This is a genomic window from Pseudomonas sp. NPDC090201 (assembly GCF_044746825.1).
Classification (GTDB): domain Bacteria; phylum Pseudomonadota; class Gammaproteobacteria; order Pseudomonadales; family Pseudomonadaceae; genus Aquipseudomonas; species Aquipseudomonas putida_AD.
Genome location: NZ_JBIVCX010000003.1, coordinates 409,659 through 523,383, shown reverse-complemented (window position 1 = coordinate 523,383; position 113,725 = coordinate 409,659). Strand labels below are relative to the sequence as shown.

Here is a 113,725-nt window from a genome sequence, read left to right as displayed (position 1 = left end):
AAGCAATGACAGCATCGCTACCCGACTTGCCTATGCTTCCTACCTTTGTCGGCGCGGATTCTGATTTCTTTTGACGCAAAAGGGAACTTTTTTATTTTGAATTGTCGCTAAGGTGCGCCCCTCGCGACAAACGGCAGTTTAGAGCGGGTCTTGCGCACCAAGATGAAACTATTTTCACCCTGAAACCTTCGTTTTGCGCCCCGGACTAACCCAACAGGCGGTACTGGGCTATAAAATGGGGCACCCGTTTTTTGATTAAGGAGCACCTCTACATGCAACTCGGGATTGTCGGACTAGGCCGCATGGGCGGCAACATCGCACGTCGACTGATGCTCAATGGCCACACCACTGTGGTCTATGATCGCGATGAGCAGTCTCGCACCGTGCTCGCCAACGAGGGTTCGACGCCAGCCAATGACCTCGCGTCACTGGTGGCTGCACTGGAAAAACCGCGCGCGGTGTGGGTCATGCTGCCCGCTGGCGCGCCGACCGAAGACACCATCAACGTCCTGGCCGACCTGCTGGAGCCGGACGACGTCATCATCGACGGCGGCAACACTTTCTATAAGGACGACGTTCGTCGCTCCCACGCCCTTCAGGAAAAAGGCCTGCACTACGTCGACGTCGGCACCTCCGGCGGCGTCTGGGGCCTGGAGCGCGGCTACTGCATGATGATCGGCGGCGAAACCGAAGTCGTGAACCGCCTCGATCCGCTGTTCAAGACCCTGGCACCGGGCATCGGCAACATCCCGCGCACCAAGGATCGCGCCAAGGACGCCGACCCGCGCGCCGAGCAGGGCTACATCCACGCAGGCCCGCCGGGCGCTGGCCATTTCGTCAAGATGATCCACAACGGCATCGAGTACGGAATGATGCAGGCCTTCGCCGAGGGCTTCGACATCCTCAAGACCAAGAACTCGGACAACCTGCCTGCCGACCAGCGTTTCGACCTGAACCTTGGCGACATCGCCGAAGTCTGGCGCCGTGGCAGCGTGGTGTCTTCCTGGCTGCTGGACCTGACCGCCGACGCACTGGCGACCGATCCGCAGCTCAATGCCTATTCAGGCTCGGTCGCCGACAGCGGCGAAGGACGCTGGACCATCGAGGCTGCCATGGAGCAGGCCGTTCCGGTTCCAGTGCTGTCCACCTCGCTGTTCGCCCGTTTCCGCTCCCGTCAACAAAGCACGTACGGCGACAAGATGCTGTCGGCCATGCGTTTCGGATTTGGTGGTCATAAGGAACCAAAATAATGGGATTATCGCGAAGCAAGCAGAAAGCCCCGGTTGCTCCGGCAACCACGCTGTTCCTGTTCGGCGCTCATGGTGACCTGGTCAAGCGGCTGTTGATGCCGGCGCTCTACAACCTGTTCCGTGACGGACTGGTCGATGAGAACCTGCACATCGTAGGCGTAGACCACAACACCGTCACTGACGCCGACTTCGCCAAGAAACTCGAGGATTTCATTCGTCAGGAGGCGGCCAGCAAGGTCGCCCAGGGCGGTGAAGAGCCTCTGGATCCCGCGTTGTGGGGCAGTCTGGCCAAACGCATCAGCTACATCACCGGGGATTTTCTCGACGACGGCACCTATCAGGCCATCGATGCGAAGATCAAGAGCACCGGCACGCAAAATGCCGTGTTCTACCTCGCCACCGCGCCGCGCTTCTTCAGTGAAGTGACCAAGCGACTCGGCTCGTCAGGGCTGATGGTGGAGGGCGACGACTATTTCCGTCGCGTGGTGATCGAGAAGCCGTTCGGCCATGACCTGCCCAGCGCTGTGGCGCTGAACACCTGCTTGCTCAAAGCGATGAGCGAGAAGCAGATCTACCGGATCGACCATTACCTGGGCAAGGAGACGGTGCAGAACATTCTTGTCAGCCGTTTCTCCAATGGCCTGTTCGAGTCGTTCTGGAACAATCACTACATCGATCACGTGCAGATCACCGCCGCCGAAACCGTGGGCGTCGAAACCCGCGGCAGTTTCTATGAAACCACCGGCGCGCTGCGGGACATGGTGCCCAACCACCTGTTCCAGCTGCTGGCCATGGTTGCCATGGAACCGCCGGCGGCGTTTGGCGCCGATGCGGTCCGTGGCGAGAAGGCCAAGGTGATCGGGGCCATCCGGCCCTGGTCGGAGATGGAGGCGTTGGCCAACTCGGTGCGCGGTCAGTACACCGAGAGCACCCTGGGCGACAAGAACGTGGCCGGTTACCGTGAAGAGGACCGGGTTGCCCCGGACAGCAACACGGAAACCTACGCCGCGCTCAAGGTCTTCATCGACAACTGGCGCTGGGTCGGCGTGCCGTTCTACCTGCGCACTGGAAAGCGCATGAGCGTGCGTGATACCGAGATCGCGATCTGCTTCAAGCCTGCGCCTTACGCGCAGTTTCGCGACACCGACGTGGATCGCGTGGAGCCCAACTTCCTGAAGATCCAGATCCAGCCGGACGAAGGCATGTGGTTCGACCTGCAGGCCAAGAAACCCGGGCCGACCCTGGACATGCAGACCATCGAGCTGGGTTTTGCCTACAAGGACTTCTTCGAGATGCAGCCATCGACCGGGTACGAAACCCTGATCTATGACTGCCTGACCGGGGACCAGACCCTGTTCCAGCGTGCCGACAACATTGAAAACGGCTGGCGCGCCGTGCAGCCGTTCATCGATGCCTGGGCCAAGGATCCTCACGTCGAGTTCTACAAGGCGGGTGAAGATGGCCCTGCGGCGGCTGATGAGCTGCTGGCCCGTGACGGTCGCAGTTGGCAACGTCTGGGATGAGTGAATCTGCGCAACCTCTCATCCAGTTCATGCTTTCCGACATCGATGGCACCTTGTTGCGCCCCGATCACAGCCTGAGCCAGGCCAACATCGAGGCGGTGCGCAAGCTCAAGGAGGCCGGGATTCATTTCTCGGTCGCCAGCAGCCGGCCACCGCGGGCCATGCGCGAGCAGATCCGCGCGCTGGGCATCGATGTGCCTACGGTCGGGTTCAACGGGGCCAATATCGTCAACCCTGACGGCAGCCTGCTCAAGGCCCATCGCATCGACCCCCACGCTGCGCGCATCAGCCTTGAACTGTTCGCTGGCGAACGGGTTTCGGTGTGGGTGTTCGCCGACGATCAATGGCTGCTGCTCGACCCGCAAGGGGATTACGTCGAGCACGAACGCAACACCCTGGGCTATGACTTCGTGCAGGTCGAGCATTTCGACGAGGTGATCGATCGCATCGACAAGATCGTCGCGGCCAGCAAGGACTTCGAGTTGCTCAAACAGCTCGAAGCCCGGCTCAACCCGCTGATCGCCCAGACGGCTCTGGCGGCGCGCTCGCAATCCTACTACCTGGATGTCACGGCGCTGGACGCCAACAAGGGGACGGCGCTGGCGACAGTGGCGCAGGCCCTGGGCGTGGACATGGCGCATACAGCGGCCATAGGTGATGCCGGCAACGACGTGGCGATGTTCCGGCGTGCAGGGCTGTCGATCGCGATGGGCCAGGCAGAAACCGGGGTCAAGACCCACGCCAACTACGTGACGGGCAGCAACCTGGAGGACGGGCTGGCGACGGCCATCGAGCGTTACATCCTGCCACGCTGATTCAAACGCTTGCCCGTAGCAGCACGGCTTGCCGGCGGGAGCGGTGTGTCAGAAAACCCTCTGTGCCTGACACACCGCTCCCGCTGGCAAGCCGTGCTGCTACGGGTTCTTCACCCAGACACCAGAAGGACACGCACCTAATGGCTGTACCGATTGAAGACTACGCGCTGCTCGGCAACTGCCGCACTGCAGCGCTGGTGACCCGCGACGGGTCGCTGGACTGGTTGTGTTTTCCGCGTTTCGACGCGCCTGCCTGCTTTGCTGCCCTGTTGGGCGACAGCGACAACGGTCGCTGGAAAATTGCCCCGCAACAGACCGCCAACTGCCAGATCACCCGCCGTTATCGCGACGGCACGCTGATTCTGGAAACCCTGTTCACCACCGATACCGGCCGCGCGATGCTCATCGACTTCATGCCCATGGCAGTCGATAACAGCGTGGTGCGTCTGGTGGTGGGGCTGGAAGGCGAGGTCGAGTTCGGCATGGATCTGGCGATCCGCTTCGATTACGGCAGCAACGTGCCGTGGGTCGAAAAGCGCGAGCCCCATGTCATGACGGCGGTAGGCGGCCCGGAAATGCTGGTGTTGCGCACACCGGCCGAAGTGCATCCGATGGATCACCACACTGAAAGCCTGTTCAGCGTGAAGGCCGGCCAGCGCCTGGGTTTCGGACTGACCTGGCAGGTGTCCCACGAGCCGGTGCGCAAGGGCTTCGATTGCGAGCAGGCGCTGGAACAGACCGAAAGCTTCTGGCGCGAGTTCTCCGACCGTTGTCCCGACGTCGGCCCCTGGTCCGAGCAGGTCAAGCGCTCGCTGATCACCCTCAAGGCCATGACCTATGCGCCCACGGGAGGCATCGTCGCCGCCGTGACCACCTCGCTGCCTGAGCAACTGGGCGGCGAGCGCAACTGGGACTACCGCTTCTGCTGGCTGCGTGACGCAACCATGACGCTGCTGGCCTTCATGAACCTGGGTTATTTCGATGAAGCCACGGCGTGGCGCAACTGGCTGTTGCGCTCGGTGGCCGGCAACCCTGAACAGGTGCAGATCATGTACGGCCTGGGCGGTGAGCGGCGGCTACCGGAATATGAACTGCCCTGGCTCAGCGGCTATGAGGATTCGCGCCCGGTGCGGATCGGCAACGCAGCGGCCACCCAGATGCAACTGGACGTGTATGGCGAAGTGGCGGATGCCATGACCCAGGCGCTCAAGAGCGGGCTGCCGCGCTTGCCGCGCAGTATCGAGATCCAGAAGGTCATCATGCCGTTTCTGGAGAGCGTGTGGCGCAACCCTGATGCCGGGATATGGGAAATCCGTTCCGAGCCACGGCACTTTACCCATTCCAAGGTGATGGCCTGGGTGTCGTTCGACCGCAATGCCGGTGTGCTGGCGCAGAGTGACAACCCGGAAGACCGCGAGCGTGGGCTGCATTACCGCAGGATCGCCGACGAGATCCACGCCGACGTCTGCGCCAGGGGCTACGACGCCCAACTGGGCAGCTTCGTGCAGACCTACGGCGGCAAGGAAATGGATGCCAGCCTGCTGCAAATCGCCTTGACCGGGTTTCTGCCGGTCGAGGATCCGCGCGTGGCCGGCACCATCGCGCAGGTCGAGAAAGCGCTGATGCAGGATGGGCTGCTGTTGCGCTATGACAGCGAGCGCAGCACCGATGGCGTGTCGGGCAGCGAAGGCACCTTTCTGGTCTGTTCGTTCTGGCTGGCGGATGTGTATGTGTTGCAGGGGCGCGAGGAGGAGGCGGCCGCGCTGTTCGACCGCTTGTGCGGCCTGTGCAACGACGTCGGTTTGCTGGCCGAGCAGTATGATCCCAGGGCCAGGCGCATGCTCGGCAATTTCCCGCAAGCGTTCAGCCACATCGGCATCATCAACACCGCCCTGAACCTGCACCGCGTGATCTGCCCGGTCAAGGCCCGGGCCGCCCATGAGGATGCGGTGACGCAGTGATGCATATCACGTTGAGGCGGTGTTCCTAAGAACGCCGCTAACCTGTAGGAGCGCGCTTGCCCGCGACGGCGGCGTGTCAGTCACTGCAATGGGAACAGACACACCGCCGTCGCGGGCAAGCGCGCTCCTACAGGATCAGCGTCAACGTGCCTTGCGAAAGGTGAAGTTGATCCGCTGCTCGCCCAACTGCGGATGCTCCGCCTGTTTGATCGGCATCACGCCGTGGTAGCGCAGGCGGTCTTCGCCGCCCCAGACCACCACATCGCCATGAAACAGCGGCACCCGTTGCGTGGCATCGCTGCGGGCATGGCCGCCGAACAGGAAAATGGCCGGAATGCCCAGGGATACCGACACCACGGGCCACTGATAATCGCGCTCGTCCTTGTCCTGATGCAGTGACAGCCTGGCGCCTGGAATGTAGCGGTTGATCAGGCAGGCATCAGGCTGGAAGCCCGCAAACCCCGCAGCCTCGGCCGCTGTGCGCGCCAACTCCATGAACACTTCAGGCATTGCCGGCCAGGGCTGGCCGGTCTGCGGATCGATGGGGCTGTACAGATAGCCGTTGCGGTCGGTGGTCCAGCCGAACTGGCCGCAACTGCTCAGCGCAACCGACATGGTGTAACCACCCGGGGTGACCATGTTGCGAAAGGGCGCCTGGGTCAGCGTCGCTTCCAGGGCAGGCAGCAAACGGTCTAGCAGGGGCAGGGCAAAGCCACGAAACACAAAGGATTGCTCCCCGATCTGCTCGGTGGACGGCGGCTGCGGGCTGTCGTCGGCGAACAGGTCGAATGTGGCGGGCGTAGTGCCTTTGCGTTGCATCATCGCGGCGTGCCTGGCTGTCTGTTGGCGGTTACAGCGCTTTGCTGACCTTGACGTCACTGATGACGTCGTCGCTGTCGCCGTGCATCTTCTGCAGGGCTGCCAGGGCTTCTTCGGCGGACGGCGATTGCAGCAGGGCGAACTCGAAGCGGCGCTCGCCGTTGAGTTTGTAGCTGATGGCGTATTTGACGACGGGGGCTTGGTTGCTCACGTTGGGTTCCTTGGCAGGTGTCAGGTGCGCGCGCTGCAACGAAGCTTTCACGCGCACCGGTGTCTAATGGAAGAATCAGCTCAGGCGCGACGAGGTGCGGCGAACGATCTTGATCGAGTGGGTGAACGTGGTCTTGCGCCCGCCGCCGTGGCTGTCCATCTTGCGCCCGGCGGTGTCGATGGTGATGTTCCAGAAGCCGCTGCTGGGCACCGTGATCTTGGCCGGGAAGCGGTCAAACGCGCCGCCGTGGTAGGTGTGGCGCCCGCCGTTCTTGAAGCTGCGGAAATTCGCGTCGCTCATCAGACGGATGTTGCAGAGCTGGGAGCACTCGATGACGACCATGTCGTCTTCATTGAGGTGCTCGCGCTGGTGTACGAATTTCATGGGTGTCTCCAGGGACAGGGCATGCTTGAAAACCCGAAACGATATCACGGCAACCCGGGCCTTTGCTCGCCACATGGCCTATGGAGGCGATTGCGGCAATGAAAAAGTGCAAATCCCGGGGATTTAATCGAAGTCCGGCTTGTCGTAGGACATTTATTGGAGGGATTGTATGAAACTGGCTGTTGTTATTTTGGCCCTGGCGATGACCGGTTGTGCCTCTGTGGCGGACATCGAACACACGCCACCGACCATGAACGTGATGTCTGGCAAATCCCCCCAGGAATACGCCGACTGCTTCGTGGCCCGGATCACCGACAGCCGCAATCCGCCGCAGATCGAGCCGCACCGTGAGGGTATGCGGGTCATCGTCCCGCAGAAATTCACCCACGGCACGCCGACCGCGATCGTCGATATCGAGAAGCGCTCGGGGGGCAGCTCCATCAAGTTGTTCGAGAGTGGTGGCAACAACCCGCTACGCCCCAAGGACATCCAGCACGCGGTCAACGCCTGTATTTCCGGTGAGTGACCGCGCCTACTTGCAGGTCACCAGCACGCTGCGGGTCTTGTAGTTGCCGACGTCCACGCCCAGGGTCTTGTCGGCATCCTTGGGCTGCGGGGTGCCATTGGTGCTGACGATGTTGTAGCCGGTGCCTGCGCAGGACGCCTCGGCTTTCTCGTAGCAGGCGGCCCAGGACATGGCTTCGCCCGAGCAGTCGATACTCAGGGCCTGCTTGCCATCCTTCAGGTAAGTGTTTTGCGCGGTGGCGCAGCCGGTCAGGCCCAAGACAACAACGACGGACAGGATCTTGATCATTTTCGGATGCTTCACGATGAGGGCCAGATGAACGCCAGGGTTTGCGCGGGGATCGCGCCTGGCGTTGGGTAAGACTGGAAGACTGTGCCATCGTTCCGGCATCACGGGAACATTTTTACCCGTGCGCCGAGGCTCAGGCCCCGCACAGGCGGGGCCGAACCGGTCCTTCGATCAGGACTTCTTGCCCGGGCGGCTGCGCGGGGCCAAGTCTTCGAACACCGAGGCCACTTCGACTGCGCTGCTTTCGCTCGGGAAGGGGCCGGCGACCTGCTCGCCGTCGTGGCCGATCAGCCACCACCCGCCATCCTGCATTTTCTTGATCTGGTACCCGTTTACAACTTTGACTTCCGCCATCGATCCGTCTCGATAAATGATTCAGGCGGCCATGATACGGCGCAAGCGCATAATTTTCCTACGCAATCGAATGAATCCGGCTACGCTTGCTCCAGTCATCGCTCGGTCGTTTCGTGGAAATGGATACCCTCGTACGGATGATGTGAAGAACAGTCGGCAATCACCGGTAAGAAAAAACGTTTGCGAACCGTCCCCGGACAGCTTGCAGATGCGCGGTGGTCGCAATAACCGGAATCGTGCGGAACTATCTGCGCATCCGTTCCTCTACCAAGTCAGCTAACGGCCAGCGTCGGGGGGCATTGTAAGGTTATCGCCTCCTGATTAGACTGCGCCGCAACACCCCCAGCACCATCAAGGACTTATATGATCAAGAAATGCTTGTTCCCTGCAGCCGGTTACGGCACTCGCTTCTTGCCAGCGACCAAAGCCATGCCCAAAGAGATGCTGGCCGTTGTCAACAAGCCACTGATCCAGTACGGCGTGGAAGAAGCACTGGCTGCGGGCCTCAATGAAATCTCCATCGTCACCGGTCGCGGCAAACGCGCCCTGGAAGACCATTTCGACATCAGCTATGAGCTGGAGCACCAGATCAAGGGCACCGACAAGGAAAAATACCTGGTCGGCATCCGCCAGCTGATCGACGAGTGCAGCTTCTCCTACACTCGCCAGACCGAAATGAAAGGCCTGGGCCACGCGATTCTCAGCGGCCGCCCACTGATCGGTAACGAGGCATTCGCCGTGGTGTTGGCGGATGACCTGTGCGTGAACCTGGAAGGTGACGGCGTACTGGCCCAGATGGTCAAGCTGCACAAGCAGTACAAGTGCTCGATCGTCGCGATCCAGGAAGTGGACCCGAACGAAACCAACAAGTACGGCGTGATCGCTGGCGAAGAAATCAAGGACGGCCTGTACCGTGTCACCGACATGGTCGAGAAGCCAAAACCTGAAGATGCACCGTCGAACCTGGCGATCATCGGCCGTTACATCCTGACCCCGGACATCTTCGAGAAAATCGAACAGACCGAGCCAGGCAAGGGCGGTGAAATCCAGATCACCGACGCACTGATGAAGCAGGCTGCCGAAGGCAACGTGCTGGCGTACAAGTTCAAGGGTCGTCGTTTCGACTGCGGTGGCGCCGAGGGCTACGTCGAAGCCACCAACTTCTGCTTCGAGCATTTCTACAAGACGGGCAAGTCGCTGGATCCGGTCGTTGTACCGACCAAAGCCAAGTAACTGTACTGCTCTGCAAAGCCACCTTCGGGTGGCTTTGTCGTTTCTGGGTCCTGGCCCTTGCCCGGCGCGCTGGAGCGGTTATGCTTAGGCTCTTTCGCTGGCCTGGCCAGCGCCGCGATTCGCCATGAATCCGCGAAAATCCATGCCTGCCAAGGATACAGAAATGAGCTACGACTTCGACCTCTTCGTCATCGGTGCCGGTTCCGGCGGCGTGCGTGCGGCCCGTTTTTCTGCCGGGTTCGGCGCGCGCGTGGCCGTCGCCGAGAGCCGCTACCTGGGCGGCACCTGCGTCAACGTCGGCTGCGTGCCCAAGAAGCTGCTGGTGTACGGGGCGCATTTTTCCGAAGATTTCGAGCAGGCCAAGAGCTTTGGCTGGACGGCAGGCGAGGCCGATTTCGACTGGCCGACCCTGATCGGCAACAAGAACCGTGAGATCAGCCGCCTCAACGGCATCTACCGCAACCTGCTGGGCAACAGCGGCGTCACCCTGATGGAAGGCCACGCCAGGCTGCGCGGCCCCCATGAAGTGGAAATCAACGGCCAGGTGCACACCGCCGAGCACATCATGATCGCCACCGGCGGCTGGCCGCAGGTGCCTGAGATTCCGGGTCGCGAACACGCCATCACTTCCAACGAGGTGTTTTTCCTCGAGCAGATGCCCAAGCGCGTCGTGGTGGTGGGGGGCGGTTACATCGCCGTCGAGTTCGCCTCGATCTTCAATGGCCTGGGTGCCCAGGTGTCGCTGATGTACCGCGGCGAACTGTTCCTGCGCGGCTTCGACGGCAGCGTGCGTACGCACCTGCACCAGGAGCTGACCAAGCACGGCATGGACATCCGCTTCAAGACCGAAATCGCCAGTATCGAAAAACTCGCCGATGGCACGCTGCAGCTGACGCTCAACGACGGCAGTTCGGTGAACACCGATTGCGTGTTCTACGCCACGGGCCGCCGCCCGATGCTGGACGACCTGGGCATGGAGACGGTCAATGTCGAGCTCGATGACAAGGGCTTCGTCAAGGTCGACGACAACTACCAGACCAGCGAGCCATCGATCATCGCCGTGGGCGATGTGATCGGTCGCGTGCAACTGACCCCGGTGGCGCTGGCCGAAGGCATGGCGGTGGCCCGTCGCCTGTTCAAGCCTGAGCAGTATCGTCCGGTGGACTACCGCCACATTCCGACGGCAGTGTTCAGCCTGCCGAACATCGGTACCGTGGGGCTCACCGAGGAAGAGGCGAAGAAGGATGGCTTCGACGTGCAGGTCTTCGAAAGCACCTTCCGCCCGATGAAGCTGACCCTGACCGACAACCAGGAGCGCACCCTGATGAAGCTGGTGGTCGACAAGAAGACCGATCGCGTCCTGGGTTGCCACATGGTGGGGCCCGACGCCGGCGAAATCGTCCAGAGCCTGGCCATTGCGCTCAAGGCGGGCGCGACCAAGCAGATCTTCGACGACACCATCGGTGTGCATCCGACAGCGGCCGAAGAGTTCGTCACCATGCGCACAGCGACCCGCTGACCGCTTGATGTCATGGATGTAAAGGATCCGGTCTCATGGATGAAGACCGGACGGGTATAGTTTGAACGGGATGGACCCAGTTTTTGACCAGAAAGAGTTTTTCGGCATCCATGCCTCTGAATCCCGCAGGACCTGACGAGCCGGGCGCAGAACAGGCGCAGGCGCTGCATGAAAGCGAGCGCCAGTTCCGCACCCTGGCCGACAACATGAGCCAGCTGGCCTGGATCGCGGACCCGGCTGGACGCATCTATTGGTACAACGCCCGCTGGTACAGCTACACCGGCACCTCCCACGAGGCCATGATGGCCCTGGGCTGGCGCTCGCTGCATCACCCGGACCACCTGGAGCGCGTCGATTCCAGAATGCGTCGCTGCTTCGCCACGGGCTCCATCTGGGAAGACACCTTCCCGCTGCGGGGCAAGGATGGCCTGTACCGCTGGTTCCTGTGCCGCGCGCTGCCGATCCGCGAAGCGTCGGGCAACATTACCTACTGGCTGGGCACGAGCACGGACATCACCGCCCAGGTCAAGGCCGAGGATGCCCTGCGCGAACTCAACGAGAGCCTGGAACGGCGGGTGGCGGAGCGCACCCGCGAGCTGGCCGAGATCAACGAGCGCCTGCAGATCGAGATCAGCGAGCGCGCCCAGGCCGAGGAAGCGCTGCGTCACGCACAGAAGATGGATGCCATCGGCCAGTTGACCGGCGGCATCGCCCACGACTTCAACAACATGCTGACGGGTGTGCTCGGTGCGCTGGACCTGATCCAGCGCCGGGTGGCAGCGGGGCGTGTCGGCGAGATCGGCCGCTATATCGATGCCGCCATGAACTCGGCCAATCGTGCGGCATCGCTGACTCACCGGCTGCTGGCCTTCGCTCGGCGCCAGTCACTCAATACCCAGCCGGTGGACATCAACCGCATGGTGATGTCCATGGAAGAGCTGCTGCGGCGCACCACCGGTGAAAGCATCGAGCTGGAAATCGACCTCAGCAGCGCGTTGCGCCTGACCCGCACCGACGAGCACCAACTGGAAAACGCGCTGCTCAACCTGGTGATCAACGCCCGGGATGCGATGCCCAACGGCGGCCGACTGCTGATCCAGACCGAGGCGGTGCATGTGGCGGTCATGCACGATGCCCTCGCGCCCGGTGACTACGTTCGCCTCGGCGTGCAGGACACGGGGGCCGGCATGTCGGCGCAAGTCATCGCCCGGGCCTTCGATCCATTTTTCACCACCAAGCCCATCGGCCAGGGCACCGGCCTGGGGTTGTCGATGGTCTATGGCTTCATCAACCAGACCGGTGGCCAGGTGCTGATCGACAGCACCGAGGGGCAGGGCACGCGCATCGATCTGTACCTGCCGTGCCACTTCGAATCCAATGGCGGTACCCCGGCAGACGACGAGGACATTGCCCCGCCACGTGCGAGCCAGGGTGAGCGAGTGTTGGTGGTCGAGGATGAGCCGGACGTGCGCATGCTGGTGGTCGATGTGTTGCGCGAGCTGGGCTACTCGGTCGAGGTCGCGGCGGACGGAGCGGCGGCCCTGCCGTTTCTGGAGGGTGGCGGACGTATCGACTTGCTGGTGACCGATGTCGGCTTGCCCGGGCTCAACGGCCGCCAGGTGGCGGAAATTGCCCGGCAGCACCGACCGGGCTTGCGCGTGCTGTTCATGACCGGTTACGCGGGGAACGCGCTGGTCCGTGGCGAGGTGCTGGAGGACGGTATGGACATGCTGACCAAGCCGTTCACCATAGACGACCTCGCGCAGCGGGTGCGCGGATTGATCGAAAGCGCTGACTAGTCCGGTTGCGCGCCGGTCTTGCCGCCCTTGAGGTTTTCCAGCGCCAGTTCGGTCTTGATCAGGATCAGCTCCAGTACACGGTTCTGCTGGTCGCGCTCGGTCAATTGTTGCTTGAGCTTTTCCATCTCCACCTTGGCGTTGCGCACCCGCTCCTTGAGCAGGACGCTCTGGCCATGGGCGTCGAGGTGCCGCTCCTTGAGGGTCTGGATTTGCCCATCCTTGTCAGCCAGGCGGCTGGCGGTGTCCTGTACGGCCTGACTCAGGCGGGCGTTTTCCTTCTGCTCATTCTGCAGCGCCTCGCGCACCTGCAGCAGGGTGGCGGTCTGGCTGCCCAGGGTGGTGGTCTGCGCGGCATGCCGCTCGCGTAACTCGGCCAACTGGCGGCGTGTGTCCTGGAGCTCGCCTTGCATTGCCTGGCGCTCGGCGTCGAGGCTGGCCCTGGCGTCGTCAATCTGCTCGCGGGACTTTTCCTTCAGGCGCAAGGCCAGTCGGGCGACCAGGGCGGTCAGTTCCTCGTCGATCTGCGACGCCGCTGCATCATGGCCTTCAGCATCGATTTCCCGCATGAGGCGATGGATGGTGGTCTTTGACCCTGTATTGCCCATCTCGATGCGTACTGCATCGATACTGGGGTTCTCGCCCCGGGCGATGATCGCATTGCGCGCGGCTTGCACTTCGGCCCTGTTAATACCGCTTCTTGCCATGATGCTTTCCGTTCAATTCGTACCAGATACGTATCGCATATTACGTACCACCTAATGGCGCGTATTGTGCGTCATTGTCAGCAGGTTGTCTGCACCGGGTTGAACAGTGTGGGATGAACTGGGTAGGCTGGGCCGGCGTCTGATGATCCGTCGCTGGGCAGGGACGGGTTCGCCAAGCTGTAACCTGATTCTGCTACTGACTGAATTCTTCTATTAATTGAGTCTTCTTATAGCGAAAACCAATTAGCCGCATCAGCTTTGCCAATGAGCCCCTGCCGCCGATTGTGCGTAAGATCCTTCCCATCGAATTCATGACCTGATTCATTCAACCCTAAGGAGATCCACCCGATGCCTATCATTAACAGCCAAGTAAAGCCGTTCAAAGCTACCGCTTTCAAAAACGGTTCTTTCGTTGACGTTTCGGATGCTGACCTCAAAGGCAAATGGTCTGTGGTGTTCTTCTACCCAGCCGACTTCACCTTCGTCTGCCCGACCGAGCTGGAAGACCTGGCTGACAACTACGAAGCCTTCAAAAAGCTGGGCGTAGAAATCTACTCCGTTTCGACCGACACCCACTTTGCCCACGCTGCCTGGCACAACACTTCGCCAGCCATCGGCAAAATCCAGTACACCATGATCGGCGACCCGACCCTGACCATCTCCCGCAACTTCGACGTGCTGATCGAAGAAGCTGGCCTGGCTGACCGCGGTACTTTCGTGATCAACCCTGAAGGTCAGATCAAGATCGTCGAGCTGAACGACGGTGGTGTTGGTCGTGACGCATCCGAGCTGCTGCGCAAGATCAAGGCTGCTCAGTACGTCGCTGCACACCCAGGTGAAGTCTGCCCGGCCAAATGGCAGGAAGGCGAGGCCACTCTGGCTCCGTCCCTGGACCTGGTCGGCAAGATCTAAGTCCTCGTGACCGGATCGGGGGCGATGAGCCCATAAGCAAGTAAACCGCATCGCCCCCAAAAAACGCCCGGGCGGTCAACGCCTGGGCGTTTTTATTTCAAGACCTGAAAAAAGCTGATTAAGGAAAGTCGATCATGTTGGACGCCAATCTCAAAGCCCAGTTGAAATCGTACCTGGAGCGGATCACTCGCCCGATCGATATCGTCGCGTCCCTCGATGACGGCGCGAAATCACAGGAAATGCTGGCCCTGCTCAACGACATCGTTGCAAGCTCCAGCCAGATCACCCTGAACACCAATGGCACTGACGCACGCACCCCATCCTTCGCCCTGAACAGCCCGGGCCAGGACATCAAGCTGCGTTTTGCCGGCCTGCCCATGGGCCACGAATTCACCTCGCTGGTACTGGCGCTGCTGCAAGTGGGCGGCTACCCGTCCAAGGCCACCGAGGACACCATCGAGCAGGCACGGTCCCTGAGCGGTGAGTTCAAGTTTGAAACCTACTTCTCGCTGACCTGCCAGAACTGCCCGGACGTGGTCCAGGCGCTGAACCTCTTGGCCGTGCTCAACCCCAACGTGCAGCACGTCGCCATCGAAGGCGGCCTGTTCCAGCAGGAGGTCACGGACCGCCAGATCATGTCGGTGCCGAGCATCTACCTCAACGGCGAACTGTTCGCCCAGGGTCGCATGAACCTGGAAGAGATTCTGGCGAAGATCGACACCAGCGCCGGTGATCGCCAGGCCGAGAAGCTCAATGCCAAGGAAGCCTTCGACGTGCTCGTCGTCGGTGGTGGCCCTGCAGGTTCGGCAGCGGCGATCTACGCCGCGCGTAAAGGCATCCGCACCGGTGTCGCGGCTGAGCGCTTCGGCGGTCAGGTGCTGGACACCATGGCAATCGAGAACTTCATTTCGGTTCAACACACCGAAGGCCCGAAACTGGCCGTTGCCCTTGAAGAGCACGTCAAGGAATACGAAGTCGACATCATGAACCTGCAGCGCGGCGACCAACTGATTCCTGGCAAGGACGGCGAGCTGCACCAGGTCAAGTTCGCCAGCGGCGGCGTGCTCAAGGGCAAGACCGTGATCCTGGCCACGGGCGCCCGCTGGCGCGAGATGAACGTGCCCGGCGAGCAGCAATACCGCAACAAGGGCGTGGCCTACTGCCCGCACTGCGACGGCCCGCTGTTCAAGGGCAAGCGCGTGGCGGTGATCGGCGGCGGCAACTCGGGTGTGGAAGCGGCCATCGACCTGGCTGGTATCGTCTCCCACGTGACCCTGCTGGAATTCGACAGCAGCCTGCGTGCCGATGCGGTGCTCCAGCGCAAGCTGCACAGCCTGCCGAACGTGACGGTGCTGACCAGCGCCCTGACCACCGAAGTGACCGGCGACGGCCAGAAGGTCAACGGCCTGCGCTACAAGAACCGCACCACCGATGAAGTGCTGGACATCGAGCTGGAAGGCATCTTCGTGCAGATCGGTCTGTTGCCCAACACCGAATGGCTCAAGGGCACCATCGAGCTGTCGCCACGGGGCGAGATCGTGGTCGACAACCGCGGCGAAACCTCGATCCCGGGCATCTTCGCAGCCGGTGACGTGACCACCGTGCCGTACAAGCAGATCGTGATCGCAGTGGGCGAGGGCGCCAAGGCTTCCCTCAGCGCTTTCGATCACCTGATCCGCACCAGCGCTCCGGCGTGATGGTTGGCTGAAACGGCGGCACAAAAAAACCTCATGAGTGATCATGAGGTTTTTTGCTTTCAGACCGGCTGATTCTCCTGTGGGAGCGGGCTTGCCCGCGAATGCGTCAGGTCAGTCACGTTCTCGTTTAATGGCACTCCGCCTTCGCGGGCAAGCCCGCTCCCACAGTCAGCGTCCGGCGCCGAGTTTCTGTTTTACTCGGAAACCGGCGTCGGCTGAATGATCTCGACCCAGTAGCCATCCGGATCCTTGACGAACGCCAGGCTCTTCATGCGCCCGTCGGTCAGGCGTTTCTGGAAGTCCACGCCCAGCTCTTCGAAGCGCGCGCAGGCGACGTGCACGTCCGGCACCGAGATGCAGATGTGGCCGAAACCGCGAGGGTCGGTGTTACCGTTGTGGTAGGCGAATGCCGGGTCTTTTTCGGTGCCGTGGTTGTGGGTCAGCTCCAGGATGCCCGGGATGCCTTTCATCCAGACGGTACGCGCGGCATCGTCAGCCGGGATCTGCGCCTTGTCGACCAGTGCCAGGAAGTACAGGCTGAATTCGGCTTCGGGGAAGTCACGCTTCTCCACCAGGCTGAAACCCAGCACGCGGGTGTAGAAATCCAGCGATGCGGTGATGTCTTTCACGCGCAGCATGGTGTGGTTGAACACGAATTGGGCGGTGGCGGTGTCCGGTTGGGCGGTAACGCCAGGGAAGGTGTTCAGTTCGTGCAGACTCATGGGTGACTCCGGATAGATCCTGTAAATGTTGCCCAATGATACGGGACCCGGCGCCCGAGCCAAACCCGAAATGTGCACAAACCTTATGCCTGCGCTTGTGAACCCCGAGCGACAGGCCCACACTTTGTGGCTCTACGCTCAGGTATCGCTCATGTTTTCAACGTTACGCGCAGTTTCCCTGGCCGGCATGTGTCTGGCATTTGGCGCAGGCCATGCCCTGGCGGCAGATGCCATGATTGTCTGGCCCAGCGACTGGGAGGTCGAGGCACTGCCCACGCAGGAAGCCGGCCCCGATCGGCCCTCGGTGCAGGTGCGCCAGCGTGCGGTCAAGAGCGATGGCAACGGCGATCCGGCGATGGTCGTGGAACTGACCCAGACCCGCTTGCAGGTCGGTCATGAAGTGAACGTCGAAGGCGTGCTGCTGGAGATGCGCAAGGCGGTGCAGGTCAACTTCGTGCACGGCGGCTTCCAGAGCGTCTGCACCCGGATGAAAGAAAGCACCCTGAGCCAGGTGCCGGCGATGGAAACCACCTGCACCATCACCCAGAACGGCGCCCATGTGATGACCCAGACCCTGGTGGCGGCCGCCAACAAGGAAACGGCCTGGTCGTTGTCCTATGCAGGCTCGGCCGATGGCTACGCGGCCAACAAGGAAGAGGTGCAGCGTATAAGGGATAGCCTGAAACTCAATGCCGCGCCATGATCTTAATTGATCGCGATCAAATCGCAGGCATAAAGAAGCCCGCCGAAGCGGGCATGGGGCGCTAATCCTTTAGCAGCCTTCATCCTGTAGAAGTGCTTGTGAAAAAAACGTGAAGAAAACTCCCCTTCGGCGGCTTTGCTAGATATTTCTCGACCACTTGTCATTTGGCGTCAATAGTTTGTGGGTGACGTTCTTTTGTCGCGGGTATCAGCCATGGCGATAACACCAACTCATTACTGCTTTCGAGGAAGGAGGAGGCGGCGATAACTATACGAAAGGAGGCGGCAAACCGTTACTGCGCGAGGCACAGGAACTAGCAGAAGGGGATGTGGCCAGGTCTTGTAATATTAGCGCTTATAAGAAAGCCCCGGCAAGCGGGGCTTTTTTATAACAGCATGGCGCAACGGGATGGGATCAGCCGCGCAGCCAGGAGTCGACGGTTTCGGCGCCGTACTGTTCCTTCCAGGATTTCAGGCCGCGATGGTTGCCGCCCTTGGTCTCGATCAGCTCGCCGGTGTGCGGGTTCTGATAGACCTTGACCACGCGGGCGCGACGGCGTTTCGGGCCTGCTGGCGCGGCGGTTGCGGCCGAAGGGTTGGGATCGAGGATGGCAATGACATCACGCAGGCTCTTGTCGTAGCTGGTCATCAGAGCCTGGAGCTTCTGTTCGAATTCGATCTCCTTTTTCAGTCCGGCATCATTCTTCAGGCTTTCCAGCTGGGCCAGCTGTTCCTGAAGGGCTCGTTCTGCTGCGCGAAACTCGGCAAGTCTGGACAAAAAATAGTACTCCGGCGATTAGTGGCTGTTGTCAGCCCAACCCAAGCAACATGGACGCATGTAAGGGTCCTGTGCTCATTTTTAAGGCTACCCCGTGGCGTGATCGTCATACATCGGAATAACGTCAGGCGGTCAGCTCAACATCAGCGAAGGGGTAGTTGTGATGCGCGACAGGTAAATAATGCACTTTTTTTTCGAGTTGTAAAATAGCCGGGGCGCAATTGTTAAATGAAACATCCATGTAAAATTATCGGGTCTGACAGAAAATGCCGGAGCAGGAGAACAGCCGTTGTAAGTAATTTCTCAAACTTGGCAATTTATGGAAAAGATCAAAGCCAGCGGTTGGCGCGGCCCTGGCGTATTTACAGGCCCTGTTGCAGGGCAGGGTCGTCGGGGTTGAGCTGCTCCAGTTCCGCCAGCAGAACCTGCACCTTCTGCAACTGGCCGTTTTCTTTCCAGTAGTCGATGAGTAGCGTTCGAGCGCGGCGGTTGGCGGGCTGGCGCTGGAGGATTTCCTCGAGTTGGCGCTGGGCCGGTTCTAGTTGCGCAAGGTCATGCAGGGCCACGGCCAGGTCGTAGCGGTACTGGGTATTGTCGGCGTCCAGTTCCACTGCCTTGGCCAGTGCCAGCAGCGCGTATTCGTTCTGTTGATGGCGCAGCAGCCAGGTGCCCAGTTCATGTTGCAGCAGCGAGGATTGCGGGTGTTTTTCGAGCAACGCCGCCAGTTGCTGGCGTGACTGCTCCATCTGCCCCTGACGGTCGAGCAGTTGCACCTGGGCGACTCCGGCCTCGATGTTGTTCGGTTCCAGTTTCAGCGCCAGGTTCAGGGCCTCCAGTGCCTTGCGGGGAGCGTTCTGGGTGACCAGTATCTTCGCCAGCTGGATCTGGCTCTGACCGCTGGGTGGCTGGGACGCCAGGGTGTTCTGGTACTGATCGGCGGCCTCCTGGAAGGCGCTGAAGTACAGGCCCAGGTCATCCGGCGTGAGCCCGGTCAATGCCCGCACTGCGCTGAATCGAACGTTCTGGTCGGGGGCGTCCAGCAGCGGACCGATCAGCATGCTGCGCTGGGCGTTGGACACCATGTTGGTCACTGCATCGATGGCTGCCTGCTGCACCAGCGGCACGGGGCGCTTGAGGTCGCCGTCGAGGATCTTCAGCGCCTGGGCGCTGGGGTAGTTGCCCAGTTCAGCCAGCAGCCCTGCGCGGCGGATGTCCGAAAGGTCGGTGCGGCTCAATTGCTGGTACAGCACCCGCGCCGCGCCCGGCTTGCCGTTGTGGGCCTGCTCCAGCGCCTCGGCATAGCTGTGGTTGACCACCACGGGGGCTGGCGGGGCGTACCAGCCACGCACCAGCCAACCGGCGCCCAGAAGCAGCAACAGCACGGACACGACCACGACAGCCCGTCCGCGACGGCGAGCCTTCAACGGTGAAGGGGAGTGTGGCTGGGGCGCGTTAGGCATACCGATTTCCGTGTCTGCATGAGGGGCAAGCTTCGGGGACCGATGGCCGGGTGTCAAACGGCAATCGTGTGGCGGGTGTCTGGGCGTCCGTCCCGGGTCCGGATTTTGTGGGAGCGGGCTTGCCCGCGAAAGCGGTGGGGCAAATGTCGTCGGCGCGCCAGGTCGGACGTCTTCGCGGGCGAGCCCGTTCCCACAGGATTGAAGGTGGTCCGGCCAGGCGTGCTGCCCACAAAAAAGCCCCGGACCTTGTGAGCCCGGGGCTTGGGCGGTGCAACCGGTAAGTGGCACCGCAGCATTGCAAGGATCAGGCGTTCGGTTGCCAGCCGCCACCCAGCGCTTTGTAGATGGCGACGATGCCACGGTACAACTCGATCTCGGCCTGTGCCTGGCTGTCTTCGGCCGCCAGGCGCTCACGCTCGGCGTCCAGCAGCACCAGGAAGTCGGCGGTGCCTTCGCGGTACTGGATGTTGGCCAGGTCCGCTGCCTTGCGGCTGGATTCGCTCTGACGCACCAGCGACACCAGACGCTGCTGACGCTTGTCGTAGTCGCTGAAGGCGTTGTCGGTTTCTTCCAGGGCCAGCAGCACGTGCTGCTCGTAGTTGGCCAGTGCGCCTTCGGCATCGGCGTTGGCGCCACGGATCCGCGCCTTCACGCTGCCCAGGTCAAACGCTGCCCAGGTGATGCTCGGGCCAAGGCCCCAGGCTTGCGCCGCGCTCGAACCGATTTGCGATCCACGGCTGGCGGTGAAGCCCAGAAAGCCACTGAGGCTGACCCGCGGGAACAGGTCGGCGGTCTGCACACCAATTCGCGCGGTTTGCGCCGCCAGTTGACGTTCAGCACTGCGCACGTCAGGACGGTTTTCCAGCAGTTTGGTCGGATCGCCAATCGGCAACGCCTTGGAAATCGCTGGCAGCTTGGCCGGCGCCAGCATCGCGGTCATTGCATCCGGGCGTTCGCCCAGCAGGGTAGCGATGCGGTTGCGCTCGCGGGTCTGCTCGGCCTGCAGTTGCGGAATGCTGGCTTCGACCGCCGCCAGACGCGCATCGGCACGCACCACGTCGATCTCGTTACCCACGCCTTCGTCACGCAGTTGCACGGTGACGCCACGGGATTCCTGCTGGTTCTTCAGGTTGGCCCGGGCGATGTCCTCGCGCAGTTGCGCACCGCGCAGTTGGCCGTACGCATCCACCAACTCGGCGATCATGGTCACCTGCAGTTGGTACAGGTTGGCCTCGGCCACTTGCTGGTCGGCCTCGCTGGCTTCCAGTTCGCGCTGGATGCGGCCGAACAGGTCGATTTCCCAGGCCATGTCCAGGCCCAGGTCATAGCGTTCCTGATTGACCCGGTGCTCGGTTTCACCCGGCACCTGGGCGCGGCCGATTTGGCTGCTGGCGCGGCTGGTCACCACCGGCATGGCATCGTTGCTGATGTCGTCACGGATGGCGCGCGCAGCCTTGAGGCGGGCAAACGCCACCCGCAGTTCACGGTTGCCCTGCAGCGATTGCGCGACCAGCTTGTTCAGCGTCGGATCGTCGAACTGCTGCCACCAGATGGTTTCGATGTGGCTACGGTCATAGTTGCCCTGTGTCGCGGCCGGAATGTTGGCCGCGGCGGTGTCCGGCTTCTTGTAGTCCGGGCCGACGGCACAGGCCGCCAGCGCCAGGACCAACAGGCTCGGCAGGAAGAGTTTTGCAGCCTTCATCAATGAGCCTCCGGAGCGATTTTCTGAACGCTTTGAGCCTTGGCCGCCTTGCGGGCTTCCTTGCGTTCGACGTAGTTACGGATCAGGACATAGAACACCGGCGTCAACAGCAGACCGAAGAAGGTCACGCCCAGCATCCCGGAGAACACCGCCACGCCCATGGCATGACGCATCTCGGCACCGGCACCGCTGGACAGCACCAGAGGCACTACACCCATGATGAACGCGAAGGAAGTCATCAGGATCGGACGCAGACGCAGGCGGCAGGCTTCCAGAACCGCTTCCAGCGGGGTCTTGCCTTTCTCCTGTTCGTCCTTGGCGAACTCGACGATAAGGATCGCGTTCTTACAGGCCAGGCCCACCAGTACGATCAGGCCGATCTGGGTGAAGATGTTGTTGTCGCTACCGGCGATGATCACACCGGCGATGGCCGACAGCAGGGTCATCGGTACGATCAGGATGACCGCCAGCGGCAGGCTCCAGCTTTCATACAGGGCGGCCAGTACCAGGAACGCCAGCAGTACGCAGAGCGGGAAGACCAGCAGCGCGGTGTTGCCCGACAGGATCTGTTGGTAGGTCAGGTCGGTCCACTCGTAAGTCATGCCGTTGGGCAGTTCCTGCTTGAGCAGCTTGTTCATCGCAGCTTCGGCCTGGCCCGAGCTGAAGCCTGGACCTGCAGCACCGTTGACTTCAGCGGTGATGAAGCCGTTGTAGTGCATCACGCGGTCAGGGCCTGAGGTGTTGGTGACCTTGAGCAGCGTCGCCAGCGGAATCATTTCGCCCAGGTTGTTGCGCACTTTCAGCTGACCGATCTGCTCGGCGTCCTGACGGAACTGCTGTTCAGCCTGGACGTTGACCTGATAGGTACGGCCGAAACGGTTGAAGTCGTTGGCATACAGCGAACCCAGGTACACCTGCAGGGTGTCGAAGATGTCGCTGATGGCCACGCCGTGGGTCTTGGCTTTCTCGCGGTCGATGGCGGCGTCCACTTGCGGCACGTTCACGGTGTAGCTGGTGAACAGGGCGGCGAGTTCCGGCACGCTGCGGCTCTTGGCGATGACGTTCATCGTCTCTTTATACAGCTCGTCGTAACCCAGGTTGCCACGGTCCTCGATCTGCAGGCGGAAACCGCCGATGGTGCCCAGACCTTGTACCGGTGGTGGCGGGAAGATCGCCATGTAGGCTTCCTGGATCGACGCGTACTTGCCATTGAGCTGGCCGGCGATGGCGCCTGCCGATTCACTGGCCAGCTTGCGCTCCTCGAACGGCTTCAAGGTCACGAACACGATCCCGGAGTTGGGGCTGTTGGTGAAACCGTTGATCGACAGGCCAGGGAAGGCTACGGCACTTTCCACGCCCGGTTGCTTGAGGGCGATGTCCGACATGCGCTTGATGACGTCTTCGGTTCGGTCCAGGCTGGCGGCGTCAGGCAGTTGAGCGAAGGCCACCAGGTATTGCTTGTCCTGCTGCGGCACGAAACCGGTTGGCGTGGTCGAGAAACCCAGCCAGGTCATGACGATCAGACCGGCATACACCACCAGTGCCACGCCACTGACGCGGATGACCCGGCCCACGGTGCCGACGTACTTGTTACTGGCCTTGACGAAGAACCGGTTGAACGGACGGAACAGCCAGCCACCCAGCAGCTTGTCGAGGAAACGCGAGAAGGCGTCTTTCGGTGCATCGTGAGCGCGCAGCAGCACGGCAGCCAGGGCCGGCGACAGGGTCAGGGAGTTGAACGCCGAGATCACCGTCGAGATGGCAATGGTCAGGGCGAACTGTTTATAGAACTGCCCCGTCAGGCCTGAGATGAACGCCGCCGGTACGAACACCGCACAGAGTACCAGTGCGGTAGCGATGATCGGGCCGGTCACTTCACGCATGGCGATCTGCGTGGCTTCCATCGGTTGGTGGCCGAGCTCGATGTTACGCTCGACGTTCTCCACCACCACGATGGCGTCGTCCACCACGATACCGATGGCCAGTACCAGGCCGAACAGCGACAGCGCGTTGAGCGAGAAACCGAACAGGTGCATCACCGCAAACGTACCGATCAGCGACACCGGCACGGCGGCCAGCGGGATGATCGAGGCGCGCCAGGTCTGCAGGAACAGGATCACCACCAGCACCACCAGGATCAGTGCTTCGAACAGGGTGTGGACCACTGCCTCGATGGAGCCGCGCACGAAGATGGTCGGGTCGTAGACGATGCTGTAGTCCATGCCTTCGGGGAAGCTCTTCTTGAGCAGTTCCATTTCGCTGCGCACTTCGTTGGAAATGTCGATAGCGTTGGAGCCCGGGCGCTGGAAGATCGGGATCGCCACAGCCGGCTGGTTGTTCAGCAAGGAACGCAGGGCGTACTGGCTGGAGCCCAGCTCTACGCGAGCAATGTCCTTGACGCGGGTGATCTCGCCGTTTTCGCCGGCGCGCACGATGATGTTCTCGAACTCTTCCTCAGAGACCAGACGGCCCTGGGTGTTGATCGACATCTGGAAGCTGGTGGCGCTCGGGGAGGGAGGTGCACCCAGTTGACCGGCCGCAACCTGACGGTTCTGCTCGCGAATGGCAGTGACCACGTCGGTCGCGGTGATGTTGCGCGAAGCGGTCTTGTTCGGGTCCAGCCAGACACGCAGCGAGTAGTCGCCCATACCGAACAGCTGCACGTCGCCGACACCGTTCAGACGAGCCAGCTCATCCTTGATGTTCAGCACCGCGTAGTTGGACAGGTACAGCATGTCGTAACGCTGATCCGGCGAGGTCAGGTGGACCACCATGGTCAGGTCCGGGGAGGCCTTGTCCACGGTGATACCGATGCGCGTCACCTCTTCAGGCAGCTTCGGTTCGGTCCGCGTCACGCGGTTCTGCACCTGCACCTGCGCGGTGTCCAGGTTGGTACCCAGCGCGAAGGTGATGGTCAGGGTCAGCTTGCCGTCGGCGGTGGCCTGGGAGGACATGTAGAGCATGTTCTCGACACCGGTGATCGCCTGTTCCAGTGGCGCGGCCACGGTTTCGCCGATCACTTTCGGGTTGGCGCCGGGGAAGTTGGCGCGCACGACCACGGTCGGCGGCACGACTTCCGGGTATTCGCTGATCGGTAGCTGGAACAGCGAAATGGCGCCGGCGATCAGGATCAGCAGCGAGAGCACCGCTGCGAAGATCGGCCGTGTAATGAAGAACTTGGAAAAATTCATCGAGTCTGTCCCTTAACCGCGTGGCGTAGCGGCAGCGGCAACTTTGGCATCCAGTTTCGACTGGGCCTTGGGTTGGTTGCTGGCTTCAAGTGCTTGGCGCTGTTGTTGCAGCGCAGCGAGGGTTTCCGGGCTGGCCATCTGAGTGTCCTGCGGATCGACCGGCGAGCCCGGGCGCACACGCTGCAGGCCGCTGACGACGATGCGGTCGTCCTTCTGCAGACCGCTGCGCACGATGCGCAGGCCTTCGAGTTTCGGCCCCAGGTCAACGTTGCGATAGGTCGCCTTGTTGTCTTTGTCGACCACCAGCACGAATTTCTTGCCAAGGTCGGTGCCCACGGCTTCGTCCTTGATCAGCATCGCCGAGTAGGTGGCGCTGCCGACCAGCTTCAGGCGTGCGTACAGGCCCGGGGTGTATTCGCCCTTGCTGTTGTCGAACACGGCGCGGCCACGGATGGTGCCGGTGCGCGGGTTGACCTGGTTGTCGACGAAGTTCATCTGGCCCTGGTGCGGGTTCTCAGCCTCGTTGGACAGGCCCATGTACACCGGCGTGGTCGCACCGCGCTTGCCGTCGCGAGCCAGCTGGTTGTACTTGAGGAACACGCGCTCGTCGGCATCGAAGTAGGCGTAGACCTTGTCGGTGGAGACCACGCTGGTGAGGATCGACTGATCGGCGGTGACGATGTTGCCGGCGGTGATTTCCGCACGGCTGACGCGACCGGTGATCGGTGCGGCAACGCGGGTGAAGCTCAGGTTCAGTTTCGCCAGGTCCAGCTGGGCCTGAATGGCGGCTACCGCTGCCTTCGATTCCTGGGCGGTGGTGGTCCGCGAGTCAGCCAGCTCCGCCGAGATGGCATTGTTGGTGCGCAGGCGTTCGCCACGTTGTGCTTCGTTGTTGCTGCGTACCGAAGCCGCCTTGGCCTGTTGCAGTTGGGCTTCCAGACGATGCACTTCGGCTTCGAACGGACGCGGGTCGATCTGGAACAACAGATCGCCTTTCTTGACCAGCTCGCCATCGGTGAAGGCCACCGAGTCGATCTGACCGGAGACGCGAGGACGCACCTGCACGGTTTCCGGGGCCTCAAGACGCGCGGTTACTTCATCCCATTCGTTGACCGGCTGCTCGAGCACCTTGGCCACGTTGACTTTCGCCGCTGCGGGGGCAACCGTCGCCTCTGGGGTCCGGCCGCAAGCGCTGATCACCACCAGAGCCAGCGCGGCAAGGGGATAGCGCAAAGGAGTAAGTGACTGAACCATGGGAAAATCCGCCGATGTTATTGAGATGGGCGGATTCTGTTCCCGGGGGTTTTATTGCACGAATCGAATACGACGAAGGTAAATATCAGTGGGAATGATATTTACCTGTGCAGAGGCTCTATTTCGGGGTTTTGACTGGATGGGGTGATCGGAAGAAGGCGGTTGTCACAGGCGTGTATAAAAACGGTCATGTGAGCCGGGTAGAGCACCTTCGAAATCAGCGTGATTGAGCTCCAGCCCAGTCGCCACAGGTTGAGGCGATCAGCGCGTCCCAGTCATCGGGCGGATTGCCCCGTCCCAGCATCTTTTCGAATACTGCATATGGATCGGACCTGCTGCCTGCCGATCTCAGTGTCTGCTCGTCATTGACCCATGCGTAGACAATGACTCTGGCGGTCGAGTCATAGCGGAAGAACAGCCGGAAGCGTCTGCCGATTTTCGCCCTGCGCCAGTGGCGATAGGCTGTTCCCAGCGTGTTGCCTTGGCGGTAATCATCCCGGGCGGGGTCGCCTGGAACGACATCCAGAATCAGCTGACTCAAGGCTCGCAAGAGTTTGACGTTTGCGTTGCTCTGGAATCCATCCGGATCACTCTGTTCGGCTCGCGCTGCGGCGGACTGAAGTTTGCGAAGCTGGGCGGTGAGACCTTCATGGAACAGCAGTGTCCATCCATGGCGCTGCATCAGAGCTCGACCTCACCCTCGATATCCTGGTCCAGATCCACGTCATGGCCTGCGTTCGCGAGCATTGTGTGCGCCAGATCCCTGGGCAACGCTTCAACATTTCGGCCTGCGCGAATGTCGGCTTCCAGCAGGCTGAGGAACGCGCCAATGGCCGGGTCTTCGTGAGGGGCATCGGCACGGGTGACGACCACCTCTCCGTCACGCACGTCGAAGGCGATCTTGCCACCCGTATCCAGTCCCAGTAGCTGCCGAACGGATTTGGGCAGGGTGATTTGACCCTTGGAGGTAAGCGTGGCGATTTCGTGGATGGCAGACATGATGGCGTCTCGTGGTGAGCTTTGAGCAAGGTAAGGAAAAATCCTTACCTTGTCAATCTGGGAGCACTCACTTGATCAATGGCACGCCACTGAGCTTCTGCAGCTCGTCGAAGTCGATGTCGGAGCAGATTTCCACCACTTTCAGGCCATCGGATGTCACTTCCAGCACGGCCAGGTCGGTGTAGATGCGGCTGACGCAACCGATGCCGGTCAAGGGGTAGGTGCACTCGGGCACGATCTTGCTTTCGCCGGACTTGGTCAGGTGGTCCATCATCACGAACACCTGGCGGGCGCCGGTGGCCAGGTCCATTGCGCCGCCCACGGCCGGGATCGAGCCTTCAGCGCCGGTGTGCCAGTTGGCGAGGTCGCCCTTGACCGACACCTGGAAGGCGCCCAGCACGGCGATGTCCAGGTGGCCGCCGCGCATCATCGAAAACGAGTCGGCGTGGTGGAAGAAAGCACCACCGGTCAGCAGGGTGACGTGCTGCTTGCCGGCGTTGATCAGGTCATCGTCTTCCTCGCCGGCGGCCGGGCTTGGCCCCATGCCCAGCAGACCGTTTTCGCTGTGCAGGAACACTTCCTTGTCGCCCAGGTAGTTGGCCACCAGAGTCGGTGCGCCGATGCCCAGGTTGACGTACGCGCCTTCCTGGATGTCTGCGGCTACGCGCTGGGCCATTTCGGTACGGGAGAGCTTTTTGGTAATGGTCATGGCAGGCCTCAGACAGCGTTGGCGATCGAAGAAGCGCCGGCGCCGGAAACGGCGACCACGCGCTGGACGAAGATACCCGGAGTGACGATGTGCTCTGGGTCCAGTTCGCCAAGTTCGACGATCTGGTCGACCTGGGCGATGGCGGTCCTGGCGGCCATGGCCATGATCGGGCCGAAGTTGCGGGCAGCCTTGCGATAGATCAGGTTGCCCCAGCGATCGCCCTTGTACGCTTTGATCAGCGCGAAGTCGGCGTGCAGCGGCATCTCCAGGACGTACTGGCGGCCGTTGATCTCGCGGGTTTCCTTGCCTTCGGCCAGCAGGGTGCCGTAGCCGGTCGGCGAGAAGAATGCACCGATGCCCGAACCCGCTGCGCGGATGCGCTCGGCCAGGTTGCCTTGCGGCACCACTTCCAGCTCGATCTTGCCGGCGCGATACAGTTCGTCGAAGACATAGGAATCGGACTGGCGCGGGAACGAGCAGACCACCTTGCGCACGCTGCCCGCCTTGAGCAGGGCGGCCAGGCCGATCTCGCCGTTGCCGGCGTTGTTGCTGATGATGGTCAGGTCGCGGGTACCGGTATCGATCAGCGCATCAATGAGCTCGGACGGCATGCCGGCAGTGCCGAAGCCTCCGACCATGATGGTTGAACCGTCGGTGATTCCCTGCACCGCGCTGGCGATGGACTCGAACGTTTTATTGATCAAAGCGAGCTCCTGGTCATTCCTGGAGTGTGGATTGTCGGTCTGGCCGTCGTCCTTTGAAGGAGGGGCCAGTCGCGCTTGGCGTTGTTTGTTGCGTTGCGCTAAGCGTGCCGCAAGATCGGGCAACAGTAGAGAGGGTTTGGCGGAATTGGTGCGATTATCGAACGGTTGTGCGATTTTCGAGCATTACACGGTTTGCCCGCTGTAACGCTCGATGGAGGGCACGCCCAGGCGGGCATGCCCACGGTTCTCAAAGGCTGTCGGGGTCGCCAAAAAACATCTGAATCCGTGACCTCAACCAGCGCTCGCCGGGGTCGTTGTCCTGGGAGCCGCGCCAGGCCATGTGCAGTTCGAAGGTGCGGGCTTCCAGTGGCAGTTCCTCTGCGCGTACGCCGCCGGCGGCGGTCAGCACGTCGGCTGTGTAGTCGGGCACGGTAGCAACGATGTCGGTGCCGGAAATCAGGGTCGCCAGGCCGTTGAACTGCGGTACGGCCAGTACGACGTGGCGCTTGCGGCCGATCTTTTCCAGGTACTCGTCGATGAAGCCGCCCAGATCGCCTGCGAACGACACCAGCGCGTGGGGCCGGGCGCAGAAGTCGTCCAGGGTGATCGCGCCGGGCATGGAATCGGCGCGCAGCAACTTGGGTCGGCTGCGGCGTAGCACCTTGCGTTTGGCGTTGGCGGGCAGGTCGTCGGTGTAGCTGACGCCGATGGAAATTTCGCCGGACGACAGCAGCGAGGGCATCAGGATGTAGTTGGTGCGGCGTACCACCAGGACGATGCCGGGGGCTTCGGAGCGCAGGCGCTTGAGCAGCGACGGCAGCAGGGCGAATTCGGCGTCGTCCGACAGCCCGATGCGGAACACCGCGGTGCTGGTGGCCGGGTCGAAGTCGGCGGCGCGGCTCACGGCGGTGGAAATGGAATCCAGCGCAGGGGAGAGCAGGCCGAAGATTTCCACGGCGCGGGCCGTCGGTTCCATGCTGCGCCCGGTGCGCACGAACAACGGGTCGTCGAACAGCCCGCGCAGGCGTGACAGCGCAGCACTGATGGCGGGCTGGCCGAGAAACAGTTTTTCCGCCGCACGCGTGACGCTGCGTTCATGCATGAGGGTTTCGAACACGATGAGCAGGTTGAGGTCGACGCGACGCAGGTCGTTGCGATTCATGACGGGGTCTCGGGAACGTGGGTCGATACGTTGGCCGCCCGCAAGGCAGGGCCGGTTTTGGCTCAGGAACGAATAGTACGGGTATTGGCCGATTCTGCGCACGGTTAAATTCATCCGCAAGCATACCAACGTGTTAACCATCACGGCCGTCGATAATTTGCGCTGAACCTTGCCCCGGCGATTTTGACCAATGGGTATGAGCACCCGATTGGCCTGTGTGCCGCAGCGCCCGCGCAGTTTACGCGCCGTCTGGCGGTACGTTCATCCGGAAAATGGCCGTCGGGTTGCATTGTCGATACGAGAAAAGAACAATGACCGCCTTGAATACGTGAGCATTCGATGGTTATCTAATGACCGCCTTTCAACAACAGAATCGATGACAGGCATGTCGACTATTAATAGCCACTGATAGTGTTACCGGCAGCGCCCGGATAGAGTTCATGGCATCAAGGTTCATAAGGCGAGGTTCGAAATGTCCCGCACGATCCGTTTTCATCAGTTTGGCCCGGCCGAGGTGCTCAAGGTAGAAGAGCAGCAAGCCGCGTTGCCAGCACCCGGAGAGGTGCAGATACGCGTCCAGGCGATTGGTGTCACCTGGTATGACGTGCTGTGGCGACAAAATCTGGCATCGTCCCAGGCAAAGCTGCCCGCTGGCCTGGGTTCTGAAATGGCCGGCGTGATTACCGCCGTCGGCGATGGCGTGGATGACCTGAAGGTCGGCGACAAGGTCGCAAGCTTTCCGTCCGCCAACCCTAACGAGCATCCGGTGTATGGCGAGTTCATCGTCCTGCCACGCACCTCCGTGACCAAATACCCGGACATCCTCACGCCCAATCAGGCGGCGGTGCACTACACCCCGATGCTGGTGGCGTATTTTGCCTACGTTGAGCTGGCCCGCGTGAAAGAAGGGCAAGTGGCCCTGATCACTGATGCCGGTCACTGCGCCGGTCCCGCGTTCCTGCAACTGGGCAAGGCGCTGGGCCTGAAAGTCATCGCGGCCATCAAGACCGATGATGAAGAAGGCACTTCACGCCGCTACCTGACGTCCCTGGGCGCCGACAAGGTGGTGGTGACCGAGGAGCAGGATTTGCTGCTCGCGATCAACAAGTACACCGACAAGGCTGGCGTCAACGTCATCCTCGACGGTCTGGGCGGCCCGCAGATGTCGATTCTGGGCGATGCCCTTGCGCCTCGCGGCAGCCTGATCCTCTACGGTCTGCAAGGCGGCAACCAGGTGCAATTCCCGGCCTGCGCTGCGTTCCAGAAGAACATCCAGTTCTTCGTTCACTGCGTTGGCAACTTCACCGGCAAGCCGGAACTGGGTATCCCCCAGGACAAGGAAGCGGTCGAGCGCGCGCTGCTCAAGATCAACGAGCTGACCCGCGACAAACTGCTGCTGCCACAGGTGACCAAGGTCTTCCCGTTCGAGCAGGTCGTGGAAGCCCATCGTGTAATGGACGGCTGCCCGGTAGGTGGGCGTGTCGTGGTGGAAGTCGAGTCCGCCTGAGCGCAATCTACCGCGCGAGGCTGACTGTTCGACGCCCAGGCCCAGGCGTCGGCGTTGTGGATCCGGTCACCGGTTCAGGGTGTCCGTCCCGTCATTTACCGGCCATGCAAGACCCGACAAAGCCTTCCCGATTCGTTCAGGAAGGCTTTTTTGTTTATGGGGTCGAACCTGTTGAACGGATGTGTACTTTGCCCGGTGTGCGAAGTTAGAGCGCTGTGTGTTGTTCAGGGTGTTCGATCATTAAACAAAGTTGTTTAAAAGCGTGGATGTTTCAGTGGAAAGCTGACAGGCATTCCGTCGGCATTCTGTAGCTTGTAATTGTGAATCAGATACCGATAATGACGGGGTGAACCAAAACTCAAGGAACGAGTCATGCCTGACTGTCTGTCGTGGCCGATGGTTATACGGTGCCGGATGCACGCCACTATCGGTCTTCCATATTTGTCTGTGTCCAACCCCGTATGCGGTGCGCTGCAAGGCACGCCTGCCGTGGCTTGCGGGCCTTTCCCGTCACTGGCGTTTCAGTGCTGTTCAACTCAGGACAGCAGTTGATCGCGAATATCATCACGCGCTGTTTGAGCGTGGTACGCAGAAGGTGATCAACTCTTCAATGACGCGTGTTGTCGCAAGAGTTTGATGTTGTCGCAGGGCTGCACTACGGATGATCGGATAATGGGTTCCATACATGAACAGGCAATGACATATGTCTATCAGCAAGTTCTTCAGCGCTTGTTGAGTTATTTGAACCGCGCGGAACGCACCGCGCTGCAACTATTGATTCAACGCCTGATAGTGGCCGCCGGTGGCATGGAGCGGGTCGGGCAATACAGGATTCTGGTGGCCTTCAGTGGTGGCAAGGACAGCGCCTACACCGTGGCCCTGTTGCGCGCCGCCCAGTTGAGCATCGCCTGCCGGGCGCCCACCACCTTCAACCTGCGCATTGCCAACATGCGCCATGCGGGGATGACGTCGGCAGTGATGGACAACATCAACCGCTGTTACTCGGCGCTGTTCCTGCACGACGACCCTCGGGTCGAGTTGCTGGTGGTGGATCACCGCTACGTGCAGGCCTTCGAGCCCGACTTGCCATTCTCCACGGCCGGGCGCGAGCAGAACCGCTCCGACATGCTGCTGGGCGGGCACCTGACCGCAGGGGACGCCCGCACCACCTTCTGCAACAGCTGCTATCTGGGCATGACCGAGTTCCTCGGCCGTGCAGCCTGTTGGGGCGAGGGTGTGGACGCGGTGCTCAGCGGGGATTCGCTCAAGGAGCAGAAGCAGTACGCCACCTGGATCATGCGTCTGGCGCGGCAGAACGGCCAGAAGGTCGAGCACTGGCACAAGCTCGGCTTCAGCACGGCCCTGAGCACCATCGACAGCGTCGGCCAGGCCTATTACCACGAGCTGTATGGCGAAGAGGCCGAGCCGCCTGCATTTACCCCGCGGTTGCCGGTGTATCCGGGCCGGCCCGTGACTCCGGCGTTCCTGACGGTGGCCGACCTGATCGGTTTCAGGGTCGAGGATCACTGGCCATTGCTGACGGATTTCCTGGGGTTCCGTTTCGACGATCTGGCCTTCAGTTTCAGTGAGTCGGATTGCGCGAACCCGCTGCTGATGGCTCACATGCGCGGGCTCAAGGCGCAATTCGTCCAGGGGCGTGAATACGCCGACGGCATCAAGGAATACCTGGAACTGGCGGCGGGCATGATGCGGCGCAAAGGCATGCCGCGACGCCTGATCGAACAGGCCATGGCGGCCTACGACAGCCCCGATAAATTGCTGGAACGGCGCGAGCTGGCGGCCGGGTACGGCTTCGAGGCGTTCGGCCTGAACGAGGCGCAACTGGTCTGCCTGATGTTCGCGCCCTTCGTGGATTGCGGCGCGCAACTGGAAGCGTTTCTGCGCCGTTGTCATCCCGGCATGCTGGTGGCGCTGGGCGATCTGCACAAGGTGCTGTCCGGCGACGTGGCTTCGGATCAGGTGGTCCAGTGGCTGGTGGATGTCAGCGGCCTGACGCTCAAGGGCCTGCAGAGTCTCTACGCCAAACGGCGCGTGGACTTCTGCGACGACAGTTCGATCATTGCCCGAGTCCGCGCCAGCGACCCCGACAAGGGCCACGTCACGACGATCGACCAGGAAACCGGCGAGACGGTCTCGGAACTGATCTCCGGTCGCTGACCATTGTGCCCGTAATGCCGTTGCGCCGGGCTCCGGCGGCCGCACCACGGGCGATTTCTCTCAACGACCCTGCGCCTTGCGCATGGATGGGGTGTGCCTGATGAATAACAACAAGACCGATTTTGCCTACCAGGTGGTGTACCGCTACCTGTCTCGCCTGACCAATGAACTGCCCCAGGGACCGGCAGTCAAGCTGCCTTCGCTGCGCCTGCTGGCCCGGCGTTTGCGGGTGTCCATTTCCACCGTGCAGAACGCCTACTCATTACTGGAAAAGGAAGGCCGTATCTGCTCGGTGCCCAAATCCGGCTATTACGCCTTGCCCCAGCCCTGTAACGACATCCTGTGCGAGGGCGACGCACCGCTGGAGCGTTACCAGGCCAGCACCCGGCGCGGCGACATGTTCGTCTTCGGCGCTGACGAGCCCACCTTGCTGCAGTCGCTGGACGGCGCCTTGCTCACCCTGGAACGCGAGCTGGTGCGTCACTATCCCTGCCAGCCTGACCCGCGTTTCCAGCCGTTTGGCGACATCGAACTGCGTACGGCACTGGCCGCGCACTACACCTCGTCCACCGAGAACTGCTGGCACCCGGACAACGTGTTCGTCGGCCCGGACAAGACCGGCGTGCTGAAGACCGTGCTCAAGGCGTTGCAACTGCGTGACTGCGCCGTGCTGGTGGAATCGCCGTGCAGCTGGAGCCTGTTGCGCACCTTGCAATCCTTTGGCATTCGCGTGGTGGAGTGGTGCACCGAGGCCGGCGATGAGACCGATGTCCAGGAACTCCATGGCCTGCTCAAGCGTGGCGAGATCAAGATGGCGATCCTGTCTTCGCGCATGCAGCCGATTCGCGGCAGGGTCAGGGCGCTTGAGCAGCGTCAGCGGCTGGCTGAGGTGTTGAATCGCAGCGGGGTCTGGGTGCTGGAGAACGACACCCACGGCGGACTGTGCTTCGTGGAGCACTCGCAACCCTTGCGCGACCTGATCGACCCCAGGCGTCTGCTGATTCTGGGGGCGTTCGACAAGAGCATCGGTCTGGAAGCGCCGTTCGGTTATCTGCTGAGTCGGCATTCCAGTGCGCTGTGGCACCAGCAGATGCTGCTGCGCTCGTTTCGCCTGCCGCCGATTCGGCAGAAGGCTATCGCGCGGCTGTATGGCTCGGGGCAGGTGGACCGGCATCTGCACTGGCTGCGCAAGAGCCTGGAGGAGCGGATGGCGCAGTTGGGCGGCCTGGTCGAGCAGTACCTGGGCGAGGAGGTGCGTTTCGAACAGCCTCAGGGCGGGGCCACGCTGTGGCTGGAGAGCGTGCACCGGGTGGAGATGGCGCGGGTGTTCGAGCGGTTGCTGGAACAGCGTATCGTGATCGCGCCGGGAGAGTTGTTCAGCGTGCGCGGCTTGCACCAGCAGAGCCTGTGCCTGAGCGGCGCGGCGGACTGGAGCCAGAACATCGAGTCGATGCTGGTGATCATCAGAAACGCCCTGGTGCAGGAGCGGGTGTAGCCGGATGTTGCGTTGACCTGCCCGTAGCAGTCCGGCTTGCCGGCGTCGGCGTCCTCAAGATCTCCCCCGCGGGCAAGCCCGGCTGCTACAGGTGTGATGTATGTACGCGATATCGGGGCAAACCTTGAACCCGTAGCAGCACGGCTTGCCGGCGGGAGCGGCGGTGAGATCACCGAGACAGCCAGATCAGACTCGAACAGATACCCACCACCGATCCATTTCCATTTGCCATCGGCGCCGCAGATCGGTTAACTGTACGTTCGTCCAGTGTCAGCCCAACGGCCCGAATCCGCGTGACTTCCATCGCCACCATCCTTCCCCAACCTGCGGCCGCTGCGGGCTACACGATCGGTGTGCGCGGCATGTGCGAGTTTACCGCCAAGGCCGGGGACCTGGACCTGCGTTTCACACCATCGCCCACGGCGCTTGAGGGCATCGCCGGGCATCGCACCGTGGCCAGCAGGCGCTCAGCGGATTACCAGACCGAAGTGGCGCTCTCCGGCACCTTCCACGAACTGAGCGTGCGGGGCAGGGCAGACGGCTACGACCCCAGCCTCAACCAGCTCGAAGAAGTGAAGACCTACCGCGGCGAGCTCGACGCCATGCCGGATAACCACCGGCAACTGCACTGGGCCCAGGCCAAGGTCTACGGCTGGCTGCTCTGCCAGCAGCTGCAACTGCCCGAGATCAACCTCGCGCTGGTTTACTTCAACGTCGTCAGCGAACAGGAAACCCTGATTCGCGAGCGCCATACGGCTGAACAACTGCATGCCTTCTTCAACCAACAGTGCGGCATTTTCCTGGACTGGGCGCGCCAGGAAATCGCCTACGTCCAGAACCGCAATACCCAACTCACCGGCCTGAAATTTCCCCACGCCGACTTTCGCAGTGGCCAGCGCGTGCTGGCCGAGTCGGTGTACAAGGCGGTCAGCACCGGCCGCTGCCTGATGGCCCAGGCGCCTACCGGCATTGGCAAGACCATCGGCACCGTGTTCCCGATGCTCAAGGCGATGCCAGGGCAGAAGCTGGACAAGCTGTTCTTCCTCACCGCCAAGACCCCTGGCCGCAAACTGGCGCTGGATGCCCTAGGCGTGCTGGGCCAAAGTGCCCCGCAGCTCAAACTGCGGGTGTTGGAGCTGGTGGCGCGTGACAAAGCCTGCGAATACCCCACCAACGCATGCAACGGCGATTCATGCCCGCTGGCCAAAGGCTTCTACGACCGTCTGCCCGCAGCGCGCCAGGAAGCGGCGCAACAGGGCTGGCTCGACCAGGCCGGCATGCGGGACGTCGCCCTGCGCCACGATATCTGCCCGTACTACCTGAGCCAGGAAATGGCCCGCTGGTGCGACGTGGTGATCGCCGACTACAACTATTACTTCGACCTGAACGCCTTGCTGTTCGGGTTGTGCCAGTTCAACCAGTGGCAGGTGGCGGTACTGGTGGACGAGGCGCACAACATGGTCGAGCGCGCCCGGCAGATGTACAGCGCAAGCCTTGACCAGTACAACCTCGACCTGCTGCGCAAGACCGCGCCTGAGCCTTTGAAGAAGTCGCTGAACCGGCTCAACCGCGACTGGAATGCCTTGCACAAGGAGCAGATCGCGCCGTATCAGGCCTATCCGGGAACGCCGGCTAAATTCATCGCCAGCCTCAACCTGTGTGTCGCGGCCTTCGGCGACTATTTCAACGACCACCCCCAGGCCGCCAATGGCGAGCTGCAAGGCTTCTACTTCGAGGCGATCCAGTTCGGGCGCATCGCCGAGCTGTTCGATGAGCACTTCCTGTTCGACATCAGCAAGCGTGAACTGGGCAGCAAGCGTGCCTTGTCCCGGCTGACGTTGCGCAACGTGGTGCCGGCCGGTTTCGTGCGGCCACGGCTGACGGCGGCGCGCAGCACGGTGCTGTTTTCCGCGACACTCAACCCCCGGCATTTCTACCGGGACCTGCTGGGTTTGCCCGACACCACGGCCTGGGTCGACGTCGATTCGCCGTTTCAGCGCTCGCAACTCCAGGTGCAGATCGCCAGCCACGTATCCACCCGTTTCAACCATAGGCAGGCGTCACTGGCGCCCATCGTCGAACTGCTGGCCGGGCAGTTTCAGGCGCGGCCGGGCAACTACCTGGCGTTTTTCAGCAGCTTCGATTACCTGCAACAGGTGGCGCAACTGCTGGCCGACAGCCACCCGCAGATCCCGATGTGGCAGCAATCGCGGGGGATGGCCGAGGCTGATCGCCAGGCGTTTCTGGAGCGCTTCACCCCCGAAAGCCAGGGTATCGGCTTTGCCGTGCTGGGCGGGGCGTTCGGCGAGGGCATCGACTTGCCCGGCGCGCGGCTGATCGGCGCATTCATCGCGACCTTGGGCCTGGCGCAGGTCAATCCGGTCAATGAGCAACTGAAACAGCGCATGGGCCTGTTGTTCGGCGCCGGATACGACTACACCTATCTCTACCCTGGCATGCAGAAGGTGGTGCAGGCCGCCGGCAGGGTGATCCGCGGCACGGAGGATCGGGGCGTGGTGGTGCTGATCGATGATCGCTTCGCCGAACACAGGATTCAGCAATTGTTGCCCGCATGGTGGCAAATCTGAATCACAGCTGCTATTTGTCTCAAGGGTTTACGGATCAATACCCGAGCACGACGGTCCAAGTGCCAGTAAACTGCCGCGCCGCAGGCCTTTTTCCTGTTTCGCCGACGCTAATTTCTTTTTTCATCCACGGAGGTTTCGCATGAGTATCAGTCCATTCGCAGGCAAACTGGCGCCTGCAGAATTGCTGGTCGATCTTCCTCGTCTGGTCACGGCGTACTACACCGGGCAACCTGACGCCTCGGTCGCCACCCAGAAGGTTTCCTTTGGCACCTCCGGCCATCGCGGCAGCTCGTTCGACCTGAGCTTCAACGAGTGGCACGTCCTGGCCATCAGCCAGGCGATCTGCCTGTACCGTCAGGCCAATGGCATCGACGGCCCGCTGTTCCTGGGCGCCGATACCCACGCGCTGTCCACTCCGGCTGCGGCGTCGGCGCTGGAAGTGCTGGCGGCCAATGGCGTCAACGTGATGATTTCCGAAGGCGATGAGTACACCCCGACGCCGGCGGTGTCCCACGCCATCATCTGCTACAACAAGGGCCGCACCTCGGGCCTGGCCGACGGCATCGTCATCACGCCGTCCCACAACCCGCCGGAAAGCGGCGGCTTCAAGTACAACCCGCCCAATGGCGGCCCGGCCGATTCGCACATCACCAAGTGGATCGAGACCAAGGCCAACGAACTGCTCGCCGAGAAGATCGTCGGCGTGACCCGCATGAGCCATGAAAAAGCCCTGCGCGCCGACACCACCCATCGCCATGACTACCTCAACACCTACGTCGCCGACCTCAAGAACGTCATCGACATGGACGCCATCCGTGGCGCCAGCCTGCGTCTGGGCGTGGACCCTTTGGGCGGCGCGGGCGTGCGCTACTGGTCGGCCATCGGTGAGCACTACGGCCTGAACCTGGACGTGGTGAACAAGCACGTCGATCCGACCTTCCGCTTCATGAGCGTGGACTGGGACGGCAAGATCCGCATGGACCCATCGTCCAACTTCGCCATGCAGGGCCTGATCGGCCTCAAGGACCGCTTCCAGGTAGCCTTCGCCTGCGACCCGGACCACGACCGCCACGGCATCGTGACCCCGACCGGTGGCTTGCTGGCACCGAACAATTATTTGGCGGTGTCCATCGACTACCTGTTTCAGAACCGCCCGCAGTGGCGCGCCGATGCGGCCGTGGGCAAGACCGTGGTCAGCAGCGGCATGATCGACCGCGTCACCCAGCGTCTGGGCCGTCGCCTGTATGAAGTGCCGGTGGGTTTCAAGTTCTTCGCCGAGGGCCTGTTCGAAGGTTCGCTGGGCTTTGGTGGCGAGGAGAGCGCCGGTGCGTCGTTCCTGCGTCGCGACGGCACAGTCTGGACCACCGACAAGGACGGCCTGATCCCGGCCCTGTTGGCGGCGGAAATCCGTGCGCGCAAGGGGCGTGACCCGAGCGAGATGTACAAGGCGCTGACCGACGAGCTGGGCGAACCGGTTTCGACCCGCGTCGAGGCCAAGGCCAACTTCGAGCAGAAGGCGCTGTTGAGCAAGCTGTCGCCGGAGCAGGTGACGTCCACGGAACTGGCGGGCGAGAAGATCACCGGCATCCTGAGCAAGGCGCCGGGCAACGACCAGGCCATTGGCGGGTTGAAGGTCATGACCGAAAACGGCTGGTTCGCGGCGCGTCCTTCGGGCACCGAAGACATCTACAAGATCTACGCCGAAAGCTTCAAGGGCGAAGAGCACCTCAAGCGCCTGGTGGCTGAAGCGCAGGTGTTGGTGGATGCGGCGATTGCCCCGAAGTAAGCGTTCGGGCGACTGACGCCTTCGTGAGCAAGCTCACTCCCACAGGTTCTATGGGGTGTCAGTGATCGCTTGAATCCACCGACTGTAGGAGCGCGCTTGCCCGCGATGGGTTGTTCCAGACGCCTCAAAGGTGACTGACCTGACGCGATCGCAGGCAAGCTCACTCCCACAGGTTCGATGGGGTGTCAGTGATCGCTTGAGTCACCCGACTGTAGGAGCGCGCTTGCCCGCGATGGGTTGTTCCAGACGCCTCAAAGGTGGCTGACCTGACGCGATCGCGGGCAAGCGCGCTCCTACAGGATCGCAGGTTGTTCGAACGCCCTGCGCACCTGTGGGAGCGAGCTTGCTCGCGAAGGCCGTTATGTGGCTTGCAACCGCACACGCAAAAAAAAGCCCCGACGCTCACACGTCGGGGCTTTTTCATTGCTGCTCGATCACGCCACGTCCACCAGCACGATCTCGCTGTCTTCGATGGCCGTCACGCGCAGCACACGCTCGTCTTCGACTGCCACACCGTCGCGGGCCCTGGCTTGCAGGCCGTTGACTTCGATGGCGCCAGTGGCCGGCACCAGGTAGGCGCGGCGACCTGCGTCCAGCACGTACTCGGCCGATTCACCGGCTTTCAGGTTGGCGGCAACCAGTCGGGCATTGGCGCGAATGCGCAGCTCGATGTCATCGTCAGCCTTGCCGCTGGCCAGGGTCACGAAACCTTCGCGGTTGGCTTTCGGAAACGGCTTGGCACCCCAGGAAGGTGGCGCACCGACTTCGTCCGGCATGATCCAGATCTGGAAGATCTTGGTATCGGTCGCTTCCAGGTTGTACTCGCTGTGGGCCACGCCGGTGCCAGCGCTCATCACTTGCACGTCTCCGGCTTCGGTACGGCCTTCGTTGCCCAGGCTGTCCTTGTGGGTAATCGCGCCTTCACGAACGTAGGTGATGATTTCCATGTCGCGGTGCGGATGGCGTGGGAAGCCGGTGCCGGCCTGGATCACGTCGTCGTTCCATACCCGCAACTGGCCCCAGCTCATGCGGCTTGGGTCGTAATAGTTGGCGAACGAGAAATGGTGATGCGCGTTCAGCCAGCCATGGTCGGCACCGCCGAGGGATTTGAAAGGTCGAAGTTGCAGCATGATCAGTTCCTCCGTAGCAGGGCCGGACCGTTTATCGCGGCGCCGCTGGTTAGTCGATGGAGTAATCATCCAACAATCTATTATCGATAAAAAGCGTAAGTTTTGCGTTATTATGATCGAAATATTAGATGCTTTTGTTGGGCTTATTCTGCCGTATTACCTGCACTTGATCGGCTAAGCCCATGAGCACAAAGCATTTCGCTGGAGCTTGGCGGCGAATGGGGCGACCATAGGCACCTTTACATCAACACTGATATCCGGAGCCTGCGTGCCGCACGATTTTTCCGCCAAGCCATCTCCCGATCTTCCACCTGATCTCACGCCTCCCGAGCGCCTGCCGTTCTTCAAACGCCTGCTGGCGCGCATGATCAGTAGCAGCCTTTTGCGCCTGCAGGCACAGCACGTGCCGTCCTGGCATCAGGGCCACGCCGATGGCTACCTCAACGGCCACGCCGAAGGCATGGACGAAGGCTATGCCGAGGGCCGCATGGACGGCATCGAGGAAGGGCGCCGGGTGCTGGTGATTCGTGACACGCGCCCTCAGGAACACCGTGGACCCAAGGTTGACGAGCACCTGTTCGATGACTGGCGCCTGCCGTTGACCAACGAGTTGAAGAAGCGCATCAAGGCCGACGTCGCCGAAAAACTCCCGCCCCACGCGCAGCCGACCACTGCGCAATGGAAAATGATTTTCAGCGACACGCCGTCCACCTACGTGATCGCAGGCGCGGGGGCGGGCAAGTCCACCTCGCTGGTACTGCGGGTGCTGCTGCTCAACCACTATCTGGGTTTCGAGCTGGACTCCATGACCGTGGTGACATTCACCCGCGAGTCACGCAAGGACTTCATCAACAAACTGATCGAGATCATGGGCCTTTGGGGCCATGACCTGACCCAACGCCAGGCCCGCGAAGTGGTGCGCACCTTCCACTCGCGCATTCTGCCGCTGGTCCGCAGTCTGCCGGGCTTCGAGCAATTGCAGGCGTTCGAGAACCTCAGCAGCCAGGGCGCCGACCTGTTCGGCAACCCGCTGTTGAACGATGGCGCCGACAGCAACCCGTTCGACCTGCGCATCAACGACGCCCAGCGTCAGCAGATGAACCTGTGTTACCGCGACCTGTACGCCAGCAATCAGCGTTTCCGCGAAGTGATGGCGCCGCTGTATCGGCATTCGTTGCAGCTCAAGGAACTGGACCGCGACCACCCCGACGTGCAGAAACGCATCACCGTAATGGGCCTGTCGTCCAAGCGTGACGAAGAACTGTGCGACGTGATCGAGGACCTGTGGATCCGCAAGGGTGCCTGGCCGATCCAGGGCGTGGAGCCGATGCGCCAGACGGTCGAGGTCAGCGGCCTGACGTTCCATGTCCACGGTTACGCCGCCGAACTGGACGCCTGGATTGTCCTGGGTTTCGACCCCAGCGAAGACCAGCACCTGCGCCGCCCGGACGCCAAGCTGCCGGTGTGGGCCGAGTGGGTCATCAAGCGCACGCTGTTCCAGGCGTTCTGCCGCAAGCCGGTGATCTGGCTGGAAAACTACGAGGCTTCCCGGGGCATGATGCAGTCGTTGTCGGGTGCCGCGGTGGCGGGGCCGGGCTTCGACTACAAGGTCAAGGGCGAGCTGAGCGCCGCGCCGTTGCTCGATTGCTTCGTCGCGGCCGCAGGTTTCATCGAGAACCTGGGCCTGGACGTGCCGGACGCGGTGGCGCAGATGAGCTTTTCCGATCAGGACCCGGACCGCTTCTTCTTCGAAGCCTTGAGCCTGTTCTGGAAAGCTTTCGAGGATCACTTGCTGGCCCAGACACCGCCGATCATGACCTACAACCGCATGTTCTCCCTGTTTGGGGAGAACTCGCCGGAGAACCTCAAGCTGGTCAGCGACGAGGGATTGCGCCCGCTGTCGCACCTGATGATCGACGAATTTCAGGACGTCTCGCCGCAGATCGTTTCCTGGATTCGCGCCAGCCTGCGGGAAGTGCGCAGCCGCGGTGCCTCGCTACACGTCGGGCGTGGCGCCCAGCGCTCGTCGCTGTTGTGCGTGGGCGATGACTGGCAGTCGATCTACGGCTGGCGCGGCAGTTCGCCGAAGTTCTTCATGGAGTTCCCCAAGGAGTTCTCGTCGCCGTCGACCACCAAGGTCATGCTCAGCGACAACTTCCGCAGCCACCAGCACATCATCGACGCCGCCGAGCACATCGTGCGCGCGGCGCCTGCGATCAGCGGCAAAAAGGCCCGGGCCAGTGGGCCGGTGCAGGAGTTGCTGCCGGTCACGGTGCTCGACCGCGACGACGATCGCCTGGTGGCCAGCCTGATCGAGCATTACAACGCCGGAGATTCGGTGCTGCTGCTGTACCGCAAGGGCAGCGAGCGCAGCAAATTGCCCGAGGCGCTGACCGCGCTGGTCGATGCCGACTACGCGCTGCCGCCCCACGAGCGCCGGCTCAAGCAGCTGACCTACCACAGCTCCAAGGGCCTGCAGGCCGATGCGGTGTTCCTGCTCGGCGATTGCCAGCACCTGACCCAGTCGCCGTACAAGAATCAGGTCTATCCGTTGGCGGAGCTGGGCAAGGAGGGCGATCTGGAGGCGTTCGATAACGCGCAGAAAGATGAAGTCCTGCGCCTGGCCTACGTCGCGATCACCCGCGCGGTGCGCCATTGCTACTGGTTCATCGACGCGGCGGGCAATGATGAGGCGGCTGTGCCGAGGGCGTCAGCGAGGATCGCTTCCGATAAGCCATTTTTCGAAGATCGGCGTGGCGGGATGACTGCCGAAACATAATTTCCACGGCCATCGATACCTTCTGTAGGAGTGAGCTTGTTCGCGATGGCGTCGGACCAGCCAACTCTGTGCTGACTGTGATGCCAAATCGCGAGCAAGCTCACTCCTACAGGGACGTGGCAGTGGGTCGAGATCGGGTGTCACGCCCGCTGCAGATACTCGATACGGCTGGGGGCGAACGTCTCCAGTTCCAGCTCGATGGCTTCGATAATGCGTTCCACGTCCATCGCGTTCATCACCGTCGCGCACGGGATGCCGGCAATGGCGATCACCGTTTCACCGCTGGCACGGTCGAACAGGCGCGCGACCATGCTGCTGGGTGCATCCATGTTGGCTTCAAAGCCCACAGGATGAAAATGCCAGCGCATCAGCTGGCAGGCGTTGGGGAACGTGACTTTATTCATGGGACCCACCTCGTTCAATCGAGCAATTGTGTAGCTCCGCAGGGCAGGAAAACGGTTGTGTCAGGCCAGGTTCGAGCAACGGCGCAATGCTTGAGCCAGAGCTCCGCACTACCTGTTATGTCTTTCACGTTGGTCGATAAGTGGACGCGCCAGATAAAGGTAGCACCGAGTTCTGACAGTAGTGAGAAAAAAATCCTACAGACCATAAAAATTACAGATTTTTGACGTGGGTCATATTCCTTTATATCCGTGCGCGCACGATTCTGATGCGCAATCGTTATTTAAAACTAAGGCACTGGGCCACTACTTCTGCGACAAGCCAGCCCGTTAAATGCCCATCTTCTGTTTTACGCTGTAACGCTCGCTTAACACGCAAACGTTTTGCGTTGAAGTATTGGATCCACTAAAGCGCGTGTTTAAAAAAAGTATTAAAGCGCACTGAATTTATCGACAAAGCCGGCCGATATCAGAGAAGGCATTGGTGGGTGCGTTAGTCGCATTTATCCGATGAGCCGGATCTTTCACGAGAGTACTTCCATGTCGATACGAAACATGAACATCGCGCCACGCGCATTCCTGGGGTTTGCGTTCATCGCCGTACTGGTGATCGGACTCGGCTTTTTCTCCGTCAACCGCATGGCGCTGATTCGCCAGGCGACCACCGACATGGAAACCAACCAGCTGCCCAGTGTCGGCTACCTGGGCGGGATGCTGGAAAACAGCCTGCGCCTGCGCATCACCTCGTTCCGCACGCTGGTCAACCGCGATCCTGCGGCGCTGCGTGAAACCGACGCGCGCATCGCCGAGCTGATCGGCAAGTTGCAGGAAGCCAAGAAGAATTACGCGGCACTTCCTGCCGAAGGCGAGGAACTGGTGGTTTATCACCAGTTCGAAGCGACCCTGGCGACCTTTCTCGATGTACAGGCTCAAGTGCTGGAGTTATCACGCCAGGACAAGGCTGAAGAAATGCGCAACTTGATCAATACGCGGATGAAAGATGCCACGGATTTGATGGGGGTGCAGATCAACCAGCTCATCACTATCAACAAGGCCGGTGCCCGGGAAGCGGCGGTTATTTCAAAAGAGCAATATGACAATGCCAATATCGGCATCATCGTGGTGTCGGTTATTGCGGTCTTCTTGACGGTGATACTGGCCTGGCTGCTGACCAAAAGTATCGTCAACCCGCTGAATAGAGCGGTTCGTGTAGCCGAAGAAATTGCCGGGGGCGATCTCACCAAGCCAATCGAGATCGATGGCAAGGATGAAGCCACGCAGTTGTTGCGCTCGTTGTCGACCATGCAGCAGAACCTGCGCAAGACCATCGAGCTGATTGCAGGGTCTGCCACTCAACTGGCATCGGCGGCGGAAGAGCTCAGCGCCGTGACCGAGGAATCGTCCCGCGGCCTGCAACAACAGAACAACGAAATCGAACAGGCGGCCACGGCGGTCAACGAGATGACTGCAGCGGTGGAGGAGGTGGCGCGCAACGCGGTGTCCACTTCCGAAGCGTCGCAGGAGTCCAACCAGACGGCGCGTCAGGGGCGTGATCGGGTGGTCGAGACGGTGCGCTCGATTCAGGACATGACCCAGCAGATCCAGGCCACCACCGGGTTGGTGGAAGGTCTCGCCGAGCAGGGTCGTGACATCGGCAAGGTGCTGGACGTGATTCGTTCGATTGCCGAACAGACCAACCTGCTGGCCCTCAACGCCGCCATCGAGGCGGCGCGGGCGGGCGAGGCAGGGCGCGGGTTTGCCGTGGTGGCCGATGAGGTACGGGCGCTGGCACACCGCACGGCCCAGTCGACCACGGAAATCGAGCAGATGGTAGCGGGGATCCAGACGCGCACAGGCGATGCCGTGGAATCGATGTCGCGCAACACCGACAGCACTCGCAGCACGTTGAGCCTGGCGAGTTCAGCCGGCGATGCGCTGGAACTCATTACCGAAGCCATCTCGCGCATCAACGAACGCAACCTGGTGATCGCCAGCGCGTCGGAAGAGCAGGCTCAGGTTTCACGCGAAGTGGATCGTAACCTGATCAACATCCGTGACCTGGCCGCGCAATCAGCGGCAGGGGCGAACCAGACCAGCGCCGCCAGCCACGAGTTGTCGCGTCTGGCGGTGGACCTGAAAGCGATGGTGACGCGGTTCAAGATCTGATTGAACCAGCCCGGCCGGGCTGCTACGGGGCCGGGGTGAAACAACAATTGCCCGAACACCCCGGCGCGTAGGAGCGCGCTTGCCCGCGAATGCGATATGTCTGCGACCTTGTGGGTGGCAGGCACGACGCCATCGCGGGCAAGCGCGCTCCTACAGGTCGTTGAACTTCAGATTTCGGGGTTTACCAGATTCGGCGGCCGCTCGCCGGCCAGTGCCGCCAGCAGATTGTCCACCGCACAACGCGCCATCGCCTCGCGGGTTTCGAAGGTCGCCGAACCCATGTGCGGGGTGGCGACCACGTTGTCCAGCGCCAGTAATGGCGAGTCCTGAGCCAGCGGCTCCTGCTCGAAAACATCCAGCCCGGCCGCGCGGATCTGCTTGTTGCGCAGGGCTTCGATCAGCGCCTTCTCGTCCACCACCTTGCCCCGGGCGATGTTGATGAAGATCGTCTCGGGGCGCATCAGCGCGAACTGAGCGGCACCGATCAGGCCCTCGGTGTCTGCCGTCAGGGGCAGGGTCAGGCAGACGAAATCCGCTTCCTTGAGCAGGTCCTCAAGGCTGCGGTACTGCGCGCCGAATCGTGCCTCTACCGCCGGCTTGCGCGAGTGACTGTGATAGAGCACCGGCATGCCGAACCCCAGGTTGCCCCGTTGCGCCAGCGCTTCGCCAATCCGGCCCATGCCGATGATGCCCAGCTTCTTGCCGTGCACATCGCTGCCGAAGTGCCGGGGACCGATGTTCTGTCTCCACTGGCCGTCGCGCACCATGTTCGCCAGTTCCACCACGCGCCGGGCGCTGGCCATGATCAGCGCAAAGCCTGTGTCTGCTGTAGTTTCGGTCAGCACATCCGGGGTGTTGGTGAGCTGGACCCCGCGCCGGGTCAGGTCCTGGAGGTCGTAGTTGTCCACGCCTACGGAAACGCTGGAGATAACTTTCAGCTTGGGCGCAAGGTCCAGCAGCGGCCCGTCTATCTTCAGGCTCGCGCCGAGCAATCCGTCCGCCTGGGGCAGCGCATCACGCAGGCGCGCCAGCCCGCCGGGGCTTTTGACATCTTCGATCAGCGTGACCTGCGCGTGATCCTCCAGGCGCTGCATCAGCGGCGCCGAGAGGGACTTGTAGAGAACGACGTGTGGTTTCATGCAAAGGTTTCCAGATCAGGGGTGCGCAGGGCTGCGACGAACACTGGGCTCATCGCGCAGGGGCTTTGCGGCGGCGTCCGGCTTGAGCATGAGCGTCAGCACAACCGAGACCAGCAACGCGCCGCTCATGAACAGGTACGAGGCACTCAGGGTGCCAGTGGCGCCGTTGAGGTAACCCACCAGGTAGGAACCGGCGAACGAGCCCAGCGCGCCGAGGCTGTTGACCAGCGCCATGGCGCCGCCTGCGACGTTGGCCGGCAGGATTTCCGGGACGATGGCGAAGAACGGCCCGTAAGGCGCGTACATGCAGGCGCCGGCGATCACCAGCAGCGAGTACGACCACCAGAAATGCTCGGTGCCCAGGGCGTATGAGCCGTAGAACGCGAACGCGGCCAACAGCAGCGGCGGCCAGACGAACAGTTTGCGTTTCTGCAGTTTGTCCGACGCCCAGGACACCACGACCATGCCGATCACTGCGGCAAGGTACGGCAGCGCCGACAGCCAGCCGGCCTCCACCATGTCCATCTGCATGCCTTTCTTGATGATGGTCGGCAGCCACAGGACGAAGCCGTAGACGCCGATGCTCCAGCAGAAATACTGCGCGGCCAGCAGCAACACTTTCGGCGAGCGGAAAGCCTCGGCGTAGTTCTTCACCGGCTTGATGCCCACTTGCTCGGCGTCCAGGCGCGCTTGCAGTTCGGTCTTCTCGTCAGCGGTCAGCCATTTGGCCTGGGCCGGACGCTCGTCCACCAGGCGCCACCAGATGAAGGCCCAGATCACTGCAGGCAGACCTTCGACGATGAACATCCAGCGCCAGCTGAAATGCGCCACCAGATAGCCGGACACCACCGACATCCAGAGCATGGTCACCGGGTTGCCGAGGATCAGCACGGTATTGGCCCGCGAGCGTTCGGCCTTGGTGAACCAGTAGCACAGGTACACCAGCATGGCCGGCATGACCGCCGCTTCGACCACGCCGAGCATGAAGCGGATGGCGATCAGCATGTAGGCGTTGGAGACGATGCCGGTCAGGGTGGCCAGGCTGCCCCACAGGATCAGGCTGACGAAGATCAGCTTCTTGACGCTCTTTTTCTGCGCGTAGATCGCGCCGGGCACCTGAAAGAAGAAGTAGCCCAGGAAGAACAGCGCACCCAGCAACGACGACATGCCAGGGGTGATGTGCAGGTCTTCGGCCATCCCGGAGGCGGCGGCGAAGCCGTAGTTGGCGCGGTCAAGGTAGGCGAGGCTGTAGGTGATGAAGACGATAGGCATGATGAGCAGCCAGCGACGTTTGAGGCCGGCGTGCTTCACGGTGTCGAGTAGCTTTTCCATGTTGGGCTCCCTGAGCATGTTGTTTTTGTCGCAGCAGGTGATTGAACAGAGTCGTTGCAAGGCATGTGAATTCAGGCGGTTTGTCGTCGCGGATCTTTACGGGTTTCGGCCGTTTGCAGCGCCACGCGGGTCGGCAGGCCTTCCATGTCGCCGCGGCTCTGGACCGCCTGGCTGCCGATCCAGTTGCCACGGGCGGTGGCCTGGGCGAAGTCGAGGTTTTCCAGCAGGGCGCTGATGACGCCCACCGCAAAGCCGTCGCCTGCGCCCACGGTGTCTACGACCTTGGCCACCGGCACGCCGGGCACGAAGGCTTCGTTCAACTGGGTGCGGTAGTACGCGCCCTTGGCGCCGAGCTTGATGACCACCGCTTCCACGCCCATGTCCAGATAGAACCGGGCGATCTCGGACGGGGTGTCGAAACCTGTGAGCAGTTCGCCCTCGGCCAGGCCTGGCATCACCCAATGGGCCAGGCCCGCCAGGCGGTTGACTTCGCGGATCATGGTCGCCTGATCCGGCCACAGCGAGGGGCGCAGGTTGGGATCGAAGGACACGCTGCGCCCGGCATCGCGCATTTGCGTCATCAACACGTGGGACAGCTCGCGGCAGGTGGGCGAGAGCGCCGCCGGAATCCCGGTGGCGTGCAAGTGACGGGCCTTGAGCAGGTCAGGGACGATATCATTCACCGACAAGTGGCTGGCCGCCGAGCCACGGCGGAAGTACTCGACCACGGGGTCGGCGCCTTCAAGCTCAAGGGATTTGAACTGGAAACCGGTCGGATGCGCCGGGTCCACCGTCACATGGCGGCAGTCGACGCCTTCCTGTTCCAGGCTCTGGGTGACGAAACGGCCCATCGAATCGTTGCCGACCCGGCTGAGCCAGGCGACGTTGAAACCCAGCCGGGACAGGCCGATGGCGACGTTGCTGTCGGCGCCGGCAATGCGCTTCTCATAGTGGCGGACCGCAGCCAGATCGCCGGACTGTTCGGCCACCAGCATGGTCATGGTTTCGCCGAAGGAAAGGATATCGATCTCAGGCATGGCTCAGCGCCTCCGGGGCATGTTGAAGCTGTGGCTGGCCGAGGCGGGCGAGGGCGTCGACCTGGGTGCGGGTGACGTCCAGCAGGTTTTCGCCCTGCAATGGGTATTCAACGGCGCGGGGCACACCGACCGGCATGTGCGCGAGCAACTGCTCCCACTGCTGCAGATCGGCCTCGCGGGGCGGTACGGCAATCAGCTTGCCGCTGGCATTGCGCGACACGGCCTTGCAATGCAGGTATTCGACATGGCGCCCTAGATGCTGTGCGGCCTCGCTTGGAGACTGCTCCTGCCACTTCCAGTTGCCGATATCGAAGGTCATGCCGATGGGCATTTGCAGGGCGTCGATCCGCGCGAAGAACTGCCTGAAGGGTTCGATGCGGCCGCCTTGGGGCGTCTGGTCGTTCTCCACCAGCAAATGCACATCGTAACGGGCCAGGCGCTCGGCCAGCGCCGCGACGTCACTGTCTTCGGTGAAATGCCCAAGGGAAACCTTGAGCCAGGCGGCGCCACAGGCAGTGGCCCGTTGCAGGGTGGTTTCCAGTTCAGGATCGTGCTGGTGTTGTCCTGCCAGCCACAGCTCCAGCGGCGCCGAGTACAGGCACTCAAGACCCTGGTCGCGAATGGCCTGGGCCAGCGTTGGTAGGTCTTCGCCCATCAGGAGTTCTTCACGCACCTCGATGCGCGTAACCCCTGCGGCCGCCAGCAGGGGGATGAAACTGGCCTGGCCGATCTGGCGAACGTAGTCGGCACCGTAGGCGCCCAGGCTGATGGCAACGGGGAATCGGTTCATTGTTATTGTCCTCTGAAACCGGTTTCATTTTTGTTCGAGCTGAGGTGCCCGAAGGAAGTTCTTCGAATCAGCAGGTTTGCGGACCTGCGGTCGTTAAAGGGAAACGCTCAGGGTCGCTGTCGTGTCGAGCCGCGCACGATCAGTTGCGCCGGAAAGTCATACAGACGCACGGGCTCCTGATCGCCACGCAGGCGATCGAGCAGGCATTGGAAGGCGGTGACGCCGATGTCGTGGGTCGGTTGGGCCAGCGAAGTGATGCCGCTGCCCACCAGCGGGTACCAGTCCAGTTCGTCGAGGGCGATCAGGCCGATGTCGTCGAACAGGCGGCAGCCCAGTTCGTGCAACTGGCGGGTGGTGGTCAGGGTGGCCACGCCGTTGGCGGTGAACAGCGCCTTGTGACCGTGGCTGCGCTGGGCGAGGAATTCGCGCAGTTGCTCGCGCAGATGCTCGCCGGTTTCCCGGACCTGGCCGCGCAAATTCGGACGCTGAGCGATCCCAGCCTTGAACGCATCGACTCGCTCGATGCGGGAACTGGTGCCGTCCTGGGGTTCGGTGACCATGAGGATGTCGCCGAAGCCCTGTTCCTGCAGGTGATCGAGGGCCTGGTTGACTGCCGCGACGTTGTTCAGCCCGACCAGATCGCTCTGCAACTGATCGACCTTGCGATCCACCAGCACCATCGGCAGTTCTTCGTGCAGCTCGCGCAGTTCGTCCAGGTGATGGCCGAGGGTGTTCACGATCAGGCCTTCGATGTTGTACGAACGCAGCGCGGCAAGGTGCAGGCGCTCCTGTTCGTCATCGCGGTCGGTGTTGCACACCACCAGGCTGTAGCCGTGCTTGCGGCAGGCGGTTTCGACGCCGTGCATCACGGCAATGGAGTAGGGGTTGCGGATGTCGGCCACCAGCATCCCGATCAGCCGCGTGCGCCCACGCTTGAGGCCACGGGCCATCTGGTTGGGGCGGTAACCGAGGGTGTCGATGGCCTGCTCGATGCGCTGGGCGATCGCCTGGGACAGCAACTGGCGGTCTTCGCCGATGAAGCGCGAGACGCTGGCCTTGGAGACGCCGGCCAGGTCAGCCACGTCATTCATGGTGACGCGCGAGCGCGTCGATGTCGGAATACTGTTCACGGCCTGACCCTTATTGGATTTATCAGCAGGCTTTCTTTCGCAGAGCGTGCGTTGCTCTGAAACCGGTTTCAGGAAACACCAAAGCGCGGGAATCGTCAACACAAGATCGGATGAAAGGTGGGCATCCCCATCACAAATCCCATGACCACATTGGCCCCCCGTAGCAGCACGGCTTGCCGGCGGGAGCGATCTTGAGGACGCCCCCGCCGGCAAGCCGTGCTGCTACGGGGTTCTGTGGTGAACCCAAATGCTGCGAGCACCCCTGCCTTGCAGGAGCGCGCTTGCCCGGGATTGCGACCTCGAAAACGCCCCCGCCGGCAAGCCATGCTGCTACGGGTTTTGTGGTGAACACCTGTTGCCATGGCCCGGCCATATCTGCATGCTGCAATTTCATTTGTGTTACAGGACCTTTCTGCGCATGCCTGCCGCCCGAGATGCCGATTCAGCCTCCCGCCGTTCGGCGACCGTCCTAAGCCTGTGCCTGCCCAGTGACGTCCTGTTGTACCTGCTGTTGCCGATGAACACCGATGCATTCGGTATCACCCTGGCCGAAGCGGGGATACTGCTGGCAGCCAACCGCCTGGTGCGGATTTTCGGCTACAGCTACGTGGTGCGGTTCTACGCAAGATTCGGCGACCGCCCGACCGTGATGCTGGCGGCCACGGTGTCGGCCCTGTGCGCGTTCGGCAATTCGTTCATCACCGGTTTCTGGTGGTTGCTGATCCTGCGCCTGGGCTGGGGCCTGACCTTTGGCGCGCTGAACCTCTCAACCCAGGCGCTGGCCACATCCGAGGCCGGTGGTGCGGCGCGCAGGTCCGGCACATCGCGGGCGATCATCGCCATAGGCCCGATGCTGGCCTTGCCCATCGGCGCCTTGATAAGCCTGCATTACGGCCCGCGAGTGATTTTCCTGATTCTGGCGTTCTTCTCCCTGGCGGCGATACTGGTTGCCAAAGGCCTGCCCAATATTCCCCATGCAATGCCCACCGCAGGAGGGCGCCGCTTCAAGGCGCCGGACAGCGTGGCGATCTGGTCCTTCATCGAAGGCGTGGCGCTGGACGGGCTGTTCATCTTCGGCCTGTCTTTGCAGGCGCAATCGGTATTGGGCGGCAACGCGGTGTTCATTGCCGGGGTGCTGCTGGCGCTGCGCTATGCCTCGGAAATGCTGCTCAGTCCCCTCGGCGGACGTGCGGCGGCCAGTTACGGCGCGGTGCGGATGCTGGTGGTGTTCTCCGCGCTGACCACGCTTGCGCTGACGGCCTTCGGCTTTCACTGGCTGATCCTCGGCGCAGGTGGGGTGCTGATCCTGCGGGCGTTGCAGTTGCCCCTGGTGACCACCCTCGTAGCCGAGCGCAATCCGGGTGCGGCTCGGGTGCAGGCGCTGGCAGGCAATGCGGTGTGGCGCGACATCGGTGCCGGAGTCGGGCCGCTGCTGGCCGGGATCCTGCTGCCTGTGGCATCGCCGGTGTGGGTGTACAGCCTGGCGGGCCTTGCGGTGGTGGTCAGCGCCCTGGTGTGCAGCCGCTACAAGCCTCGGCAATTGCCTGCATGAGGCGCGCGATACACATTCTCTTACATACCGTTGGGCCAAAAATCCGATAAATCAGGGGCTTGCATGCAACCTCTGAGGCTATTTGCCATCTGATGGTCATTCTTCATACGGACATAAAGCTTCGCTAGGCTGCATCTCGCTAGCTGATCGCCAGTTCACAGGGACGTTGCACAGGGCACACATGCCCCTCACGCATCATCAGAACTCCAGGCCGACATGACCTTTTTCAAATCCTCCGTTCTCTCCCTGGCACGCCAGCGTTTTGCGTATTTCTTCCTGCCGATCATGCTGGTTTGCTCGGCAGTGTTCTGGTTCGTGGCAGGCAAGGGCGTGCACGCCGAACCCAAGAACGGCACCCAGACCCTGGTCTTCCTGCGCCACGCAGAAAAGCCGGCCATGGGCCTGGGGCAGCTCAACTGCCAGGGTTTGAACCGCGCCATCGACCTCTCCACGGTGCTGCCGAACACCTTCGGCAAGGCTGACTTCATCTTCGCCGCCAACCCCAGCCGCCACGTGGAAGAGGGTGAGGGCGATCACTCCTACAGCTACCTGCGACCCTTGATGACCGTCGGTCCGAGCGCCATCAAATTGGGCCTGCCAGTGAACATCGACTTCGCCGCCAACGACACCAGCGACCTGGCCGACGAGTTCATGCGCGACAAATACCACGACGCCACCATCTACACCGCCTGGTCCCATGGCTACCTGCCCGAGCTGATCAACAAGGTCGCCGAGGAAGCCTCCGGCAAACGCCTCAAGCTGGTCGACGACTGGACCGGCGATGACTTCGACTCCGTGCTGGTGCTCACTCTCAAATGGAACAACGGCAAGGCCACGTTGCAGTACGAGAACTACAAGCAGAATCTCAACGACGGCGCGGTTGGGTGTCCGACCTGATCCTTGACATTGCGAAGGTTCTGCATCGCGACGCCGGCAAGCCGGACTGCTACGGGGTGTCTGTGGTTGTATGCCTGACCTCGAACCTGTAGGAGCGCGCTTGCCCGCGACGGCGTCCTTGAGACCGTCCCCGCCGGCAAGCCGTGCTGCTACGGGTTTTGTGTAAACCTGTAAAGTACGTTAGCGTTTGGCCGGTCCACATCTTGTCCGGCCTTATCGATGTCAGCACTCATCGCTCCCCACGCCACGCGCCTCTTGCCCTTCATTCCCCCCTTCGACTGGCCACGCATGCTCGCCTTTTTTGCCGGGCGTGCGACCGCCGGCGTCGAGGCCATTGTTGGTGGCGAGTACCGGCGCAACATCGACTACAAAGGGCATTTCGGCTGGTTGTCGGTGACGCTGGCCGCCGAGGGCAATCACCTGGTCGCGACCTTGCACGGTGAGGTCAGCGCTTACATTGATGAGCTGATTGCGCCGATCTCCCATATGTTCGACCTGTATGCCCAGCCGGGGCAGATCGATGCCGATCTGTCGGCGGACCCCTGGCTGGCGTCGTTGGTCAAGCTGCGGCCTGGGTTGCGGGTGCCGGGTGCGTTTTCCGGTTTCGAGCTGGTGGTGCGCACCATCGTTGGCCAGCAGGTCAGCGTCAAGGGCGCGACCACCATTGTCGGGCGGCTGGTGCAGCGGGCGGGGACGCAGGTGGCGGCCGATCCGCTCGATCCGCTGGCCTGGCGTTTCCCGACACCGCAGGCGCTGGCGCAGGTCAATCTGGACAAGATCGGCATGCCCGGCAAGCGCGTGCAAACCCTGCAACGCCTGGCGGCAGCGGTGGCCAATGGCGAGCTGTGCCTGGACGCCGCCCATGGCGACACCAGCGAGCTGCGCCAGCAATTGCTGGCCATGCCCGGCATCGGCCCATGGACCGTGGAATACATCGCCATGCGCGCCTGGCGCGACCCCGATGCCTGGCCTGCGTCGGATCTGGTGCTGATGAACCTCATGACCGGCCAGGACCCGACCCTCACCAGGCTTGCGCTGCACAAGGCCCGGGCCGAAGCCTGGCGGCCGTGGCGTGCGTACGCGGCGTTGCATATCTGGAATTCGGCGGCGGACGTGGCGGGCAAGGCCAAGGGCGGCTGACACGAATTAGACCGCAAGAACTGGATGGAACTGCGCGCCGGCGCGGTTAACATGGGCTCATCGTCAAGCGCAGGAGCCTTGCCATGAACTTCACCTACCGCTTCATCGACTCTCCGGTCGGCCAGTTGAAACTGGTGGCCAAGGGGCCGCGTCTGGCGGCCATTCTCTGGGAACACGAACGGCCCAATCGGGTGTTGCTCGGCCCCATGGCCGAGGCAGAGAGCAGCGAAATCCTGGACCGTGCCGAACAGCAACTGGCCGAATATTTTGCCGGCACCCGCGATCGTTTCGAGCTGGATCTGGAATTCCACGGCACCGAATTCCAGAAAAAGGTCTGGCATGCACTGCTGACCATCCCGTTCGGCCAGACCCGCAGCTACCTCGACATCGCCACCCAGATCGGCAATCCGGCGGCCGTGCGTGCGGTGGGCGCGGCCAACGGCAAGAATCCGATTTCCATCGTCGCGCCCTGTCATCGGGTGATCGGCAGTTCCGGTTCGCTCACAGGATTCGCCGGAGGGCTTGAGGCCAAGGCCTTGCTGTTGACGTTGGAAGGCTGTCTGCCGCGTACACCCCGACAAGCAGTTCAGGCGTCGCTGTTCTAGACTGCCTGCTCGCACAACTTTCGCATAATCACAGCACTTTCAATGGAGATGAACATGCCTGCTTCTGCCAAGACCTTTCGTGACCTGCACCACCAAACCACGGTTCTGCGTCTGCCCAACGTCTGGGATGCTGGCAGTGCGCGGCTGGTCGAAAGCCTGGGGGCCAAAGCGGTGGCGACCACCAGCGCCGGTGTCGCCTGGAGCCAGGGCTATGCCGATGGCCGGGTGTTTCCGGTGGACGTTGCCGTGGGCGTCGCGCAGAGCATCGCTCGGGTGATCAAGGTGCCGCTGTCGGTGGACATCGAAAACGGCTACTCCGACGAGCCGCTGACCGTCGCGCAGAATATCAAGCGGGTGCTGGATGTGGGCGCGGTGGGCATCAATCTCGAGGACGGCCCGGACGCGCCAGAGTTGCTGGCGCGCAAGATCGAGGCGATCAAGGACATGGCGGCGCGTAATGGCCTGGACGTGTTCATCAATGCGCGCACGGATGTGTATCTGGCGAGTCTTGTGAGTGAAGAATTGCGAGTCGAGGAGACGCTCAAGCGCGGGCGCTTGTACCGCGAGGCCGGGGCCGATGGGTTGTTCGTGGCGGCAGTGACCGACCTGGAGCAGATCAAGGCCATCGTTGCGGGTGTGGACCTGCCGATCAACGTGCTGGCCCGGCCTGGACTGCCGTCGGCCGATGAGTTGGCGAAACTGGGCGTGCATCGGCTGAGTGCCGGTTCGAGCATGGTGCTCAATCTCTGGGGACAGGCTGAAGAGCTGGCGCGGGGGTTTCTGGAAGAGGGCGCGTCCGATGCCGTGACCCACAGCAGCATGGGTTACAACCAGGTGCAGGCGCTGTTCGGGCATTGATGTCTTTGTAGGAGCGGGCTTGCCCGCGATAGCGATCTGTCTGCAACATCGCCGTCGCCTGACACGACGCCGTCGCGGGCAAGCGCGCTCCTACAAGGTTCAGGGCGTTCCCGTGGTGGCGGCCGTGAGGACGTCCCCGCCGGCAAGCCGCGCTGCTACGGGTTTGGTGTGAACACAGAATCTGCGAACACCTCGCCCTCGTAGCAGCCGGGCTTGCCCGCGGGGGCGATCTTGAGAACGCCGACGCCCGCAAGCCGTGCGCTGTTTCACCGAAACGCAGGCACCACATGCTTGATGAACAGTTCCAGGGATTTCTTCTTCTCGGCGTGGGGCAGGCTGTTGTCGCACCAGAAGCTGAACTCGTCGACGCCCAGTTCCTGGTAGTATTTGATGCGCGGAATGATTTCCTCGGGCGTGCCGATCATCGCGGTCTTGTGCAGGCTGTCCAGGGAGAATTCCGGACGTTCGGCGAACTTCTCTTCCGGGCTTGGCGCGAGAAAGCCATTGACCGGCGTGGTCTTGTTGCCGAACCAGGCATCGAAGGTGCGGTAGAACTTCGCGATGGCCCGGGCGCCGACTTTCCAGCCTTCGGGGTCGTTCTCGGCATGCACGTGGGTGTGACGCAGCACCATCAGTTGCGGGCGCGGCACGCCAGGGTTGTTCGCCAGTGCGGCTTCGAACTTGTTCTTCAGATCGACAACTTCTTCATCGCCCTTCATCAATGGCGTGACCATCACGTTGCAGCCGTTGGCCACCGCGAAGTTGTGGGAGTCAGGGTCGCGGGCAGCGATCCACATCGGCGGGGTCTTGACCGGCTTCGGCACGCTGGTGGAAGTCGGGAATTTCCAGATTTCGCCGTCGTGGGCGTAGTCGCCTTGCCACAGCGCCTTGACCACCGGAACCATCTCACGCAACGCCTTGCCGCCTTCAGAGGCCGGCATGCCACCTGCCATGCGGTCGAATTCGACCTGGTAAGCGCCCCGGGCCAGGCCCACTTCCATGCGACCGTTACTGATCACATCCAGCAGCGCGCATTCACCGGCCACACGTAATGGGTGCCAGAACGGCGCGATAATGGTGCCCGCGCCCAGGTGAATGGTGCTGGTCTTGCCGGCCAGGTATGCCAGCAGCGGCATCGGGCTTGGGGAAATGGTGTACTCCATGGCGTGATGTTCGCCGATCCACACGGTGCTGAAGCCGCCTTGTTCGGCCATCAGCGTCAGTTCGGTCAGGTCTTCGAACAGCTGGCGGTGGCTGACAGACTCATCCCAGCGTTCCATGTGAACGAACAACGAAAATTTCATGACGCTTACCTCGGATTGTTCTTACCGCGCTGCGGTGTTTTTCGGTATACCGTAATAGAGAGCAGCTACAAGCTTCAAGCTGCAAGTCACGAGCTTCAAGCCAGGGCGGGCAGGGCGCCCATCTTGCCGCGGCAGTAGATCATGGGGCTGGCGGGCTGCTCGGGAACGATCAGGTTCTTCACCGCGCCGACCATGATGGCGTGGTCGCCACCTTCGTACTCGCGCCACAGTTCGCACTCGATGATGGCGGTGGCGTTGGTGAGCAGCGGGTTGCCCAGTTCGCTCAGGGTCCACTCGATGCCAGCGGCCTTGTCCTTGCCTTTGCGTGCAAAAGCGTAGGCTTCGCTCTGCTGGGAGCCGGACAGCAAATGAATGGCGAAGCGCTTGTTCTTGATCAGGGTCGGGTAGGAGTCGGAGCTGTAGTTGGGGCAGAACAGCACCAGCGGCGGATCCATCGACAGCGAGCTGAATGCACTGGCAGTCAGCCCGACCACTTCACCGTCGTCATTGAGGGTGGTGATCACAGTCACGCCAGAGGGAAAAGAGCCCATAACGTTCTTGTAGACGGTTGCGTCGATCATGTTGCTACCTCTGCGGTTCGGTGCCGAAGGCGATAAGTTTTGTGTGTCTGATGGTATACCGTAATACCTTTTCTGCAAGTGTTTTTTCTTTCGTCGATCCCGGCCCGGATCTATTCGATCTCCTCACAGCCCTTGTAAACCGGCGCTTCAGCCTTTGCTGAACCGGTTTTTCCTTGTATATCTGAGCCTTGCCGTTGGTAAAAAATACCGGTGGGACGGTTGTAAAATGTTGGCATACCATAATATGGTTGCTTCGCTCGTGAGTGCAGGGATGTGTTTGCGGCGTTGAAAGGCGCGCACCAAGGCCGCAAGGCTCTGCCAGTCGCTTCATGGTTTTAGCTAGCCACAAAGACAAGAATTCAGGCGAAACGATGACTACATCCGAGAATCATGGCGGCAACGCCACGCATTTGATTGAAAACCACACCGTCGACTACGTTCTCCTGGCCGAGCGCCATGGCAAAGCGCGGGATCTGTTCACCCTCTGGTTCAGCACCAACATCGCGCCGCTGCCCATCGTGACCGGCGCGATGGTGGTCCAGGTGTTTCACCTCAACCTGTTGTGGGGCGTGATCGCCATTGCGCTGGGCCACATGATCGGCGGGGTGTTCATTGCCCTGGCCTCGGCCCAGGGCCCGCGCATGGGCATTCCGCAGATGGTCCAGAGTCGTGGCCAGTTTGGCCGTTACGGTGCGCTTTTGATCGTGTTCTTCGCCGCGTTGATCTACGTCGGCTTCTTCATTTCCAACATCGTGCTGGCAGGCCAGTCGATCCACGGCATGCTGCCTTCCGTGCCGCTGCCTGCGGGCGTGGTGATCGGCGCGTTGAGCGCAACGGCCATCGGCGTGATCGGCTATCGCTTCATTCACACCCTCAACCGCATCGGCACCTGGGTGATGGGCGCCGCGCTGCTGGCCGGCTTTGTGATGATCTTCAGCCAGGACCTGCCGCTGGATTTCCTCAGCCGCGGTGGCTACAACCTGTCGGGTTTCCTGGCGACCCTGTGCCTGGGGATCATCTGGCAGATCAGCTTCTCGCCCTATGTCTCGGATTACTCGCGCTACCTGCCGTGCGATATCGGCATTGCACGGCCTTTCTGGGCAACGTTTTTCGGCGCAACCCTGGGCACCACATTGTCGTTCTGTTTCGGCGCGGTCGCCGTGCTGGCAACGCCGGAAGGCACTGAAGCCATGGCGGCGGTCAAGCAGTCCACCGGCGTGCTGGGCCCGGTCCTGATGCTGTTGTTCCTGCTCAACATCATCAGCCATAACGCCTTGAACCTGTACGGTGCGGTGCTTTCCATCGTGACCTCGATCCAGACTTTCGCCGCGAGCTGGACGCCCAGTATCAAGGTGCGGGTGATTTTGGCGTCGGTAATTCTGGCGGGTTGCTGCATCACGGCAGTGGGCGCGTCCGGGGACTTCATCAAGGAGTTCATCGGCCTGATCCTGACGCTGCTGATCGTGCTGGTGCCGTGGGCGTCGATCAACCTGATCGACTTCTACCTGATCAAGCGCGGCAACTACGACATCGCCTCGATCTTCAGCCCGGACGGCGGGATCTACGGCCGCTTCAACCCCCACGCGATCATTGCGTACTTCATTGGCATCATCGTGCAGTTGCCGTTTGCCAACACGGCGCTGTATGTCGGGCCCTGCGCCAACTACCTGGAAGGGGTGGACCTGTCTTGGCTGGCGGGGCTTTTGATCACCTGCCCGCTGTATTACTGCCTGGCGACGCGGGGCCGTTCCGATCAGGCTCGTGCGGCGCGGTTGGGGTTCACTGACTGAGATCGCATTTGTAGGAGCGCGCTTGCCCGCGACGGCGTCAGATCAGCCACCACACCAGCGTCTGACACACCGCGGTCGCGGGCAAGCGCGCTCCTACGGGTTCGATCGCCATGATTATGGATTTTCCACATCCGCCGAATGCCCACCCTGGCGTTCGGCCACCGCCCGAAGTGTCTTGAGCGTCACCATCGGCGCATCGATCACGAACCGGTTGGCCAGCCACGCCGGGATCGCCCCGGCAGGATCGGCCTGCATCTGGTAAGTCACCTCCGTTTCCCTCTCGCCCCTGGGCACCATGATCCACTCGCCGTGCAGTTCGTTGACGCGGATCACACCGTCTACCTCAGGCTCCATGCCCTTGATCGCGCTCAGGTGGCGGATGACCGTGCCGTTGTCCAGCAGCTCGGTCTGCACTTGCAGCACCATGTCCCGCACGCTGGCCGGTGCCGGCAGGTCGGTGGTCAGGTAGACGAAGGTTTTGTCGCCATCCACCTTGAGCAGGCGCATGTCCGCGCAGGCGTAGAGCCATTTGCAGGCGATGGTGAGGTTCTCTTGCAGACGGCTGAGGGTGGGAATGTCGGCCTTGATCCGGGCGACGCCGCGAAAGCTCTGGTAGTCGGAACCGATTGGCCGGCTGAGGTAGACCTTGATGCCGTTTTCGTCCCTGGCCAGTTTCCAGTCTTCGGCCACCGCGCAGGTAAAGTGAGCGGCCAGCAACAGGGCGCACAGGACGGGCAGTGTTTTCATGAGAAGCTCCGGGACTGCACGTTGAGGGCGCGGGTCTTCAGAGCATAGGCGAGTTGGAGAGGGGGTGTCCGGACCTGTAGGAGTGAGCTTGCTCGCGATAGCGGTAGGTCAGGCACGGGTGTGGTGTCTGAAACGACGTATCGCGAGCAAGCTCACTCCTACAGGGTTGTAGGTTAAACAGAGACTCAATGCGCCCCGGCGGCCTTGTTCAGGTCGCTCTCGGCCCATTCGGTGTACACGCACGCATCGGCCGTGGCCCAGCGTACCCGCACCTGGTCACCGGCCTTGAGCGGCATGCCCGCCGCAGACAACGCCTTGACCGTCATCGAGGTTCCGCCTGCGGTCATCACGGTGCAGGTCTGGCTTTCACCCAGGAACAACACCTCGCCGACCTTGGCCCCGACTTCGTTCCAGCCGGTGGGCAGCGGTTGGGCGGCGGCCTGTTCGACGCTCAGGGCCTGGGCTTTTTCCGGGCGGATCATCAGCAGCACGTCCTGATCCGTGGTCAGCCCCGAGGTCAGACGAATCGACAGCGCCTGGCCTTCGAACGTGGCCGCGCCATTGCCCTGGGCCTTGAGCTTGAGGAAGTTCGAGTTGCCCAGGAACGAGGCGACGAAGGCATTCGGCGGGTTCTGGTACAGGTCATAACCGGTGCCCAGGCCGACGATCTTGCCATGGCTGAAAATCGCGATGCGCTGGGACAGGCGCATGGCCTCTTCCTGATCGTGGGTCACGTAGACGATGGTGATGCCCAGGCGGCGATGCAGCTGGCGCAGTTCGTCTTGCAGGTCTTCGCGCAGTTTCTTGTCCAGCGCGCCCAGCGGCTCGTCCATCAGCAGGATGCGCGGTTCGTAGACCAGCGCGCGGGCGATGGCCACACGTTGCTGTTGGCCGCCAGACAGTTGGGAAGGGCGGCGATGGGCGAATTGCTCCAGTTGCACCAGCTTGAGCATGGCGTCCACGCGCTTGTCACGCTCGGCCGCCGACAGCTTGCGGATGGCCAGCGGGAAGGCGATGTTGTCGCGCACCGAAAGATGCGGGAACAGCGAGTAACGCTGGAACACCATGCCAATGTCGCGCTTGTGCGGCGGCACGTTGACCAGGGATTTACCCTGGACCAGGATCTCGCCGGAGCTTGGGGTTTCGAACCCGGCCAGCATCGACAGCGTCGTGCTCTTGCCCGAGCCGCTGGAGCCCAGGAAGGTCAGGAACTCGCCGTCCTTGATGTCCAGGGAAATGTTGTCCACCGCCGCGAAGTCGCCGTAATGTCTGTTCAGGTTGCGCAGGCTGACGAGGGGCTGTTGCTGATTTTGTGCAGATGCTGAATCTTTGATCACGGCACTCATGAAGGCATTCTCGCTTCGTTGCGGCGACGCAGGGTCGCGGCGATAAACATGACCAGGATGGACAGGGCGATCAACAGCGTCGAGGCGACGGCAATCACCGGCGTCAGGTCCTGGCGCAGCGTGGTCCACATCTTGACGGGCAGGGTCTGCAGGTTGGGGCTGGCCATCATCACGCTCAGCACCACTTCATCCCAGGACACGAGGAAGGCGAACAGGGCGCCGGCGACCATGCCCGGACGAATGCCCGGAAAGGTCACCTTGAACACCGCCTGAATCCGCGACGCGCCGCAGATCACCGCCGCATCTTCGATGGACTGGTCGAACAGCTTGAGCGAGTTGATGATCGAGATGATGGTGAACGGCAACGCGACGATCACATGGCTGACCACGAAGGACGCCAGCGTGCCGGTGTAGCCCAGTTTCAGGAACATCGCGTAGACCGCCACCGCGATAATCACCAGCGGCACGATCATCGGCAGAGTGAACAGGCCGTAGAGCATGTCGCGGCCCGGAAAGCGTCCGCGCACCAGGGCGAAGGCGGTCGGCAGGCCCAGCAGCACGGCGAAGATGGTGGTCAGGATCGCGACCTTTAGGCTCGCCAGGGCCGCGGCCATCCAGTCCGGGTTGCCGAAGAACTGCACGTACCACTTCAGTGTCCAGCCCGGTGGCGGAAACACCAGCCACTGGGAAGAGCCGAACGACAACAGCACGATGAACACGATCGGCAGCAGCAGGAACAGGGCGATCAGCCCGGTGACCGAATACAGGCCCCAGCGCAGACGCGGGCTCATGGCATTGGGTGTCAGGAGCATGGCGGATTACCTCGCGTGGTTCGAGCCGACCGGGGATTCCGGTTGCAGCTTGAGGTAGAAGTAGAACAGCACCAGGGTAATCACGATCAGCAACGCAGCGGCTGCACTGGCAAGCCCCCAGTTGAGGAACGATTGCACCTGCTGGACGATGAACTCGGGCAGCATCATGTCCTGGGCGCCGCCGAGCAGGGCCGGGGTCACGTAGTACCCCAGGGACATGACGAACACCATCAGCCCACCGGAAAACAGCCCCGGGCGGCACAGCGGCAGGAACACCTTGGTGAAGTTGGTCCAGGGGCTTGCGCCACAGATCGAACCGGCCTGCAGCACCATCGGGTCGATGGCGGCCATGGTGGCCTGCAGCGGCAGTACGATGAACGGGATCATGATGTAGCTCATGCCGATCACCACGCCCGTGAGGTTATGCACCATCTCCAGCGGCTGATCGATGATGCCCATGGCCATCAACGCCTTGTTGATCACGCCCGAGGCCTGCAACAGCACCAGCCACGAATAGGTGCGCGCCAGCAGGCTGGTCCACATCGACAGCAGCACGATGTTCAGCATCCAGCGGCCCCAGCCCCGTGGCACCAGGGTGATCGCCCAGGCCAGCGGGAAACCCAGCAACAGGCTGAACAGCGTGACCAGGCCCGCCACCGAGAAGGTGTTGAACAGCACTCGGGCATAGGCCGAGTTGGCGAACAGTTGCTCGTAGTTGCCAAGGCCGGGCGTGGGCTCCAGCACCCCGCGCAGCAAGAGGCCGATCAACGGCGCGAAAAAGAACAGGCCGAGGAAGATCAGGGCCGGCAGCAGGTTGCGGCTGCCTTTCCAGCGTTGCGACAGGGAGGTCGTCTGCTTCATCGTCACAGCCTGGGTGGATGCCGCGCCGGCGGTGCTGGACGCACCACCGGCCGGGTTGGATTGACGGGACGCAATGGCCGTCATTTTCATTTGACCAGCCATTCGTTCCACCGTGACGCGATGGCAGGACCGTTCTTGGCCCAGTACGCGAAGTCGAGAGTGATTTGATCTTCAGGGTAGGCGGTCGGCAGGTCCTTGGCCAAGGTCGAATCCAGACGCTGCACGCTGTCCAGATTGACCGGCGCATACGCGGTCAGGTTGGAGAAGTCGGCCTGGCCCTTGGCGCTGGCGGCCTCGGCGATCAGCTTCATGGCCGCATCCTTGTTCTTCGCGCCTTTTGGCACCACCAGGAAGTCGGCCATGACCAGGTTCTGTTTCCAGCTCACGCCCACCGGTGCGCCGTCCTGCTTGAGGGCGTAGGTGCGGCCGTTCCAGAACTGGCCCAGCGAGGCTTCACCGGAGGCCAGCAATTGCTGGGACTGCGCGCCGCCACCCCACCAGACGATGTCTTTCTTGATGGTGTCGAGTTTCTTGAAGGCGCGGTCCAGGTCCAGAGGGTAGAGCTTGTCTTTCGGTACGCCGTCGGCCAGCAGGGCCAGTTCCAGCACGCCCGGGCTTGGCCATTTGTAGAGGGCGCGTTTGCCGGGATAGGTCTTGGTGTCGAACAGGGCGGACCAGTCTTCAGGCTTGGCCTTGCCCAGCTTGCTCTCGTTGTAGCCCAGCACGAAGGAGAAGAAGAAGGAGCCCACACCGTGGTCGGACTGGAAACGCGGATCGATGCGGTCTTTCTTGATGACGCTGAAATCCAGCGGTTCGAGCAGGCCTTCGCTGGCGGCGCGCAGGGCGAAGTCGGCTTCGACATCGACCACGTCCCAGGACACGTTGCCGCTCTCGACCATGGCCTTGAGTTTGCCGTAGTCGGTAGGACCGTCCTGGACCACGGCGGTGCCGGTGCTCTTGGTGAAGGAATTGGCCCAGGCCTGCTTTTGCGCATCCTGAGTCGAGCCGCCCCAGCTGACGAAGTTGACGCTGTCGGCCGCCATTGCTGCGTGACAAGAGAGCGCCAGTACACCTGCTGTCAGGACCGCTGTTGCACGTTGAATCAACACCATTTTTTCGCCCTCTTTGTTGTGTTTTTTGAGCGGATCACATGCCCGCCTGTCGGGAGCAATGAGTGCGCAGCCTTGGCAAGCTGCGGACCTTTAAAACGGGGCCTGTCGGGTGGGGTGGAATGAACTGGTTTTGGCAGCCACACCTGACGATACAATCTTCGGCCTACGGGATGTCATATTATGGTATTCCAAACTTTCTGCAAGCACTTTGCCGTCTCTGATGCCTTGATTTTTTGTGCTTCTGTGACGAACGGAAAGGGAGGTGCCGGGGCAAGTGGCGCACTGCTCATGAGCTGATTCAGTGCGCCAGTGCGCCGCCATCAGCCTGTAAATGGAATGCTTTCAACCACTTCCAGATCGTAGCCGGTCAAGCCCGCGTACTTGAGCGGCGGCCCAAGGTGGCGCAGTTTGCCGACGCCGATGTCCTGGAGGATCTGCGCGCCGGTGCCGACCTCCGAGTAGATGCGTGACTGCGAGCGGGTGTACTGGCGCGGTGGCTTGGTCAACTGCGGGATACGCTCCAGCAGCGCCTGGGACGATTCGTGGTTGGCCAGCACCACGACCACGCCGCGACCTTCCTGCGCGACCCGCTGCAGCGCAGCCCACAGCGTCCAGTTCGCCGGGCCGTTGTACTCGGCGCCCACTAGGTCGCGCAGCGGATCGACCACGTGCACCCGCACCAGCGTAGGCTCCTCACGGCGTATATCGCCCATGACCATCGCCATGTGCACGCCGCCTTCGATGCGGTCCTCGAAGCTGATGAGGCGGAAGGTTCCGTGCACCGTGGGCAGCTCGCGCTCGCCGATGCGCACGATGGTGTGCTCGGTGCTGAGGCGGTAGTGGATCAGGTCGGCGATGGTGCCGATGCGGATGCCGTGTTTCGCGGCGAAGCGCTCAAGGTCCGGGCGGCGGGCCATGGTGCCGTCGTCGTTCATCACTTCGACGATCACCGAGGCCGGGGTGAAACCGGCCAGCCGCGCCAGGTCACAGCCGGCTTCGGTATGGCCTGCGCGGGTCAGGACGCCGCCTTCGCGGGCACGCAGCGGAAAGATGTGGCCCGGTTGCACTACGTCGTCGGCGCAGGCATTGGCTGCGACGGCGGCCTGTACGGTGCGGGCGCGGTCGGCGGCGGAAATCCCCGTGGTCACGCCGGTGGCGGCTTCGATGGACACGGTAAAGGCAGTGGAGAATACGCTGCCGTTGCTCGGCACCATCTGCTCAAGGCCCAGGCGCTGGCAGTGCTCGTCGGTCAGGGTCAGGCAGATCAGCCCGCGGGCCTCGTTGGCCATGAAGCTGATGGCCTGCGGGGTGCAACGGTCGGCGGCGAGCAGCAGGTCGCCTTCGTTTTCCCGGTCTTCATCATCCACCAGCAGGACCATCTTGCCCTGGCGGTAGTCTTCGATGATGTCTTCGATGCGGTCGAACGCCATACTCGGGATCTCTTTTTATGGAATGAGGGATTACACAGGCAAATCGTGGTATACCATAAGACAGAATATTTCACAGATTCACCTTTTTTGAAACCACAGCATTGACCAAAAGAGCGAGAGCGCAATGAAGGCTTACTGGATCGCCCACGTCGACATCAATGACCCGACGCAGTACACCGAATACACCCAGCGCGGCCCGGCTGCGTTCAAGAAATACGGCGGCAGGTTCCTCGCCCGGGGCGGCCGCGCCGAAGCCCTGGAAGGCCGCAAGACCCCGCAGCGCACGGTGGTGATCGAGTTCGATTCCTACGAGCAGGCACTGGCGTGCTACCACTCGCCCGAGTACCAGGAAGCCATGAGCCACCGCCAGGGCGCGGCCCATGCCGAGATCGTGATTGTCGAGGCGTTCGAAGGTTGAACGCCTGACGTGGCATGGCTTGCCGGCGATGGCGATTTCAAGATCGCCATCGTCCGAATGCGGCCCAGAGCAAGCGCGCTCCTACGCGAGAGGTGTCGGTCGCGGATCGTCCAGCCTACACAAATCCCGTAGCAGCACGGCTTGCCGGCGGGGCGGCCTCAAGATCGCCCCGCCGGCAAGCCGTGCTGCTACGGGTTTGGGTGTGGGTCGGTGATGGGTATCAACGAATGAAATGCACCTTGCCGCTGTCGTCGTTGCCCACGTAGATGCCGTACACCCCGGCCTGGCGCTCGGCGATGTAGCGTTCCAGGATCTGGCGGATGGCGGGGTAGTAGATGCTGTCCCAAGGGATGTCTTCGGGGGCGAAGAAGCGGCAGGCCATGGTTTCCGGGCCGAACTGGTCGGTGACTTCCAGAGCGATGGCGCGGAAGACGATGTACACCTCGCTGATCTGCGGCACGCTGAAGATGGAATAGGGCGAGACGATTTCTGCGCGTACGCCGCTCTCTTCCCAGACTTCCCGCAGCGCTGCCTGCTCGGTGGTTTCGCCAGCCTCCATGAACCCTGCCGGGAGCGTCCAGGTGCCGGGGCGTGGCGGGATGGCGCGCTGGCACAAGAGGTACTTGCCTTCGCGCTCGATGATGCAGCCGGCGATGATCTTCGGATTGACGTAATGGATGTACTGGCAGCCCCCGCACATCAGCCGCTCGTGGGTGTCTCCCTCGGGAACGCGCTGCACGAGGTCGGCGCTGCCACATTGCGGACAAAAGCGCGGGGCGGGCATGTCAGTGTCCTATGCGCGGTTCCTTCAGAACCACGGGTTCGACGATGTCGCGCACCTTGGTGCCATCGTCCTGTTTGGATTTGAGGTAGTCGAGCGCGACTTTCGCGGCGCTGCGCACGTGGTCAACCGACGCCTGGTGTGCGGCCAGCGGGTCGCCGCTCTTGATGGCCTCGACCATCTTTTCCATTTCCCGGTTGCTCGCGCCGCGACGGTTTTCCTGGGACACCGAGGTCGCCCGCAGGTAGCTGATGCGGGCTTGCAACTGGCGCAACTGGGTGGCAGCGACGTGGTTGCCCGAGCCTTCGAGCAGCACGTCATAGAAGCCCTGAACCGAATCGAGCACCTGCTGCAGGTCGCCTTCTTTCAGCGCTTCGCTGTTCTCGTTGAGGGCTTTTTCCAGGGCGCGGATGTCCTTGGCCTTGGCGCGCAGGGTGAACAATTGCACGATCATGCCTTCGAGCACGCAGCGCAGCTCGTAGATGTCGCAGGCGTCTTCCAGTGTGATGATGGCCACGCGCGGGCCTTTGGCGTCGGCGAATTCCACCAAGCCTTCGGATTCCAGATGGCGCAGGGCTTCGCGTACGGAGGTGCGGCTGACGCCGAGGCGGTCGCACAGGTCGCGTTCGACCAGACGGTCACCGGGCAACAGCTGGAAATTCATGATCGCGCTGCGCAGTTTGTCCAGCACGATTTCCCGCAGGGTAACGGGGTTGCGGTTGACCTTGAATGTGTCGTCGAGTGGCAGGCGTTTCATGTAGTCCGCTCTTTAAAGGCTGTCTGCGGTAAGGTCGCGACAGCCTTGGGTGATTAGGGGCCAGGCTTTGTACGAAAAGTGGCTGCGCTCGGCTATGCGGCGTTAAAAACACGCTCGGAATGCTCATTTACAACTCGTAAACTCCGCTTCCTCGCGTGTTTTTGCCTTGCCTAGCCTTCGCTCGCCGACTTTTCGAACAAACCCACACGACCAAAACGTCGCGCAGTTTACCACGCCAGGCGACGCCAACCAGCAGGCCCATCGACACCGATGGGCCCTGTTTCACCTCTTTTTTCGCCTGTTTCAGCCCAAGGCTGGCAACGGCCCGAGTTTGCCGCGGTGGTAGACCATCGGCGTGACAGGGTCTTCAGGCAGGATCAGGTTCTTCACCTCGCCGACGATGATCGCGTGATCGCCGCCGTCGTATTCGCGCCACAGCACGCATTCGATGATCGCGGTGGCGCGGATCTTCGACGAGTTGCTCAGCAGCGGGTTGCCCAGCTCGCTCAGGTGCCAGTCGATGCCTTTGGCCTTGTCCTTGCCCTTGCCGGCGAATGCGTAGGCCTCGGCCTTCTGGTCCGCCGACAACAGGTGAATCGCGAATTGCTTGCTGTCACGCAGCACCGGGTACGTGTCGGATGCGTAGTTGGGGCAGAACAGCACCAGGGCCGGCTCGATCGACAGCGCGCTGAACGCGCTGGCAGTGATGCCGACGATACCGCCTTGCGGGTCCAGGGTGGTGACCACCGTGACCCCGGAAGGGAAGGAGCCCATGACGTCTTTGTATATGCCAGGTTCGATCATGTGGGCAGCCTCTTAACGCATCACGAAAGGATCGGGCATCGGTTCTTGCGAGAGGTTGATCCACACCGTCTTGAGCTCGGTGTAGGCCAGTACCGAATCGATACCGCTCTCGCGACCGTAGCCGCTGTTCTTGAAACCGCCGATCGGCGCCATGGCCGACACGGCGCGGTAGGTGTTGACCCAGATGATGCCGGAGCGCACGTCACGGGCCAGGCGGTGGGCGCGGCCCAGATCGCGGGTCCAGATGCCGGCGGCGAGGCCAAACTGCGAGTCGTTGGCGATGGCCAGTGCCTCGGCTTCGTCCTTGAAGCGGATCACCGAGGCGACCGGCCCGAAGACTTCTTCCTGCATGATCTTCATCGAATTGTGGTCGCATTCGAACAGCGTCGGCTCATAGAACCAGCCATCGCTGCCGGTTTGCGCACGCTTGCCGCCGGTGCGCAGACGAGCGCCTTCGGCCAGTGCATCGGCCACCAGACCTTCGACCACCGCCAGTTGCTGGGCGGTCGCCATCGGGCCCATTTCGCTGGTTTCGTCCTGCGGGTTGCCGATGCGAATGCGTTGGGCGCGGGCGACCAGGCGCTCGACGAATTCGTCGTAGATCTCGTCCTGCACCAGCAGCCGCGAGCCCGACACGCAACTCTGGCCGGAGGCTGCGTAGATCCCGGCGACAGCGCCGTTGATCGCGCTGTCCAGATCGGCGTCGGCGAAAATGATATTCGGTGATTTACCGCCCAGTTCCAGCGACAGCCTGGCGAAGTTCTCGGCACTGCTGCGCACCACATGACGGGCCGTGGCGGCGCCGCCGGTGAAGGCAATCTTGCGCACCAGCGGGTGGCGGGTGAGGGCTGCGCCGGTGCTTGGGCCGTAGCCGGTTACCACGTTGACCACGCCGGGCGGAATTCCCGCCTCAAGGGCCAGACGCGCCAGCTCCAGAATAGTGGCCGAAGCGTGTTCGGACGGCTTGAGCACGATGGTATTGCCCGCAGCCAAAGCCGGGGCCAGTTTGATCGCGGTCAGGTACAGCGGGCTGTTCCAGGGAATGATCCCGGCCACCACGCCGATCGGCTCGTGCACGGTGTAGGCAAACAGGTCGGGCTTGTCCAGCGGCAGGGTGCCGCCTTCGAGCTTGTCGGCAAGGCCTGCGGTGTAATGGAAAAACTCGGGCAGGTAGCTGACCTGGCCACGGGTTTCGCGGATCAGCTTGCCGTTGTCGCGGCTTTCCAGCTGCGCCAGTTGTTCCTTGTTCTCGGCGATCAGATCACCCAGGCGGCGCAGCAGTTTGCCGCGCGCGGTGGCGCTGAGCTTGCGCCAGGCCGGGTTCTCGAAGGCGGCCTGAGCGGCCTGTACCGCGCGCTCGACGTCGGCTTCATCGGCGTCAGGCAATTCGGCCCAGGGCTGGGCCAGCGCCGGGTTGAGGCTTTCGAAAGTCTTGCCGGACAGCGCATCGGCCCATTCGCCGCCGATGCACATCTGAAAACGGGTAAGGCTCATGCAACGATCCCCTTTACCGAAGTGTTTTGCGCGTCTGCCTGCTTGAGGAAATCGAGCAGCATCTGATTGACCAGGCGCGGCGATTCAACCGGCATCATATGCCGCTGCTCGGCAAGTATCTGCACCTTGGCGCCATGAATGCGCAAGGCCAGTTGGCGAGCCATGTCGGGCGTGGAGCCGGGGTCCAGCTCGCCGGTGGCGACCAGCGTCGGTGCCTGGATGCTGCCCAGGTCGTCGGCGCGGTACATGTCTTGGGTGGCGAACAGCTTGTAGGTGGTCAGGTAGCCCTGCGGATCGTTGCTGGCGAGCACTTGGCGGATCGCCGCGATCTGCGCCGGGTTGGCCGCCTGATATTCGCTGCTGAACCAGCGCGACAGGGCTTCGGCCGCGTTGGCATCAGGACCGTGTTCGGCGGCCTGGCTGGTGCGGGCAATGACGCCTGCACGCTGCTCGGGGCTGCGGTTGAACACGCTGTTGAGGATGACCATCCCCGAAAGCTGCTGCGGGTAGTGCAGGGCGAAGGCCCGCGCGACCAGGCCGCCCATGGAAAAACCGATGACCGTGGCGCTGGGCAGGCCCAGGTGTTCCAGCAGTTCATGCAGTTGCCCGGCGTAACCGGCAAGGCCGGTCTCGGGGTCCGGGCGCGGGCTGGCGCCATGGCCGAGCATGTCATAGGCGATGACTCGATACTGGGGGGCCAGACCGACCATCTGTCCTCCCCACATCTCCTTGTTCAGGCCGACCCCGTGAATCAGCACGACGGGGTGGCCTTGGCCGGTCGCCAGATAACTGGTGCCGGCCGGGGTGCGTTCAGCGGTGGGCTGAATCATGAAAGAGCTCCCAGGCCTTGCTTATTAGTATTGGAGGAGGCTGATGTTTACTGCGCTTTCTCAGCCGCCAGCTCTTCCAGGTCGATGTAGCGGTTGCCGATGCGCGGGTGCAGACGACCGCCGTTGGCAGCGCCCAGGACCACGATGATCTCGTCGGCGCGCGGCGAATCCTCGATCTGCATTTCCAGGGTGATGTAGTGCGAGCGCAGGCCTTCGTCGTCCTTGTGCATCATCGGGATCTGGATCGAAGTGCCCGGGCCGCCGCGCTTGTTGGTGAAGCTCAGGTAGCTCTTGGCTTTCACGGCTTCGCGGTAGTGGTTGCCGAAGCGCAGGGTGTGGATCACGGCCGAAGCGTGCTCAATCTCGCCCTCGGCACCGACCACGGCAGCTTTGCCGTAGGCCTGGATCTTGTCCGCGCCGCCGATCAGGCCGGTCAGACGCTCGACCATCATCGCGCCCAGATCCGAGCAGTTGGCGCGGATTTCAGGCTTGAGGTCTTCCACGAAACCGCGCCCCAGCCATGGGTTCTTCATCACCACGGCCAGGCCCACCATGGTCACCGGCGTGTCGGTGGCTTTGCCGCCTTCGATCAGGGTTTCTTCGAGGTAGCTGACGATTTTGCGAATTTCGAAACTCATGAGTGGCTCCCGTTCTTGTTCAGGGTTGGGTGGGTTTGTATTTGGTCTGATGGTATACCATAAGACTAATCGTGCAAGTGGTTTGTTAGAACTTGTGTCGAAAAAGGATGAACACCCTGCTCTGTAGGAGCGCGCTTGCCCGCGACGGCGGTGTGTCCGACCCATATGTCACGCTGACACGCGGCCGGTCGCGGGCAAGCGCGCTCCTACAGGGTGGGTCGACGAGAGGGTCTAGCCAGAAGTAACCGAAAAGAGTACAAATGTACTCCATGACGAATTTATCTCCCCGACGCGCTGCCATCCTGACCTTCATCCGGGATCGCATCGCCCAGAATGGCCAGCCGCCCAGCCTTGCGGAAATCTCCGAAGCTTTCGGATTCGCTTCGCGCAGCGTGGCGCGCAAACACATCGTGGCGCTCACCGAGGCCGGTTACATTGAAGTCACCGCCCACCAGGCGCGGGGCATTCGCCTGGTCGAGCACCGCAAGCGCGCCGAGATGCTGGAAATACCGGTATTGGGTCGCGTGGCCGCTGGTGCACCGATCGGCCCGGACATCGACATTCACGACACCTTCACCCTCGACAGCCGCACCTTCCTGCGCATTCCCGACTACCTGCTGCGGGTCAAGGGCGACTCGATGATCGATGACGGCATCTTCGACGGCGATCTGGTCGGCATCCTGCAGCAGCCAGACGCCCGTGACGGCGAGATCGTCGTCGCCCGGCTCGATGGCGAAGTGACCATCAAGCGCCTTGAGCGCGGCCAGGACGAGTTCCGCCTGCTGCCGCGCAACCCGGCCTATGAGCCCATCTTGGTGCGCCCGGATCAGGACTTCGCCATCGAAGGCGTGTTCTGTGGCCTGGTGAGGCGCGAGTGATGGGCGCGGTTGTCAGCCTCGATGCGCTGCTGGATGAGCGCCGGATCTGGAAAGGCCGCCCGCAGGCCCAGCCGGTCGGCGTGCAACCCACCGGCCACGCCTTGCTCGATGCCGCATTGCCCATCGGCGGCTGGCCACCGGCCGCCCTGACGGAGATCCTGATTCCGGCCCATGGCAGCGGCGAGCTGCGGCTGCTCTGGCCGACTCTGGCACGGCTGGCCGACAGCGGCGAACGCATCGTGCTGGTGGCGCCGCCCCACGTGCCTTATGCCCAGGCCTGGCAGGCGGCGGGGATCGATCTGCGGCAACTGTCGGTGATCGACGCCAATGAGCGCGATGCCCTGTGGGCGGTCGAACAGTGCCTGCGTTCGGGCAGTTGCGGCGCGGTACTGTGCTGGCCGGGCAAGGTCGATGACCGGGCGCTGCGTCGCTTGCAGGTCGCCGCCGAAACCGGCGAGACCCTGGCCTTTGCCTGTCGCGGGCAACAGGCGGCCGCCAATCCGTCGCCTGCAGCCTTGCGCCTGGCCATAGATGTTCGCCCCAGCCAGTTGCGGGTGCTCAAGTGCCGGGGCGGGCTGGCACCTTCATCACCCATTCCGTTCAACCTGGACGCCTGAGGTCTGCATGCTCTGGGCCTGTGTCCTGCTGCCACAACTGGCGCTGGACGGCGTGATGCGTCGTCGCGCCGAGCCTGAGCGGCCGCTGGTATTGCTCAGCGGCCCGACCCAACGCCGGGTGCTGCAAACCGTCAACAGCGCTGCCCGGGAACTGGGCCTGCGTCCCGGCCAGTCCCTGACGGCCGCCCACGCCATGACCCGCGACTTCGACACCGTCGAATACGATCCGGCCGAGACCGAGCGCTGGCAGCGATTGCTGGCAGCCTGGGCATACCGCTTCAGCTCCCAGGTCAGCCTGAAATACCCTCGGGTGCTGCTGATGGAAGTTGAATCCAGCCTGGGCCTGTTCGGTCCCTGGCCGGTGTTCGAAGCGCGGTTACGTCAGGAATTGACGGCCATGGGCTTCAGCCACCGCATCGTAGTGGCGCCAAACCCCGTGGCGGCGCGCATGCTGACCAACGCCCATGACGGTCTGGCTGTCACCTGCAACGAGCGCCTGGGTCCGATGCTGGAACAGATGCCGGTCAATCGCATCGGCCTGCCGGAAGAGGCCGCAACCGCGCTGATCCGCATGGGCCTGCATCGCCTGCATCAGGTGCTGGCCTTGCCCCGCGACACCCTGGCAAGACGCTTTCCCAAAACCGTGCTCGAGCATCTGGACACCCTGCTTGGGCGAAGGCCGGTGGCACTGGACTGTTACGTACCGCCGGATCATTTCGAGACGCGGATCGAGCTGAACTTCGATGTCGAATCCCATCAGGCGCTGCTGTTCCCCTTGAAACGCATGATCGCCGACCTGGCGCTGTTCCTGGGCGGGCGCGACAGCGGCGTGCAACGTTTCGTCATTCATCTGGAGCACGTGCCCAGCGTCGGCAGTGTGGCGCCTGATACGCTGATTCCCGTCGGCCTGCTCAGTGCCGAGCGTGAGGCCAACATGCTTTTCGAACTGGCTCGCGGGCGGCTGGAACAGGTGCAGGTGCCGTCCCCCGTACGCGCCCTGCGCCTGCTGGCCAGGGATTTACCAGCGTTCGTGCCGTCCCACCGTGAGCTGTTCGATGACCGCCCGCAACAGAGCATGCCCTGGGAGCAATTGCGCGAACGCCTGCGGGCGCGCCTTGGAGACGACGCGGTCAGCGGGCTGGGCTTTCATGCCGATCACCGCCCCGAGTGCGCCTGGCTGCCGAGCACAGCGCAAAAAAGCAAACCGGTGCTGGCGACGCTTCGAGTGCCGCGCCCCGGCTGGCTGCTGCGCGAGCCCGAGCCGCTGGCCGATTCGTCGGTGCGAGTGCTGGCCGGGCCCGAGCGCATCGAGTCAGGCTGGTGGGACGGCGCCGACGTGCGCCGCGACTATTTCCTTGTCGAAACCCGCAGCGGCCAGCGCGGCTGGGCCTATCGCAACGTGAATGACGACAGCGGCCTGTTGCTTCACGGCTGGTTTGCATGATGGCCGACTACGCCGAGTTGCATTGCCTGTCCAATTTCAGCTTTCAGCGTGGGGCCTCCAGTGCTGCGGAGCTGTTCGAGCGGGCGAAACGCCACGGCTATCAGGCGCTGGCCATCACCGATGAATGCACCCTGGCCGGCATCGTGCGGGCCTGGCAGGCGGCGAAGGAGAGCGAACTGCCGCTGATTATCGGCAGTGAAATGTCCATCGAGAACGGCCCGAAAGTGGTACTGCTGGTTGAAAACCTTGCCGGCTATCAGGCGCTGTGCGGCTTGATCACCCAGGGCCGACGGCGCAGCAAGAAGGGCGAATACCGCCTGTTGCATGAAGACTTCAATGTACCCCTCGATGGGCTGCTGGCTTTGTGGGTGCCGGACCTTGAACTCAATGCCGATGTAATTGCAGAGCAGGGCCGCTGGCTGCGCAAAGCCTTCACCGACAACCTGTGGCTGAGCGTGCAGTTGCACTGCGGGCCGGATGACCGCAAGCGCCTGTCGCTGCTGCTGGCCCTGGCGCGGGCCCAGGGCATTCCCGCCGTGGCCAGTGGTGACGTGCACATGCACGCCCGTGGTCGGCGTGCCTTGCAGGACACCATGACTGCCATCCGCCACCACACCACCGTCGCCGAGGCAGGGCACCGGCTGTTTGCCAATGGCGAGCGGCATCTGCGGGCGCCGAGCGTGCTGGCCCAGTTGTATCCCGCCGAATTGCTGGACCAGACCCTGGTCATCGCCCGGCGCTGCACTTTCAGCCTCGATCAGTTGCGCTACGAATACCCCCACGAGCTGGTGCCTGAACAGCACACGCCCAGCAGTTGGCTGCGTCATCTGACCGAAGAAGGCGCGCGCAACCGTTGGCCTGACGGCGTGCCCGAGATCGCCCGTAACAACATCGAGCATGAACTGGCCATCATCGCCAGGAAGAAATACGAAAGTTATTTCCTGACCGTGCATGACATCGTCCGTTTCGCCCGCCAGCAGGCCATCCTGTGCCAGGGGCGGGGCTCGGCCGCCAACTCGACGGTGTGTTTCGCGCTGGGCATCACCGAACTCAATCCGGCTTCGGGCAAAGGGCGGATGCTGTTCGCCCGCTTCATCTCCGAAGAGCGCAACGAGCCGCCGGACATCGACGTCGACTTCGAGCACGAACGCCGCGAGGAAGTGCTGCAATACATCTTCCGCCGTTATGGCCGGGGCAGGGCGGCGCTGACTGCTGTCGCCAGTACCTATCACGGCGCCGGGGCGATTCGTGACGTGGCGCGGGTGGTCGGCCTGCCGCCTGACCAGATCAACGCCCTGGCCGATTGCTGCGGGCGCTGGACCGACAACCTGCCACCCGCCGAGCGCCTGCGCGAATCCGGGTTCGAGCCCGACAGCCCGGTGCTGCGCCGGGTCCTGACCCTGGCGGGCGAACTGATCGGTTTCCCACGGCACCTGTCGCAGCACCCCGGCGGCTTCGTGATCTCCGAACACCCGCTGCAAACCCTGGTGCCGGTGGAGAACGCTGCCATGGCCGAGCGCACCATCATCCAGTGGGACAAGGACGACCTGGACCTGGTCGGGCTGCTCAAGGTCGATATCCTGGCCCTCGGCATGCTCAGTGCCTTGCGCCGCACATTCGATCTGGTGACCCGTTATCGCGGGTATGACCTGACCATCGCCAGCATCCCCAGCGAAGACCCACCGACCTACGACATGATCAGCCGTGCCGACACCGTGGGCGTGTTCCAGATCGAGTCCCGGGCGCAGATGTCGATGCTGCCGCGGCTGCGGCCCCAGACCTTCTACGATCTGGTGATCGAAGTGGCCATCGTGCGCCCCGGGCCGATCCAGGGTGACATGGTGCACCCGTACTTGCGCCGGCGAAACAAGGAAGAGCCGGTGACCTACCCGCCAAAGCTCAAGGAGGTATTCGAGCGCACCTTGGGGGTGCCGCTGTTTCAGGAACAGGTGATGGAAGTGGCCATCATCGCGGCAGACTACACGCCGGGTGAGGCCGATCAGCTGCGCCGCTCCATGGCCGCGTGGAAACGCCACGGCGGGCTGGAACCCCATCGCGAACGCCTGGCCACGCGCATGCGCGCCAATGGCTATGAAGAGACCTTCATCACGCGGATCTTCGAGCAGATCAAGGGCTTTGGCAGCTATGGTTTTCCCGAGTCCCATGCCGCCAGTTTCGCATTGCTCACCTATGCCAGTTGCTGGCTCAAGTGCCATGAACCTGCAGCCTTCACCTGCGCCTTGATCAACAGTTGGCCCATGGGTTTCTACAGCCCGGACCAACTGCTGCAGGATGCACGGCGCCACCACATCGACGTGCACCCGGTGGATGTGCGCTACAGCGACTGGGATTGCTCGCTTGAGCCGGTGGAAGGCCGGGAATACTCGCAGAATCTGGCGATTCGCATGGGGCTACGGATGATTCGCGGTTTTCGTGAAGAGGATGCGCGGCGCATTGAAGAGGCTAGGGGAGTGCGGGCTTTCAAGGATGTCACTGACCTGTGCGTACGAGCCGATCTGGACAACCGTGCCCGGGCGTCACTGGCGGATTCAGGGGCGCTGCGCGGGTTGGTCGGGCATCGGCATCGGGCGCGCTGGGAGATTGCCGGGGTCGAGGTGCAGCGGCCGCTGTTTGGCGATGATTGCTTCGATAGCGAAGCACAGGTGCCCTTGCCGCTGCCCAGCGTGGCTCAGGATCTCAAGGCGGACTACGACATGCTCGGCACGACCCTGGGCCCGCACCCCCTGAGTCTGCTGCGCCGGACGATGGCGGCCAAGCGCTTTCGCAGCTCCAAGGACCTGTTGCACGAGGAGCATGGGCGTTTGTTCAGCGTTGCCGGGCTGGTGGTGGGCAGGCAACGGCCCGGAACCGCCAGCGGCGTGACCTTCGTCACCCTGGAAGACGAACACGGGGTGATCAACGTGGTGGTCTGGCGTGATCTGGCCGAGCGTCAGCGCAAGGTGTTGGTGGGGTCGCAGTTGATGCAGGTGTTCGGCAAGTTCGAATACCAGAAAGGCGTACGCCACATCATCGCCCAACGGCTGTTCGACCTCACGCCATTGTTGACCGGCCTGGATGTACGCAGCCGGGATTTCAAATAGTCCATACCCAACCCGTAGCAGTCCGGCTTGCCGGCGTCAGCGATCTTTCGGACGCCCCCGCCGGCAAGCCGTGCTGCTACGGACCGAGATGCCGATCCCATATCCTCCAGCCAACACAGCCCCCGTAGCAGCACGGCTTGCCGGCGGGGCGATTTCGAGGGCGCCGACGCCGGCAAGCGGAACGCCGCCCGGCCGGACTGCTACGGGACCCATAACGCCTTACAGCTCCACCTTCACCGCACGCCCGGTCTTGATCGATTCCAGCGCGCAATTGGCCAGATGCAGCGCCTTGAGGCCGTCCCGTGCGTTGGTTGGCAGCGGGTCGCCAGCCTTCACGGCATCGATGAACTGGTTCAACTCGTTGCGATATGAATCAGCATAACGCTCCAGGAAGAAGTTCATCAGCGGTTCCAGCACTTCGGTCTGGTTGGCGCTGTAGGTGCGCACGCTGGTGGCGCGGTGGTTGTCGTTGAGGACCATGCCCTTGGAACCGAAGACCTCAAGGCGCTGGTCATAGCCATACACGGCCTCACGGCAGCAGTTGATGTGGCATTGCTTGCCGGAAGCGGTGCGCAGCAAGACCATCACGCTGTCGTAATCGTCGATCTGCGCCAGGGCCGGGTCCACCAGGCGGCTGGCAATGGCCATGACTTCCACCGGCTCTTCGCCCAACAACGTGCGCGCGGTGTCGAAGTCGTGGATGGTCATGTCGCGGAAAATCCCGCCCGAGTGCTTGAGGTATTCCACCGGTGCCAGGCCCGGATCGCGGCTGGTAATCACCACCTGGCGCACCTCGCCGATGCTGCCGTCGGCGATGGCCTTGCGCATCTTCAGGGTGTCGGGGTCGAAGCGGCGGTTGAAGCCCAGCATGACCTTGCCGCCCCGGCGCTCGATTTCTTCCACGGCCTTGGCCGCCTTGGCGAAATCCAGGTCGATGGGTTTTTCGCACAGCACCGGTTTGCCCAGTTCTACCGCACGCAGCATCAGGTCGATGTGGGTGTCCGTCGGGGTGCCGATGACGATGGCATCGACGTCGTCGCGGGCAATGGCCTGGGCGCAGTCATAGGCGGCAGCGCAACCGAGTCTTGCGGCCAGCTTGTCGACGCCTTCGCGCCATGGGTCGGCGATCACCGACAGTTGCACATCGGGATTGGCCGCGACGTTGGCGGCGTGGATGTTGGCGATACGGCCTGCGCCGAGGACTGCGATGCGTAGCATGGGTGGATCTCCAGAGATTGTTGTTTTGGGAGTGGATCGGTTGAAGCGGTCGAACTCAGTGCGCCAGGTTGAACGGCGTGACGATCTGCACCGCCGAAGACTGAATCGGATCGGCCTTGCACAGCCTGTGAAACTGCAGGATCTGGGTGAAGGCGTTGCGGGCATCGACCTGCAGGTTGTGGTCGATGATCGCGGCAATCTTTTCCTCGGCCAGCAACTGGCGGTTTTCCTGATCCAGGTCGTGGCCGATGAACACCGCCAGCGGCCGCCCAAGCGCAGAGAAGGCATCGACAATGGCGCGATTACCGCCGCCGACGCTGTAGATGGCCTTGATCGAGGGGTTGTCCTTGAGCGCCTGGGTCACGCGCTCGAAGGTGGGTTGGTGCACGCCAAAACCGCCGGTGATGTCGACCACCCGCAGATGTGGCGCGCGGCTGCGCAGCCAGGTGCGAAAGCCCATCTCGCGTTCTTCCTCGCCGCGAAACAGCTCGCTGCTGATCATCACCCCGACGTCCTGCACGGCGCTGTCCAGCCAGCGTGACATCAGGTAGGCGGCGGTCTGGCCGGCCGTGCGGTTGTCCATGCCGATGTAGCCGATGCGCTCGCTTTGCGGCAGGTCCGACACCAGGGTCACCACCGGAATGCCGGCCTGGGTGACCCGGTTCACCGCTTCGTTGATCTGCGGCTCATCGGCGGCCTTGAGGATCAGGCCCTGGCTGCCCTTGCTCACGCAGCGCAGGATCAGGTCGTGCATCTGTTGCGTGTCGATTTCCTGATACAGGTGAAAGCGCGGGAAGATGCGGAAGGGCGCCAGGCTCCCCAGTTGCGCATGTATGGCGTCCTGCACCGCGTCGCTGAAGCGCTTGGGCACGTGCAGGATGATGTCGATGTGGAAAGTGCGACCGACCGCAGGGCCTGATTTTTCCTGGGCTTCGAGTTCTTCCAGAGCCTGCTGGATACGCCGGTTGGTCTGGTAATGGACGCTTCCGCGCTCGTGCAGCACACGGTCGACGGTCGCCTTGCTGACCCCGGCCTGGGCAGCGATCTGCTTGATGGAAAAGCGTCTGGCGCGGTCGAGCATGGAATCCCCTTGAGCCTGTTTTGAGGTCTTGTTGAGGTTGATTCGGGTCTCTGTGAGGTGAGGGCAATGCTAGCCTCAGTTCCAATCGTTGTACAGATGGAATTTAAATTCTATTGTCACTGTGTCATCCGCTATCAAAACAACAACAGCAGGAGAACCGAGCATGTCAGGACTGGACCTTTCCACTTCATTCAGCGGCCGCTATTTCGTTGTCACTGGCAGTACTCAAGGCCTGGGCGCCGCCGTCGCGCGCACCCTGGCACAACGGGGCGCAGCGGGCCTGGTGATCTGCGGGCGCAGCCGCGACAAGGGCGAAGAACAGGTGCGGCAACTGGCCGAACTGGACTGCCAGGCGTTTTTCGTCGAGGCCGACATGGAGAACGTCGATGACTGCCGCCGCGTGGTGGCCGAGGCCAAAACCCGGTTCGGCACGGTCCACGGCCTGGTCAACTGCGCGGGGATGTCGGACCGCGGCAGCATCATCGATACCTCGCCTGAGCTGTTCGACCGCATCTTCGCGGTCAACGTCAAGGCGCCGTTTTTCCTGATGCAGGAATGCATCAAGCTGATGATCGCCAACAAGGTCGAAGGCTCCATCGTCAGCATCCTCAGTGTCAGCGGTCACGGCGGACAGTCGTTCCTCTCGGCGTATGCCGCCTCCAAAGGCGCGCTGGCGGTGCTGACCAAGAACGTCGCGTTCAGCACCTTGCGTAACCGCATTCGCGTCAACGGCTTGAACATCGGCTGGATGGATACGCCCCACGAAGACCAGATCCAGCGCCAGTACCACGGCGCCGACGACGGCTGGCTGGCGCGCGCCGAAGCCCAGGCGCCGTTCGGCCGTTTGCTCAAGCCGCAGGAAGTGGCCAATAGCGTGGCCTACCTGCTGTCGGACCAGTCGGGCATGACCACCGGCGCCGTGATCGACATGGAGCAGGGCATCATGGGCTGCGGCGACGGCTCGACCCCACGACCAGATGCGCCGCTGACCCTCGACGGCCTGGGTGGCCTGTGAGCCTGTTCGGCCGCGTCGATGACCTGGATCCCGACGCCTTTGCCCAGGTGTGCGAGCAAGAGGTTGATCTGGCCGACTACCCTTTCGCACAGGAAGTGGCCAGCCGCGTGGTGATCTACGCGGCCGACACCATGCGCAACGCCATGCACAGCAACCTCCAGGCGCTAATGGGCGAACTGCATCGACTGCTCAGCGATGGCCCCGGCGTGCTGGTGGTGCGTGGCGCCTACACCGACCACGGGGTGATCGACCGGCACAGCGAGGTGTTTCGCCAGATCATCGCCCAGGAGGCGGCGAAGGTGGTGCGTGCTGACCACTTCGCCAAGGCCGGGGCCAACCAGCGTATCTGGAATGCCTTGCAGAAGGCCGCCGAGCATTCGCCGGAATCGTTCATCGAGTACTACGCCAACCCGTTGTTGGGGCTGATCGCCGAGGCGTGGCTGGGGCCGTGTTTCCAGACCACGGCACAGGTCAACGTGGTGACGCCGGGCGGGCAGGCCCAGCAGCCCCATCGCGATTATCACCTGGGCTTTCAGACCGACGAGGTGGTTGCGCGCTACCCGCTGCCTTTGCATCGGCTGTCACAGAACCTGACCTTGCAGGGCGCCGTGGCTCATACCGACATGCCGCTGGAAACCGGTCCTACTCTGTTGCTGCCGTTTTCCCAGCTCTATGAGCTTGGGTATCTGGCGTGGCGCGATCAGCGTTTCATCGATTACTTCGCCGGGCATGCGATCCAGTTGCCGTTGAACAAGGGTGATCTGTTGTTCTTCAACCCGGCACTGTTCCATGCAGCGGGCACTAACCGCACGCCGGACCAGTACCGTATGGCCAACCTGCTGCAGATTTCGGCGGCATTCGGAAAACCCATGGAAACGGTCAACCGTGAACGGATGATGTTGGCGCTCTATCCGTGGCTGCTCAAGCGGATGGAGCAGGGTGAAATGGACGCGGTCGAGGTGTCAGCGGTGATTGCCATGAGCGCTGATGGGTACTCGTTTCCAACCAACCTGGACACTGACCCACCGCTGCACGGCATGGCCCCGCAGACCGGGCAGCAGTTGATGGCGCAAGCGTTGGACGAGGGCTGGCCGGTTGACCGGTTTGCCGAGGCGGTGGAGGCGATGCGGGTGAAGCGGTTGGCGTGATGTGGCGCGCTGCACGATCTCTCGACCACCCAATACCGTAGCAGTCCGGCTTGCCGGCGTTCTGGTGCGCAGCGCCATTAAAATCAGGCGACTCGGTAGTGTCAGGCAGCCCGCGCTCACGGGATTTGCTGGCGCTGCGCACCAGAACGCCGGCAAGCCGGACTGCTACGGTCAGTAGTTGGGCATCGATTATGGGGTGAGTCCGGCGAAAATTATTCAAATATTCTCAGGCGTCACGATCTGCAACGGCACCAGCACCCGGTGCCGTTGCGGGTCGATTTCCTTGACTCGCGGCAACTGCACCATCACCTCGATCAATTCCTTGGCGATCAGCCGCGGCTGGGAGTCGATCACCAGCGTCACCAGGCCTTTGCGCATGGCCTGGCGGGATTCCATTGTGGGCTCTTGCAAAATCACGCACAGCCGCGGGCGTTCGGGGGTTGCCGCCAGCGCACTGATGACCCCTTCGACGCCGCCGCCGGCCACATAGATACCGCGCAGGTCCGGGTGTCGCGCCAGCAGTTCCAGCGTGGCTTCCTCGGTGATCGCGCCGTTATCCAGGGTGATGATCGGCGCCAGCACGCGAAACTGCGGGGCCTTCTCCTCGAAGAAACTGCGCACCCCGGCTTCACGTTGCTCGTGCCCCAGAAAACGGTGTCCGCCGAGCATCACCGCCACGCAACCACCCGCTGGATGTGAGCCATGGGCGATCAGCCAGGCAGCCGTGCGGCCGACTTCATGGTTGTCGGTGCCGACATAAGCGCCAGGATGCACGGTGGGCAACTCGGTCAGCAGCGACACCACCGGCACGCCGTTGAGCCGCACCTCTTCGATGGCCTGCAGAATCACCGGGTGCTCGAAACTGACCAGCGCCAGGCAATCGCATTGCTCGGCCAACTGGCGAATCTGCGCGGCAATGGACTGCGGCGAGCGGTCGTGAATCAGCTCCAGATGGCAGACGATATTCGCCGTGCGCGCCTCCCGTGCCTGGTCGAGGATGGCATCGCCCAAGGTCTTGTAGAACGTCTGGGAAGTGCCGAGCAGAAGAAAACCGAAGTGATAGGCCTGCTTCCTTTCGTTGATGCGTTGCGAGATCAGCCGCGCCGCGAAATAACCCACCGCTTCGGCGGCTTCATGAACTTTTTCCGCCGTTTCCGGATTGACCGGCGCCCTGGCATTGAGCACCCGGTCCACGGTCGCGACACTCAAGTTGGCGTACTGGGCAACGGTGGCGATCGTCGGGCGTTTCTTATTATTCATAGGGGCTCATTTTTATACGGCATGCCGCTGAAAAAACAGTGCATGATAGAAAACTATCAAGGAAAAACTGAGCTGGATGATAGCTTGAGAGAGAATACTTTCAAGCGCTTGTTGCAGAGCCCTTGCTCTCTATATTTTTGAATCAGCGAAGTGCGTGAACGACGCGGTTTCAATTATCTGGAGAACAATAACAATGTCCCAAATACCCTACGATCCGGATCGCCCGAAAGACTACAGCCTGACCGGTGAACAGGCGCGCAAGGCCGAGGAGGCCGGGCTGGTGTCGGCGGTCTGGTATCAATGCCCGGTGCCGCGCAAGCGCATGAAAGAACTCATGCAGCGCAGCGATGGCCGCGCCCTGCGTGATACCGCCCTGTGGCTCGGCGCCATGCTGGTCACCGGTATCGGCGGTTACCTCTTCTGGGGCAGCGCCGCCTGTGTGCCGTTTTTCCTGGTCTATGGCCTGCTGTACGGCACCGCCGCCAACTCGCGCTGGCACGAGACGGGCCACGGCACCGCCTTCAAGACTCGCTGGATGAACGATGCGGTCTATCAACTGGCGTGCTTCATGGTCATGTACGAGCCACAAGTCTGGCGCTGGAGCCACGCTCGCCATCACACCGACACCATCATCGTCGGCCGGGATCCGGAAATCGTCGAGCCACGTCCGCCGCGCTTGAACTTGATTGCCCTCAAGTTCCTGTCGTTGCCCCATGTCTATAACGCGTTCAAATCGCTGTTCGTCCATGCTTCGGGGCAGATGAGTGAAGAGGAGAAAGTGTTCGTCCCGGAATCGGAGTTTCCCAAGGTCTACCGCACCGCACGCATCTGGCTGGCCTTGCATGGGTTGGTGATTGGCGCGGCGCTGTACTTCAACTCCTGGCTGCCGCTGATGTATGTATTGCTGCCAACGATGTATGGCGGCTGGCTCAGTTACGCCTTCGGCCTGACCCAGCACGTGGGCCTGGCCGAAGATGAACTGGACCACCGCAAGAACTGCCGCACGATTTATATGAACCCGGTGTTCCGCTTCTTTTATTCGGACATGAACTATCACCTGGAACATCACATGTTTCCGATGGTGCCATATCACGCGCTGGCCAAACTTCACGAGGAAATAAAAGCCGATTGCCCGCCGCCTTATAACAGCATCATCGACGCCTACCGGGAGATCATTCCGACGCTGCTCAAACAGCGCAAGGATCCGGGTTTTTATATTCGCAGGCCTGTGCGCGAAGTGACGCCGGAAACCGCATCCTCCCCGCAGGAATCGGCCTTCAGCTGAAACCCCTTCGCCCTTCGAACAACAAGAGAGCACTGCCATGAGCAATCAGTGGGTAGAGGTGTGTCACGTCGACGATATCGATGAAGAAGACGTCATCCGTTTCGATCATCAGCAAAAAACCTACGCGGTGTACCGCTCGGCCGGCAGCGAGTTCTTCGCCACCGACGGCCTGTGCACCCACGAGAAAATCCATCTGGCCGATGGCCTGGTGATGGACTTCGTCATCGAATGCCCCAAGCACAACGGCCGTTTCGACTACCGCAACGGCAAGGCGCTGAACGCCCCGGCGTGCATCAACCTCAAGACCTATCCGGTCAAGGTCGAGGCGGGCAGGGTGCTCCTCGGTACTTTGGAACAGCAGTCATGAGCCTAAATGCGATGGTCATTGTCGGCGCAGGCCATGCCGGCGGGCGCGCCGCGCTGACACTGCGCGAGGCCGGTTTTGCCGGGCGCATTATCCTGATCGGCGACGAGGTGCACCTGCCTTATGAAAGGCCGCCGCTGTCCAAGGCGCTGCTCAAGGGGGAGTCGTCCCTTGAGGCGTGCAGCCTGTTCAGCGAAGCCGGTTTCATCGCCTCCGGCATCGAGCATCTGAGCGGGGTGCGGGTGACCGGTATCGATGTGCGGGAACAACGGCTGACGCTTGATAACGGCCAGCAGCTTGAGTACGGCAAGCTGCTGTTGGCCATGGGCGGGCAGTCTCGCAGCCTGGATCTGGGCGCCCGCAGGCTTAGCAACGTGCATTATCTGCGCACGGTGGATGAGGCTGTGGGGCTGCGAGCACGCCTCACGCCCGGGACTCGCTTGCTGGTGGTCGGCGGAGGTTTCATCGGGCTTGAAGTGGCCGCGACCGCCCGCGAACTGGGTTGTGCGGTGACTGTGCTGGAAGCCGGGCCACGGCTGGCCGCACGAGCCCTGCCTGAACGCCTGTCGCAGACCTTGCTCGACCTGCACCGCGAACGGGGCGTGGTGGTGCATCTAGGTGCCCGCATCGAGAGCATGCAGGGCGAAGAGGCGCTGACAGCGGTGCAACTGGCAAGTGGCGAGTGCCTGCCCTGTGATGTGTTACTGGTGGGGATTGGCATGCAGCCCAATCTGCAACTGGCGAAAGATGCGGGGCTGGAAACGGGCAGCGGCATCCGGGTCGACCGGTTCCTGCAGACCAGCGCCCCGGGCGTCTTTGCCGCGGGGGACGTCTGTGAGTTTCCCGATGGCGAGGGCCTGCTTCAGCGCCAGGAAACCTGGCGCAACGCCGAGACTCAGGGGCGGCTGGCGGCACTGAACATGCTGGGGCAGCAAGAACGGATCAGCGGGGTGGCGGGCTTCTGGTCCGATCATTACGAGTTCGCTCTGCAGACCGTCGGCGCGCTTGAAGCGGGTGCACAGGTGATCGCGCGGGAAGGGAATGATGGCGGGTTCGTTCTGCTGTACCTCAACGCCCAGGGGCAACTGGTGGGTGCCAGCGGCTGGGGGCGCGGCAACAGCGTGGCCAAGGACATCAAGCTCTGCGAACGGCTGATCGAAAGCCAGGTGATGCTGCCGGTCACGCAACTGGCGGACGTGAACGTGTCACTTAAAGGACTGCTGCGAGGTGCCCATGCCTGACATCAAGCAACAGGAGTTTGTGGTGTTTCAATCGATGTGGGCGATGCAGAACGAGCAGGGCGTTTTGCCAGGCCCGCTGGAAGCACAGTTGACGCGCATCGCCGAGGCAGGTTTTGACGGGATCACCGATCACTTCTACGAGCCCGCCGCCGCACGGCACCTTGCCGAATTGGCCAATGAACTGGGATTGCAGATCGAGGGCCAGTTGTTTCCCAAGACTGTGGACGATTTGCAGCCGGCGCTGGACATCGCCAGCCAGTACGGTTGCCATCACCTGACGATCCAGGCAGACCTGCGGCCGCGCAACTTGAGTGAAGCGATCACGCTGGTCGATGGCTGGCTGCGGCTGGCCGAACAGGTGGATTTTCCGGTGCTGCTGGAAACCCATCGCTACCGCATCACCAACGACTTGCCGTTCACTCTTGATCTGCTCAGGGAGTTGCCGGAATTGAAGCTGCTGGCGGACTTGTCGCATTACGTGGTGGGGCGGGAAATCCCGCTGCAACCCGACGCACAGGATCAGCAGCAGATCAAAACCATCCTGCAGCGCAGTTCAGGCTTTCACGGGCGCGTGGCCAGTTGCGAACAAGTCCAGGTACCGATCAGCTTCGAGCAACACAGGCCTTGGGTCGAGCTGTTCAGCCGCTGGTGGCGCTATGGGATCGACGATTGGCGCGAGCGTGCCGGCGCGAGCGCAAGCCTGTCGTTTACCTGCGAACTCGGCCCGCCGCCCTATGGGATCACCGACCGCTTCGGCCGGGACATCAGCGACCGCTGGCAGGAGTCGTTGATGCTCAAGGGCCTGGCGCGACGGTTATGGGCCGATGCGCCTTGACACGCGCATCCCTCAAGGATTGCAGGACAAACCTGTGGGAGCGGGCTTGCCCGCGAAGGCGTCGGACCTGACGCATCAATGGTGAATGACCCACCGTCTTCGCGGGCAAGCCCGCTCCCACAGATGAGTGTTGTGGGGGGATCTTCGATACTGCCGATCCTTGGCACGGCCTATGCTGTTCCTGAGCCCAACCCAATCGCTGAAACAGCCCGGACCCTCAGGAGAGCCGCATGTACAAAGACTACCCCGCTGCGTATCAGGTCAGTAAAGGTGCAGCGTTACAGATCGACACAGCGTTCTACGACCGGATCCGCGACAACCAGGACCGCCGCACCCTGGTGGAGCAGTTCGAAGTGCCGATTCGTACCGGTCGTGCGTGGAAGGTCAAGGCCGGTCAGGTGTTTCGTGTGACCACCCCGGTGGGCCCCCAGGTGGGCGACTTCAACGTGTGGAACGCCAACGACCCGCGCGAGCGCATGTGGGCAGCGCGCACCCGTCAACTGCAGGGCGCCCACGTCAGCACCCATGACCGGCTGTGGTCGAACCTGCCATTCCTGCGCCCCATGGTGACCATCACCGACGACAGCCTGGCCAGTTACGGCGTCGACGAACACGGCGGGCGTCTGCACGACCTGCTCGGCACCCGCTGCGATCCCTACGTGAACAAGATGCTCACCGGCGAGGATTTTCATCACCACTGCCACTCCAACCTCACCCGCGCCGTACTGCCCCATGGGCTGACCGAGTTCGACGTGCATGACGTGCTCAACATCTTTCAATGCACAGGCCTGAACCACGACGACCTGTATTTCATGAAAGCCTGCCCGGCCCAGAAGGGCGACTACCTGGAGTTCTTCGCCGAAATCGACCTGCTGTGCGCGCTGTCCACCTGCCCGGGCGGGGACCTGTCGCTGCCGATGTGGGGCCCCGAGGCGCAGGATCCGTTGACCGTTTGCAGGCCGCTGGGTGTGGAAATCTACGACCTCGATGCGTCGTTGCTGCAAGGTTGGGAACAGCCCAAGCGTGCCGAGTACAACGGCTTGCACGGATTGGCGATCGCCAAGGCGGATTGGGAGAAGTAGCCAGCACCGCCCCCGCCGGCAAGCCGTGCTGCTACGGGTTTGGGGTTGTTCGCGAGGGCATGACCACCCTGATCCCTGGTAGGAGCGCGCTTGCCCGCGACCGCGGTATCTCATTCAACAGCGAGGTGTCTGGCCTGACGCTATCGCGGGCACGCGCGCTCCTACAGCCTTCACCCAGAATACGGATCGGGCTTAGGCATCACGCAACAAGTCATGGGCGTTGAGCAGGCTCCAGGCGATTTCCGGTCGCTTTTCCAGCCCTCGGCGGATGGCGGCAGGGATGGCCTGGCGGGTCTTGCGGCACATGCCGGGCAGCTCGGCGATGTCGATGGCGATGCCGCGCATGCTGCGCACTTCATTGAAACCCGGGGCGATGGACAGGCGGATGCCCAGTTGCTCGTACATGCGCTTTTGCATGTGTTCGAGGTCGGTCAGGCTTGCGATGTTTTCCAGGCGTTCAAGCAGGCGTTTTTCTTCCTGGCGCGTCAGGCAGAGGATGCGCAGGTCTGTGCCTGCGGTTTCCAGCAGCCGTTCGCGCTCGCAAATGCAGGCGCCGGGCGGGCAGGGTGAGCGAATCGGCATCGAGGGCGTCATGGGCCGATCATAGCGAGGCCGGTGGGGGATTTACAGCGGCGTTTTGCAGACGCGCCTCGGCCTTGACCGCCGCGCGGATTCCCTGGAGCAGCATCATGCACGCCGGGTTGTCGTTGTCCGCACGCCACACAAGGTGCAGCTCGCTCTGCACCCCTTCGCCCAGATCCAGTTCGCGAAACACCACGTTCTTGAACACCACATTGGTCGCGCAGCGCGGCACCAGGGCCAGGCCCATGGCCGCGTTGACCAGCGCCAGAATCGTCAGGGACGAGCCCAGCCATTGCACATACTCCGGCGCCACCTGCGCCGAGCGGAACATGCCGGTCAGCAGTTCGTTGAACGGCGGGTAGGCTGAGTGCGAGTACATCAGGAAAGGCTGCTGATGCAGGTCTTCGACCCGCAGGTTCGAGGCATGCGCCAACGGATGCGTGCTCGGCACCGCCAGCACAAAGGGCTCGCGCACCAACAGCTCGGTTTCATAACCGGACTGCAGCAGCGGCGCGCGGACGATGCCAAGGTCAACGCGGCGGGCGCGCAAGGCTTCGTGCTGGGAGGCGGTGTTCATCTCGCTCAGGGAAATTTTCACGTGGGGCTGGTTGAGCCGCGCCTCGGCGATCACCTTGGGCAGAAACTCATACACCGCGCTGCCGACGAAACTGATGTTCACCGAACCGATATCGCCCTGAGCAATGCGCTTGGCCGCCAGTGCCGCCTGTTGCGCACGATCCAGCAGGTTCTGCGCCTCGATGAAGAACGCCCGGCCGGCAGCGGTCAACGCCACGCTGCGGGTGCTGCGGGTGAACAACTCGACCCCCAGATGATGCTCCAGCAACTGGATCTGCCGGCTCAAGGGCGGCTGGGTCATGTTCAGGCGCTCGGCGGCGCGGCGAAAGTTCAGTTCCGTGGCCACCGTGGTGAAGCAGCGCAATTGGGCCAGTTCGAACATTGATATATTCCGGGTATCAATCAGCAGTCAATCTAGATTAGACGGGAACAATATCGGCGTCCATCATCGGCTCATCAGCAAAAAATCATCCCTAAAAAAACAATGAACGGGAGTCGCGCTTTTGAACAATCCCTCATCGTCCCTGGACGCCTCGGCGCTGGCCAGCGCTGCCGCGAAGGTCAAACGGCATGTGTTGCCGCTGTTCGTGGTCATGTTCATCGTCAACTACATCGACCGGGTCAATATCGGCTTCGTGCGCAGCCACATGGAAACCGACCTGGGCATCGGCGCGGCGGCCTACGGACTGGGTGCCGGCTTGTTCTTCGTCGGTTACGCGCTGTTCGAGGTGCCGTCGAACATGCTGTTGCAGCGCTTCGGCGCCCGCGCCTGGCTGACCCGCATCATGTTCACCTGGGGCGCGGCGGCGATGGCCATGGCGTTCGTGAAAGGCGAAACCAGCTTCTACATCCTGCGTTTCGTGCTGGGCGCGGCCGAGGCGGGGTTCTTTCCCGGCATCATCTATTACTTCACCCAGTGGTTGCCGGCCAGTGAGCGCGGCAAGGCCATGGCGATCTTCTTGAGCGGCTCGGCCGTGGCCTCGGTGATCTCCGGGCCCGTGTCTGGCGCGTTGCTGGGCATCAGTGGGCTGAGCCTGCACGGCTGGCAATGGATGTTCCTGATCGAAGGCTTTGCCTCGATTGCCCTGTGCGGTTTTGTCTGGTTCTGGCTGCAGTCTCATCCCCGCGAGGCCAAGTGGCTCACGGAAGCGGAGAAGGGCGCGCTGATCGCAGCCATCGACGCCGAGCAAAAGGCCCGCGAAGCGACGCAGGTGGTCAAGCCGTCAATCTTTCGGCTGCTGGCTGACCGGCAGATCCTGCTGTTCTGCTTCATCTATTTCTCGGTGGCCTTGACCATCTACGGCGCGACCTTCTGGCTGCCCAGCATGATCAAGAAAATGGGCAGCATGAGCGACTTCCAGGTCGGGCTGTTCAACTCCATTCCGTGGATCATCTCCATCGTCGCCATGTACGGCTTCGCGGCGCTGGCCGCACGCTTCAAGCATCAGCAGGCCTGGGTGTCGCTGACCCTGGTCATCGCGGCGGGCGGGATGTTCATGTCCACCACCGGCGGGCCGGTGTTCGCTTTCGTTGCCATCTGTTTCGCGGCCATCGGCTTCAAGGCGGCCTCGGCGCTGTTCTGGCCGATTCCCCAGGGCTATCTGGATGCGCGCATCGCCGCGGCAGTGATCGCTCTCATCAACTCCATCGGCAACCTGGGCGGGTTCGTTGCGCCCGCTACCTTCGGTTTTCTGGAGCAGACCACAGGTTCCATCACTGGCGGGTTGTACGGCCTCGCGGCCACGTCCTTGCTGGCGGCGGTGGTGATCTTCTTTGCCCGCACCACGCCCCGCGCTGACCGGCACCTGCCGGGCGACATCGGCGCCACGCTGGCTGCCCCTGCGACGCTCAACCCCTCTTCAAGCCTCAAACCCTGATTGACCGGGAGAAGTCATTTGAAAATCACGCGTGTTACCGTCACCCCGATTGCCTTTCGTGATCCGCCGTTGCTCAATGCCAGCGGCATCCACGAGCCCTACGCGCTGCGCTCGATCATCGAGGTGGAAAGCGACAACGGTTATATCGGCCTGGGCGAAAGCTACGGCGATGCCCCGGCGCTGGCGATCCAGCAGCAGGTGCAGAGCCAGTTGATCGGTATGGATCCGTTCAACCTTGCGCAGCTCAAGGCGGTGGTCAAGGCCACTGTTGCGGCCCACAAACCGGCCAGTATCGCTGGGGCAGAACTGGCGCCCGGTTCCCATGCCAGCAAAGCGGTGAGCAATGCCTATTCGGCGTTCGAGGTGGCCTTCCTCGACCTGCAGGCGCGCTCCATGAACCTGCCGCTGGTGGACCTGCTCGGTGGCGCGGTGCGCGACCAGGTGCCGTTCAGCGCCTACCTGTTCTTCAAGTACGCCACCCATGCCGGCTCGCCCTACGCGCCAGACAGCTGGGGCGAGGCCTTGAGCGAAGAGCAGATCGTCGCCCAGGCGCGGCGGATGATCGAGGCTTATGGTTTCAAGAGCATCAAGCTCAAGGCCGGGGCGCTGGAGCCCGAGCATGAGGTCTCGTGCATCAAGGCTCTGAAGAAGGCGTTTCCTGGCTATCCGTTGCGCATCGACCCCAACGGTAACTGGTCGCTGGAAACCTCGATCCGTATGGCAGAGCTGCTGGGCGACGACTTGCAGTATTACGAGGACCCGACGCCTGGGCTCGATGGCATGGCCGAGTTGCACAAGCGCACAGGGCTTGCGCTGGCCACCAACATGGTCGTGACCGATTTCGACGAGTTCCGCCGCAGTGTCGCGCAGAACAGCGTGCAGATCGTCCTCGCCGACCACCATTACTGGGGCGGTCTGCGGGACACTCAGGCGCTGGCGAAGATGTGCGAAACCTTCGGGCTTGGGGTGTCGATGCATTCGAACTCGCATCTGGGCATCAGCCTCATGGCCATGGCCCACGTGGCCGCCGCGGTGCCGAACCTGGACTACGCCTGCGACACCCACTACCCGTGGCAGGAGCCGGACGAGGAGGTCATCAAGGGCGGCAAGCTGCCCATCGTCGACGGCTGCGTGAAGATCACCCGCGATCCGGGCCTGGGGCTGGAGCTGGACTACGACCAGTTGGGCAAACTCAACGACCAGTACCTGACCTGCGGAATCCGCTCACGCGACGACGTCAGGCAGATGCAGAAGTACAAGCCGGACTGGAGAGCGGTCAAGCCCAGATATTGACCAAACCCCGTCCCGTAGGAGCGCGCTTGCCCGCGAAAGCGTCAGGCCAGACATCTTGATGTCGAATGACACACCGCCGTCGCGGGCAAGCGCGCTCCTACAGGCTTCGGTCATCATTCGATAGGGCATGCGACGCCGATCCCGTAGGAGCGCGCTTGCCCGCGAAAGCGTGAATCCAGACACCTCGATGTCGAATGACACACCGCCGTCGCGGGCAAGCGCGCTCCTACAGGCTTCGGTCATCATTCGATGGGGTATGCGACGCCGATCCCGTAGGAGCGCGCTTGCCCGCGAAAGCGTCAGGCCAGACACCTTGATGTCGCATGACACACCGCCATCGCGGGCAAGCGCGCTCCTACAAGCCGATGCCACACGCACTCGTAGCAGTCCGGCTTGCCGGCGTTGCGGCCTCAAGATCGCCACGCCGGCGAGCCGGACTGCTACGATCGGTGTTTTTGCCTTGGCCTGACGCATGCCCCCTTTGATTTCCCTGGCCCGATCCTGCGATATCCCTGACATCCTGACCTTTGTCATGGGTGCGCGGGCCGGGATGTTTCCGATGCTCGACCCGGATGTGATGCCCGATGATCTGCAGCGCTTTGAGGACGTCTATCTGGCCCCGGAGGCTGGCCGGTTTCTCATCGCTCGCCATGCGGGTCAACTGGTCGGCGTCATCGGCTATCTGCCGTACGACGGGCGTTTCCCGCAACTGGACTATTCAGGGCACAAGACGGTGGAGGTGGTACGTCTGTTCATCGACCCTGACTTCAGGCGCATGGGCCTGGCCGCTCGTCTGTTCGACGCCTTGAAAGCCGTGGCAGTGGAGCAGGGCGTCGAAGTGCTGTACCTGCACACCCATCCTTTCCTGCCGGGAGCGATCAGCTTCTGGCAGCGCCAGGGCTTTGCCATCGACGACATCGAAGATGACCCGATCTGGCACACCACCCATATGCACCGTTCAATCGGCGCGTGATGCAAAAGATCGAACGCTGTTCGTCGCCCGTCCTCCAACCCACAGACCCCTCGCGTTCTTGCTGGAGACACCATGATGATCCGCTCACGCAAAGCCTTGATCCCTCTGCTGTTTACCGCCGTTACGCTGGCACCTGCCGTGGTCCTGGCACAAACCGCTGACGCACCCGCGCTGATGATCGCCGCATCCGGGTTCGGAGCAGGCGGAGCAGGCGGGGCAACGGGCGGCGGATCGGCAGGCGGTGCAGCAACGGGCTCGGGTACTAACGCGACTGGCACCAATGGCACCAACGCCAACGGCACCAATGCAGCGAACACCAATGGCAGCAACAGCAGCAACACCAACGCAACCGGGACCAACGGCACCAACGCCAATGGCACCAACGCTGCGAACACCAACCGCAGCAACAGCAGTAACACCAACGCAACCGGCACCAACGGTACCAACGCCAATGGCACCAATGCCGCGAACACCAATGGCAGTAATAGCAGCAACACCAACGCCACCGGAACAAACGGCACCAACGCCAACGGCACCAACGCGACAAACAGCAACAGCCGCAACACCACCGCCCCAACGAATACCGGCACCAGCGATGCCCTGCAACAGCAGCGCCAGCAGAGCGGCCAGCAGATGATCATGGAGCGTAAGGGGCAGATTCAGGAAAGCAACTGACTGGCCCCGTAACATTTGGCATCAATCCCGCCACGCACAAACCGTCCAATCGCAGCACGTCCGTTCAATACCCCAATCCCTGTGCCCATCACTATGACTTCAATGCTCGCCGAGGGTGTTTACCGCCTTTGACGAGCCGTTCATGAATTCATGGGTATGCGATGAGCTATTCAACCTTCAATGACCGCTCACTGGACCTGGGGCTGCTGTTCCTGCGGGCCAGTGGTGCGCTGTTTCTGCTGTTCGTCCATGGGCTGCCCAAGCTGCTGGACTTCAACGCCCAACTGCAACTGATCGAAGACCCGTTCCACATGGGCGCCACCCTGACCCTGAGCATGGCGATTTTCGCCGAGGTCCTGTGCCCGCTGCTGATTCTGACCGGCGTACTGGCGCGTCTGGCGTGCCTGCCTATTCTCTTCCTGCTGTTGGTGGCCCTCGTAGTGGTGCACGGCGACTGGAGCGTTGAGCAGGGGCAGTTCGGTTGGTTGCTCATCATCATTTTCACCAGTGTGCTGATCGCCGGGCCTGGCCGCCTGGCGCTCGGCCATCGTTTCTCCGGAGCGCTTCGCTATGCCTGAATCCGCCATGTCCGCCGACGTCACCGCGACCTCGAAACTGTCCCCTGACGAGATCGTCACGCTGGTGATCAAGCACCGGGTCAAGCAAGGGCAGGAGGCACAATACGAGGCCTGGTTGCGCCGCATCGTGGCCATTGCCGCCTCGTATCCCGGGCATCTGGGCGTCGATGTCATTCGTGGCAAGGCCGATGGCCTGCACATGTTCACCTGCGTGCTGCGCTTCTGTTCGACGGACGCCATGCAGAGCTGGCTGGACTCGGCACAGCGCCGGGAACTGGTGGCCGAGGCCGCACCGATGCTGGCCGATGGCGACCTGACCGAGGTCAACCCGCACAACGAATTCTGGTTCGTGCCAGCCAGCGACACGCCACCGCCGCCACGCTGGAAACAGTCGGTGGTGACCTTTTTCGTGATCTGCCCGCTGACCCTGTTGATCCCGCTGCTGTGGGGCCCGGTGTTCCGCGCTTTCCCGCTGCTGGGCAACTACATCATCAGCACTGCGCTGGTCACCATCACCATTGTCTTGCTGGTCGTCTACCTGCTGATGCCCCAGGCCACCAAGCTGTTCGCGTCCTGGCTCAATGCCGCGCCCAAGCCTGCGCCCGGTGCCGATCATGAAGGATAAGCACGACGATGACGCCCCAGGCAGCAGCGAGCGCCGCAGCTTCGTTGCCAAGGGCTCGTTGCTCGGTGCGGCCGCCGCGATTCTCACCTCAATGCCTGTCACCGGCTTTGCCGTCGGTGCTTCCAAATCTTCTGCCCAAGGAACTCCTATGAACGTCGATCTGATTCTATTCAACGGAAACTTTCATACGGTTGACCAGGAACAACCCAAGGCCAGCGCCGTTGCCATCGCCAGCGGCAAGTTCGTGGCCGTGGGCACCGACGCCGAAATCATGGGCATGCGCAGCAGCGCCACCCAGGTCATCGACATGCACAAGCGCACGGTGATCCCGGGTCTGAACGACTCGCACCTGCACCTGATCCGCGGTGGCCTGAACTACAACCTGGAGCTGCGCTGGGAAGGCGTACCTTCGCTGGCCGACGGCCTGCGCATGCTCAAGGCCCAGGCCGATCGCACGCCGACCCCGCAATGGGTGCGCGTGGTGGGCGGCTGGAACGAATTCCAGTTCGCTGAAAAGCGCCTGCCGACCATCGAAGAGCTGAACCAGGCCGCGCCTGACACCCCGGTGTTCGTGCTGCACCTCTACGACCGTGCATTGCTCAACCGCGCCGCGCTGCGCGTGGTCGGCTACACCCGCGATACGCCAAACCCGCCGGGCGGCGAGATTGTGCGCGACAGCAATGGCGAGCCGACCGGCATGCTGGTGGCGCGCCCGAACGCGATGATCCTTTACTCGACCCTGGCCAAAGGCCCGAAACTGCCGCTGGAATACCAGGTCAACTCGACGCGCCAGTTCATGCGCGAGCTGAACCGCCTGGGCCTGACCAGCGCCATCGACGCCGGCGGCGGTTTCCAGAACTACCCGGACGACTACGAAGTCATCACCCAGCTGGCCGAGGCCAAGCAGCTGACCGTGCGTATCGCCTACAACCTGTTCACCCAGAAGCCCAAGGAAGAGCTGGCGGACTTCAAGCACTGGACCAGCACCGTCAAGCTGCACCAGGGCGATGACTTCCTGCGTCACAACGGCGCGGGCGAGATGCTGACCTTCTCGGCGGCCGACTTCGAAGACTTCCTCGAACCGCGTCCGGACCTGCCAGCCGGCATGGAACAGGATCTTGAGCCGGTGGTGCGCCACCTGGTCGAACACCGCTGGCCGTTCCGCCTGCACGCCACCTATGACGAGTCGATCTCGCGCATGCTGGACGTGTTCGAGAAGGTCAACCGCGACATTCCGTTCAACGGCATTCCGTGGTTCTTCGACCATTGCGAAACCATCACGCCGAAAAACATCGAGCGGGTGAAGGCCCTGGGTGGCGGTATCGCGATTCAGGACCGCATGGCGTTCCAGGGCGAATACTTCGTCGATCGCTACGGCAAGAACGCGGCTCAACATACGCCGCCGATCAAGCGCATGCTGGCCGAAGGCGTGCCAGTGGGTGCCGGCACCGACGCCACTCGCGTCTCCAGCTACAACCCATGGACTTCGCTGTACTGGATGGTCAGTGGCCGCACCGTGGGCGGCATGGAACTGTACCCCGAAGGCCTGTCCCGCGAGACCGCACTGGAGCTGTTCACCCGTGGCAGCGCCTGGTTCTCCTCCGAGCAGGGCAAGAAGGGCCAGATCAAGGTCGGTCAACTGGCTGACGTGGTCGCGTTGTCCCAGGACTTCTTCAGCGTGCCGGAAGAGTCGATCAAGTGGATCGAGTCGGTGCTGACCATCGTCGACGGCAAGGTCGTCTATGGCACCAACGAGTTCGACCAACTGGCGCCGCCAAGCGTGCCGGTACTGCCGGACTGGTCGCCGGTGGCCATGGTGCCGGGTCACTGGCGTCAGGGCGCGCCGCTGGCCGCTGCAGTTCACCAGTGCAGCGGGCCGTGCGCCGTGCATGCCCATGGCCATGACAAGGCCCGCCAGTCGAAAGCCCCGGTCAGCGACTTCCAGGGTTTCTGGGGCGCCTTCGGCTGCTCCTGCTTCGCATTCTAAAGCGTCTCAACGCCTCGCCGGGCTTGCCTGGCGAGGCACCCGCCGACGCAGTCTGTTGGCATCGCACACACTGCAACCCCACTGATGGAGTCAATCATGACCGTTCCTTACAAGCGTCTGGATATCAACGATGCCGTCGTTCTGCTGGTCGACCACCAAACAGGTCTGATCTCGCTGGTGCAGGACTTCTCGCCCAACGAATTCAAGAACAACGTGTTGGCCCTGGCCGATTGCGCCAAGTTCTTCAAGTTGCCGACCATCCTGACCACCAGCTTCGAATCCGGCCCCAACGGCCCGCTGGTGCCTGAGCTCAAGGAAATGTTCCCGGACGCGCCGTACATTGCCCGTCCTGGCCAGATCAACGCCTGGGACAACGAAGATTTCGTCAAGGCGATCAAGGCGACCGGTCGCAAGCAGCTGATCATTGCTGGTGTGGTGACGGATGTCTGCGTGGCGTTCCCGACCCTGTGCGCGCTGGAAGAAGGCTTTGATGTGTTCGTGGTGACCGATGCTTCCGGCACCTTCAACGACGTGGTGCAGAAGGCGGCGTGGGCGCGTATGTCCGCAGCCGGCGCACAACTGGTGAACTGGTTCGCCGTGGCCTGCGAGCTGCAGCGCGACTGGCGCAACGACATGGAAGGCCTGGCGAACCTGCTATCCCAGCGCATCCCGAACTACCGCAACCTGATGAACAGCTACTCGGCGTTCAACAAGTAAACACCTCCTGTAGGAGCGCGCTTGCCCGCGATGGCGATCTCACGGACGCCCCCGCCGGCAAGCCGTGCTGCTACGGAATTTGGGTCCCCGCAATTCTGTGGTCGCCGCAAACCCTGTAGGAGCGCGCTTGCCCGCGACGGCGATCTCACGGACGCCCCCGCCGGCAAGCCGTGCTGCTACGGAATTTGGATCCCCGCAATTCTGTGTTCGCCGCAAACCCTGTAGGAGCGCGCTTGCCCGCGACGGCGATCTCACGGACGCCTCCGCCGGCAAGCCGTGCTGCTACGGTTCTGGGTGAACGCCACTGCCAGGTTCACCCCCAATCCCGTAGGAGCGCGCTTGCCCGCGATGGCGATCTCACGGACGCCCCCGCCGGCAAGCCGTGCTGCTACGGTTCTGCGTGAACGCGGATGCCAGTTTCACCCCAACCCCGTAGCAGCCGGGCTTGCCCGCGGGAGCGATCTCGAGGACGCTGTCGCGGGCAAGCGCGCTCCTACAGTGTTCAAACCTGCGATATCGAGGGTAAGACCTCTAACGTCTCAACTTCGTCCAAACATGTCTTGGACGGTCTCGCGCTTTTGCATCTACGCTTGGCTTCGTTGTCGTCACCCTGGCGACCGGCTGACGCGGCCATTGGGACCGTTTTCAGCCGCCCACCTTGATAGCCTTGATGGAGATGCAGCATGAAAATCGACCTGAACGGAAAACTCGCCATCGTCAGCGGTTCGACAGCCGGTATCGGCCTGGCGATCGGCAAGTCATTGGCACAGTGCGGGGCCTCGGTGGTGATTGCCGGCCGTGGGCAGGGCAAGGTGGATGAAGCCATCGCCTCGATCAAACGCGAGGTGCCAGACGCACAATTGCATGGCCTGGTGGCTGACCTGGGCACCGCAGAGGGCGCCCAGCGTCTGTTCGAGGCCCATCCGCGCGCCGACATTCTGGTCAACAACCTGGGCATCTTCAACGAAGTAGACTTCTTCGAAACCGACGACAGCGAATGGAGCCGTTTCTACGAAACCAACGTCATCTCCGGCGTGCGCCTGTCGCGCCACTACGTGGGCGGCATGGTCGAGCAGAAATGGGGCAGGGTGATCTTCGTATCGTCCGAGTCCGGCGTGGCCATCCCGGCCAACATGATCAACTACGGCACCACCAAGGCTGCCAACCTGGCCGTTTCCCACGGTCTGGCCAAGCGTCTGGCGGGCACCGGGGTCACGGTCAACGCGATCCTGCCGGGCCCGACCTTCACCGACGGCGTCGAGGACATGCTCAAGGACGCCATGGCCGAATCTGGCCGCAGCGCGCGGGAGGAAGCCAACCACTTCGTACGCACAGCGCGGCCTTCCTCGATTATCCAGCGGATCGCCGAGGTCGATGAAGTGGCGAACCTGGTCGCCTATCTGGCTTCGCCGCTCTCTTCAGCGACGACGGGCGCCGCGCTGCGAGTCGACGGCGGGGTGGTCGACAGCCTGGCCATCTGACCCTTGGGTTAATTGTCGCTTAATCCGCAACGCAGAAACTCCAAACCTGTGGTTTATCCGGGGCGTCTCGCGCGTCAGAATCGCCCCATCATTTATCGCAGGAGAGGATGATGCTTGTATCGGCGATCAACACCGTAGAAATACACGCCACCCACGGGCGTCGCAGTGAAGTCGATGCCCGTGTGCCGCGCATGCTCGATGTGTTGAACAGCACCACGCCGTGCATTGCCTACACCCTGACCGCCAGCAAGGCCTGTGACGCCTCCTGGATCGTCAGCGGCTACTGGCAGTCCGAGGCGCAGATGCAGGCTCACTTCTCCCATCCTGAGCTGGCCGGTTTCATGGAGCTGCTTTCGTGCGGCGCCATCAGCCATATCCAGTTCAACAGTTTTGTCACCGAGCCGAGCGGGGTGAGCTGATGTCCCTCAATGAAGATATTCTGCTGAGTCTTGACCTGAACCTGTTGCTGACCTTCCTGGTGGTGTTTCGCGAGCGCAGCGTCAGTGGCGCGGCCCAGCATCTACGAGTGACGCAACCGGCGGTTAGTGGCTCTCTGGTGCGCCTGCGCGAGTTCTTCGGTGACCCCTTGTTCCTGCGCCGCGACCGCAAGATGCAACCGACACCCAAGGCCCAGGAAATCGCCGAGGCGCTGTTGCCGGCCATGCAGCGTATCGAGTCGGTGATTCGTCACCCCTGACGCCCGCACGTCGTTCCCCCATGCACGCCCATGCCCCATGGTTGTGCGCCCGTACCCATGCCTGATCCGATTGGTAGCACATCGCTTGCGCTGCCGATTTTCGCATTTGCGCTAAATTCCTATCCCTTTCATTACCTTGCAGGTGCTTTTGCAAAGCTGGCACTGACTTTGCTTTTTCGTATCCGTGGATGATTGGATACAAAAATACAAACAGGTGACACATGCGACTCGCCCCCCGTTACACCGACCGCCAGGCCGTAACCGCTGAAGAAGAGGCCTATGCCTTCCTGCTCGATGCGATTTGCAAAGGCACCTACAAGATGGGCGAGCGCCTGATCGCCGAGGACATCGCCGGCGAGATCGGCATGAGCCGCATGCCGGTGCGCGAGGCGTTCAGGCGCCTGGCCGCCGATGGGCTGGTGACGCTGCGGCCCAATCGCGGCGCGGTGGTCAGCGGCTTGAACATTGACGAAATGCGCGAAGTCTTCGAGATGCGCAGTGCGCTGGAAGGTCTGGCGATCCGCGTCGCCGTACCGAAGATCACCGAGCGTCACCTAACCCACCTCGAACGCCTGCTCGACGACATGGACGCCTACCGCGACGACAGTTCCGAGTGGGTCAGCCGCCACCGCGAATTCCACGAATACCTCTGCAGCCTCAGCGAGCGCGGCCGCCTGATGCGCCAGATCAGCGCCCTGTACACGGTCATCGAGCCGCACATGCGCCTGTGGCTCGAACACGGCGACAAGCCCCTGAGCGCCCGTGATGAGCACGCCGTGATCCTCGATGCCCTGCGCGCAGGGGATGCCGAGCAGGCCGAGCGCATCCTGCGCGAGCACATCGAAGGCACCGTGCCGAGCCTGATCGACTTTCTCGAACAACAAAAAACCGCCTGACCCTCAACCAGAAGCGGGTATCCAGCCCGCCCGTTACACCGTACTGACGTTCAGAACTGCCCTTGCTTTCTTACCGAACATTGGAGCTTTCGTCATGCACACACCCGCCACACTGGCCATGCTCGTTTCCCTGAGTCTGCTCGCACCGCTGGCATCCGCCGCCACCACGGTGCCGGACCGGCTGCAGAAGGTCGAGAAACTCACCTATTGCTCAGGCATGGATTCGCCGCCGCTGGTGTCATTCGACGCCGCGCAGAAACCGGTGGGCCTGACCATCGACCTGGGGCTGGAAGTCGCCAAGCGCCTGGGCGGCAAGAAGGTGGAATGGCGGGTGATTCCGTTCTCGGGGCTGGTCCCGGCGCTGCTGGCGCAACAGTGCGACATGATCGTTGACCAGTTGTTCGACAAGCCCGAGCGGCGCGAAGTGATCAACATCGTCAACTACATGTACTCCAGCCAGTCGGTGGTGGTGCCCAAGGGCAACCCCAAGGGCATCAAGTCGCTGGATGACCTGTCCGGGAACAAGGTGGCGGTGCTCAACGGTTCGACCATCAAGACCCTGCTCGACACCCAGAACGAGACCCTGGCCAAGGCCGGCAAGCCGCCGCTCAAGCTGGTGGTCTACAACACCGACACCGATGCCTTCCAGGCGCTGCGCATCAAGCAGGTGGACGCCTATGGCACCACCGTCGAAACCGCCGGTTACTACGCCGCCATGGCCCCTGATCTGTTTCAGGAAGGCGTGCCCGCGTTCAGCCGCATCCTGACCGGGCTCGGCATTCGCAAGGACGACGCACAACTGACCACCGCTGTGCAGCAGATCATCAGCGACATGCGCAGCGACGGCAGCTACACCCAGTTACTGGCCAAGTGGCACGTCGAAAGCGACAAGCTCGATTAAGCCGGCGCAGAACGGGGTCACATGATGAATTTCAATTGGGAAGTGTTCTGGCAATACCTGACCCAGCCCAGTGGGGTCTACCTCACTGGGCTGTGGTTGACGTGCCTGATCAGCGTGCTGGCGATGCTGCTTGGCTGCGTGCTGGGGCTGGTGGCGGCATTGATGCGTCTGTCGAAGAACCCGCTGTTGTACCTGCCGGTTCGGTTTTACGTGTGGCTGATGCGCGGCACGCCGCTGCTGGTGCAGATCGTGTTCCTGTACACGGCGCTGGCGGCGGGCGGGATCTTCCGTTTCGAAGACATCGACCTTGGCTGGTTCATCATCCCGGGCAACATTCAGGCGGCGATCATTGCCCTGGGCCTGAACGAAGGGGCGTACATGGCCGAGATCATCCGCGCAGGCATCGGCGCGGTGGACAAGGGCCAGTACGAGGCCGGCCGTTCACTGGGCATGACCTTCGGCAAGCTGATGCGCCGCATCGTGCTGCCCCAGGCGTTCCGGGTGATCGTGCCGCCGTTGGGCAACGAGTTCAACGTGATGCTCAAGAACACCACGCTGGTCAGCGTGATCGGTGTGCAGGAGTTGCTGCTCAGCACCCAGATGATTACCTCGGCGACCTTTCGCGTGTTCGAGTTGTATCTGGTGGTGGCGATCTACTTCCTGATGCTGACCACGCTGTGGGGCTTCTTCCAGCGCTGGCTGGAACAGCGCTTCGGCCAGTCCGACCGCCAGCCGCCTGCGGCCCGGCGGATGTTTGGCCGCAGCGCGATGAAACTGTTGAGGGGGCGTTGAGATGGCGCATCAAAGTGAAGAACTGATCATCGAGGCGCTGGACGTTCACAAGTCCTTCGGTGATCTGGAAATCCTCAAAGGCATTTCCCTGCAGGTACGCAAAGGCGAAGTGGTGGTGCTGATCGGCGCCTCGGGCTCGGGCAAGACCACTTTCATCCGCTGCATCAACCTGCTGGAAGACATTCAGTCCGGGCGCATCCGGGTCAACGGCCAGAACATGGGCTACCGCGAACGCGCCGACGGCAGCCTGGTGCGCGATTCGGAGCGCAACATCGCCCGTCAGCGCCGCGACATCGGCATGGTGTTCCAGCGCTTCAACCTGTTCGCGCACATGACGGCGCTGGAAAACATCATCGAGGCACCGATTCATGTGCTGGGCGTGCCTCGCCAGGAGGCCTTGAGCCAGGGCCGGGAGCTATTGGCTCGGGTCGGGCTGGCAGACAAGGCCGCACACTATCCGTCGATGCTTTCCGGCGGCCAGCAGCAACGGGTGGCCATCGCCCGGGCGCTGGCGATGAAACCCAAGGCCATGCTCTTCGACGAACCCACCAGCGCCCTGGACCCGGAAACCGTGGGCGAGGTGCTGGAGGTCATGAAGGAGCTGGCCGACGACGGCATGACCATGGTGGTGGTGACCCACGAAATGGGCTTTGCCCGTGAAGTGGCCGACCGCGTCGTGGTGCTCGATCAGGGGGAGTTGATCGAGCAGGGCCCGCCGCAGCAGATTTTCACCCGTCCGTCCCATCCGCGTACCCAAGCCTTTCTCAGCCGCGTGCTGTAACGCTCATAAGGAAATCACCATGCGTTCGATCTGCTTTGCCGCTGCGTTGTGTTCTGTCGCTGTGCTGCCTGTTGCTCAAGCCGCTGACGGCGTGATGAAGATGTACAACTGGTCCGACTACATCGGTCCCGACACCCTGAAAAACTTCCAGCAGCACAGCGGCATCAAGGTCGAGTACGACATCTTCGACACCAACGAGATGCTCGAAGCCAAGATGCTTTCCGGGCACTCCGGGTACGACCTGGTGGTGCCGTCCAGCCAGTTCCTGTCCAAGCAGATCCGCGCCGGGGCCTATCAACCGCTGCAACGCTCGTTGCTGAGCAACTGGAACCACCTCGACCCGCGCTTGATGAAGCGCCTTGAGGCGGCCGATCCGGGCAATCGTTATGCAGTGCCGTACATGTGGGGCACGGTGGGCATCGGCTACAACGCAGAGAAGGTCAAGGCGGTGTTGGGCAAGGACGTGGTCCTGGATTCCTGGTCGATGGTCTTCGACCCGGCCAATCTGGCCAAGCTCAAGAGCTGCGGCGTGGCCTTTCTCGATGCACCGGTGAAGATCATCCCTCAGGCGCTGCTCTATCTCGGCCTGGACCCCAACAGCACCAGGCCTGACGACTACAAGAAGGCCTCGGCATTGCTGATGAAATTGCGGCCTTCGGTGACTTACTTCAACTCGTCGAAATACACGGCGGACCTGGCCAACGGCGACATCTGCGTGGCTATCGGCTATTCCGGGGACGTGATGCAGGCCCAAACCCGCGCCCACGAAGCCGGCAAGAACGTCGACATTCGCTACCTGATCCCCAAGGAAGGCGTGAACCTGTGGTTCGACATGCTGGCCATTCCCAAGGACGCCGGCAACGTCGCCAACGCCCATGCCTTCGTCAACTACCTGCTGCGTCCGGAGGTGATCGCCAAGGTCAGCGATTACGTGGGCTACGCCAACCCCAATACCGACGCCACCGCCCTGATGGACCCCAAAGTCAGCGGTAATCCGGGGATCTACCCAAGCGACGAAGTGATCAGCAAAGCCTTCGTTTCCGCCGACCTGCCGGACAACATCCAGCGCCTGATTACCCGCGAATGGAACCGCATCAAGTCTGGCCAATGAACCTGTTTTGAAGAGCCTTCGCCATGTTGAATTTTTCCGCACACGAGTACCCGTATCCGTCCCGGCGCCAGAGTGTGTTTGCCCGCCGTGGCATGGTCGCCGCCTCGCAGCCGCTGGCGGCGCAGGCCGGCATGGAAGTGATGCAAAAGGGCGGCAACGCCATCGATGCGGCGATTGCCACGGCCGCTGCGCTGACCGTGGTCGAACCCACCGGCTGCGGCATCGGCGGTGACGCCTTTGCGCTGGTCTGGACCCAGGGCAAGTTGCATGGCCTGAATGCTAATGGCAATGCGCCGGCCGCCTTGAGCATCGAAGCGGTCAAGGCCGCAGGCCATGGGCAGATGCCGCTGTATGGCTGGACCCCGGTGACGGTGCCTGGCTGCCCGGCGGCCTGGGCCGAACTGTCCCGACGCTTCGGCAAGCTGCCGTTTGCCGAATTGCTGGCTCCGGCCATCAGCCTGGCCCGGGACGGTTTTGCGGTCTCGCCGGTGGTTGCGCATCAGTGGCAGATTGCGCTGGACGAGTTCTCGCCCCATCGCGATGAAGCGTTGGAGAGCTGGTTCGATACCTTCCTTATCGATGGCCGTGCGCCGAGGGCGGGGGAGGTGTTCCGCAACCCGGCCCAGGCGCGCACCCTTGAAGAGCTCGCCGTAACCCAGTGCGAAAGCCTGTATCGCGGGGACCTGGCCAAGCGGCTGGACGCGCATTCCCGGGCGACTGGCGGCTATCTGCGGACCGAGGACCTGGCCGGCTTTCAGCCGCAGTGGGTCGATCCGATCAGCGTCAATTACCGCGGCTATGACGTCTGGGAAATCCCGCCCAGCGGCCAGGGGCTGGTGGCGCTGATGACGCTGAAGATTCTAGAAGGCTTCGACTTCGACCATCGCGACAGCCAACTGACTTGGCATCGCCAGCTGGAAGCCATGAAACTGGCCTACGCCGATGGCTTGCACCACATCACCGATCCGCTGCACATGCGGGTGGCGGTGGCCGATCTGTTGAGCGACCGCTACAGCGACGAGCGTCGCGCGCTGATCGGTGAGCGTGCCCAGGCGCCCAAGCCTGGGGATCCGCACTCAAGCGGCACGGTGTACATGGCCACCGCCGACGCCGAGGGCAACATGGTGTCGTTCATCCAGAGCAACTATCACGGCTTCGGTTCCGGGGTGGTGTTGCCGGACAGCGGCCTTGCGTTGCAGAACCGCGGGCAGGAATTCAGCCTGGACGCCAGCCACGCCAATTGCCTGGTGCCGGGCAAGAAGACCTTTCACACCATCATTCCCGGTTTCATCACCAAGGGCGGCGAGGCGGTGGGGCCTTTCGGCGTGATGGGGGGCTACATGCAGCCTCAGGGCCATGTGCAGATGGTGATGAACCTGGTGGATTTCGGGCTCAACCCGCAGGCCGCGCTGGATGCGCCGAGGTGGCAGTGGCTGGGCGGCATGCAGATCGGCATCGAGCAGGGCGCCTCCAAGGATCTGGCCGCCGCGCTCGCCCGGCGCGGGCACGAGATTGTCATCGCCTATGACTCCACCGATTACGGCCGAGGGCAGATCATCGTGCGTGACCCAGTCAGCGGCGTGTTGTGCGGCGGCACCGAACCACGGGCGGATTCGACCATCGTGGCGTGGTAAATCGATGGAAAACGAGCGCCGCTTCTTGTAGGAGCGCGCTTGCCCGCGAATACGCCGGGTCAGACGCCTTGATGGTGCCTGGCCCACCGCGGTCGCGGGCAAGCGCGCTCCTACAAGTACGAGTTGCTGCATAGCCACGTAGCAGTCCGGCTTGCCGGCGTCAGCTATCTTCCGGACGCCCCCGCCGGCAAGCCGTGCTGCTACGGGAGTGGCATCACGTTCTGAACCGACGCACCAGGCTGTCCAGCTCGTTGGACAGGGCCGCAAGGTTCTTCGAATCACCCCGCGCCGAATCCGCAAGTTCAGCCACCAACTGCGCATCGCCATGGATCTGGCTGATGTGCCGGTTGATGTCTTCGGCCACCTGATGCTGCTGTTCGGCGGCGGTGGCGATCTGGGTGTTCATGTCGCGGATCACGTCCACCGATTCGCGAATCTGCCCGAAGCTGCTGCGCGCCTGGCCGATCTTCGCCACGGACTGCTGGGACACGTCCAGGCTTGCGTGCATCTGTTGCGCCACCGACGCGGTGCGCTTGGCCAGGTTGCCCAACAGCGAGTCGATCTCGGCAGTGGAGTCCGCCGTGCGCTTGGCCAGTGCCCGGACCTCATCGGCAACCACTGCAAAGCCGCGTCCCTGTTCGCCGGCTCGCGCGGCTTCGATTGCCGCGTTGAGTGCCAGCAGGTTGGTCTGTTCGGCAATCGAACGGATGGTGTCGAGGATCGACTGGATGTCGTTGCTGTCCTTTTCCAGCTGCGACATGTCGTTGGCCGAACGTGAAATCTCGGCGCTCAGTTGATCGACGCTGTTTACCGCATCATCGATCTGCCGCTGGCCTTCGCGGGCCTGACGCTGGCCGCTGTCGGCCGAATCGGCGGCCTGGCTGCAGGAGCGGGCGACTTCGTTGGCGGTGGCGACCATTTCATGGAACGCGGTCGACACCATGTCCACCGCCTCGCGCTGCCTGCCGGCGGCTTCGGCCATGTCGTTGGACACCCGGGTCGAGCTGGTGGAGCTGTCGAGAATCTTGGTGGCCGCATGGCCGATGTGCTGGATCAGCCCGCGAATCGCCGCCAGGAACTGGTTGAACCAGTTGGCCAGTTGCGCGGTTTCATCCTTGCCGCGCACCGACAGGCTCTTGGTCAAATCGCCTTCACCCTGGGCAATGCCTTCCAGGCCGCTGGCCACGCCGCGAATCGGGCGCACGATCAACGTCGCGAAGCTGGCGCCGACCACGGCGAAGATAACCGCCAGCACGGCGGCGATCCCGGCGATCAGCCAGGTCAGGCGAGTGGCCGAGGCCATGACTTCTTCCTGCTTGATCAGGCCGATGAAGCTCCAGCCCAGTTGCTCGGACGGGAACACGTTGGCCATGAAGTGCTCGCCATTGATGCTCACTTCGGTCAGCCCGGGACCGGCCTTGGCCAGTTGGGTAAAGCCATCGCCCAGGTCCGCCAGCTTCTTGAAGTTGTGTTCGGGTTGTTTCGGGTCCACCAGTACCGTGCCGTTGTTTTCCATCAGCATCAGGTAGCCGGTTTCGCCCAGCTTGATCTGCTTGACGATGCTGGTCAGCTGCTTGAGGGACACGTCGATGTTGACCACGCCACCGTTGCTGCCCAGGGTGTTGTTGACCGCGCGCACGGTGCTGACCAGTACCGCGTCGTCGCCCGCCCAATAGTAGGCTTCGGTGCGCAGGGTTTTGCCCGGGTTGGCCTGGGCGGTCTTGTACCAGGGGCGCTGGCGCGGATCGTAGCTGGCCATTTTCGGATCGCCGGGCCAGAACGCGTAGCTGCCGTTGGCCAGGCCGTATGACACGTAGGAGTAGTCCGGATGGCTCTTGGCCAGGCTCTCGAACAGGTTGTACAACTGATGGTCCGGCTCGGTCTGGGCGATGTTCGGCGCATCGGCGCTCATGTAGCTTTTCACGCCGTCACCTGCGCCGGTAACCGTCGGGTGGGCGGCCAGGTAGTCGACGTTCTGGCGGATGCCGTCGAAGAACAGCTGCATGGCGTTGGCCACCTGGCGGATTTCCCGGCTGCTGCCGTCGACGAAGTCACTCTGGGCATCGCTGCGCAGGTTAACGATAACGATGGTTGCAACGAGGATGATCGGCAGGCAGGCGATTACCGCAAAAGCCCAGGTGAGTTTCTGTTTGATGTTCATCGGCGCTCCTGATTGTTTTTGGATTCACGCGTAGAAATGGGCTGCAGGGCAGCGGGTCGATCAGGACAGTGCGATGGCTGAAGCAAATCCGTCTGATGGTATGCCGCTATCGGCAAAGGGGCGGGAATCTTGAGTCATGGATAGGTGTTTCAGCGGTGGTAGCGGCTAGAGAGGCCGCAGGCGCAGAATCCGTGCGCCGTCGAACGGATCGGTCAGCCAGTGTCCGTGCACGCCAAAGGTTGTATGCAGGCGCTCAGGCGACAGGACCTCGAAAGGCGAACCCAGCGCCACCAGCCGCCCGCCATCCATTACCGCCAGGCTATCACAGGCCAGCGCCTGATTCAGGTCGTGCAGCGCAATGACCGTGGTCACCGGCAAGCGATGCACCAGCGACAGGATCGACAGTTGCTGCTGGATATCCAGATGGTTGGTCGGCTCATCCAGCAGCAGAATCTGCGGCCGCTGGGCCAGTGCCCGGGCAATGTGCGCCCGTTGGCGCTCGCCGCCTGAGAGGGTGTGCCAGGCGCGGTGGGCCAGGTGTGCAAGGTTCACATCGGCGATGGCCTGGCTGACGATCTGCCGGTCTTCATCGCTCCACGGCGCCAGCGCAGACAGCCACGGCGTGCGCCCCAGTTCCACCGCCTGCAACAGGCTGATGGAATCGCTGGTTTCGGCATGCTGCTCGACCACGGCCAGGCGCTGAGCGATGTCCCGTCGCTTGAGGGCGGCCAGACGCTGATCACCCAGCCGAACCTCGCCGGACGTGGGCGTGAGAATCCCCGCCAGCAGCCGGATCAGCGTCGATTTGCCCGAACCGTTGGGCCCCACGATGCCGAGGTTCTCGCCCGCACGAATGCCGAGGGTCACGCCGTCGAGCAACTGCGCGCCCTTGATGACGTAACCCAAGTCGGTGCCACCCAGCACGGTGGCAGTGTTTTCGGTCAGGGCATTCATCGTGTGCGATTCCCGCGAATCAGGATCAGGGCAAACACCGGCGCGCCCACCAGCGCAGTGATCACGCCAATGGGCAGCACCTGGCCTTTGATCAGCGTGCGCGACAACACGTCAGCGGCGATCAGAAACAGTGCGCCACTCAAGGCGCTCAAGGGCAGCAGGCGCGCATGGCGCACGCCAGCGATCATCCGCACCGCATGAGGGATGACCAGCCCGACGAAACCGATGGAGCCGACAATCGACACCATCACAGCCGTCACCAGCGCCGCAGTGGCGATCAGGATGGCCTGCACGCGGCGCACCGGAATGCCCAGCGAGGCGGCCGAGTCGCTGCCGAACGTGAAGGCATCCAGCGCCCGGCGGTGCCACAGGCACACCAGCAAGCCGAGCAACACCACGGGCACGGCCAACATCACCGATGACCAGCGCACGCCGCTGAGGTTGCCCAGCTGCCAGAACATGATGCCCCGCGCCTGTTCGGCATTGGCCGACTTGGTGATCAGAAACGAAGTCAGGGCGTTGAACAGCTGCGAACCTGCGATGCCGGCAAGGATGATCTGGTTGGCAGCCGATTCTCCCCGGGAGGAGCGGGCGAGCAGGGCGACCAGTGCGAACGCCGCAATGGCCCCGGCGAAGGCACCGGTGGACAATGAAATGGCCCCGGCACCCAGGCCTATCAGCGTCACCAGCACGGCGCCCGTGGAGGCGCCCGCCGAGATGCCCAGCAGGTACGGATCGGCCAGCGCATTGCGCAGCAGTGATTGCAGCACCACGCCGGAAATGGCCAGCCCTGCGCCGCACGCCGCCGCAACGATGGCGCGGGTGAGGCGGTAGTTCCAGACAATTCCTTCATCGATAGGGTCCAACACGTAACCTGCCGCCCACAGCTTGTTGGCCAGCACCTGGAAGATCACCGGCAGGCTGATCGAGGTTTCGCCAATGGCCACCCCGGCGATCACCGCCAGCAATAGCGCGCCGCTGACCCACAGGCAGTGGCCCAACGCGCGGCCGATATTCAATTGACTCATTGGCCTTCGGTGGCCTTGGCAAGCTGTTCGATGCCGTCGAACAAGCGCACGCTGGACTCCATGGCGCTGGCGTCCATGATGACGATGCGGTTGTTCTTCACCGCGTCCATGTTGCGGGTGACGGGGTCGGATCTGAGGAACGCCAGTTTTTTCTCGTGATCGTCCGCCGGGAAGCGACGGCGGTCCATGCAGGCGATGACCAGAATCGTCGGGTTGGCCTTGGCGATGGTTTCCCAGCCAACGGTGGGCCATTCTTCATCCGACTCGACAATGTTGCGCATGCCCAGGGTATCGAGCATGAAATTCGGAATGCCTTTGCGCCCGGCCACGAAAGGCGCGGCATTGAGGTCGGGGCTGGAGAACCAGAACACCGCCGAGGCGTTCTTGCTGTCATGGTTTTTGGCCTGCTCAACCGCCTTGCCCAGACGCGCCTTGTACTCGGCGATCAACGCCTGGCCACGGTCCTGGACGTCAAAGATCTCGGCCTGTTGGGCGATGCTCTTGTACAGCGTATCGATGTTGAACGCTTGCAGGCGCGTGCCATCGGCGCCGACCAGGTTGTCCTTGCCCTCGCAGTCGGACGGCAGGATGTAGGTCGGGATTTTCAAGTCCGCAAACTGCTGGCGCGTGCCGACCGCGCCTTGAGGGCCGACCATCCACTCGAACTGCACCGGCACGAAGTCCGGGCGTTTGCCGATCACCGATTCGAAACTGGGGGCGTTGTCGGCCAGGCGCTCGATCCTGCTGTTGGCGTCCTGATACTGCGCCAGCACCTGATTGAACCACAGCGAAGTGCCAACCACCTGCTGGCTCAAGCCCAGGGAATAGAGCATCTCGGTGGCGGCCTGGCCGATGGTCACGGCTTTCTGCGGGGCGTGGGCGAAGGTCAGCGGTACGCCGCAGTTGTCGATCGTCAGCGGGTAATGCGTGGGCGCGGCGAGGGCAGCGCTGGACAGCGAAAGGCCGGTGAACAGAAGGGCGAGGCGGCGCAACGACATGAAAGGCGATCTCCAGTAAGCCTGATGGTCGACGAACTGGCACTGGAAAGCACATCCCGATGCGGTGCAGGCGCGAATGGAAAGCCGCGCACACGGGAGTCCTTCCCGGACACCCCGCCGGTGAATGATTGACGCTTGCCGGCAGGTCTCCTGACTGGCGCATCGTCGCCATGCTCCGGCCTTCCCGGGGATACCCAGTGGCAATCGTGAAGCAGGGCTCAGCGCCTACAGTTGCGGGGACAGTTCCGTTTGAGCCTGGCCTCATCGACCGGCCAGGTTCGCGGATTCCCTATTAATTCCGAGTGGAAACCGGCGGCGGGGATACTAAACGATTTACAGGCATTGCGCCCGCCCCGATTCTCGCGGCCACCGTAGCAGTCCGGCTTGCCGGCGTCGGCGTCCTCAAGATCGCTCCCGCCGGCAAGCCGTGCTGCTACGGGTAAGGTGCATGTCGCGATTCTTGCAGCCACCGCGGTTCCGTAGCAGCCGGGCTTGCCCGCGGGACGCCCGCAAGATCGCCGACGCCGGCAAGCGGAACGCCGCCCGGCCGTGCTGCTACGGGCAAGTGATCACGGCAACAACGGCCAGCCAATCACCTTCTTCGGACGCGGCGTGGCGTAGGTGCGCACCTTGGACGTCTTCAAACCCAAACGCACCAACGATTCGGCCAACGCCACCGCCGCGGTCACGCCATCGACCACCGGCACACCGGCGCGATCACGAATCATCTGGTCCAGCCCGGCCATGCCGCCACAACCCAGGCAAATCACCTCGGCCTTGTCGTGGGTCACGGCATGGGCGGCCTGCTCGACGATGGCTTCGATGGCGCGCCCCGGCATCTCTTCAAGCTCCAGCACACTCATGCCACTGGCCCGCACCGACGCACAGCGCTCGTAGACCCCGGCCAGCTTCAGCCGGTCTTCAATCAGCGGCACTGCACGATCCAGTGTCGTCACCACCGAGTACTTGTGGCCCAACAGCATCGCAAGGCTCGCAGCGGCTTCGGTGATGTCCACCACCGGCACCTCCAGCAGTTCCTGCAAACCCTCGCGGCCATGTTCGCCGTAGCCTGCCTGAATCACCGCATCGAATGGCTGGTCGTAGGACATCACTCGGTCCATCACCGCAATGGCCGCCAGGTAGCTCTCGAAGTTGCCCTCGACCGACTCCGCACCGAAGCGCGGGGTCAGGCCGACGATCTCGGTGCCGGGGGAGGCGACACTGCGCGCCTGCTCGGCGATGGTCTGGGTCATCGACTGAGTGGTGTTGACGTTGACGATCAAAATACGCATGGGTGAACTCTCTCGCTTGCAATCAATGCTTGATGTCTTGCACGGCAATGGCCTCGCCACTGACGTCCTTGAAGCGTTGGCGCCGGTCGGCCAGCAGCAGGTACAACGCCGCGCCGATGGCGGCGCCCATCAGCCAGGAAAACGGCGAAACCGATTCGAAGGCCGGCATCAGCGCCGTGATGGTCGAAATGATCGCGGCGGGAATGAACGCCCAGACCGCGCGCAGGTTGACCCCGCGTGAATAGTGATACGGCCCGGCCGGATCTTCCGTGTACAGCTGCGGCACATCCACACGGCCCTTGCGCAGCAGCCAGTAGTCGGCGGTGATCACGCCGTACAGCGGGCCGAGCAGGGCGCCCAGGCCCGACAGAAAATACACGATCACCACCGGGCTGTTGTAGAGATTCCACGGCAGTATCAGCACCGCGACTGTGGCGCTGAGCATCCCTGCGCGGCGGAAAGTCAGGTAGCGCGGCGCCAGGCTACTGATGACGAAGGCCGGTGCGACGAAGTTGGCCATGATGTTCACCGCCACCGTGACGATCAGGAAGGCCAGGCAGCCCAGTACCAGAAAGAAGGTATTGGGGATGGTCTTGATGATGTCGGTGGGGCTTTCGATGATCTGGCCGTTGATGGAGAACTGTGCGCCGCAAATGATCACGGTGATGAAGGCGAACAGCAGCACGTTCACCGGCAAGCCCCAGAAATTGCCCTTGCGGATGGTTTTCTTGCAGGGCGCGGAGCGGGAGAAGTCACAGAAATTCAGAATCAGCGTGCCGTAGATCGCCAGCCACAACGCACTGCCAGCGAAGATGCTGCGCCACATCGACAGCCCCTCCAGCGGCGTCTTGTTCGACCAGGCAATCTGGCCGTTGGCCTGGGTGAACATCCACACCGCCAGGCTGGCGACGGTCAGCAGAATCACGGGCCCGGCGAAGGCTTCATATTTACGGA

Annotated in this window: 102 protein-coding genes, 3 pseudogenes and 1 riboswitch (1 of these 106 running past the window's edge); of the genes and pseudogenes, 55 read left to right on the top strand and 50 right to left on the bottom strand. The window is 62.4% G+C overall.

The genetic code is table 11. From position 1 onward, the window contains the following. Window positions 1-230: 230 nt before the first annotated feature. The 4 genes from gnd (at window position 231) to ACIPOO_RS12480 (ending at window position 5,549) form a co-directional block, all read left to right on the top strand. Window positions 231-1,250, top strand: a complete 1,020-nt coding sequence (gnd, locus tag ACIPOO_RS12495; protein ID WP_274130894.1) for a phosphogluconate dehydrogenase (NAD(+)-dependent, decarboxylating) — start codon at window positions 231-233, stop codon at window positions 1,248-1,250. Further along, window positions 1,250-2,773, top strand: a complete 1,524-nt coding sequence (gene zwf, locus ACIPOO_RS12490) for a glucose-6-phosphate dehydrogenase (RefSeq protein WP_274130821.1) — start codon at window positions 1,250-1,252, stop codon at window positions 2,771-2,773. Before gnd ends, zwf begins: the two co-directional genes overlap by 1 nt. Then, window positions 2,770-3,588 carry an HAD family hydrolase gene (locus tag ACIPOO_RS12485; RefSeq protein WP_274130823.1) on the top strand — a complete coding sequence of 273 codons (819 nt, stop codon included), beginning with the start codon at window positions 2,770-2,772 and terminating at the stop codon, window positions 3,586-3,588. The genes zwf and ACIPOO_RS12485 overlap by 4 nt, the downstream gene beginning before the upstream one ends. A gap of 140 nt (window positions 3,589-3,728) precedes the next feature. Then, window positions 3,729-5,549, top strand: a complete 1,821-nt coding sequence (locus ACIPOO_RS12480; protein ID WP_400607168.1) for a glycoside hydrolase family 15 protein — start codon at window positions 3,729-3,731, stop codon at window positions 5,547-5,549. A 141-nt stretch (window positions 5,550-5,690) separates the two neighbouring features. Here ACIPOO_RS12480 and alkB read toward each other — a convergent pair whose 3' ends face one another. The 3 genes from alkB to ACIPOO_RS12465 all read right to left on the bottom strand — a co-directional run bounded on the left by alkB (window position 5,691) and on the right by ACIPOO_RS12465 (window position 6,963). Then, window positions 5,691-6,368, bottom strand: a complete 678-nt coding sequence (gene alkB, locus ACIPOO_RS12475; protein WP_400607753.1) for a DNA oxidative demethylase AlkB — start codon at window positions 6,366-6,368, stop codon at window positions 5,691-5,693. Window positions 6,369-6,399: 31 nt separating this feature from the next. Then, window positions 6,400-6,579: a hypothetical protein gene (locus ACIPOO_RS12470; RefSeq protein ID WP_274130827.1), complete on the bottom strand. Its 180-nt coding sequence runs from the start codon at window positions 6,577-6,579 to the stop codon at window positions 6,400-6,402. A 75-nt stretch (window positions 6,580-6,654) separates the two neighbouring features. Then, window positions 6,655-6,963: a DUF1883 domain-containing protein gene (locus ACIPOO_RS12465; protein WP_274130828.1), complete on the bottom strand. Its 309-nt coding sequence runs from the start codon at window positions 6,961-6,963 to the stop codon at window positions 6,655-6,657. 169 nt (window positions 6,964-7,132) lie between these two features. Here ACIPOO_RS12465 and ACIPOO_RS12460 point away from each other — a divergent pair, with 169 nt between their 5' ends. After that, entirely contained in the window at window positions 7,133-7,489 is a 357-nt protein-coding gene (locus ACIPOO_RS12460; protein WP_274130829.1) for a hypothetical protein, read from the top strand. A gap of 6 nt (window positions 7,490-7,495) precedes the next feature. Here ACIPOO_RS12460 and ACIPOO_RS12455 read toward each other — a convergent pair whose 3' ends face one another. Both ACIPOO_RS12455 and ACIPOO_RS12450 read right to left on the bottom strand, forming a co-directional pair. Next, window positions 7,496-7,777: a hypothetical protein gene (locus ACIPOO_RS12455; protein ID WP_274130830.1), complete on the bottom strand. Its 282-nt coding sequence runs from the start codon at window positions 7,775-7,777 to the stop codon at window positions 7,496-7,498. A 171-nt stretch (window positions 7,778-7,948) separates the two neighbouring features. Then, the gene (locus tag ACIPOO_RS12450) at window positions 7,949-8,131 is read right to left on the bottom strand and encodes a hypothetical protein (RefSeq protein ID WP_274130831.1); all 183 of its coding nucleotides are present in this window, start codon (window positions 8,129-8,131) and stop codon (window positions 7,949-7,951) included. Between the two features lie 363 nt (window positions 8,132-8,494). Between ACIPOO_RS12450 and galU the strand changes: the two genes are divergently transcribed. The 4 genes and pseudogenes from galU to ACIPOO_RS12430 all read left to right on the top strand — a co-directional run bounded on the left by galU (window position 8,495) and on the right by ACIPOO_RS12430 (window position 12,682). Then, window positions 8,495-9,364 carry a UTP--glucose-1-phosphate uridylyltransferase GalU gene (galU, locus tag ACIPOO_RS12445; RefSeq protein ID WP_274130832.1) on the top strand — a complete coding sequence of 290 codons (870 nt, stop codon included), beginning with the start codon at window positions 8,495-8,497 and terminating at the stop codon, window positions 9,362-9,364. A 163-nt stretch (window positions 9,365-9,527) separates the two neighbouring features. Then, window positions 9,528-10,883 carry a glutathione-disulfide reductase gene (gene gorA, locus ACIPOO_RS12440; RefSeq protein WP_400607163.1) on the top strand — a complete coding sequence of 452 codons (1,356 nt, stop codon included), beginning with the start codon at window positions 9,528-9,530 and terminating at the stop codon, window positions 10,881-10,883. Window positions 10,884-10,966: 83 nt separating this feature from the next. Then, a pseudogene (locus ACIPOO_RS12435) lies at window positions 10,967-12,247 on the top strand (ATP-binding protein); the annotation flags it as partial. Between the two features lie 75 nt (window positions 12,248-12,322). Further along, window positions 12,323-12,682: a response regulator gene (locus ACIPOO_RS12430; RefSeq protein ID WP_400607750.1), complete on the top strand. Its 360-nt coding sequence runs from the start codon at window positions 12,323-12,325 to the stop codon at window positions 12,680-12,682. Here the strand turns inward: ACIPOO_RS12430 and ACIPOO_RS12425 are convergent. Next, complete coding sequence (locus tag ACIPOO_RS12425; protein ID WP_274130834.1) at window positions 12,679-13,386, bottom strand: DNA-binding protein; 708 nt, start codon at window positions 13,384-13,386, stop codon at window positions 12,679-12,681. The genes ACIPOO_RS12430 and ACIPOO_RS12425 overlap by 4 nt on opposite strands. Before the next feature lie 348 nt (window positions 13,387-13,734). Between ACIPOO_RS12425 and ahpC the strand changes: the two genes are divergently transcribed. Then, window positions 13,735-14,298, top strand: a complete 564-nt coding sequence (ahpC, locus tag ACIPOO_RS12420; RefSeq protein WP_274130835.1) for an alkyl hydroperoxide reductase subunit C — start codon at window positions 13,735-13,737, stop codon at window positions 14,296-14,298. Window positions 14,299-14,432: 134 nt separating this feature from the next. Next, a complete protein-coding gene (ahpF, locus tag ACIPOO_RS12415; protein ID WP_274130836.1) occupies window positions 14,433-15,995 on the top strand; it encodes an alkyl hydroperoxide reductase subunit F in 1,563 nt (520 codons plus the stop codon). A gap of 194 nt (window positions 15,996-16,189) precedes the next feature. On the opposite strand, the gene gloA is transcribed toward ahpF, so the two are convergent. Then, window positions 16,190-16,717 (bottom strand): lactoylglutathione lyase, encoded by a 528-nt coding sequence (gene gloA, locus ACIPOO_RS12410; RefSeq protein WP_400607158.1) that lies wholly within the window; start codon window positions 16,715-16,717, stop codon window positions 16,190-16,192. A gap of 151 nt (window positions 16,718-16,868) precedes the next feature. Here gloA and ACIPOO_RS12405 point away from each other — a divergent pair, with 151 nt between their 5' ends. Continuing rightward, entirely contained in the window at window positions 16,869-17,420 is a 552-nt protein-coding gene (locus ACIPOO_RS12405) for a DUF4946 domain-containing protein (RefSeq protein ID WP_400607155.1), read from the top strand. Window positions 17,421-17,834: 414 nt separating this feature from the next. On the opposite strand, the gene ACIPOO_RS12400 is transcribed toward ACIPOO_RS12405, so the two are convergent. The 10 genes from ACIPOO_RS12400 to ACIPOO_RS12355 all read right to left on the bottom strand — a co-directional run bounded on the left by ACIPOO_RS12400 (window position 17,835) and on the right by ACIPOO_RS12355 (window position 29,378). Next, window positions 17,835-18,197 carry a histone-like nucleoid-structuring protein, MvaT/MvaU family gene (locus tag ACIPOO_RS12400; protein WP_274130839.1) on the bottom strand — a complete coding sequence of 121 codons (363 nt, stop codon included), beginning with the start codon at window positions 18,195-18,197 and terminating at the stop codon, window positions 17,835-17,837. 362 nt (window positions 18,198-18,559) lie between these two features. Beyond that, a complete protein-coding gene (locus ACIPOO_RS12395; RefSeq protein ID WP_400607152.1) occupies window positions 18,560-19,657 on the bottom strand; it encodes a hypothetical protein in 1,098 nt (365 codons plus the stop codon). A gap of 304 nt (window positions 19,658-19,961) precedes the next feature. Further along, the gene (locus tag ACIPOO_RS12390; RefSeq protein WP_274130841.1) at window positions 19,962-21,359 is read right to left on the bottom strand and encodes an efflux transporter outer membrane subunit; all 1,398 of its coding nucleotides are present in this window, start codon (window positions 21,357-21,359) and stop codon (window positions 19,962-19,964) included. Continuing rightward, on the bottom strand, window positions 21,359-24,550 hold the full coding sequence (locus tag ACIPOO_RS12385; protein ID WP_400607150.1) for an efflux RND transporter permease subunit: 3,192 nt from the start codon (window positions 24,548-24,550) through the stop codon (window positions 21,359-21,361). The genes ACIPOO_RS12390 and ACIPOO_RS12385 overlap by 1 nt, the downstream gene beginning before the upstream one ends. A 12-nt stretch (window positions 24,551-24,562) precedes the next feature. Further along, window positions 24,563-25,804: a multidrug efflux RND transporter periplasmic adaptor subunit MexE gene (mexE, locus tag ACIPOO_RS12380; protein WP_274130843.1), complete on the bottom strand. Its 1,242-nt coding sequence runs from the start codon at window positions 25,802-25,804 to the stop codon at window positions 24,563-24,565. 217 nt (window positions 25,805-26,021) lie between these two features. Then, complete coding sequence (locus ACIPOO_RS12375) at window positions 26,022-26,486, bottom strand: type II toxin-antitoxin system YhaV family toxin (RefSeq protein WP_400607147.1); 465 nt, start codon at window positions 26,484-26,486, stop codon at window positions 26,022-26,024. After that, entirely contained in the window at window positions 26,486-26,803 is a 318-nt protein-coding gene (locus tag ACIPOO_RS12370) for a type II toxin-antitoxin system PrlF family antitoxin (protein WP_274130845.1), read from the bottom strand. Before ACIPOO_RS12370 ends, ACIPOO_RS12375 begins: the two co-directional genes overlap by 1 nt. Window positions 26,804-26,870: 67 nt before the next feature. Beyond that, on the bottom strand, window positions 26,871-27,512 hold the full coding sequence (locus tag ACIPOO_RS12365) for a 3-oxoacid CoA-transferase subunit B (protein WP_400607145.1): 642 nt from the start codon (window positions 27,510-27,512) through the stop codon (window positions 26,871-26,873). A gap of 8 nt (window positions 27,513-27,520) precedes the next feature. Then, complete coding sequence (locus ACIPOO_RS12360; RefSeq protein WP_400607143.1) at window positions 27,521-28,216, bottom strand: 3-oxoacid CoA-transferase subunit A; 696 nt, start codon at window positions 28,214-28,216, stop codon at window positions 27,521-27,523. A gap of 247 nt (window positions 28,217-28,463) precedes the next feature. Further along, window positions 28,464-29,378, bottom strand: coding sequence for a LysR family transcriptional regulator (locus ACIPOO_RS12355; RefSeq protein ID WP_274130848.1), 915 nt, complete (start codon window positions 29,376-29,378; stop codon window positions 28,464-28,466). Between the two features lie 472 nt (window positions 29,379-29,850). On the opposite strand from ACIPOO_RS12355, the gene ACIPOO_RS12350 reads away from it, so the two are divergent. From ACIPOO_RS12350 to pgm, 5 genes are all read left to right on the top strand, one after another. Next, a complete protein-coding gene (locus ACIPOO_RS12350) occupies window positions 29,851-30,885 on the top strand; it encodes a zinc-dependent alcohol dehydrogenase family protein (RefSeq protein WP_274130849.1) in 1,035 nt (344 codons plus the stop codon). A gap of 672 nt (window positions 30,886-31,557) precedes the next feature. After that, window positions 31,558-33,063, top strand: coding sequence for a hypothetical protein (locus ACIPOO_RS12345; protein ID WP_400607140.1), 1,506 nt, complete (start codon window positions 31,558-31,560; stop codon window positions 33,061-33,063). Window positions 33,064-33,163: 100 nt separating this feature from the next. After that, window positions 33,164-34,558, top strand: a complete 1,395-nt coding sequence (locus ACIPOO_RS12340; protein ID WP_400607137.1) for an aminotransferase class I/II-fold pyridoxal phosphate-dependent enzyme — start codon at window positions 33,164-33,166, stop codon at window positions 34,556-34,558. A gap of 293 nt (window positions 34,559-34,851) precedes the next feature. Beyond that, window positions 34,852-37,146 (top strand): ATP-dependent DNA helicase, encoded by a 2,295-nt coding sequence (locus tag ACIPOO_RS12335; RefSeq protein WP_400607134.1) that lies wholly within the window; start codon window positions 34,852-34,854, stop codon window positions 37,144-37,146. A gap of 139 nt (window positions 37,147-37,285) precedes the next feature. Continuing rightward, window positions 37,286-38,932: a phosphoglucomutase (alpha-D-glucose-1,6-bisphosphate-dependent) gene (gene pgm, locus ACIPOO_RS12330; RefSeq protein ID WP_400607132.1), complete on the top strand. Its 1,647-nt coding sequence runs from the start codon at window positions 37,286-37,288 to the stop codon at window positions 38,930-38,932. Window positions 38,933-39,366: 434 nt separating this feature from the next. On the opposite strand, the gene ACIPOO_RS12325 is transcribed toward pgm, so the two are convergent. Then, window positions 39,367-40,062, bottom strand: coding sequence for a pirin family protein (locus ACIPOO_RS12325; protein ID WP_400607129.1), 696 nt, complete (start codon window positions 40,060-40,062; stop codon window positions 39,367-39,369). 364 nt (window positions 40,063-40,426) lie between these two features. Here ACIPOO_RS12325 and ACIPOO_RS12320 point away from each other — a divergent pair, with 364 nt between their 5' ends. Next, window positions 40,427-42,841 carry a UvrD-helicase domain-containing protein gene (locus tag ACIPOO_RS12320; RefSeq protein WP_400607747.1) on the top strand — a complete coding sequence of 805 codons (2,415 nt, stop codon included), beginning with the start codon at window positions 40,427-40,429 and terminating at the stop codon, window positions 42,839-42,841. Window positions 42,842-42,981: 140 nt separating this feature from the next. Here the strand turns inward: ACIPOO_RS12320 and ACIPOO_RS12315 are convergent, their stop codons facing one another. Then, entirely contained in the window at window positions 42,982-43,263 is a 282-nt protein-coding gene (locus ACIPOO_RS12315) for a DUF1652 domain-containing protein (protein ID WP_400607127.1), read from the bottom strand. Window positions 43,264-43,752: 489 nt separating this feature from the next. Here ACIPOO_RS12315 and ACIPOO_RS12310 point away from each other — a divergent pair. After that, a pseudogene (locus ACIPOO_RS12310) lies at window positions 43,753-44,550 on the top strand (MCP four helix bundle domain-containing protein); the annotation flags it as partial. Then, window positions 44,545-45,408 carry a methyl-accepting chemotaxis protein gene (locus ACIPOO_RS12305; RefSeq protein WP_400607745.1) on the top strand — a complete coding sequence of 288 codons (864 nt, stop codon included), beginning with the start codon at window positions 44,545-44,547 and terminating at the stop codon, window positions 45,406-45,408. The pseudogene ACIPOO_RS12310 and the gene ACIPOO_RS12305, both read left to right, overlap by 6 nt. Before the next feature lie 167 nt (window positions 45,409-45,575). Here the strand turns inward: ACIPOO_RS12305 and ACIPOO_RS12300 are convergent, their stop codons facing one another. The 5 genes from ACIPOO_RS12300 to ACIPOO_RS12280 all read right to left on the bottom strand — a co-directional run bounded on the left by ACIPOO_RS12300 (window position 45,576) and on the right by ACIPOO_RS12280 (window position 50,797). Next, entirely contained in the window at window positions 45,576-46,547 is a 972-nt protein-coding gene (locus ACIPOO_RS12300; RefSeq protein WP_400607124.1) for a 2-hydroxyacid dehydrogenase, read from the bottom strand. 15 nt (window positions 46,548-46,562) lie between these two features. After that, window positions 46,563-47,879 (bottom strand): MFS transporter, encoded by a 1,317-nt coding sequence (locus ACIPOO_RS12295; RefSeq protein WP_400607122.1) that lies wholly within the window; start codon window positions 47,877-47,879, stop codon window positions 46,563-46,565. A gap of 71 nt (window positions 47,880-47,950) precedes the next feature. Then, window positions 47,951-48,916 (bottom strand): sugar kinase, encoded by a 966-nt coding sequence (locus tag ACIPOO_RS12290; protein WP_400607120.1) that lies wholly within the window; start codon window positions 48,914-48,916, stop codon window positions 47,951-47,953. Then, window positions 48,909-49,706, bottom strand: coding sequence for a sugar phosphate isomerase/epimerase family protein (locus ACIPOO_RS12285; protein WP_400607118.1), 798 nt, complete (start codon window positions 49,704-49,706; stop codon window positions 48,909-48,911). The genes ACIPOO_RS12290 and ACIPOO_RS12285 overlap by 8 nt, the downstream gene beginning before the upstream one ends. 107 nt (window positions 49,707-49,813) lie before the next feature. Further along, window positions 49,814-50,797 carry a LacI family DNA-binding transcriptional regulator gene (locus ACIPOO_RS12280; RefSeq protein ID WP_400607742.1) on the bottom strand — a complete coding sequence of 328 codons (984 nt, stop codon included), beginning with the start codon at window positions 50,795-50,797 and terminating at the stop codon, window positions 49,814-49,816. 457 nt (window positions 50,798-51,254) lie between these two features. Here ACIPOO_RS12280 and ACIPOO_RS12275 point away from each other — a divergent pair, with 457 nt between their 5' ends. From ACIPOO_RS12275 to ACIPOO_RS12255, 5 genes are all read left to right on the top strand, one after another. Beyond that, window positions 51,255-52,388 (top strand): MFS transporter, encoded by a 1,134-nt coding sequence (locus ACIPOO_RS12275; protein WP_400607116.1) that lies wholly within the window; start codon window positions 51,255-51,257, stop codon window positions 52,386-52,388. 285 nt (window positions 52,389-52,673) lie between these two features. After that, window positions 52,674-53,285, top strand: a complete 612-nt coding sequence (locus tag ACIPOO_RS12270; protein ID WP_400607739.1) for a hypothetical protein — start codon at window positions 52,674-52,676, stop codon at window positions 53,283-53,285. A gap of 219 nt (window positions 53,286-53,504) precedes the next feature. Further along, a complete protein-coding gene (locus ACIPOO_RS12265; RefSeq protein ID WP_400607114.1) occupies window positions 53,505-54,425 on the top strand; it encodes a DNA-3-methyladenine glycosylase family protein in 921 nt (306 codons plus the stop codon). Between the two features lie 83 nt (window positions 54,426-54,508). Next, window positions 54,509-55,030 (top strand): methylated-DNA--[protein]-cysteine S-methyltransferase, encoded by a 522-nt coding sequence (locus tag ACIPOO_RS12260; protein WP_400607111.1) that lies wholly within the window; start codon window positions 54,509-54,511, stop codon window positions 55,028-55,030. A 54-nt stretch (window positions 55,031-55,084) separates the two neighbouring features. After that, window positions 55,085-55,888, top strand: a complete 804-nt coding sequence (locus ACIPOO_RS12255; protein WP_400607109.1) for an isocitrate lyase/phosphoenolpyruvate mutase family protein — start codon at window positions 55,085-55,087, stop codon at window positions 55,886-55,888. A 266-nt stretch (window positions 55,889-56,154) separates the two neighbouring features. Here ACIPOO_RS12255 and ACIPOO_RS12250 read toward each other — a convergent pair whose 3' ends face one another. Then, window positions 56,155-57,192, bottom strand: a complete 1,038-nt coding sequence (locus ACIPOO_RS12250) for an LLM class flavin-dependent oxidoreductase (RefSeq protein ID WP_400607107.1) — start codon at window positions 57,190-57,192, stop codon at window positions 56,155-56,157. Between the two features lie 95 nt (window positions 57,193-57,287). Then, the gene (locus ACIPOO_RS12245; protein ID WP_400607105.1) at window positions 57,288-57,773 is read right to left on the bottom strand and encodes a flavin reductase family protein; all 486 of its coding nucleotides are present in this window, start codon (window positions 57,771-57,773) and stop codon (window positions 57,288-57,290) included. A gap of 371 nt (window positions 57,774-58,144) precedes the next feature. Between ACIPOO_RS12245 and ACIPOO_RS12240 the strand changes: the two genes are divergently transcribed. After that, window positions 58,145-59,563, top strand: a complete 1,419-nt coding sequence (locus ACIPOO_RS12240; protein ID WP_400607102.1) for a purine-cytosine permease family protein — start codon at window positions 58,145-58,147, stop codon at window positions 59,561-59,563. Between the two features lie 114 nt (window positions 59,564-59,677). Here the strand turns inward: ACIPOO_RS12240 and ACIPOO_RS12235 are convergent, their stop codons facing one another. From ACIPOO_RS12235 to ribBA, 6 genes are all read right to left on the bottom strand, one after another. Further along, window positions 59,678-60,310 carry an START domain-containing protein gene (locus tag ACIPOO_RS12235; RefSeq protein WP_400607100.1) on the bottom strand — a complete coding sequence of 211 codons (633 nt, stop codon included), beginning with the start codon at window positions 60,308-60,310 and terminating at the stop codon, window positions 59,678-59,680. 185 nt (window positions 60,311-60,495) lie between these two features. After that, entirely contained in the window at window positions 60,496-61,656 is a 1,161-nt protein-coding gene (locus ACIPOO_RS12230; protein WP_400607098.1) for an ABC transporter ATP-binding protein, read from the bottom strand. Continuing rightward, a complete protein-coding gene (locus ACIPOO_RS12225; protein WP_400607096.1) occupies window positions 61,653-62,468 on the bottom strand; it encodes an ABC transporter permease in 816 nt (271 codons plus the stop codon). The genes ACIPOO_RS12230 and ACIPOO_RS12225 overlap by 4 nt, the downstream gene beginning before the upstream one ends. A gap of 6 nt (window positions 62,469-62,474) precedes the next feature. Further along, window positions 62,475-63,419: an ABC transporter permease gene (locus ACIPOO_RS12220; protein WP_274130898.1), complete on the bottom strand. Its 945-nt coding sequence runs from the start codon at window positions 63,417-63,419 to the stop codon at window positions 62,475-62,477. After that, entirely contained in the window at window positions 63,416-64,441 is a 1,026-nt protein-coding gene (locus ACIPOO_RS12215) for an ABC transporter substrate-binding protein (protein ID WP_400607093.1), read from the bottom strand. The genes ACIPOO_RS12220 and ACIPOO_RS12215 overlap by 4 nt, the downstream gene beginning before the upstream one ends. A 320-nt stretch (window positions 64,442-64,761) precedes the next feature. Next, window positions 64,762-65,871, bottom strand: a complete 1,110-nt coding sequence (gene ribBA, locus ACIPOO_RS12210) for a bifunctional 3,4-dihydroxy-2-butanone-4-phosphate synthase/GTP cyclohydrolase II (protein WP_400607091.1) — start codon at window positions 65,869-65,871, stop codon at window positions 64,762-64,764. 124 nt (window positions 65,872-65,995) lie between these two features. Between ribBA and ACIPOO_RS12205 the strand changes: the two genes are divergently transcribed. Continuing rightward, complete coding sequence (locus tag ACIPOO_RS12205) at window positions 65,996-66,289, top strand: DUF1330 domain-containing protein (RefSeq protein ID WP_400607089.1); 294 nt, start codon at window positions 65,996-65,998, stop codon at window positions 66,287-66,289. A gap of 220 nt (window positions 66,290-66,509) precedes the next feature. On the opposite strand, the gene ACIPOO_RS12200 is transcribed toward ACIPOO_RS12205, so the two are convergent. From ACIPOO_RS12200 to ACIPOO_RS12175, 6 genes are all read right to left on the bottom strand, one after another. Then, complete coding sequence (locus tag ACIPOO_RS12200) at window positions 66,510-67,073, bottom strand: NUDIX hydrolase (RefSeq protein WP_400607086.1); 564 nt, start codon at window positions 67,071-67,073, stop codon at window positions 66,510-66,512. 1 nt (window position 67,074) lies between these two features. Next, window positions 67,075-67,827, bottom strand: coding sequence for a GntR family transcriptional regulator (locus tag ACIPOO_RS12195; RefSeq protein ID WP_274134711.1), 753 nt, complete (start codon window positions 67,825-67,827; stop codon window positions 67,075-67,077). 303 nt (window positions 67,828-68,130) lie between these two features. Further along, window positions 68,131-68,631: a flavin reductase family protein gene (locus tag ACIPOO_RS12190; protein ID WP_400607083.1), complete on the bottom strand. Its 501-nt coding sequence runs from the start codon at window positions 68,629-68,631 to the stop codon at window positions 68,131-68,133. Between the two features lie 12 nt (window positions 68,632-68,643). After that, on the bottom strand, window positions 68,644-70,125 hold the full coding sequence (locus tag ACIPOO_RS12185; protein WP_400607081.1) for an aldehyde dehydrogenase: 1,482 nt from the start codon (window positions 70,123-70,125) through the stop codon (window positions 68,644-68,646). Continuing rightward, window positions 70,122-70,955, bottom strand: a complete 834-nt coding sequence (locus tag ACIPOO_RS12180) for an alpha/beta fold hydrolase (RefSeq protein ID WP_274134705.1) — start codon at window positions 70,953-70,955, stop codon at window positions 70,122-70,124. The genes ACIPOO_RS12185 and ACIPOO_RS12180 overlap by 4 nt, the downstream gene beginning before the upstream one ends. 47 nt (window positions 70,956-71,002) lie before the next feature. After that, window positions 71,003-71,593: an amino acid synthesis family protein gene (locus ACIPOO_RS12175; RefSeq protein WP_400607078.1), complete on the bottom strand. Its 591-nt coding sequence runs from the start codon at window positions 71,591-71,593 to the stop codon at window positions 71,003-71,005. A 260-nt stretch (window positions 71,594-71,853) separates the two neighbouring features. Between ACIPOO_RS12175 and lexA the strand changes: the two genes are divergently transcribed. The 4 genes from lexA to ACIPOO_RS12155 are packed head-to-tail and all read left to right on the top strand — an operon-like array spanning window position 71,854 to window position 77,633. Continuing rightward, window positions 71,854-72,471: a transcriptional repressor LexA gene (gene lexA / locus ACIPOO_RS12170; RefSeq protein ID WP_400607076.1), complete on the top strand. Its 618-nt coding sequence runs from the start codon at window positions 71,854-71,856 to the stop codon at window positions 72,469-72,471. Continuing rightward, on the top strand, window positions 72,471-73,088 hold the full coding sequence (gene imuA, locus ACIPOO_RS12165) for a translesion DNA synthesis-associated protein ImuA (RefSeq protein ID WP_400607073.1): 618 nt from the start codon (window positions 72,471-72,473) through the stop codon (window positions 73,086-73,088). Before lexA ends, imuA begins: the two co-directional genes overlap by 1 nt. Before the next feature lie 7 nt (window positions 73,089-73,095). Then, complete coding sequence (locus tag ACIPOO_RS12160; RefSeq protein WP_400607071.1) at window positions 73,096-74,532, top strand: Y-family DNA polymerase; 1,437 nt, start codon at window positions 73,096-73,098, stop codon at window positions 74,530-74,532. Then, the gene (locus ACIPOO_RS12155) at window positions 74,529-77,633 is read left to right on the top strand and encodes an error-prone DNA polymerase (RefSeq protein ID WP_400607069.1); all 3,105 of its coding nucleotides are present in this window, start codon (window positions 74,529-74,531) and stop codon (window positions 77,631-77,633) included. Before ACIPOO_RS12160 ends, ACIPOO_RS12155 begins: the two co-directional genes overlap by 4 nt. A 219-nt stretch (window positions 77,634-77,852) precedes the next feature. Here ACIPOO_RS12155 and iolG read toward each other — a convergent pair whose 3' ends face one another. Continuing rightward, on the bottom strand, window positions 77,853-78,851 hold the full coding sequence (gene iolG / locus ACIPOO_RS12150; protein WP_400607067.1) for an inositol 2-dehydrogenase: 999 nt from the start codon (window positions 78,849-78,851) through the stop codon (window positions 77,853-77,855). Between the two features lie 55 nt (window positions 78,852-78,906). Continuing rightward, window positions 78,907-79,932, bottom strand: a complete 1,026-nt coding sequence (locus ACIPOO_RS12145; protein WP_400607065.1) for a LacI family DNA-binding transcriptional regulator — start codon at window positions 79,930-79,932, stop codon at window positions 78,907-78,909. A gap of 163 nt (window positions 79,933-80,095) precedes the next feature. Between ACIPOO_RS12145 and ACIPOO_RS12140 the strand changes: the two genes are divergently transcribed. Then, complete coding sequence (locus ACIPOO_RS12140; protein WP_400607063.1) at window positions 80,096-80,947, top strand: SDR family oxidoreductase; 852 nt, start codon at window positions 80,096-80,098, stop codon at window positions 80,945-80,947. Next, window positions 80,944-82,095: a phytanoyl-CoA dioxygenase family protein gene (locus ACIPOO_RS12135; protein WP_400607061.1), complete on the top strand. Its 1,152-nt coding sequence runs from the start codon at window positions 80,944-80,946 to the stop codon at window positions 82,093-82,095. The genes ACIPOO_RS12140 and ACIPOO_RS12135 overlap by 4 nt, the downstream gene beginning before the upstream one ends. A gap of 216 nt (window positions 82,096-82,311) precedes the next feature. Here ACIPOO_RS12135 and ACIPOO_RS12130 read toward each other — a convergent pair whose 3' ends face one another. Further along, on the bottom strand, window positions 82,312-83,355 hold the full coding sequence (locus ACIPOO_RS12130; RefSeq protein ID WP_400607059.1) for a LacI family DNA-binding transcriptional regulator: 1,044 nt from the start codon (window positions 83,353-83,355) through the stop codon (window positions 82,312-82,314). A 193-nt stretch (window positions 83,356-83,548) separates the two neighbouring features. On the opposite strand from ACIPOO_RS12130, the gene ACIPOO_RS12125 reads away from it, so the two are divergent. The 5 genes from ACIPOO_RS12125 (at window position 83,549) to ACIPOO_RS12105 (ending at window position 88,162) form a co-directional block, all read left to right on the top strand. After that, window positions 83,549-84,640 carry a fatty acid desaturase family protein gene (locus ACIPOO_RS12125; RefSeq protein ID WP_400607057.1) on the top strand — a complete coding sequence of 364 codons (1,092 nt, stop codon included), beginning with the start codon at window positions 83,549-83,551 and terminating at the stop codon, window positions 84,638-84,640. Window positions 84,641-84,677: 37 nt separating this feature from the next. Further along, window positions 84,678-85,007 carry a MocE family 2Fe-2S type ferredoxin gene (locus ACIPOO_RS12120; RefSeq protein ID WP_400607055.1) on the top strand — a complete coding sequence of 110 codons (330 nt, stop codon included), beginning with the start codon at window positions 84,678-84,680 and terminating at the stop codon, window positions 85,005-85,007. Further along, a complete protein-coding gene (locus tag ACIPOO_RS12115; RefSeq protein WP_400607053.1) occupies window positions 85,004-86,245 on the top strand; it encodes an NAD(P)/FAD-dependent oxidoreductase in 1,242 nt (413 codons plus the stop codon). The genes ACIPOO_RS12120 and ACIPOO_RS12115 overlap by 4 nt, the downstream gene beginning before the upstream one ends. Then, entirely contained in the window at window positions 86,238-87,080 is an 843-nt protein-coding gene (locus ACIPOO_RS12110; protein WP_400607051.1) for a sugar phosphate isomerase/epimerase family protein, read from the top strand. The genes ACIPOO_RS12115 and ACIPOO_RS12110 overlap by 8 nt, the downstream gene beginning before the upstream one ends. A gap of 230 nt (window positions 87,081-87,310) precedes the next feature. Next, window positions 87,311-88,162: an urea carboxylase-associated family protein gene (locus tag ACIPOO_RS12105; RefSeq protein WP_400607048.1), complete on the top strand. Its 852-nt coding sequence runs from the start codon at window positions 87,311-87,313 to the stop codon at window positions 88,160-88,162. 192 nt (window positions 88,163-88,354) lie between these two features. Here ACIPOO_RS12105 and ACIPOO_RS12100 read toward each other — a convergent pair whose 3' ends face one another. Next, window positions 88,355-88,756 carry a hypothetical protein gene (locus ACIPOO_RS12100; protein ID WP_274134680.1) on the bottom strand — a complete coding sequence of 134 codons (402 nt, stop codon included), beginning with the start codon at window positions 88,754-88,756 and terminating at the stop codon, window positions 88,355-88,357. 7 nt (window positions 88,757-88,763) lie between these two features. Beyond that, complete coding sequence (locus ACIPOO_RS12095) at window positions 88,764-89,702, bottom strand: LysR family transcriptional regulator (protein WP_274134679.1); 939 nt, start codon at window positions 89,700-89,702, stop codon at window positions 88,764-88,766. Between the two features lie 211 nt (window positions 89,703-89,913). Between ACIPOO_RS12095 and ACIPOO_RS12090 the strand changes: the two genes are divergently transcribed. The 17 genes from ACIPOO_RS12090 to ACIPOO_RS12010 all read left to right on the top strand — a co-directional run bounded on the left by ACIPOO_RS12090 (window position 89,914) and on the right by ACIPOO_RS12010 (window position 106,338). Beyond that, window positions 89,914-91,197, top strand: a complete 1,284-nt coding sequence (locus tag ACIPOO_RS12090; protein WP_400607736.1) for an MFS transporter — start codon at window positions 89,914-89,916, stop codon at window positions 91,195-91,197. An 18-nt stretch (window positions 91,198-91,215) separates the two neighbouring features. Continuing rightward, window positions 91,216-92,490 carry a glucarate dehydratase family protein gene (locus tag ACIPOO_RS12085; RefSeq protein WP_400607045.1) on the top strand — a complete coding sequence of 425 codons (1,275 nt, stop codon included), beginning with the start codon at window positions 91,216-91,218 and terminating at the stop codon, window positions 92,488-92,490. A gap of 472 nt (window positions 92,491-92,962) precedes the next feature. After that, complete coding sequence (locus tag ACIPOO_RS12080; RefSeq protein WP_400607042.1) at window positions 92,963-93,463, top strand: GNAT family N-acetyltransferase; 501 nt, start codon at window positions 92,963-92,965, stop codon at window positions 93,461-93,463. Window positions 93,464-93,535: 72 nt separating this feature from the next. Further along, window positions 93,536-94,138, top strand: coding sequence for a hypothetical protein (locus ACIPOO_RS12075; protein WP_400607040.1), 603 nt, complete (start codon window positions 93,536-93,538; stop codon window positions 94,136-94,138). Between the two features lie 161 nt (window positions 94,139-94,299). Next, window positions 94,300-94,716 carry a DoxX family protein gene (locus ACIPOO_RS12070; RefSeq protein WP_400607038.1) on the top strand — a complete coding sequence of 139 codons (417 nt, stop codon included), beginning with the start codon at window positions 94,300-94,302 and terminating at the stop codon, window positions 94,714-94,716. Window positions 94,717-94,723: 7 nt separating this feature from the next. After that, complete coding sequence (locus tag ACIPOO_RS12065) at window positions 94,724-95,341, top strand: antibiotic biosynthesis monooxygenase (RefSeq protein ID WP_400607734.1); 618 nt, start codon at window positions 94,724-94,726, stop codon at window positions 95,339-95,341. Window positions 95,342-95,489: 148 nt separating this feature from the next. Continuing rightward, window positions 95,490-97,328 carry an amidohydrolase gene (locus ACIPOO_RS12060; protein ID WP_400607732.1) on the top strand — a complete coding sequence of 613 codons (1,839 nt, stop codon included), beginning with the start codon at window positions 95,490-95,492 and terminating at the stop codon, window positions 97,326-97,328. A gap of 96 nt (window positions 97,329-97,424) precedes the next feature. Further along, complete coding sequence (gene ycaC, locus ACIPOO_RS12055) at window positions 97,425-98,045, top strand: isochorismate family cysteine hydrolase YcaC (RefSeq protein WP_274134673.1); 621 nt, start codon at window positions 97,425-97,427, stop codon at window positions 98,043-98,045. Window positions 98,046-98,728: 683 nt separating this feature from the next. Further along, window positions 98,729-99,526 (top strand): SDR family NAD(P)-dependent oxidoreductase, encoded by a 798-nt coding sequence (locus ACIPOO_RS12050; protein WP_400607036.1) that lies wholly within the window; start codon window positions 98,729-98,731, stop codon window positions 99,524-99,526. 110 nt (window positions 99,527-99,636) lie between these two features. Beyond that, complete coding sequence (locus ACIPOO_RS12045; RefSeq protein ID WP_400607033.1) at window positions 99,637-99,945, top strand: putative quinol monooxygenase; 309 nt, start codon at window positions 99,637-99,639, stop codon at window positions 99,943-99,945. Continuing rightward, the gene (locus ACIPOO_RS12040; RefSeq protein ID WP_274134670.1) at window positions 99,945-100,223 is read left to right on the top strand and encodes a LysR family transcriptional regulator; all 279 of its coding nucleotides are present in this window, start codon (window positions 99,945-99,947) and stop codon (window positions 100,221-100,223) included. Before ACIPOO_RS12045 ends, ACIPOO_RS12040 begins: the two co-directional genes overlap by 1 nt. A 221-nt stretch (window positions 100,224-100,444) precedes the next feature. After that, a complete protein-coding gene (locus ACIPOO_RS12035) occupies window positions 100,445-101,119 on the top strand; it encodes a GntR family transcriptional regulator (protein WP_400607030.1) in 675 nt (224 codons plus the stop codon). Between the two features lie 118 nt (window positions 101,120-101,237). Further along, window positions 101,238-102,020: an ABC transporter substrate-binding protein gene (locus tag ACIPOO_RS12030; RefSeq protein ID WP_400607730.1), complete on the top strand. Its 783-nt coding sequence runs from the start codon at window positions 101,238-101,240 to the stop codon at window positions 102,018-102,020. A 24-nt stretch (window positions 102,021-102,044) separates the two neighbouring features. Beyond that, entirely contained in the window at window positions 102,045-102,812 is a 768-nt protein-coding gene (locus ACIPOO_RS12025) for an amino acid ABC transporter permease (RefSeq protein WP_274134665.1), read from the top strand. Between the two features lies 1 nt (window position 102,813). Continuing rightward, window positions 102,814-103,593 carry an amino acid ABC transporter ATP-binding protein gene (locus ACIPOO_RS12020; protein WP_400607028.1) on the top strand — a complete coding sequence of 260 codons (780 nt, stop codon included), beginning with the start codon at window positions 102,814-102,816 and terminating at the stop codon, window positions 103,591-103,593. A gap of 19 nt (window positions 103,594-103,612) precedes the next feature. Next, a complete protein-coding gene (locus ACIPOO_RS12015) occupies window positions 103,613-104,704 on the top strand; it encodes a polyamine ABC transporter substrate-binding protein (RefSeq protein WP_400607026.1) in 1,092 nt (363 codons plus the stop codon). A 23-nt stretch (window positions 104,705-104,727) separates the two neighbouring features. Next, complete coding sequence (locus ACIPOO_RS12010; protein WP_400607023.1) at window positions 104,728-106,338, top strand: gamma-glutamyltransferase family protein; 1,611 nt, start codon at window positions 104,728-104,730, stop codon at window positions 106,336-106,338. A gap of 214 nt (window positions 106,339-106,552) precedes the next feature. Here the strand turns inward: ACIPOO_RS12010 and ACIPOO_RS12005 are convergent, their stop codons facing one another. The 7 genes and pseudogenes from ACIPOO_RS12005 to ACIPOO_RS11975 all read right to left on the bottom strand — a co-directional run. Continuing rightward, on the bottom strand, window positions 106,553-107,281 hold the full coding sequence (locus ACIPOO_RS12005) for a methyl-accepting chemotaxis protein (protein WP_400607727.1): 729 nt from the start codon (window positions 107,279-107,281) through the stop codon (window positions 106,553-106,555). Between the two features lie 129 nt (window positions 107,282-107,410). After that, a pseudogene (locus ACIPOO_RS12000) lies at window positions 107,411-108,499 on the bottom strand (cache domain-containing protein); the annotation flags it as partial. A 165-nt stretch (window positions 108,500-108,664) separates the two neighbouring features. Continuing rightward, on the bottom strand, window positions 108,665-109,453 hold the full coding sequence (locus ACIPOO_RS11995; protein ID WP_400607021.1) for an ABC transporter ATP-binding protein: 789 nt from the start codon (window positions 109,451-109,453) through the stop codon (window positions 108,665-108,667). After that, window positions 109,450-110,481: a FecCD family ABC transporter permease gene (locus ACIPOO_RS11990; RefSeq protein WP_400607018.1), complete on the bottom strand. Its 1,032-nt coding sequence runs from the start codon at window positions 110,479-110,481 to the stop codon at window positions 109,450-109,452. The genes ACIPOO_RS11995 and ACIPOO_RS11990 overlap by 4 nt, the downstream gene beginning before the upstream one ends. Next, window positions 110,478-111,479, bottom strand: a complete 1,002-nt coding sequence (locus tag ACIPOO_RS11985) for an ABC transporter substrate-binding protein (RefSeq protein ID WP_400607016.1) — start codon at window positions 111,477-111,479, stop codon at window positions 110,478-110,480. Before ACIPOO_RS11985 ends, ACIPOO_RS11990 begins: the two co-directional genes overlap by 4 nt. A 122-nt stretch (window positions 111,480-111,601) precedes the next feature. Continuing rightward, window positions 111,602-111,808: riboswitch (cobalamin riboswitch) on the bottom strand. 240 nt (window positions 111,809-112,048) lie between these two features. Beyond that, entirely contained in the window at window positions 112,049-112,771 is a 723-nt protein-coding gene (locus tag ACIPOO_RS11980) for an aspartate/glutamate racemase family protein (protein ID WP_274134650.1), read from the bottom strand. A gap of 22 nt (window positions 112,772-112,793) precedes the next feature. After that, window positions 112,794-113,725: the 3' portion of an NCS1 family nucleobase:cation symporter-1 gene (locus tag ACIPOO_RS11975; protein WP_400607014.1), read on the bottom strand. 577 nt of this gene lie beyond the right edge of the window; the window shows 932 of its 1,509 coding nt (coding positions 578-1,509); its start codon lies off the right edge, out of view — the gene reads right to left on this strand; the stop codon is at window positions 112,794-112,796.

Bases quoted from the DNA above. Each gene is read 5' to 3' on its own strand.
- zwf (WP_274130821.1), top strand. From the start codon at position 1,250: ATGGGATTATCGCGAAGCAAGCAGAAAGCCCCGGTTGCTCCGGCAACC.
- ACIPOO_RS12485 (WP_274130823.1), top strand. From the start codon at position 2,770: ATGAGTGAATCTGCGCAACCTCTCATCCAGTTCATGCTTTCCGACATC.
- ACIPOO_RS12480 (WP_400607168.1), top strand. From the start codon at position 3,729: ATGGCTGTACCGATTGAAGACTACGCGCTGCTCGGCAACTGCCGCACT.
- alkB (WP_400607753.1), bottom strand. From the start codon at position 6,368: ATGCAACGCAAAGGCACTACGCCCGCCACATTCGACCTGTTCGCCGAC.
- ACIPOO_RS12465 (WP_274130828.1), bottom strand. From the start codon at position 6,963: ATGAAATTCGTACACCAGCGCGAGCACCTCAATGAAGACGACATGGTC.
- ACIPOO_RS12460 (WP_274130829.1), top strand. From the start codon at position 7,133: ATGAAACTGGCTGTTGTTATTTTGGCCCTGGCGATGACCGGTTGTGCC.
- ACIPOO_RS12455 (WP_274130830.1), bottom strand. From the start codon at position 7,777: ATGATCAAGATCCTGTCCGTCGTTGTTGTCTTGGGCCTGACCGGCTGC.
- ACIPOO_RS12450 (WP_274130831.1), bottom strand. From the start codon at position 8,131: ATGGCGGAAGTCAAAGTTGTAAACGGGTACCAGATCAAGAAAATGCAG.
- galU (WP_274130832.1), top strand. From the start codon at position 8,495: ATGATCAAGAAATGCTTGTTCCCTGCAGCCGGTTACGGCACTCGCTTC.
- gorA (WP_400607163.1), top strand. From the start codon at position 9,528: ATGAGCTACGACTTCGACCTCTTCGTCATCGGTGCCGGTTCCGGCGGC.
- ACIPOO_RS12425 (WP_274130834.1), bottom strand. From the start codon at position 13,386: ATGGCAAGAAGCGGTATTAACAGGGCCGAAGTGCAAGCCGCGCGCAAT.
- ahpC (WP_274130835.1), top strand. From the start codon at position 13,735: ATGCCTATCATTAACAGCCAAGTAAAGCCGTTCAAAGCTACCGCTTTC.
- ahpF (WP_274130836.1), top strand. From the start codon at position 14,433: ATGTTGGACGCCAATCTCAAAGCCCAGTTGAAATCGTACCTGGAGCGG.
- gloA (WP_400607158.1), bottom strand. From the start codon at position 16,717: ATGAGTCTGCACGAACTGAACACCTTCCCTGGCGTTACCGCCCAACCG.
- ACIPOO_RS12405 (WP_400607155.1), top strand. From the start codon at position 16,869: ATGTTTTCAACGTTACGCGCAGTTTCCCTGGCCGGCATGTGTCTGGCA.
- ACIPOO_RS12395 (WP_400607152.1), bottom strand. From the start codon at position 19,657: ATGCCTAACGCGCCCCAGCCACACTCCCCTTCACCGTTGAAGGCTCGC.
- ACIPOO_RS12390 (WP_274130841.1), bottom strand. From the start codon at position 21,359: ATGAAGGCTGCAAAACTCTTCCTGCCGAGCCTGTTGGTCCTGGCGCTG.
- ACIPOO_RS12385 (WP_400607150.1), bottom strand. From the start codon at position 24,550: ATGAATTTTTCCAAGTTCTTCATTACACGGCCGATCTTCGCAGCGGTG.
- mexE (WP_274130843.1), bottom strand. From the start codon at position 25,804: ATGGTTCAGTCACTTACTCCTTTGCGCTATCCCCTTGCCGCGCTGGCT.
- ACIPOO_RS12375 (WP_400607147.1), bottom strand. From the start codon at position 26,486: ATGCAGCGCCATGGATGGACACTGCTGTTCCATGAAGGTCTCACCGCC.
- ACIPOO_RS12370 (WP_274130845.1), bottom strand. From the start codon at position 26,803: ATGTCTGCCATCCACGAAATCGCCACGCTTACCTCCAAGGGTCAAATC.
- ACIPOO_RS12365 (WP_400607145.1), bottom strand. From the start codon at position 27,512: ATGACCATTACCAAAAAGCTCTCCCGTACCGAAATGGCCCAGCGCGTA.
- ACIPOO_RS12355 (WP_274130848.1), bottom strand. From the start codon at position 29,378: ATGAATCGCAACGACCTGCGTCGCGTCGACCTCAACCTGCTCATCGTG.
- ACIPOO_RS12350 (WP_274130849.1), top strand. From the start codon at position 29,851: ATGTCCCGCACGATCCGTTTTCATCAGTTTGGCCCGGCCGAGGTGCTC.
- ACIPOO_RS12345 (WP_400607140.1), top strand. From the start codon at position 31,558: ATGGGTTCCATACATGAACAGGCAATGACATATGTCTATCAGCAAGTT.
- ACIPOO_RS12340 (WP_400607137.1), top strand. From the start codon at position 33,164: ATGAATAACAACAAGACCGATTTTGCCTACCAGGTGGTGTACCGCTAC.
- pgm (WP_400607132.1), top strand. From the start codon at position 37,286: ATGAGTATCAGTCCATTCGCAGGCAAACTGGCGCCTGCAGAATTGCTG.
- ACIPOO_RS12325 (WP_400607129.1), bottom strand. From the start codon at position 40,062: ATGCTGCAACTTCGACCTTTCAAATCCCTCGGCGGTGCCGACCATGGC.
- ACIPOO_RS12320 (WP_400607747.1), top strand. From the start codon at position 40,427: ATGATCAGTAGCAGCCTTTTGCGCCTGCAGGCACAGCACGTGCCGTCC.
- ACIPOO_RS12305 (WP_400607745.1), top strand. From the start codon at position 44,545: ATGCAGCAGAACCTGCGCAAGACCATCGAGCTGATTGCAGGGTCTGCC.
- ACIPOO_RS12300 (WP_400607124.1), bottom strand. From the start codon at position 46,547: ATGAAACCACACGTCGTTCTCTACAAGTCCCTCTCGGCGCCGCTGATG.
- ACIPOO_RS12295 (WP_400607122.1), bottom strand. From the start codon at position 47,879: ATGGAAAAGCTACTCGACACCGTGAAGCACGCCGGCCTCAAACGTCGC.
- ACIPOO_RS12290 (WP_400607120.1), bottom strand. From the start codon at position 48,916: ATGCCTGAGATCGATATCCTTTCCTTCGGCGAAACCATGACCATGCTG.
- ACIPOO_RS12285 (WP_400607118.1), bottom strand. From the start codon at position 49,706: ATGAACCGATTCCCCGTTGCCATCAGCCTGGGCGCCTACGGTGCCGAC.
- ACIPOO_RS12280 (WP_400607742.1), bottom strand. From the start codon at position 50,797: ATGAATGACGTGGCTGACCTGGCCGGCGTCTCCAAGGCCAGCGTCTCG.
- ACIPOO_RS12275 (WP_400607116.1), top strand. From the start codon at position 51,255: ATGCCTGCCGCCCGAGATGCCGATTCAGCCTCCCGCCGTTCGGCGACC.
- ACIPOO_RS12270 (WP_400607739.1), top strand. From the start codon at position 52,674: ATGCTGGTTTGCTCGGCAGTGTTCTGGTTCGTGGCAGGCAAGGGCGTG.
- ACIPOO_RS12265 (WP_400607114.1), top strand. From the start codon at position 53,505: ATGTCAGCACTCATCGCTCCCCACGCCACGCGCCTCTTGCCCTTCATT.
- ACIPOO_RS12260 (WP_400607111.1), top strand. From the start codon at position 54,509: ATGAACTTCACCTACCGCTTCATCGACTCTCCGGTCGGCCAGTTGAAA.
- ACIPOO_RS12255 (WP_400607109.1), top strand. From the start codon at position 55,085: ATGCCTGCTTCTGCCAAGACCTTTCGTGACCTGCACCACCAAACCACG.
- ACIPOO_RS12250 (WP_400607107.1), bottom strand. From the start codon at position 57,192: ATGAAATTTTCGTTGTTCGTTCACATGGAACGCTGGGATGAGTCTGTC.
- ACIPOO_RS12245 (WP_400607105.1), bottom strand. From the start codon at position 57,773: ATGATCGACGCAACCGTCTACAAGAACGTTATGGGCTCTTTTCCCTCT.
- ACIPOO_RS12240 (WP_400607102.1), top strand. From the start codon at position 58,145: ATGACTACATCCGAGAATCATGGCGGCAACGCCACGCATTTGATTGAA.
- ACIPOO_RS12235 (WP_400607100.1), bottom strand. From the start codon at position 60,310: ATGAAAACACTGCCCGTCCTGTGCGCCCTGTTGCTGGCCGCTCACTTT.
- ACIPOO_RS12230 (WP_400607098.1), bottom strand. From the start codon at position 61,656: ATGAGTGCCGTGATCAAAGATTCAGCATCTGCACAAAATCAGCAACAG.
- ACIPOO_RS12225 (WP_400607096.1), bottom strand. From the start codon at position 62,468: ATGCTCCTGACACCCAATGCCATGAGCCCGCGTCTGCGCTGGGGCCTG.
- ACIPOO_RS12220 (WP_274130898.1), bottom strand. From the start codon at position 63,419: ATGAAAATGACGGCCATTGCGTCCCGTCAATCCAACCCGGCCGGTGGT.
- ACIPOO_RS12215 (WP_400607093.1), bottom strand. From the start codon at position 64,441: ATGGTGTTGATTCAACGTGCAACAGCGGTCCTGACAGCAGGTGTACTG.
- ribBA (WP_400607091.1), bottom strand. From the start codon at position 65,871: ATGGCGTTCGACCGCATCGAAGACATCATCGAAGACTACCGCCAGGGC.
- ACIPOO_RS12205 (WP_400607089.1), top strand. From the start codon at position 65,996: ATGAAGGCTTACTGGATCGCCCACGTCGACATCAATGACCCGACGCAG.
- ACIPOO_RS12200 (WP_400607086.1), bottom strand. From the start codon at position 67,073: ATGCCCGCCCCGCGCTTTTGTCCGCAATGTGGCAGCGCCGACCTCGTG.
- ACIPOO_RS12195 (WP_274134711.1), bottom strand. From the start codon at position 67,827: ATGAAACGCCTGCCACTCGACGACACATTCAAGGTCAACCGCAACCCC.
- ACIPOO_RS12190 (WP_400607083.1), bottom strand. From the start codon at position 68,631: ATGATCGAACCTGGCATATACAAAGACGTCATGGGCTCCTTCCCTTCC.
- ACIPOO_RS12185 (WP_400607081.1), bottom strand. From the start codon at position 70,125: ATGAGCCTTACCCGTTTTCAGATGTGCATCGGCGGCGAATGGGCCGAT.
- ACIPOO_RS12180 (WP_274134705.1), bottom strand. From the start codon at position 70,955: ATGATTCAGCCCACCGCTGAACGCACCCCGGCCGGCACCAGTTATCTG.
- ACIPOO_RS12175 (WP_400607078.1), bottom strand. From the start codon at position 71,593: ATGAGTTTCGAAATTCGCAAAATCGTCAGCTACCTCGAAGAAACCCTG.
- lexA (WP_400607076.1), top strand. From the start codon at position 71,854: ATGTACTCCATGACGAATTTATCTCCCCGACGCGCTGCCATCCTGACC.
- imuA (WP_400607073.1), top strand. From the start codon at position 72,471: ATGGGCGCGGTTGTCAGCCTCGATGCGCTGCTGGATGAGCGCCGGATC.
- ACIPOO_RS12160 (WP_400607071.1), top strand. From the start codon at position 73,096: ATGCTCTGGGCCTGTGTCCTGCTGCCACAACTGGCGCTGGACGGCGTG.
- ACIPOO_RS12155 (WP_400607069.1), top strand. From the start codon at position 74,529: ATGATGGCCGACTACGCCGAGTTGCATTGCCTGTCCAATTTCAGCTTT.
- iolG (WP_400607067.1), bottom strand. From the start codon at position 78,851: ATGCTACGCATCGCAGTCCTCGGCGCAGGCCGTATCGCCAACATCCAC.
- ACIPOO_RS12145 (WP_400607065.1), bottom strand. From the start codon at position 79,932: ATGCTCGACCGCGCCAGACGCTTTTCCATCAAGCAGATCGCTGCCCAG.
- ACIPOO_RS12140 (WP_400607063.1), top strand. From the start codon at position 80,096: ATGTCAGGACTGGACCTTTCCACTTCATTCAGCGGCCGCTATTTCGTT.
- ACIPOO_RS12130 (WP_400607059.1), bottom strand. From the start codon at position 83,355: ATGAATAATAAGAAACGCCCGACGATCGCCACCGTTGCCCAGTACGCC.
- ACIPOO_RS12125 (WP_400607057.1), top strand. From the start codon at position 83,549: ATGTCCCAAATACCCTACGATCCGGATCGCCCGAAAGACTACAGCCTG.
- ACIPOO_RS12120 (WP_400607055.1), top strand. From the start codon at position 84,678: ATGAGCAATCAGTGGGTAGAGGTGTGTCACGTCGACGATATCGATGAA.
- ACIPOO_RS12115 (WP_400607053.1), top strand. From the start codon at position 85,004: ATGAGCCTAAATGCGATGGTCATTGTCGGCGCAGGCCATGCCGGCGGG.
- ACIPOO_RS12110 (WP_400607051.1), top strand. From the start codon at position 86,238: ATGCCTGACATCAAGCAACAGGAGTTTGTGGTGTTTCAATCGATGTGG.
- ACIPOO_RS12105 (WP_400607048.1), top strand. From the start codon at position 87,311: ATGTACAAAGACTACCCCGCTGCGTATCAGGTCAGTAAAGGTGCAGCG.
- ACIPOO_RS12100 (WP_274134680.1), bottom strand. From the start codon at position 88,756: ATGACGCCCTCGATGCCGATTCGCTCACCCTGCCCGCCCGGCGCCTGC.
- ACIPOO_RS12095 (WP_274134679.1), bottom strand. From the start codon at position 89,702: ATGTTCGAACTGGCCCAATTGCGCTGCTTCACCACGGTGGCCACGGAA.
- ACIPOO_RS12090 (WP_400607736.1), top strand. From the start codon at position 89,914: ATGTTCATCGTCAACTACATCGACCGGGTCAATATCGGCTTCGTGCGC.
- ACIPOO_RS12080 (WP_400607042.1), top strand. From the start codon at position 92,963: ATGCCCCCTTTGATTTCCCTGGCCCGATCCTGCGATATCCCTGACATC.
- ACIPOO_RS12075 (WP_400607040.1), top strand. From the start codon at position 93,536: ATGATGATCCGCTCACGCAAAGCCTTGATCCCTCTGCTGTTTACCGCC.
- ACIPOO_RS12070 (WP_400607038.1), top strand. From the start codon at position 94,300: ATGAGCTATTCAACCTTCAATGACCGCTCACTGGACCTGGGGCTGCTG.
- ACIPOO_RS12065 (WP_400607734.1), top strand. From the start codon at position 94,724: ATGTCCGCCGACGTCACCGCGACCTCGAAACTGTCCCCTGACGAGATC.
- ACIPOO_RS12060 (WP_400607732.1), top strand. From the start codon at position 95,490: ATGAACGTCGATCTGATTCTATTCAACGGAAACTTTCATACGGTTGAC.
- ycaC (WP_274134673.1), top strand. From the start codon at position 97,425: ATGACCGTTCCTTACAAGCGTCTGGATATCAACGATGCCGTCGTTCTG.
- ACIPOO_RS12050 (WP_400607036.1), top strand. From the start codon at position 98,729: ATGAAAATCGACCTGAACGGAAAACTCGCCATCGTCAGCGGTTCGACA.
- ACIPOO_RS12045 (WP_400607033.1), top strand. From the start codon at position 99,637: ATGCTTGTATCGGCGATCAACACCGTAGAAATACACGCCACCCACGGG.
- ACIPOO_RS12040 (WP_274134670.1), top strand. From the start codon at position 99,945: ATGTCCCTCAATGAAGATATTCTGCTGAGTCTTGACCTGAACCTGTTG.
- ACIPOO_RS12035 (WP_400607030.1), top strand. From the start codon at position 100,445: ATGCGACTCGCCCCCCGTTACACCGACCGCCAGGCCGTAACCGCTGAA.
- ACIPOO_RS12030 (WP_400607730.1), top strand. From the start codon at position 101,238: ATGCTCGTTTCCCTGAGTCTGCTCGCACCGCTGGCATCCGCCGCCACC.
- ACIPOO_RS12025 (WP_274134665.1), top strand. From the start codon at position 102,045: ATGAATTTCAATTGGGAAGTGTTCTGGCAATACCTGACCCAGCCCAGT.
- ACIPOO_RS12020 (WP_400607028.1), top strand. From the start codon at position 102,814: ATGGCGCATCAAAGTGAAGAACTGATCATCGAGGCGCTGGACGTTCAC.
- ACIPOO_RS12015 (WP_400607026.1), top strand. From the start codon at position 103,613: ATGCGTTCGATCTGCTTTGCCGCTGCGTTGTGTTCTGTCGCTGTGCTG.
- ACIPOO_RS12010 (WP_400607023.1), top strand. From the start codon at position 104,728: ATGTTGAATTTTTCCGCACACGAGTACCCGTATCCGTCCCGGCGCCAG.
- ACIPOO_RS12005 (WP_400607727.1), bottom strand. From the start codon at position 107,281: ATGGTGTCGACCGCGTTCCATGAAATGGTCGCCACCGCCAACGAAGTC.
- ACIPOO_RS11995 (WP_400607021.1), bottom strand. From the start codon at position 109,453: ATGAATGCCCTGACCGAAAACACTGCCACCGTGCTGGGTGGCACCGAC.
- ACIPOO_RS11990 (WP_400607018.1), bottom strand. From the start codon at position 110,481: ATGAGTCAATTGAATATCGGCCGCGCGTTGGGCCACTGCCTGTGGGTC.
- ACIPOO_RS11985 (WP_400607016.1), bottom strand. From the start codon at position 111,479: ATGTCGTTGCGCCGCCTCGCCCTTCTGTTCACCGGCCTTTCGCTGTCC.
- ACIPOO_RS11980 (WP_274134650.1), bottom strand. From the start codon at position 112,771: ATGCGTATTTTGATCGTCAACGTCAACACCACTCAGTCGATGACCCAG.